The sequence below is a fragment of the Sphingomonas sp. P2_B6 genome, assembly GCF_056404755.1.
Genome location: NZ_JBFUDK010000009.1, coordinates 57,672 through 173,014 on the forward strand (window position 1 = coordinate 57,672; position 115,343 = coordinate 173,014).

Annotated in this window: 99 protein-coding genes, 1 tRNA gene and 4 riboswitches (2 of these 104 cut by a window edge); of the genes, 59 read left to right on the plus strand and 41 right to left on the minus strand. The window is 65.9% G+C overall.

The annotated features are described in order from the left end of the window. From AC1DX5_RS14160 to AC1DX5_RS14170, 3 genes are all read right to left on the minus strand, one after another. Positions 1–311, minus strand: partial view of a metallophosphoesterase family protein gene (locus AC1DX5_RS14160; protein ID WP_465169787.1) — the beginning only. 469 nt of this gene lie to the left of the window's left edge; the window shows 311 of its 780 coding nt (coding positions 1–311); it begins with the start codon at positions 309–311; its stop codon lies beyond the left edge, outside the window. Positions 312–340: 29 nt separating this feature from the next. Continuing rightward, positions 341–1,504, minus strand: coding sequence for a glycosyltransferase family 4 protein (locus tag AC1DX5_RS14165; protein ID WP_478016107.1), 1,164 nt, complete (start codon positions 1,502–1,504; stop codon positions 341–343). Between the two features lie 115 nt (positions 1,505–1,619). Next, positions 1,620–2,912, minus strand: a complete 1,293-nt coding sequence (locus tag AC1DX5_RS14170; RefSeq protein ID WP_478016108.1) for a sugar transferase — start codon at positions 2,910–2,912, stop codon at positions 1,620–1,622. 585 nt (positions 2,913–3,497) lie between these two features. On the opposite strand from AC1DX5_RS14170, the gene AC1DX5_RS14175 reads away from it, so the two are divergent. Beyond that, positions 3,498–3,938 (plus strand): FecR family protein, encoded by a 441-nt coding sequence (locus AC1DX5_RS14175; protein ID WP_465169790.1) that lies wholly within the window; start codon positions 3,498–3,500, stop codon positions 3,936–3,938. 241 nt (positions 3,939–4,179) lie between these two features. After that, positions 4,180–5,178 carry a GDP-mannose 4,6-dehydratase gene (locus AC1DX5_RS14180; protein ID WP_465169791.1) on the plus strand — a complete coding sequence of 333 codons (999 nt, stop codon included), beginning with the start codon at positions 4,180–4,182 and terminating at the stop codon, positions 5,176–5,178. A 9-nt stretch (positions 5,179–5,187) separates the two neighbouring features. On the opposite strand, the gene galU is transcribed toward AC1DX5_RS14180, so the two are convergent. From galU to rpsU, 8 genes are all read right to left on the minus strand, one after another. Beyond that, positions 5,188–6,057 carry a UTP--glucose-1-phosphate uridylyltransferase GalU gene (gene galU, locus AC1DX5_RS14185; RefSeq protein ID WP_465169792.1) on the minus strand — a complete coding sequence of 290 codons (870 nt, stop codon included), beginning with the start codon at positions 6,055–6,057 and terminating at the stop codon, positions 5,188–5,190. Positions 6,058–6,173: 116 nt separating this feature from the next. Beyond that, positions 6,174–7,202: an acyltransferase family protein gene (locus AC1DX5_RS14190; protein WP_465169793.1), complete on the minus strand. Its 1,029-nt coding sequence runs from the start codon at positions 7,200–7,202 to the stop codon at positions 6,174–6,176. Positions 7,203–7,301: 99 nt separating this feature from the next. Next, the gene (locus tag AC1DX5_RS14195; protein ID WP_465169794.1) at positions 7,302–7,421 is read right to left on the minus strand and encodes a DUF2474 domain-containing protein; all 120 of its coding nucleotides are present in this window, start codon (positions 7,419–7,421) and stop codon (positions 7,302–7,304) included. Further along, the gene (gene cydB / locus AC1DX5_RS14200; RefSeq protein ID WP_478016109.1) at positions 7,421–8,428 is read right to left on the minus strand and encodes a cytochrome d ubiquinol oxidase subunit II; all 1,008 of its coding nucleotides are present in this window, start codon (positions 8,426–8,428) and stop codon (positions 7,421–7,423) included. Before cydB ends, AC1DX5_RS14195 begins: the two co-directional genes overlap by 1 nt. Continuing rightward, entirely contained in the window at positions 8,425–9,831 is a 1,407-nt protein-coding gene (locus AC1DX5_RS14205) for a cytochrome ubiquinol oxidase subunit I (protein ID WP_478016110.1), read from the minus strand. Before AC1DX5_RS14205 ends, cydB begins: the two co-directional genes overlap by 4 nt. Before the next feature lie 122 nt (positions 9,832–9,953). Then, on the minus strand, positions 9,954–10,562 hold the full coding sequence (locus AC1DX5_RS14210; protein ID WP_465169797.1) for an FKBP-type peptidyl-prolyl cis-trans isomerase: 609 nt from the start codon (positions 10,560–10,562) through the stop codon (positions 9,954–9,956). 62 nt (positions 10,563–10,624) lie between these two features. After that, the gene (locus AC1DX5_RS14215) at positions 10,625–11,221 is read right to left on the minus strand and encodes an FKBP-type peptidyl-prolyl cis-trans isomerase (RefSeq protein ID WP_465169798.1); all 597 of its coding nucleotides are present in this window, start codon (positions 11,219–11,221) and stop codon (positions 10,625–10,627) included. Between the two features lie 86 nt (positions 11,222–11,307). Then, positions 11,308–11,514, minus strand: coding sequence for a 30S ribosomal protein S21 (gene rpsU, locus AC1DX5_RS14220; RefSeq protein ID WP_034160206.1), 207 nt, complete (start codon positions 11,512–11,514; stop codon positions 11,308–11,310). Between the two features lie 157 nt (positions 11,515–11,671). Here rpsU and cysS point away from each other — a divergent pair, with 157 nt between their 5' ends. After that, entirely contained in the window at positions 11,672–13,105 is a 1,434-nt protein-coding gene (gene cysS / locus AC1DX5_RS14225) for a cysteine--tRNA ligase (RefSeq protein ID WP_478016111.1), read from the plus strand. 55 nt (positions 13,106–13,160) lie between these two features. On the opposite strand, the gene AC1DX5_RS14230 is transcribed toward cysS, so the two are convergent. Beyond that, positions 13,161–13,499, minus strand: coding sequence for a hypothetical protein (locus AC1DX5_RS14230; RefSeq protein WP_465169800.1), 339 nt, complete (start codon positions 13,497–13,499; stop codon positions 13,161–13,163). A gap of 187 nt (positions 13,500–13,686) precedes the next feature. On the opposite strand from AC1DX5_RS14230, the gene AC1DX5_RS14235 reads away from it, so the two are divergent. Then, the gene (locus AC1DX5_RS14235; protein ID WP_465169801.1) at positions 13,687–14,622 is read left to right on the plus strand and encodes a D-2-hydroxyacid dehydrogenase; all 936 of its coding nucleotides are present in this window, start codon (positions 13,687–13,689) and stop codon (positions 14,620–14,622) included. A gap of 115 nt (positions 14,623–14,737) precedes the next feature. On the opposite strand, the gene AC1DX5_RS14240 is transcribed toward AC1DX5_RS14235, so the two are convergent. After that, positions 14,738–15,322 (minus strand): hypothetical protein, encoded by a 585-nt coding sequence (locus AC1DX5_RS14240; protein ID WP_465169802.1) that lies wholly within the window; start codon positions 15,320–15,322, stop codon positions 14,738–14,740. A 482-nt stretch (positions 15,323–15,804) separates the two neighbouring features. On the opposite strand from AC1DX5_RS14240, the gene AC1DX5_RS14245 reads away from it, so the two are divergent. From AC1DX5_RS14245 to AC1DX5_RS14270, 6 genes are all read left to right on the plus strand, one after another. After that, complete coding sequence (locus tag AC1DX5_RS14245) at positions 15,805–16,338, plus strand: hypothetical protein (RefSeq protein WP_478016112.1); 534 nt, start codon at positions 15,805–15,807, stop codon at positions 16,336–16,338. A 93-nt stretch (positions 16,339–16,431) separates the two neighbouring features. Next, positions 16,432–17,328 carry a helix-turn-helix domain-containing protein gene (locus tag AC1DX5_RS14250; protein WP_478016113.1) on the plus strand — a complete coding sequence of 299 codons (897 nt, stop codon included), beginning with the start codon at positions 16,432–16,434 and terminating at the stop codon, positions 17,326–17,328. A gap of 154 nt (positions 17,329–17,482) precedes the next feature. Beyond that, entirely contained in the window at positions 17,483–18,352 is an 870-nt protein-coding gene (locus AC1DX5_RS14255) for an alpha/beta fold hydrolase (protein ID WP_478016114.1), read from the plus strand. Further along, positions 18,349–18,696 (plus strand): hypothetical protein, encoded by a 348-nt coding sequence (locus AC1DX5_RS14260; RefSeq protein WP_465174196.1) that lies wholly within the window; start codon positions 18,349–18,351, stop codon positions 18,694–18,696. Before AC1DX5_RS14255 ends, AC1DX5_RS14260 begins: the two co-directional genes overlap by 4 nt. A 144-nt stretch (positions 18,697–18,840) precedes the next feature. Next, positions 18,841–19,662: an alpha/beta fold hydrolase gene (locus AC1DX5_RS14265; RefSeq protein ID WP_478016180.1), complete on the plus strand. Its 822-nt coding sequence runs from the start codon at positions 18,841–18,843 to the stop codon at positions 19,660–19,662. Positions 19,663–20,281: 619 nt separating this feature from the next. After that, on the plus strand, positions 20,282–21,088 hold the full coding sequence (locus tag AC1DX5_RS14270; RefSeq protein WP_478016115.1) for a DUF2189 domain-containing protein: 807 nt from the start codon (positions 20,282–20,284) through the stop codon (positions 21,086–21,088). Between the two features lie 124 nt (positions 21,089–21,212). Here the strand turns inward: AC1DX5_RS14270 and AC1DX5_RS14275 are convergent, their stop codons facing one another. Genes AC1DX5_RS14275 through AC1DX5_RS14295 form a run of 5 tightly spaced genes read right to left on the minus strand, consistent with a single transcriptional unit; the run spans position 21,213 to position 29,562 of the window. Next, positions 21,213–22,325, minus strand: a complete 1,113-nt coding sequence (locus tag AC1DX5_RS14275; protein ID WP_465169808.1) for an FAD-dependent oxidoreductase — start codon at positions 22,323–22,325, stop codon at positions 21,213–21,215. Continuing rightward, the gene (locus tag AC1DX5_RS14280) at positions 22,306–22,722 is read right to left on the minus strand and encodes a hypothetical protein (protein WP_465169809.1); all 417 of its coding nucleotides are present in this window, start codon (positions 22,720–22,722) and stop codon (positions 22,306–22,308) included. Before AC1DX5_RS14280 ends, AC1DX5_RS14275 begins: the two co-directional genes overlap by 20 nt. 3 nt (positions 22,723–22,725) lie before the next feature. After that, on the minus strand, positions 22,726–25,380 hold the full coding sequence (locus AC1DX5_RS14285) for a LodA/GoxA family CTQ-dependent oxidase (RefSeq protein ID WP_478016116.1): 2,655 nt from the start codon (positions 25,378–25,380) through the stop codon (positions 22,726–22,728). A 38-nt stretch (positions 25,381–25,418) separates the two neighbouring features. Then, positions 25,419–27,446: a tyrosinase family protein gene (locus AC1DX5_RS14290; protein WP_465169811.1), complete on the minus strand. Its 2,028-nt coding sequence runs from the start codon at positions 27,444–27,446 to the stop codon at positions 25,419–25,421. Then, the gene (locus tag AC1DX5_RS14295) at positions 27,439–29,562 is read right to left on the minus strand and encodes a multicopper oxidase family protein (RefSeq protein ID WP_478016117.1); all 2,124 of its coding nucleotides are present in this window, start codon (positions 29,560–29,562) and stop codon (positions 27,439–27,441) included. The genes AC1DX5_RS14290 and AC1DX5_RS14295 overlap by 8 nt, the downstream gene beginning before the upstream one ends. Before the next feature lie 262 nt (positions 29,563–29,824). On the opposite strand from AC1DX5_RS14295, the gene AC1DX5_RS14300 reads away from it, so the two are divergent. Next, positions 29,825–31,417: a hypothetical protein gene (locus tag AC1DX5_RS14300; RefSeq protein WP_478016118.1), complete on the plus strand. Its 1,593-nt coding sequence runs from the start codon at positions 29,825–29,827 to the stop codon at positions 31,415–31,417. 287 nt (positions 31,418–31,704) lie between these two features. Here the strand turns inward: AC1DX5_RS14300 and AC1DX5_RS14305 are convergent, their stop codons facing one another. Continuing rightward, positions 31,705–32,283, minus strand: a complete 579-nt coding sequence (locus AC1DX5_RS14305) for a TetR/AcrR family transcriptional regulator (RefSeq protein ID WP_465174203.1) — start codon at positions 32,281–32,283, stop codon at positions 31,705–31,707. A 54-nt stretch (positions 32,284–32,337) separates the two neighbouring features. Here AC1DX5_RS14305 and AC1DX5_RS14310 point away from each other — a divergent pair, with 54 nt between their 5' ends. The 6 genes from AC1DX5_RS14310 (at position 32,338) to AC1DX5_RS14335 (ending at position 39,184) form a co-directional block, all read left to right on the plus strand. Then, positions 32,338–33,765, plus strand: coding sequence for an 8'-apo-carotenoid 13,14-cleaving dioxygenase (locus tag AC1DX5_RS14310; RefSeq protein ID WP_478016119.1), 1,428 nt, complete (start codon positions 32,338–32,340; stop codon positions 33,763–33,765). Between the two features lie 242 nt (positions 33,766–34,007). Further along, entirely contained in the window at positions 34,008–35,381 is a 1,374-nt protein-coding gene (locus tag AC1DX5_RS14315; protein WP_478016120.1) for a class II 3-deoxy-7-phosphoheptulonate synthase, read from the plus strand. Between the two features lie 201 nt (positions 35,382–35,582). Then, the gene (locus AC1DX5_RS14320; RefSeq protein ID WP_478016121.1) at positions 35,583–36,602 is read left to right on the plus strand and encodes a hypothetical protein; all 1,020 of its coding nucleotides are present in this window, start codon (positions 35,583–35,585) and stop codon (positions 36,600–36,602) included. A gap of 74 nt (positions 36,603–36,676) precedes the next feature. Further along, complete coding sequence (locus AC1DX5_RS14325) at positions 36,677–37,837, plus strand: lactonase family protein (protein ID WP_478016122.1); 1,161 nt, start codon at positions 36,677–36,679, stop codon at positions 37,835–37,837. Positions 37,838–37,904: 67 nt separating this feature from the next. Further along, positions 37,905–39,047: an L-lactate dehydrogenase gene (locus AC1DX5_RS14330; RefSeq protein WP_478016123.1), complete on the plus strand. Its 1,143-nt coding sequence runs from the start codon at positions 37,905–37,907 to the stop codon at positions 39,045–39,047. A 62-nt stretch (positions 39,048–39,109) separates the two neighbouring features. Continuing rightward, positions 39,110–39,184, plus strand: a tRNA-Glu gene (locus AC1DX5_RS14335). A gap of 349 nt (positions 39,185–39,533) precedes the next feature. Here AC1DX5_RS14335 and AC1DX5_RS14340 read toward each other — a convergent pair. From AC1DX5_RS14340 to AC1DX5_RS14355, 4 genes are all read right to left on the minus strand, one after another. Continuing rightward, the gene (locus AC1DX5_RS14340) at positions 39,534–41,048 is read right to left on the minus strand and encodes a PepSY domain-containing protein (protein ID WP_478016124.1); all 1,515 of its coding nucleotides are present in this window, start codon (positions 41,046–41,048) and stop codon (positions 39,534–39,536) included. 3 nt (positions 41,049–41,051) lie between these two features. Next, complete coding sequence (locus tag AC1DX5_RS14345) at positions 41,052–43,082, minus strand: TonB-dependent receptor plug domain-containing protein (RefSeq protein ID WP_478016125.1); 2,031 nt, start codon at positions 43,080–43,082, stop codon at positions 41,052–41,054. A 176-nt stretch (positions 43,083–43,258) separates the two neighbouring features. Beyond that, positions 43,259–43,491, minus strand: a riboswitch (cobalamin riboswitch). Positions 43,492–43,567: 76 nt separating this feature from the next. Then, positions 43,568–44,293 (minus strand): CbtA family protein, encoded by a 726-nt coding sequence (locus AC1DX5_RS14350; protein WP_478016126.1) that lies wholly within the window; start codon positions 44,291–44,293, stop codon positions 43,568–43,570. A 9-nt stretch (positions 44,294–44,302) separates the two neighbouring features. Further along, on the minus strand, positions 44,303–44,530 hold the full coding sequence (locus AC1DX5_RS14355) for a CbtB domain-containing protein (RefSeq protein ID WP_465169821.1): 228 nt from the start codon (positions 44,528–44,530) through the stop codon (positions 44,303–44,305). 19 nt (positions 44,531–44,549) lie between these two features. Further along, positions 44,550–44,710, minus strand: a riboswitch (cobalamin riboswitch). A gap of 32 nt (positions 44,711–44,742) precedes the next feature. Here AC1DX5_RS14355 and AC1DX5_RS14360 point away from each other — a divergent pair. The 5 genes from AC1DX5_RS14360 to bluB all read left to right on the plus strand — a co-directional run bounded on the left by AC1DX5_RS14360 (position 44,743) and on the right by bluB (position 51,903). Next, positions 44,743–45,300 (plus strand): histidine phosphatase family protein, encoded by a 558-nt coding sequence (locus AC1DX5_RS14360; RefSeq protein ID WP_478016181.1) that lies wholly within the window; start codon positions 44,743–44,745, stop codon positions 45,298–45,300. A 70-nt stretch (positions 45,301–45,370) separates the two neighbouring features. Continuing rightward, a riboswitch (cobalamin riboswitch) is annotated at positions 45,371–45,609 on the plus strand. Between the two features lie 282 nt (positions 45,610–45,891). Beyond that, complete coding sequence (cobW, locus tag AC1DX5_RS14365; protein ID WP_478016127.1) at positions 45,892–46,926, plus strand: cobalamin biosynthesis protein CobW; 1,035 nt, start codon at positions 45,892–45,894, stop codon at positions 46,924–46,926. Beyond that, the gene (cobN, locus tag AC1DX5_RS14370; protein ID WP_478016128.1) at positions 46,926–50,651 is read left to right on the plus strand and encodes a cobaltochelatase subunit CobN; all 3,726 of its coding nucleotides are present in this window, start codon (positions 46,926–46,928) and stop codon (positions 50,649–50,651) included. Before cobW ends, cobN begins: the two co-directional genes overlap by 1 nt. Next, a complete protein-coding gene (gene cobO, locus AC1DX5_RS14375) occupies positions 50,648–51,256 on the plus strand; it encodes a cob(I)yrinic acid a,c-diamide adenosyltransferase (protein ID WP_478016129.1) in 609 nt (202 codons plus the stop codon). The genes cobN and cobO overlap by 4 nt, the downstream gene beginning before the upstream one ends. Continuing rightward, the gene (gene bluB / locus AC1DX5_RS14380) at positions 51,253–51,903 is read left to right on the plus strand and encodes a 5,6-dimethylbenzimidazole synthase (RefSeq protein WP_478016130.1); all 651 of its coding nucleotides are present in this window, start codon (positions 51,253–51,255) and stop codon (positions 51,901–51,903) included. The genes cobO and bluB overlap by 4 nt, the downstream gene beginning before the upstream one ends. Here the strand turns inward: bluB and AC1DX5_RS14385 are convergent. Further along, positions 51,890–52,732 (minus strand): ABC transporter substrate-binding protein, encoded by an 843-nt coding sequence (locus AC1DX5_RS14385; RefSeq protein ID WP_478016131.1) that lies wholly within the window; start codon positions 52,730–52,732, stop codon positions 51,890–51,892. The two genes, bluB and AC1DX5_RS14385, sit on opposite strands and share 14 nt — an antisense overlap. 53 nt (positions 52,733–52,785) lie before the next feature. Between AC1DX5_RS14385 and AC1DX5_RS14390 the strand changes: the two genes are divergently transcribed. The 15 genes from AC1DX5_RS14390 to AC1DX5_RS14460 all read left to right on the plus strand — a co-directional run bounded on the left by AC1DX5_RS14390 (position 52,786) and on the right by AC1DX5_RS14460 (position 66,647). Continuing rightward, the gene (locus AC1DX5_RS14390; RefSeq protein WP_478016132.1) at positions 52,786–53,778 is read left to right on the plus strand and encodes a FecCD family ABC transporter permease; all 993 of its coding nucleotides are present in this window, start codon (positions 52,786–52,788) and stop codon (positions 53,776–53,778) included. Next, on the plus strand, positions 53,772–54,548 hold the full coding sequence (locus tag AC1DX5_RS14395) for an ABC transporter ATP-binding protein (protein ID WP_478016133.1): 777 nt from the start codon (positions 53,772–53,774) through the stop codon (positions 54,546–54,548). Before AC1DX5_RS14390 ends, AC1DX5_RS14395 begins: the two co-directional genes overlap by 7 nt. Beyond that, positions 54,545–55,237, plus strand: a complete 693-nt coding sequence (locus AC1DX5_RS14400) for a phytanoyl-CoA dioxygenase family protein (protein ID WP_478016134.1) — start codon at positions 54,545–54,547, stop codon at positions 55,235–55,237. The genes AC1DX5_RS14395 and AC1DX5_RS14400 overlap by 4 nt, the downstream gene beginning before the upstream one ends. A 46-nt stretch (positions 55,238–55,283) precedes the next feature. Then, a riboswitch (cobalamin riboswitch) is annotated at positions 55,284–55,467 on the plus strand. A 140-nt stretch (positions 55,468–55,607) separates the two neighbouring features. Next, complete coding sequence (locus AC1DX5_RS14405) at positions 55,608–57,566, plus strand: TonB-dependent receptor plug domain-containing protein (protein ID WP_478016135.1); 1,959 nt, start codon at positions 55,608–55,610, stop codon at positions 57,564–57,566. Then, positions 57,566–58,114 carry a hypothetical protein gene (locus AC1DX5_RS14410; protein WP_478016136.1) on the plus strand — a complete coding sequence of 183 codons (549 nt, stop codon included), beginning with the start codon at positions 57,566–57,568 and terminating at the stop codon, positions 58,112–58,114. The genes AC1DX5_RS14405 and AC1DX5_RS14410 overlap by 1 nt, the downstream gene beginning before the upstream one ends. Before the next feature lie 22 nt (positions 58,115–58,136). Then, a complete protein-coding gene (locus tag AC1DX5_RS14415; protein ID WP_465174219.1) occupies positions 58,137–58,544 on the plus strand; it encodes a DUF1636 domain-containing protein in 408 nt (135 codons plus the stop codon). Beyond that, positions 58,541–59,557, plus strand: a complete 1,017-nt coding sequence (gene cobT / locus AC1DX5_RS14420; protein WP_478016137.1) for a nicotinate-nucleotide--dimethylbenzimidazole phosphoribosyltransferase — start codon at positions 58,541–58,543, stop codon at positions 59,555–59,557. Before AC1DX5_RS14415 ends, cobT begins: the two co-directional genes overlap by 4 nt. Next, a complete protein-coding gene (locus AC1DX5_RS14425; RefSeq protein WP_465174221.1) occupies positions 59,554–60,123 on the plus strand; it encodes a histidine phosphatase family protein in 570 nt (189 codons plus the stop codon). Before cobT ends, AC1DX5_RS14425 begins: the two co-directional genes overlap by 4 nt. Further along, positions 60,120–60,839 (plus strand): adenosylcobinamide-GDP ribazoletransferase, encoded by a 720-nt coding sequence (locus AC1DX5_RS14430; protein ID WP_478016138.1) that lies wholly within the window; start codon positions 60,120–60,122, stop codon positions 60,837–60,839. The genes AC1DX5_RS14425 and AC1DX5_RS14430 overlap by 4 nt, the downstream gene beginning before the upstream one ends. Further along, on the plus strand, positions 60,836–61,807 hold the full coding sequence (locus AC1DX5_RS14435) for an aminotransferase class I/II-fold pyridoxal phosphate-dependent enzyme (protein WP_465174223.1): 972 nt from the start codon (positions 60,836–60,838) through the stop codon (positions 61,805–61,807). The genes AC1DX5_RS14430 and AC1DX5_RS14435 overlap by 4 nt, the downstream gene beginning before the upstream one ends. Further along, positions 61,800–62,738, plus strand: coding sequence for an adenosylcobinamide-phosphate synthase CbiB (gene cbiB, locus AC1DX5_RS14440; RefSeq protein WP_478016139.1), 939 nt, complete (start codon positions 61,800–61,802; stop codon positions 62,736–62,738). Before AC1DX5_RS14435 ends, cbiB begins: the two co-directional genes overlap by 8 nt. Further along, positions 62,726–64,195 (plus strand): cobyric acid synthase, encoded by a 1,470-nt coding sequence (locus AC1DX5_RS14445; RefSeq protein ID WP_465169838.1) that lies wholly within the window; start codon positions 62,726–62,728, stop codon positions 64,193–64,195. Before cbiB ends, AC1DX5_RS14445 begins: the two co-directional genes overlap by 13 nt. Then, the gene (gene cobU, locus AC1DX5_RS14450; protein WP_478016140.1) at positions 64,192–64,710 is read left to right on the plus strand and encodes a bifunctional adenosylcobinamide kinase/adenosylcobinamide-phosphate guanylyltransferase; all 519 of its coding nucleotides are present in this window, start codon (positions 64,192–64,194) and stop codon (positions 64,708–64,710) included. Before AC1DX5_RS14445 ends, cobU begins: the two co-directional genes overlap by 4 nt. Before the next feature lie 143 nt (positions 64,711–64,853). Continuing rightward, positions 64,854–66,050: a DUF2252 family protein gene (locus AC1DX5_RS14455; RefSeq protein ID WP_478016141.1), complete on the plus strand. Its 1,197-nt coding sequence runs from the start codon at positions 64,854–64,856 to the stop codon at positions 66,048–66,050. A 30-nt stretch (positions 66,051–66,080) separates the two neighbouring features. Beyond that, complete coding sequence (locus AC1DX5_RS14460; protein ID WP_465169841.1) at positions 66,081–66,647, plus strand: transcriptional regulator; 567 nt, start codon at positions 66,081–66,083, stop codon at positions 66,645–66,647. 100 nt (positions 66,648–66,747) lie between these two features. Here the strand turns inward: AC1DX5_RS14460 and AC1DX5_RS14465 are convergent, their stop codons facing one another. The 4 genes from AC1DX5_RS14465 to AC1DX5_RS14480 form a co-directional block, all read right to left on the minus strand. Then, on the minus strand, positions 66,748–69,063 hold the full coding sequence (locus tag AC1DX5_RS14465) for a TonB-dependent receptor (protein WP_478016142.1): 2,316 nt from the start codon (positions 69,061–69,063) through the stop codon (positions 66,748–66,750). A 101-nt stretch (positions 69,064–69,164) separates the two neighbouring features. Beyond that, on the minus strand, positions 69,165–70,403 hold the full coding sequence (locus AC1DX5_RS14470) for an MFS transporter (RefSeq protein WP_465173969.1): 1,239 nt from the start codon (positions 70,401–70,403) through the stop codon (positions 69,165–69,167). A 2-nt stretch (positions 70,404–70,405) separates the two neighbouring features. Next, positions 70,406–71,167: a phytanoyl-CoA dioxygenase family protein gene (locus tag AC1DX5_RS14475; RefSeq protein WP_478016143.1), complete on the minus strand. Its 762-nt coding sequence runs from the start codon at positions 71,165–71,167 to the stop codon at positions 70,406–70,408. A gap of 62 nt (positions 71,168–71,229) precedes the next feature. Next, complete coding sequence (locus AC1DX5_RS14480; RefSeq protein ID WP_478016144.1) at positions 71,230–72,312, minus strand: LLM class flavin-dependent oxidoreductase; 1,083 nt, start codon at positions 72,310–72,312, stop codon at positions 71,230–71,232. 162 nt (positions 72,313–72,474) lie between these two features. On the opposite strand from AC1DX5_RS14480, the gene AC1DX5_RS14485 reads away from it, so the two are divergent. The 9 genes from AC1DX5_RS14485 to AC1DX5_RS14525 all read left to right on the plus strand — a co-directional run bounded on the left by AC1DX5_RS14485 (position 72,475) and on the right by AC1DX5_RS14525 (position 87,079). Next, positions 72,475–73,563 carry a Gfo/Idh/MocA family protein gene (locus tag AC1DX5_RS14485; RefSeq protein WP_478016145.1) on the plus strand — a complete coding sequence of 363 codons (1,089 nt, stop codon included), beginning with the start codon at positions 72,475–72,477 and terminating at the stop codon, positions 73,561–73,563. Positions 73,564–73,745: 182 nt separating this feature from the next. Next, positions 73,746–74,723 (plus strand): serine O-acetyltransferase EpsC, encoded by a 978-nt coding sequence (epsC, locus tag AC1DX5_RS14490; RefSeq protein WP_478016182.1) that lies wholly within the window; start codon positions 73,746–73,748, stop codon positions 74,721–74,723. A gap of 94 nt (positions 74,724–74,817) precedes the next feature. After that, a complete protein-coding gene (locus tag AC1DX5_RS14495; protein WP_478016146.1) occupies positions 74,818–76,401 on the plus strand; it encodes a sulfatase family protein in 1,584 nt (527 codons plus the stop codon). Between the two features lie 544 nt (positions 76,402–76,945). Continuing rightward, the gene (locus tag AC1DX5_RS14500) at positions 76,946–77,227 is read left to right on the plus strand and encodes a hypothetical protein (protein WP_478016147.1); all 282 of its coding nucleotides are present in this window, start codon (positions 76,946–76,948) and stop codon (positions 77,225–77,227) included. Then, positions 77,224–77,937 carry a cellulose synthase operon protein YhjQ/BcsQ gene (locus AC1DX5_RS14505; protein WP_465169849.1) on the plus strand — a complete coding sequence of 238 codons (714 nt, stop codon included), beginning with the start codon at positions 77,224–77,226 and terminating at the stop codon, positions 77,935–77,937. The genes AC1DX5_RS14500 and AC1DX5_RS14505 overlap by 4 nt, the downstream gene beginning before the upstream one ends. A 29-nt stretch (positions 77,938–77,966) precedes the next feature. Further along, entirely contained in the window at positions 77,967–82,286 is a 4,320-nt protein-coding gene (gene bcsA / locus AC1DX5_RS14510; protein ID WP_478016183.1) for a UDP-forming cellulose synthase catalytic subunit, read from the plus strand. Continuing rightward, positions 82,283–85,627: a cellulose synthase subunit BcsC-related outer membrane protein gene (locus tag AC1DX5_RS14515; RefSeq protein WP_478016148.1), complete on the plus strand. Its 3,345-nt coding sequence runs from the start codon at positions 82,283–82,285 to the stop codon at positions 85,625–85,627. Before bcsA ends, AC1DX5_RS14515 begins: the two co-directional genes overlap by 4 nt. After that, positions 85,627–86,076, plus strand: coding sequence for a cellulose biosynthesis protein BcsD (bcsD, locus tag AC1DX5_RS14520; RefSeq protein ID WP_478016149.1), 450 nt, complete (start codon positions 85,627–85,629; stop codon positions 86,074–86,076). Before AC1DX5_RS14515 ends, bcsD begins: the two co-directional genes overlap by 1 nt. 91 nt (positions 86,077–86,167) lie before the next feature. Then, complete coding sequence (locus AC1DX5_RS14525) at positions 86,168–87,079, plus strand: family 8 glycosyl hydrolase (protein ID WP_478016150.1); 912 nt, start codon at positions 86,168–86,170, stop codon at positions 87,077–87,079. A 95-nt stretch (positions 87,080–87,174) separates the two neighbouring features. Here AC1DX5_RS14525 and AC1DX5_RS14530 read toward each other — a convergent pair whose 3' ends face one another. The 4 genes from AC1DX5_RS14530 to AC1DX5_RS14545 all read right to left on the minus strand — a co-directional run bounded on the left by AC1DX5_RS14530 (position 87,175) and on the right by AC1DX5_RS14545 (position 92,289). Continuing rightward, the gene (locus AC1DX5_RS14530) at positions 87,175–88,755 is read right to left on the minus strand and encodes an AMP-binding protein (RefSeq protein ID WP_478016151.1); all 1,581 of its coding nucleotides are present in this window, start codon (positions 88,753–88,755) and stop codon (positions 87,175–87,177) included. Further along, a complete protein-coding gene (locus AC1DX5_RS14535) occupies positions 88,752–90,404 on the minus strand; it encodes a carboxylesterase/lipase family protein (protein ID WP_478016152.1) in 1,653 nt (550 codons plus the stop codon). The genes AC1DX5_RS14530 and AC1DX5_RS14535 overlap by 4 nt, the downstream gene beginning before the upstream one ends. Positions 90,405–90,469: 65 nt before the next feature. Further along, complete coding sequence (locus AC1DX5_RS14540; protein WP_478016153.1) at positions 90,470–91,516, minus strand: serine hydrolase domain-containing protein; 1,047 nt, start codon at positions 91,514–91,516, stop codon at positions 90,470–90,472. A 2-nt stretch (positions 91,517–91,518) separates the two neighbouring features. Continuing rightward, on the minus strand, positions 91,519–92,289 hold the full coding sequence (locus AC1DX5_RS14545; protein ID WP_478016154.1) for a GntR family transcriptional regulator: 771 nt from the start codon (positions 92,287–92,289) through the stop codon (positions 91,519–91,521). 230 nt (positions 92,290–92,519) lie between these two features. Between AC1DX5_RS14545 and AC1DX5_RS14550 the strand changes: the two genes are divergently transcribed. Genes AC1DX5_RS14550 through AC1DX5_RS14560 form a run of 3 tightly spaced genes read left to right on the plus strand, consistent with a single transcriptional unit; the run spans position 92,520 to position 97,595 of the window. Further along, positions 92,520–94,925 carry a TonB-dependent receptor gene (locus AC1DX5_RS14550; protein ID WP_478016155.1) on the plus strand — a complete coding sequence of 802 codons (2,406 nt, stop codon included), beginning with the start codon at positions 92,520–92,522 and terminating at the stop codon, positions 94,923–94,925. A 45-nt stretch (positions 94,926–94,970) separates the two neighbouring features. Further along, positions 94,971–96,269 carry an MFS transporter gene (locus tag AC1DX5_RS14555; RefSeq protein WP_465169859.1) on the plus strand — a complete coding sequence of 433 codons (1,299 nt, stop codon included), beginning with the start codon at positions 94,971–94,973 and terminating at the stop codon, positions 96,267–96,269. A 15-nt stretch (positions 96,270–96,284) separates the two neighbouring features. Further along, positions 96,285–97,595, plus strand: coding sequence for a hypothetical protein (locus AC1DX5_RS14560; RefSeq protein ID WP_478016156.1), 1,311 nt, complete (start codon positions 96,285–96,287; stop codon positions 97,593–97,595). Here AC1DX5_RS14560 and AC1DX5_RS14565 read toward each other — a convergent pair. Then, positions 97,558–98,178 (minus strand): glutathione S-transferase family protein, encoded by a 621-nt coding sequence (locus AC1DX5_RS14565; RefSeq protein WP_465174243.1) that lies wholly within the window; start codon positions 98,176–98,178, stop codon positions 97,558–97,560. The two genes, AC1DX5_RS14560 and AC1DX5_RS14565, sit on opposite strands and share 38 nt — an antisense overlap. Positions 98,179–98,327: 149 nt before the next feature. Here AC1DX5_RS14565 and AC1DX5_RS14570 point away from each other — a divergent pair, with 149 nt between their 5' ends. Then, positions 98,328–98,552 (plus strand): ParD-like family protein, encoded by a 225-nt coding sequence (locus AC1DX5_RS14570; protein ID WP_465169862.1) that lies wholly within the window; start codon positions 98,328–98,330, stop codon positions 98,550–98,552. Further along, entirely contained in the window at positions 98,536–99,324 is a 789-nt protein-coding gene (gene map / locus AC1DX5_RS14575; RefSeq protein ID WP_465169863.1) for a type I methionyl aminopeptidase, read from the plus strand. Before AC1DX5_RS14570 ends, map begins: the two co-directional genes overlap by 17 nt. 136 nt (positions 99,325–99,460) lie before the next feature. Here map and AC1DX5_RS14580 read toward each other — a convergent pair whose 3' ends face one another. From AC1DX5_RS14580 to AC1DX5_RS14610, 7 genes are all read right to left on the minus strand, one after another. After that, positions 99,461–100,843 (minus strand): FAD-containing oxidoreductase, encoded by a 1,383-nt coding sequence (locus AC1DX5_RS14580; protein ID WP_478016157.1) that lies wholly within the window; start codon positions 100,841–100,843, stop codon positions 99,461–99,463. Further along, positions 100,840–101,304, minus strand: a complete 465-nt coding sequence (locus AC1DX5_RS14585; RefSeq protein ID WP_478016158.1) for a DUF4126 domain-containing protein — start codon at positions 101,302–101,304, stop codon at positions 100,840–100,842. The genes AC1DX5_RS14580 and AC1DX5_RS14585 overlap by 4 nt, the downstream gene beginning before the upstream one ends. Before the next feature lie 139 nt (positions 101,305–101,443). Then, positions 101,444–102,400, minus strand: a complete 957-nt coding sequence (locus tag AC1DX5_RS14590; protein ID WP_478016159.1) for a cupin domain-containing protein — start codon at positions 102,398–102,400, stop codon at positions 101,444–101,446. Between the two features lie 95 nt (positions 102,401–102,495). Next, on the minus strand, positions 102,496–103,380 hold the full coding sequence (gene mmsB / locus AC1DX5_RS14595) for a 3-hydroxyisobutyrate dehydrogenase (RefSeq protein WP_478016160.1): 885 nt from the start codon (positions 103,378–103,380) through the stop codon (positions 102,496–102,498). A 2-nt stretch (positions 103,381–103,382) separates the two neighbouring features. Continuing rightward, positions 103,383–104,159: an enoyl-CoA hydratase gene (locus AC1DX5_RS14600; RefSeq protein ID WP_478016161.1), complete on the minus strand. Its 777-nt coding sequence runs from the start codon at positions 104,157–104,159 to the stop codon at positions 103,383–103,385. 11 nt (positions 104,160–104,170) lie between these two features. Next, positions 104,171–105,214 carry an enoyl-CoA hydratase/isomerase family protein gene (locus AC1DX5_RS14605; RefSeq protein ID WP_478016162.1) on the minus strand — a complete coding sequence of 348 codons (1,044 nt, stop codon included), beginning with the start codon at positions 105,212–105,214 and terminating at the stop codon, positions 104,171–104,173. Between the two features lie 214 nt (positions 105,215–105,428). Continuing rightward, positions 105,429–106,574, minus strand: a complete 1,146-nt coding sequence (locus AC1DX5_RS14610; RefSeq protein WP_465174244.1) for an acyl-CoA dehydrogenase family protein — start codon at positions 106,572–106,574, stop codon at positions 105,429–105,431. 155 nt (positions 106,575–106,729) lie between these two features. Here AC1DX5_RS14610 and AC1DX5_RS14615 point away from each other — a divergent pair, with 155 nt between their 5' ends. Continuing rightward, positions 106,730–107,764: an AraC family transcriptional regulator gene (locus AC1DX5_RS14615; RefSeq protein ID WP_478016163.1), complete on the plus strand. Its 1,035-nt coding sequence runs from the start codon at positions 106,730–106,732 to the stop codon at positions 107,762–107,764. Positions 107,765–107,872: 108 nt separating this feature from the next. Further along, a complete protein-coding gene (locus tag AC1DX5_RS14620; RefSeq protein WP_478016164.1) occupies positions 107,873–108,670 on the plus strand; it encodes a sterol desaturase family protein in 798 nt (265 codons plus the stop codon). Positions 108,671–108,734: 64 nt separating this feature from the next. Here the strand turns inward: AC1DX5_RS14620 and AC1DX5_RS14625 are convergent, their stop codons facing one another. Beyond that, entirely contained in the window at positions 108,735–110,234 is a 1,500-nt protein-coding gene (locus AC1DX5_RS14625) for a CoA-acylating methylmalonate-semialdehyde dehydrogenase (protein ID WP_465174247.1), read from the minus strand. 106 nt (positions 110,235–110,340) lie between these two features. Here AC1DX5_RS14625 and AC1DX5_RS14630 point away from each other — a divergent pair, with 106 nt between their 5' ends. The 6 genes from AC1DX5_RS14630 to AC1DX5_RS14655 form a co-directional block, all read left to right on the plus strand. Beyond that, entirely contained in the window at positions 110,341–111,249 is a 909-nt protein-coding gene (locus AC1DX5_RS14630) for a LysR family transcriptional regulator (protein WP_478016165.1), read from the plus strand. Next, positions 111,246–111,731, plus strand: a complete 486-nt coding sequence (locus tag AC1DX5_RS14635; RefSeq protein WP_478016166.1) for a GreA/GreB family elongation factor — start codon at positions 111,246–111,248, stop codon at positions 111,729–111,731. Before AC1DX5_RS14630 ends, AC1DX5_RS14635 begins: the two co-directional genes overlap by 4 nt. Positions 111,732–111,754: 23 nt before the next feature. Then, on the plus strand, positions 111,755–112,213 hold the full coding sequence (locus tag AC1DX5_RS14640) for a YaiI/YqxD family protein (RefSeq protein ID WP_478016184.1): 459 nt from the start codon (positions 111,755–111,757) through the stop codon (positions 112,211–112,213). Continuing rightward, entirely contained in the window at positions 112,210–112,392 is a 183-nt protein-coding gene (locus AC1DX5_RS14645; protein ID WP_465169875.1) for a hypothetical protein, read from the plus strand. The genes AC1DX5_RS14640 and AC1DX5_RS14645 overlap by 4 nt, the downstream gene beginning before the upstream one ends. A gap of 172 nt (positions 112,393–112,564) precedes the next feature. Then, entirely contained in the window at positions 112,565–113,806 is a 1,242-nt protein-coding gene (locus tag AC1DX5_RS14650) for an efflux RND transporter periplasmic adaptor subunit (RefSeq protein WP_478016185.1), read from the plus strand. A gap of 7 nt (positions 113,807–113,813) precedes the next feature. Continuing rightward, positions 113,814–115,343: the 5' portion of an efflux RND transporter permease subunit gene (locus AC1DX5_RS14655; RefSeq protein ID WP_478016167.1), read on the plus strand. 1,671 nt of this gene lie beyond the right edge of the window; 1,530 of the gene's 3,201 nt are visible here — the first part of the coding sequence; its start codon is at positions 113,814–113,816; the stop codon falls past the right edge of the window.

Below are 115,343 nucleotides of genomic sequence, written 5' to 3' on the forward strand. Positions count from 1 at the left end.
CGCAACATCATTTCTTCGTGATTCCCCATCAGAAAGATGGGCCGGATCCCTTCCGACGGCAATCGCATCAGGAATTCGATCACGCCGCGCGAATCCGGGCCCCGGTCGATCAGGTCGCCCAGCAGAATCAGATAGTCGCGGGCGCGACCATTATCGTGGCGGTCGCGATCGATCGTTGCGATCATGCGCTCGAGCAAGTCAAGCCGCCCGTGCACATCGCCGATCGCATAGGCGCGGGCACCCGAAGGGCCGCGCCATTCGGTGGGTGCTTTGCGCGTGGCACGCGATTGCCTGAAACGCGAGAACATCATTCGAGCCTTTTTGTACCTTGTAGCCGCAGCTAGCCCCGCGCGACGAGACTCTCAAGCGCGTGCGCCCATCGCTCCAGTGCGCCATCGCGCCGGTAACCGTGTTGCAGCATCGCACGGGCGCGATCGCCCATCGCGCGACACGCGGCCCGGTCGTCCGCCAACCCGGTGATCGCAGCGGCGAGACCGGTCGCATCGCCGGGCGCCACCGCCATTCCTGCTCCCGGACTACCGATCATTGACGGCACCTCGCCCATCGGATCGCACACCGCAACGATTGGCCGCGCCGCCGCTGCGATGCCGAACACCTTGCTCGGGACGATCAACCCCTCGAATTCGGGGCGGAGCGACAACCAATGGGCATCGCCCACCGCAAGGCTCTCCGACAGCCGCGCTCGCGGCTGATAAGGCTGGAAAACAAAGCGCTCTCGTCCCGCGGCGACCGCGTTGCGGCGAAGCTCGGTCTGAGCATGGCCGCCGCCAACGAACAGGAACCAGATATCCGATCGATGCGCGAGCAGCCCTGCGGCCGCAAGGAGCGTATCGGCCTCATGTGCGCGGCCGAGGTTCCCGGAATATTCGAGGACGAACGCGTCGGCCGGCAAACCCCAGTCGGCGCGCAACGCCGGGCTGTTCGACGCGGAGGGCGCGATGGCCTCATCATCACTCCAGTTGGCGATAGTGACGATCCGCTCCGCGGCCACGCCGCGGCGGGCAATCCGATCAGCCATGCGCCGGCCGATCGCGACGGTGAGTGCCGAGCGCCGCAACGCGACGTCACGGAGGGCGCCTAGTACACTGCCGACCGGCCCGCGCAATGCGCTCATGCCCATTGCGACCGCGACTTCCGGGTAGAGATCCTGAACCCAGTTTACCAGCCGCGCGCCGCGCACCTTGCACGCGACGAGCGCGACGAGCGCGATCAGGGGCGGATCGGTCTTGGCGACCACAATCGTGCCCCGGCGGAGGATGCGCAGAAGAGTCCAGCCGGCACTTAGATAGAAAGTCACATAGGCGAGCAGCCGTCCGATGATCCCCAGGTTCGTGCCGTTCACCGTCGCGACCCGCGTGACCGTCACGCCGTTGATTTGCTCTCGCGGCGACAGGCTTGCGCCCACGGTCCCATAGATCAGCCGACTGGTGACGATCTCTACCACCCAGCCCTGCCCCGCCAGATATTCGGCGAGATCGGTCAATATCTGCGCGGTCGCCGAATGATCCGGCGCGTAGAAGCGATTGACGAAGACGATGCGGCGACCAGCGATCTCGCACGCAGGGCGGCGCCTGGAAGAATCCGAAACCACGGGCCGACTATTTCGAGCCGAAGCCGTTGAGCATCACGACCACGGTTCGCATCGTGATCAGCACGTCCAGCCAGGCGGAGAAATTCTTCACGTAGAAAAAATCATATTGAAGCTTCATGTTGATCTCGGCGAGATCGGCGACATGGCCCTGGTTCACCTGGGCCCATCCGGTGATGCCCGGCCGGACGATGTGGCGATAGGAATAAAAGGGTATCTCCGCCTCATACCATGTCGACAGGTCTATCGCCTCCGGTCGCGGACCGATCCAGCTCATTTCGCCCGCCAGAATATTGAAGACCTGTGGCAGTTCGTCCAGCCGTGTACGGCGAAGGAAACGGCCGATGCGGGTGATACGATCGTCATCCGCCTGAGTGATCGAGCTCCTGCGTCGCGCGTCCTGATCGGCCTCGACACTCCGCGGCCGCATGGTGCGGAACTTGATCATCGTGAAGGAACGACCGCGATATCCCATACGCTGCTGGCGAAAGAAGACGGGGCCTGGAGAATCCAGGCGAATGGCAATGGCGATCATCGCCATCGCGATCACCAGCGGGGGTAGAATGGCGAGGCAAGCTGCGAGGTCGAGCAGGCGCTTGAACTTGCGATAAGCGAGATTGGGGAGAAGCGATCCAAAACTGTTCTCCGACAGATGCTCGATCTGCACCCGCCCGGTGAGCAATTCCCGGACTTGCTTCACATGGTAAACCGGGACGCCGTTGATCGCGGCGTGGGCAAGCATCCGTTCCCAGGGCGAATCGAGATCGTGGTGAAGGTCGGCGACGATCATCACGTCTCGTCCGACAGGAACCTCGGGTCGAGCGAGCGGCAGCCATTCCGCCCCCTCGATATCCTCGAGGAAGCCCGTCCGCCCACCCGGCACGACATGGAAGCGCCGGACCGCCCGGCGCGCGCTGAGATAGGCAAGGGCGTAGGCCGCGGCCACGCTGAGGGTGAAGCTCGCGATCAAGACCGTTCGATTATAGTCGAGCCGCAAGACCACGGCGGTCAGGATCGCCAGCCCGAACGACATGGAGAATGTCGGGAGCACGTAAATGAAGGTGCGGGTTCCCGGGAAGCCGCCGATCCGGCGCGACAACAATGTCGCACTGACGACGCTGAAAAGGGAAAGGACGAGGCTGGCCGGAGCCGATGGATGCTGATCGTAATTGGAATGCAGGCCGTAGCGCGCGGCGAGCGGCAGGAGCACGCCCAGGAACACCTCGACACAGAGCTGCAACCGCAATGACGAAATCCACCGCGCGTTGCCGACAAGGCTGGACAGATTGCGTTGCATCAGCATGAATCAGGCCCGATCCCATCGCCCCGAAACAATTGCCATCGCGCTACTCCAGCCGTGAACACGAGCGGATGCCAGGCATATGTCATCCGCCCGCACCGCCACCCATCCTTGATCCAAATCTTCGGCCAAATCCAGCCACCTCCCGCAAGTGCGAGATATTCTCATCAAGGCCTCGATCGGTCGGAAGAACGATCGAGCGGTGATCGCCTCTATATCATCACCGTGTCGCCACCGCGACAGAGCATGTCCGATCGGTCGGTGCCGTCCCCGGCCCCAAGAACGCCAACAGGCGATGCTCCGAATCGAGAGGCGGCGGAAACCAGCGCTTGCCAAGCGATTCGAACACCCGCGCGCCCATCCGGAGGACGCTCATGACAGCCGCATCAAACGGCTTAACCATTTGTTTGGTATAGAAACGACATACGACGTCACACATCATTACGGGAAACCTTTTGCACGGTGTGGCGTTACGGCATCAGTTCGAGACACTGTGCAGATGCGAACGTTTTGGGTGGACAAAATACGGGCTTGAGGCTAACCCCAGACCGTGAGCCTACTTCCAAGCGGTTCAGGAGGAGACTGAATATGAAATTTTCGCGGGTAACCGCCGCCATCTTGATGGCGAGCCTTTCTTCACCGCTGTTTGCCGGTGCTGAGCAGTCGGTCGGCAAGCTGACGGCAGCCAGCCAGGGCACCTTCGTTTCGCGCGAGGGCAAGCTGATTCCGGCGAGCGTCGGCCAGTCGCTCTATGCCGGTGATCGCGTCGTGACGCGCGGCCAGGCCCAGGCCAAGGTCGCCTTCCCAGGTTGCAGCTACACCATGGCGCCGACCTCCGTGCTCTCGGTCAGTTCGTCGAGCTGCGCGACCGCTCCGAAGTCGTTCGCTCAGGACGGCGGCTCGGGCGAAGAAGGCGCGGGCGGCGGCGGTGCCGGTGGTGGTGTCGTGCTCGGCCTTGGCATCATTGCGGCCGGTCTCGGCGCCTATTTCGGCTTCAAGAACGACGATTCGAAGCCTGCCAGCCCGTAAGCGCTGCAGCCGATAACGAACGATAACGGGGTCGGATGAAAATCCGGCCCCTTTTCGTATGATGATGGTGCTGCCTTTCAACGGTGCTCCCCGCCGACGTGGCAATATATTTCTATTTTTCCTCCTCTCCTAGCCTTAGCTGTCTGGCTATCGCAACGGGTTGAAGCGCTACGACTACCGCCTGACGCTTGCCAATCAGGCCACCTCTTCCTAGGCCCCGAGGTGGGGAGCAAATGACCTGATGCGCATTCTCGTGACCGGCGTGGCCGGCTTCATCGGCTTTCACGTGGCTCGACACCTTATCGCAGATGGCGATACGGTCATCGGAATCGACAATCTCAACGATTATTACAGCGTCGCGCTGAAGCAGGCGCGGCTGGCGCAACTCGCCAAGCAGGGCGGTGACCGATTCCAGTTCGCCCGGGTTGATTTCTCGGACTGGCGCAGCCTGGATGAGGCATTTTTCGACCTGGAATTCGACCGGATCGTTCACCTCGGCGCGCAAGCAGGCGTACGCTATTCGATCGATAACCCACGAGCCTATGTCACGTCGAACGTCGCCGGGCATCTCAACATCCTGGAACTCGCCCGCAACCGGAAGACCGATCACCTGGTCTACGCTTCCTCGTCTTCGGTCTATGGCGGCAATGCGGCGCTCCCCTTCCGGGTCGAAGACCGTGTCGATCACCCGCTGTCACTCTACGCCGCCACCAAGAAGGCGGACGAGCTGATGAGCGAGACCTATGCGCATCTCTATCGCGTGCCGCAGACTGGCCTGCGCTTTTTCACGGTCTATGGCCCTTGGGGCAGGCCGGACATGGCGATGTGGCTCTTCACCAAGGCGATACTCGCCGGCGACCCGATCCGTGTGTTCAATGGCGGCGACATGCGCCGCGACTTCACCTTCATCGACGACGTCGTCTCAGGCGTCGTTTCATGCCTGCACAAGCCGCCACGCGATGACGGTACGCTCAAGGCCGGAGGCAGCGTGGCGCCCCACGCCATTTACAATATCGGCAATCACCGTGCCGAGGAGCTCCACCGGCTGATCGCGCTGATCGAGGTCGCATGCGACCGGGAGGCGATCAAGGTCATGGAGCCGATGCAACCCGGCGACGTCCACGCGACCTATGCCGATATCAGCGCGATCCAACGCGACATCGGCTTCGAGCCCTCGACCAAGCTCGAGACCGGCGTACCCCTATTCGTCGAATGGTACCGCGACTACCACGGCATCTGAGGACCAGCTTCAGCGCAGCAGGTCGACCGCGAACGCGCGCACCGAAGAGCCGATATCCTCACGGGCAATGGCAACGGCCAGATTGGCCTGGACATACCCAGCCTTGTCACCACAATCGTAGCGGCGACCGTCGAAGGTAAGGCCGTGAAAGGGCTGATCGCCGATCATCCGCGCCATCGCGTCCGTCAGCTGGATCTCGCCGCCGGCGCCCTTTTCCTGGGTTTCAAGCACGCGCATCACTTCCGGCTGAAGGATATAACGGCCGATCACCGACAGATTGGAGGGTGCCGTGCCGGGCTTCGGCTTCTCCACCAGGCCCTTGACCTGCGTCAGCGCGCCGGCGCGGACCCCGGGTGTGATCACGCCGTACATATGGGTCTGATCGTCCGGCACTTCCTGCGCACAGATCATGTTGCCGCCGACCTCCATATAGGCGTCAACCATCTGCTTCAGGCAACCGGGCTTGCCGACCATGAAGTCGTCTGCGAGCAGAACCGCAAATGGCTCGTCGCCGACGATATCGCGCGCGCACCACACCGCGTGACCCAGGCCCATCGGCTCCTGCTGGCGGACATAGGCGACAGCACCTGGCCGCAGGCGCGTCTGATGCAGCAGCTCCATCGACTTGCCGCGATGGGCCATGGTCGTCTCGAGCTCATAGGCGATGTCGAAATGGTCCTCGATCGCCGACTTGCCACGACCAGTGACGAAGATCATCTGCTCGATCCCCGCCTCGATCGCCTCGTCCACCGCGTACTGGATCAGCGGGCGATCCACCACCGGCAGCATCTCCTTCGGCAATGCCTTTGTCGCCGGCAGAAAGCGGGTACCAAGACCACCCACAGGGAACACGGCTTTGCGCAGCGGCTTGATCGGCATCCTGTCTCACTCATGAAGCTGGAAACGACGACGTCGTATCGTGGGAATCAACTCCTCCGCCCCTAGTCGGGCGGCAGGCGAAAGGGAAGTACCGTCAGCATCGCGACACAACGAACTCACCGGCCGCCGGTGACGAAACGCAATAGGCCCGGCATCGTCTTCAGCAGCACCCAATAGGCCAGGACAGCGAAGGCAATGATCAGCGCCGGCAGTACGGCATAGGCCGTCAGCACTGCCTCCGCCGTCATCGGCAGTGCGCGGAACGTCAGCTTCTTGCCGACCGTGACCAGCGGCTCGTGTACGGCAAACACGAAGAAGGACGTTCCGCCGAGCCAGGCAAGCGGCCCGCGCCAACGATCCGACTCCGCCAGCCAGCGGCTCGCCTTCAACGCCATGACCACGCCAATCGCGACCGTCGGTCGTAACAGATAGTTGAGCAGCCCCGCGCCGTGGCTGACATAAAAGCCCCATAGTCCGAGCACGAAGAACGGCGCGATCCACCAGCTGGCACGATCGACGACGAACAGCGAGCCGCCCCGGATTGCGATCATCGCGCCGAGATAGAAGAACAGGACTGGCTCACCTTCCGGCAACAGCAACGGCCAGACCACACTCACCCAGGCGCAGAGCAGGACGATCAGCGTCGGCCAGGCAAGATAGCGCGCCGCCAGCCACACCAGCGGCGAGGCGACAACGAGGATCATCAGGTCGCGGATGAACCAGAATTGGTAGGCGATCGGATAGCGCGTGAAACCAAAGATCGCGTCGATCAACTGGAAGGCAGACATACCCCGCACCGCAAGGTTCTGGCTGTTGAAGAGCGGCGCGAATGCGGGGACTGACTGAGCAACTGCCACGAGCAAGAGCAACGCGATGTTCCAGAAGAGAAACGGGACCAGCAGGCTGCGCACCCGCGCCTGAAGCTTGGCGTAATAGATTGCGGGAGAGAAGGACGCGCCCCGGAAGAACAGGAAACCCGACATCAGGAAGAAGAGCGGGACGGCAATACGCGCGATCGAGGCGGTGAAAAGCTGGACATTCTCGACGGTTCGCGCATCCGTCATGCCGCGCGCGCCCTCGGCGAAGTTGGCGGTCACGCCGCAAGCGTGGAGATAGACGATCAGCACGATGAGTGGAAAGCGCAACACGTCGAGTCTTACGAGATGTCCGTCAGCTTCCCCGTCCATCCGTCGTTCCCCCATCCCGATGCCAGTAACACGGCGTCAGCGCCGGAAAAAGACAGCTCAGCCCTTGAGCCACCACCGAAGCACGCCTGCCACAGCGCCCAGGGCGGCGACGCTCGCCGTCCAGATCGCCGCCATCCAGGCAAGCCGCTTCCACAGAGGCGCAGTGTCGGCCTGCATCAATGATAACCGTGCGTGCCGACCTTGCCGCGGAACACCCAATAGGCCCAGCCGGTATAGCCGAGGATCAGCGGGAGCATCACACCGGCGCCGATCAGCATGAAGACCTGCGCATTCTCCGGTGCGGCGGCATCCCAGATCGTCAGTTGGTCTGGCACGATGTACGGATACATGCTGATGCCCAGTCCGGCGAAGCACAAGGCGAACAGGGCCAGCACGAGCAGGAACGGCGCCGACTGCGCGCCCCGCCCCAGCGCGCGCCAGAACATCCATCCGAGCGCCGCGACTAGCACTGGAACAGGCGCGGTCAGCAGGATTCCGGGCATGGTCAGCCAGCGCGTATAATAGTCATGCGCCAGGAACGGTGTGGCGGCGCTGACCGCGGCGATGGCGATCAGCGTGATCACGCCGTAGCGCCGGGCGAGCCGATAGGCCTGTTGCTGGGCCTGCCCCTCGGTCTTGGCGATCAGCCAGCAACTGCCGAGCAGCGCATAGCCAGCGAGGACGCTGGCACCGGTCAACAGGGTGAACGGCGTCAGCCAGTCGAGCCAGGCGCCGCCATAGCCGCGCCCGCTGATCTTCACGCCCTGCAACAGCGCGCCGAGGATGATGCCCTGCGCCAGCGCGGCGACGATCGACCCGGCGGTGAAGCCGAAATCCCAAAAGGCGCGGTGCCGTGGATCGCGCCAGCGAAACTCGAAGGCGACACCGCGGAATACCAGCCCGAGCAGCATCGCAATGATCGGCGGATAAAAGGCCGGCATCAGCACGGCGAAGGCAAGCGGGAAGGCCGCCATCAGCCCTCCCCCGCCCAGCACCAGCCAGGTTTCGTTGCCGTCCCAGACCGGCGCGATCGCGTTCATCGCGACGTCGCGCTCCTCCCCGATGCCAAAGGCCGGGAAGATGATGCCGATACCGAGATCGAACCCGTCGAGCACGACATAAGCGAAGACAGCAAAGGCGATCAGGAAAGCCCAGATCGTGGCGAGATCGTAATTGTGGCTCATGACGCACCTCCGCCACGTTGGGCAGGCCCGGGCACGATCCCCGCCGTCCGGATCGGGGCATTGCCGAGTTCGGATTCGCCCCGCTCGACGCCCTTGTCGATCAGCTTCAGGATATACCAGATGCCGACACCGAACACCGCGAAATAGACCAGCACGAAGGCGATCAACGAGGCGCCGACCGCCGGCGCGGCAAGCGGCGAGGCGCTATGGACGGTGCGGAGCAGGCCATAGACCGTCCAGGGCTGACGCCCGACCTCCGTGGTGACCCACCCGGCTATGACCGCGACAAAGCCGGCAGGCCCCATCAGGACGCCAGCCCGGTGCAGCCATGTCCAGTCATAGAGCTTGCCCCGCCACCGCGCGACGAGGCTCCACAGGCCGAGCCCGAAGATCGCCAGGCCGAGGCCGACCATGATGCGGAACGACCAGAACACGATCCACACCGGCGGCTGGCGATCCGCAGGGATTGTATCGAGCCCGGCGAGTGGGGCGTTCAGGTCGTGCTTCAGGATCAGCGACCCGATTTTGGGAATCTCGACCGCATAGTCGATCCGCTTCTCCCTGGCGTTCGGGATGCCGAACAGGATCAGGGGTGCGCCGTCCGGGTGGCTGTCATAATGACCTTCCATCGCCATGATTTTCGCCGGCTGGTGTTCGAGTGTGTTCAAACCATGCTGGTCTCCGGCGAAGATTTGAATCGGTGCGACCAGCGCCGCCATCCACATCGCCATCGAGAAGATCTTCCGCGCATGCGGATCGCTGCTGTCCCTGAGCAGGTGCCAGGCACCCGTCGCGCCGACGACCAAAGCGGTGGTGAGGTAAGCAGCGATCACGGTGTGGACGAGGCGGTAAGGGAAGCTCGGGTTGAAGATCACTGCCGCCCAGGAGCCTGCGACGACGAACTGGCCCTGCGCGTTGATCGCATAGCCGACCGGGGTCTGCATCCAGCTGTTGGCGGAGAGGATCCAGAAGGCGGAGATAGTGGTGCCGATGGCGACGAGGCAGGTGGCGGCGAAGTGCAGCTTGCGGCCGACCTTCTCCATGCCGAACAGCATCACGCCGAGGAAGCCTGCCTCAAGGAAGAAGGCGGTGAGCACCTCATAGGCCATCAGCGGCCCGATCACCGGCCCGGCCTTGTCGGAAAAGACCGCCCAGTTGGTGCCGAACTGATAGGACATGACGATGCCCGACACGACGCCCATCGCGAAGGTGACGGCGAAGATCTTCAGCCAGAAGCGGAAGATGTCGAGATAGAGTTGCTTGCCCGTCCGCAGCCACAGCGCCTCGAGCACGGCGAGATAGCTCGCCAGGCCGATCGAGAAGGACGGAAAGATGAAATGGAAACTGACGGTGAAGGCGAACTGAGCACGGGCCAGCACGATCGGATCGACGGCATCGAACATGAGCGCTTCCCCCTGGTTCGCTCAGCTCTGCTCCCGATCCGACCTTGGGGCAAGTAGACCGAACGCCCAGGTCGACCTATGCCGAGGTACAGCCGCCCGACGCCGGACGGCTAGCGCCAGGCTTATTTCTTCGGTGCGGGTGCCGCCGGCGGGGACGCGCCTGCACCAGGAGGCATCGCGCCCTGCATCTGCTGCTGCATCTGCATCTGGCGGATCACTGCTTCGGGCAGGAAGTCGAGCAGCTCGACGTCGAACACCAGCACCGAATTGGCGGGGATCGGGCCCGTCACCTTGTCGCCGTAACCGAGGCTCGGCTTGATCCAGAAGCGGTACTTGGAGCCCTTGGGCATCTGCTTCAGCGCCTCGGAGAAGCCCGGCACGACCTCATTGACCTTCATCGGGGTCGGCTGCTGCGACTTGTCGAAGGTGGTGCCGTCGGTCAGCTTGCCTTCGTAATTGACCAGCGCGACGTCGGTCTCGGTCGGCTTCGGCCCGCCCTTGCCGGGCGTGATGATCTTGTATTGCAGACCCGAGGGCAGCTCGACCACGGTCTTGTCGCTGCTGCGGTTTTTCTTGAGGAAAACGACCGACGGCTCGTTCTGCACTTTCCACCAGGCGATGCCCTGAATCGCGCCGAGCGTGGCGAGCACCCCGAGGACGATACCGAGCGCGATATAGAGGATCGGCTTCGCGTCGAAGGGCTTCTTGGCGGTCGGGGGCGTGGTGGCCATGGGGAGGCTCCTGGGCGCCGCGGCGCGGGGCCCGCGCGGCGGCTGGAAAAGGGATCAGCGGATCAGGGCGCCGCGGGCGGGCCGCCCTGAGGCAGTTGCTGCATCTGCTGTTGTTGCATCGCGCGCTGACGATAGACCGCTTCGGGCATGAAGCCGATCATGTCGACATCGAAGATGAGAAGCGAGTCGCTCGGCATCTTCGCCGGGTCGGGCGACTGCTTGCCATAAGCCAGCTCTGGCTTCAGCCACACACGGTACTTCGCATCCTTGGGCATCAGTTTCAGCGCTTCGACAAAACCCGGAAGCGCGCCGCCCGCCGACAGCGGAATCGGCACGGGCTGCTGCGAGGCGTCGAACACGGTGCCGTCGCGCAGCTTGCCGACATACATGACACCAGCGAGGTCGGTCGCGGTCGGCCGCGGCCCCTCGCCGGGCTTCAGCACCTGATATTGCAGGCCCGACGCCGTCTCGACGACGTTAGGGCGAGTCTTGTTCCAGGCGAGGAACTGCGCGTTCGAGCCGCGGAGCGCGACGACCTCGGCCGTGCCGCGAGTCGCCAGCCAGCCCGCCGCCAGCACCGCGAGCAGGATGCCGATCCACAGATACACCAGAACGCTACGCTTCGTAGGCTGCAGCGGCACTGCGGTGATCGTGGACATCGTCAGGCACCCTTAACCGGCGCCTGAAGGGCGGCCGGGATTGAGAAGACAGGAAGCGCGAGGGCCAAGCCCCCGCGCCGACGGTTTTACCGCGCCCCGTCACGCTCCAGCCGCTTGCGCTCCAGCTTGCGGGCGCGGCGGACGGCAGCGGCACGCTCACGGGCGCGCTTCTCGCTGGGCTTCTCGTAATGACGGCGCAGCTTCATCTCGCGATAGACGCCCTCGCGCTGCAGCTTCTTCTTCAGGGCGCGCAGCGCCTGGTCGACGTTGTTGTCGCGAACGATGATTTGCATAAACCCGCAGGTCTCCGGTCAATAGAAATAGGTCGTCGCAAACATGGGTTTGCGCCGTGTGGGAGGGCCCGTACCAGCGCTCAGGCGCATTTTCAAGCAATTTGGCACTTCGGCGACCGGGTTTGCGGGCGCCCGCCCTCGCGGCTATGGCCACCGCATGACCGGCACGCCCCTCACCCTCTACAACAGCCTGACCCGCTCGCTCGAGCCGTTCAGCCCGATCGACCCGACCAATGTGCGCGTCTATTCGTGCGGGCCGACGGTCTATAATTACGTTCATGTCGGCAATTTGCGCGCCTATGTCTTCACCGACACGCTGAGCCGGGTGCTGACCTGGAAGGGTTATCCGCTCACCCATGTCATCAACATCACCGATGTCGGGCACCTGACCTCCGACGCGGATGCCGGCGACGACAAGATGGAAGCGGCGGCCAAGGCCAGCGCGCAGAGCATCTGGGATATCGCGGCGCATTATACCGCGGCGTTCAAGGAGAATATCGCGGACCTCAACATCCGCACCCCGACTCACTTCCCGCTCGCGACCGACCATATCCAGGGCATGATCGCCTTTGCCGAGCAGATCGCGCCCCGGCATTGCTACGAGCTGGAGAGCGGCCTGTATTTCGACGTGTCGACTGTGCCCGATTACGGCCGGCTCGCCCGCGTGGCCGATGACGAGCGCGAAGGGCGGATCGATCCGGTCGCCGGCAAGCGCAACCCGCAGGATTTCGCGATCTGGCGCAAATCCCCGCCGGGCGAGAACCGGCAGATGGAATGGGACTCGCCCTGGGGCCGCGGCGCGCCGGGCTGGCACCTCGAATGCTCGGTGATGAGCCAGCATTTTCTCGGCGCGCGCTTCGACATCCATACCGGCGGCATCGACCACCGCGAGATCCACCACCCCAACGAGATCGCGCAGAACCAGGCGCATTGCGAGTGCGCGGACACCGGCGCGACGATCTGGATGCACAACAACTTCCTGGTCGAGCGCGAGAAGGGCAAGATGAGCAAGTCGTCGGGCGACTTCACCCGGCTGCAGACGCTGATCGATGCCGGCATCCACCCCCTCGCCTATCGCCTGATGTGCCTGAGCGCGCATTACCGGAGCGAACTGGAATTCAGCCCGGATAATCTCGCCGCTGCCGCGACCCGGCTGAAGCGGCTGGTGATGACGGCGCAGGCCCTCCGCGCGCGTAATGACGGCACCGAGTCGGGCGATGCGTCGCGCTATCTCGACGCGCTGGATGCGGCCGTGTCCGACGACCTCAACACGCCGCGCGCCCTGCCGGTGCTCGACGAAATGCTCGGCGACAAGAAGCTGTCGCCGGCGACGCGGCTGAAGACGCTGGCGGTGTTCGACGACGTGCTCGGGCTGAAGCTCGCCACGCTGACGCGCGAAGCGTTGCGGGTGAAGCCGGCGGATACGGCGATCTCGCCCGAGGAAATCGAGGCGCGGCTGGCCGAGCGCAAGGACGCGCGGGCGGCGAAGGACTTCGCGCGATCCGACGCGATCCGCGACGAACTGTCGGCGGCGGGCGTCGAGGTGATGGACGGCGATCCGCTGGGCTGGGACTGGAAGCCCACGCTTTAGTGTGCTGAATCTGACGTTCGCTCCATGACAAACCTGCCGTCATGCTGAACTCGTTTCAGCGTCCAAGGCGCAACAACCAATGCCACTGCTTGTGGAGCATTGGATGCTGAAACGAGTTCAGCATGACGCAATTCAATAGTATCGAACGAACAGTTCCCAGGTCATCAGCCCCAGTTCCCAGGTCATCAGCCCTAAAGCTCTCCAACACGACTCGGTCATAGGCGGCGCATTTTTTCTTTCCGCTGTTATGTTGGATTTTCGATGCGGATTCTCGCTTGCGCTGCAACGGCTTGCGGACGGGTTCCCTGTTATCGCGTAACAGCGGTAAAATCGCCGCGAAACAGCCGAACTTCCGCTGTTCCGCGGCAAAAACCGCGGCAAAAACGTCCAACATTGGTCGACGATATCAAAGAGCAGGTGCGCGGTCGGTGGAGACTTTGCCCGGGCCCATCCTGCGCGCTTCCGGTGGAGCATTGAATCGATCCGCCCGCGCGGCTGCCGGGCTTGTCGTGGCGGAAGCCGCGCGGCATGAACCGGCTGCGATCCCGGAAAGATCATCCGGGGCCATGAGAGGTGTCCCGATGAAAGCCGTCCTCCCTGCCCTGGCCCGTCCGCTGATCGAACCGCGCCTGCCCGCCGGGCTCGATGTCGCCTGGTTCGCCAGCCGCGAGGACGCGATGGAGATGATCGTCGACGCCGACATCGCCTGGGTCGACATGCAGCGCACCGGCACGATCGGCGAAGCGGTGCTGCGCGCCAAGCATCTCAAATGGCTGTTCACGATCCTGGCCGGGATCGATTTCCTCGACCTGCCCGCGCTGCGCCGTCAGGGCACGATCGTGACCAACGGCACCGGCATCAACGCGCTGGCGGTCGCCGAATACGCGGTGATGGGCATTCTCGCCGCCGCCAAGCGATTCGACAAAGTGGTGCGCATCGCCGACCGCCACGAATGGACCTTGACCCCGCCGGGGCAGATCGAGCTGTTCGAGACCAAGGCACTGATCGTCGGATACGGCACGATCGGCGCGCTGATCGGCGATCGGCTGAAGGCGTTCGGCGTCGAGGTGACCGGCGTGACCCGATCGGGCCGTGACGGCACGCTGACGCCCGATGCCTGGGCTTCCAGGATCGGCGATTACGACTGGGTGATCCTGGCGGCGCCCTCGACCGGCGAGACCAAGGCCCTGATCGGCGCGGACGAACTGGCGGCGATGAGGCCGAGCGCCTGGCTGATCAACATCGCGCGCGGCGACATGGTCGATCAGGACGCGCTGATCGAAGCGCTGACCAAACGCCGGATCGCAGGCGCGTTCCTCGACACGGTGACGCCGGAACCGCTCCCGCCGGAGCATCCGCTATGGGATGCGCCGAACACGATCCACACCATGCATTTGTCGGGGCGGAGCCAGACCAAGATGTTTCAGCGGGCGGCGGCGCTGTTCCTGGAGAATCTGGAGGCGTTCATGAGCGGGCGGGCGATGCGGAACGTGGTGGATCTTGAGGCGGGGTATTGAGGGGATCGTCCGGAAAGGAAGCGGACATGATCGCGTTCGTCGACCCCTTCACGGTCGAGCCTCGAGCTTAAAAGGCCCCGCGCGTTCCGCGACAGGTCAGAAACGACGGGGGCGCTCAATCAAAACTCCTTTTACCGGTGAGGGCGGTTCCGAGTTCCACCTGTCTCCAGAGAGCGTTAACGGTTTCATTGCCATCCTGGAAAGCACCCCGGTCGCAAAACCAGAGGCTTGCTCCAAGGGAGTCGGTCGACAGGGCGAGAAGATCACGGGTCTGGCCGTCAGCGGGCAGCAACTCGTCGATCGGCCGTTCGGTCCGCTGCTCCCGCCTCTCGGGCACGAGCCGTATTTGGGCACGCCAAGACGCGAATACACCACCCCGCCCCCGGCTGCTCACGCCCTCGACGGCAGCTCCCTCGGCGCAGGTTCCGATCACGCCGCACATGGTGCCCTCGCCTCTGACCCCCACGCTGCTGGAGCCTTCGGCGAACGAGCCTCGGCCATGAACGCCTTCGACCTTGCCCGCGCCCCAGACCCCCACTCCGGCGGTGACCGCTTCGCGACCGAACTCGGCACCGCTTCCACCATAAACCCCGCAACGCCGCCCTTCGACGTTGACGCCATAATCTATCCTCGCTCCGTTAGTCTTGAAGGCCATGGCCGCAGCACCGTTCGCCACGAAGTAATTGCTACTCTCAGACATGACTTCCTCCTTACGATACCAGTTAAATCCTCATTCATAATGACCCCATCAAACAGCTTTACACGACGATACCAAGATTCGACAGGGCGGATGAATATCTCGCGATTCACTACCACCAATATTCCATTCATATGTGTAACATATGCAGGATGCTTCAAATACAAAACTGCAACTGTATCGGATCTGTAGCAGAAACGATCGCACCCGCACCCAGCTTCTCCGACGTTGCGACGCCCGCGCATTCACATCAAGAAGTTCGAATTCTCCCCCGCGGGAGGCGGTGTCGCAGCATTCATCGCTTTGAATTCGCGTTCATATGGGGCCGCAGCCAGGGCTACTGAACAATCTGAAATGCGAGGCGGCGCCGCGCCTTCCTTGCTCGACGCTCACAGGAGCCTCCGCGATCGCGGGGGCCTCCGGTCTTGTGGCGAATCACTATATATGGCTGTATATAGCTCAACCCGTTGGCGACGAGATGGCGAATGGCCCGTAAGATCAGGATCGACATGACTGGCCTGCGGTACGGCCGCCTGGTCGGGATCGAGTTTTCCCACCGCGCCGGCAGCCATGCGCATTGGCGTTTCCTGTGCGACTGCGGCAACGAGACGACCGTCGACGGCACTGCGGTGCGCGCGGGCAAGACCGCCAGTTGCGGGTGCCTGCACCGGGAGATCTGCGCGGCGCGGCTGCTCAAGCATGGCCGGCGCGCGAAGAAGCGCCATGACCCGACCTATCGCGCATGGCAGGAGATCAACACCTTTTGCACCAACAGGGATTCGCCGCGGTATCGCGATTTCGGCGGGCGCGGCATCGGCGTGTGCCCCGCCTGGAGCGCCGATTTCGAGGCGTTCCTCGCCGATCTGGGGGAGCGCCCAGCCGGCCAGATCCTCGTCCGGATCGACCCCGATGACGATTTCCAGCCGGACAATTGCCGCTGGGCGCCGGTGCGCAGCCGCTCCCGCCGCGCGGCCGATGGGGCGAGACGCCGGACCGAGGGAATCGGCGCGCCCGTTTGAGCGTGCGCGCGGGCTTTGGCGCTGTCCGTCGGGACCAAAATCAGCTAGTCAATGCGGGGGGACGCACCCCGACATCCAGCTGTGGAGGTCCGAGTGACCGGCAGTTACGACAGCATGGTTCTGGGCGAGCGTTTCCAGCTGCCGCGCGTGCCGACGGCGCTCGCGCGGACCGCATCGGTGGCGCCGATCGGCTTTGCACGGCTGAAGAGCGATATCCCCGCCCATAAACGGGCCAGGGAGGTCCCGACCGAGCGCGCCTATTGCCTACACGTGTCGCTCGCGCCGTCATCGGTCGACCTCTGGATCGACGGGCAACACCGTTTCGCGGCCGACGTGCCGACGGGCAGGTCGTTTCTGTTCGACCTGGCCTCCAACCCCGTGTCGGAATTCCACACACCGTTCGATACGCTGCGTTTCTACATCTCGCAGGCCTCGCTCGACGAGCTGGCGTTCGACCACGGGATTCGCGGTCCGGTGACCTTGCTGCCGCAACTCAGCGCGGACGACCGGGTGATGCACGGCCTGGCAAGCGCCCTGATCGACAGCGTCGAGCGGCCCAGCGAGCGAAGCACGCTGTTCATCGACCATATCGGGCTCGCTTTCCATGCCCATGTTACCGCCGTCTACGGCGAACGGCGGGCCCCCGCATCGCGGAACGGCGACCGCCTTGCCCCATGGCAGGTGCGCCGTGCGCTGGACTTCATGACCGCCCATCTGGACGGCGACCCGACCGTCGCCGAGCTTGCCCGGGAATGCGGCCTTTCCCCCGCCTATTTCGCGCGCGCCTTTCGCCGGACGACCGACACCACCCCGCATCAATGGCTGATCCGCCGGCGGGTGGAACGCGCGCGGGAGCTGTTGCTGGCCGGGGACCTGCCGCTGGCGGACATCGCGGCAACATGCGGCTTTGTCGACCAGAGCCATTTCAGCCGGCTCTTCGCCCGGATCGAGGGTGAGACACCAGGGCGCTGGCGGCGGCGGCATCGCTGACCGGACGTCCGGACGCCAGGCACTCCTGAGCCCTCGCACCGCAGGAATATCCCAAAATCCGCCCGGCTGATTGTCCAATACAGCCGGCGGCGCCGTAGCGGATAGTCGCGATCGACGAGCAATCCCGGAAGGGTCGCCCGGCTGCGAGGACCCCATGACCAGTCCGCTAGCCTATGACGAGCATCGCATCCCGACCGGCCAGGGCAATGTCCTTGCCCGGGACTATCCGGGCGCCGGCCCGACCCTGGTGCTGATGCACGGCTTCCCGGACAATCAGGGCATCTATGACGACCTGATCCCCCATCTGACCGCGGCGGGGCGCCGGGTCGTCACCTTCGATTTCCTGGGTTTCGGCGGGTCGGACAAGCCGGCCGGCGCGACCTACGGCTTCGATCAACAGCTCGGCGATCTCGAGGCAGTGGTCCAGTATCTGCATCTGGGCGATATCGTCCTGGTGCCACACGATTCCTCCGGCATCGTCGGGGTGAATTTCGCGATCGCGCACCCGCGCAAGGTCGCGGGCCTGTGCATCCTCAATTCGGCGTTCGAGGATTCGCCGCTGGCGGTGTGGCCGGAGATGATCATCCTGTTCGGCGATCCCTCGCTCGCCGCGCTTGCCCAGGCGTTGCGGCACAGCCCGGCGCAGTTCGGCTGGCTGCTGCAATGGCAACAGGGGCGGTTCGCCGCCGCGCTTTCACCTGAGCACCGCGCGCATTTCGAGCGCGTCATCGGGCCCCTGATCGCCGACAATTTCATCACCCAGCCCAGTTCCGCCCCGGCCTTCGTGCAGATGACCGCGCAATTCTATGCCGAGCTGAAGCGCAATGCCGGGCGGCTGAGCGAGCTCGCCGCGCTGGAAATGCCGGTCAGGGTGATCTGGGGAACCGACGACCCCTATTTCTCCGCGCCGATGGGCGAGGAACGGGCGGCCCGATTCAAGCACGGGTCCTTCCACCCGGTGGCCGCCGGCCACTGGCTGCAATCCGACGAACCGGCGCTGGTCGCCAAGGAGATATTGTCATGAACACCAATCCCCCGAGCCCCGAGACCGTCAAAGCCCTGCAGGATGTGCCCGTGACCCGGGTGCTCGCGCTGGGCCGCTGGACTGACAAGGCGCCGCCCGAAAAGCGCGGGCCTGTGATGCCGTTCGAGGCACGCGACACGATGCGGCTGATGCTCGCCGGCAAGATCGACCAGTGGTTTGCCCGGTCGGACGGCGAAGGCGCGGTCTTCCTGATGAACGTGACCGATCCCGCCGAGGCGCATGCGCTGCTGGAGGCGCTGCCGCTCGGCCAGGCGGGCATGATGGTGTTCGAGCTGATCCCGATCGGGCCGCTCTGGCCGCTCGGCCTGCTTACGCTCGACTGATCCCCCATCGAAAGGCGAACGCCGATGAGCACCACCCCCTCCCCCAGCCGGCGCGCGGTGATCGCCGGCGCCGGCGCCGCGGCGGCCGCGCTGGCGCTGCCGCACGACGCATTCGCCGCACCGATCAAGACAGGAGCAAAGACCATGTCCACCATGACCATGAAAGACGGCGCCAAACTCTATTACAAGGACTGGGGCACCGGCCCGGTCGTGACATTCTCGCATGGCTGGCCGTTGAGCGCCGATGCCTGGGACGCGCAGATGATGTTCCTGGGCAAGCAGGGATATCGGGTGATCGCGCATGACCGCCGGGGCCATGGCCGGTCCGACCAGACCTGGCACGGCAACGACATGGACACCTATGCCGACGATCTCGCCACCCTGCTCGACTCGCTCGACATCAAGGGCGCGACGATGGTGGGCCATTCGACCGGCGGCGGCGAGGTGGCGCATTATATTGGCCGGCACGGCACGGCGCGCGTCGCCAAGGCAGTGCTGATCTCCGCGGTGCCGCCGCATATGCTGCAGACCCCGACCAACCCGGTCGCGGCGCCGCTGAGCGTGTTCGACGGGCTGCGCGCGGGCCTGCTCTCCGACCGGGCGCAGTTTTACCGGGACTTCCCGATGGTGTTCTACGGCTACAACAAGCCGGGCGCGAAGGTTTCGCAGGGGCAGATCGATTCCTTCTTCGCGCAGGCGATGATGGGCAGCATCGAAGGACAATATGACTGCATCGCCGCGCTGTCCGAGACCGACTTCACCGGCGACCTGAAGAAGATGACGATCCCGACCCTGCTGCTGCACGGCGTCGAGGACCAGGTCGTGCCGATCGACATCGCGTCGCGCAAGTCGATCAAGATCCTGCCTAGGGGGACTTTGGTTGAGATACCGGGCGCGCCGCACGGCATGTGCGTGACTCATGCGGACCGGGTGAACGCGGAATTGCTGACGTTCCTGAAATCCTGAAGCGCCGTCTCGCGAATGGAGCGCCGACCCTTTGCGGGCTGACTGAGCCCGCAAAGGCACGCGGCACGACACCGCGTCCTTTAATGGTGGCGACGTTACGTGCGGCCAACCGTGCGTGCAAACCTTCCTCCCCGGCACTCTTCGCCGGTGATGCAAATGACACCTATCGTCGCTGCGAAGCGCACTCGTGGCGATGCAAACAATTGGCACAACAAATGCCGGTTTATATTGCGACGCGGATGCATCAAGCCTATGGCCGGCGCAGCGATTCCGGAGCGGAGCCGTCGACAATGGGAGAGAGCATCGGTGCGCTTTACGCGGATTTTTCTGTGCCTGTTCGGACGCCATCATCGCAACGGACGCCGCGTCGTACATGACGGTCAGGATTTCCGGAGTGCCTGCATCGGGTGCGGCATCGAGATGGTGCGCACCGAAGGGGGCTGGAAACCGGAGTCCCGTCGCCATGCCGGCTGAACCGGCCAGCAAGCAACGTCGCTTTATCTCCGCCCGCCAAAAGTGTATCGTTCGCGATCGGGCCGTGTGGCCATAACGGGGCCACGGAATAACCTGAACGCGAGACGGGCGGCGGCCCGCTCTGCCTCGCCAGGAGAGGCTCGCCATGGTTGCCATTCCCGCTACGCCCGCCGCGTCGTCATCACAGCCCCCCGTCGTGCGCGAGATCAGTCGCGGCGACCTGTCCTGGGCGTTGCACGAGGGCTGGTCCGACTTCCTCGACAAGCGCGGCGACATCATCCTCGCCGCCATCCTCTACCCCGTGCTGATGCTGGTCGTGGCCGGGGTGGCGCTCGGGGCGAGGCTGTTCCCGCTGCTGCTGCCGCTGATCGCCGGCCTGTCGCTGCTCGGCCCGCTGATCGCGGTCGGTTTCTACGAGCTGGCCCGGCGGCGCGAGGAAGGCCGCGACACGCAATGGGTGCATTTCCTCGATCCGTTCCGGGGGCCATCGGCGCCGCAGATCGCGGCACTTGGCATCTTCCTCGCCCTGCTCTTCCTTGCCTGGATCGGCATCGCCTGGGCGATCTACCGGGAAACGCTCGACACGCTTCAGCCGACCGAGCTGAGCAGCTTCGTCCGGCTGCTCTTCACCACGGCCGAGGGATGGCAGCTCATCCTGTTCGGCAACCTTGCCGGGTTTGTCTTTGCGGCGATCACGCTGGTGACGACGGTGGTGTCCTTCCCGCTGCTGGTCGACCGGCCGGTCGATTTCGTTCTCGCGGTCCAGACCTCATTGCGCGCCGCGTGGCGCAACCCGGTCGAGATCGCCATCTGGGGATTGATCGTCGCGGTGCTGCTCGCGCTTGCCTGCATTCCGCTGTTCATGGGGCTGGTGGTCGTGCTGCCGGTGCTCGGTTATGCGAGCTGGCATCTCTATACCCGGCTGGTGGATCGGAGCGTGGCGGGCAGCTGAAAACCACTCCTCCCCGTTCGGGCTGAGCCTGTCGAAGCCTTGTTCTTCTCCGCCATGAAAGAAAGAGCAGCCCTTCGACAGGCTCAGGGCGAACGGATATAGGGCAGCCTCAATGGCTCAACCCTCAGGCGGCCATGGCCGCCATGCGCCGCTGCCAGAAGGGCGCATCCGGCCAGCGCGCCGCGGCGGCATAATGATCGGCCAGGGCGCGGCGATAGTCAGTGATGCCGTGCGCCGCGATCAGGGCGTAGCGCCGGGCTGCCTCCTCGCCCCGGCCGTCCAGCGTGTCGGCGGCGGCATAGGCGGCGAGGATGCCCGAGCGCAGCGCATGGACGATCCCGCGCGAAGACAACGGGTCGGCCGCGAACAAGGTATCGCCCGTCGCGATCCAGCGCCGGCCGACCGCGCGGTCCAGCGTGGCGGTGCCGGCGGCGCGCACGATCGCCTGGTCAGCGCGAGCTCCCGGCGGCACCAGGGCGGCGATATGGCGGGTCGCCGCCAGCGCGCGGTGCCAGCCTTCGGCTTCGCGCAGGCCGAGACCGGCGGCGATGTCGGGATCCGTCATGCAGGCAACCACCCGGCGGGCACCGGGCAGGTCGGCGCTGTACCACCACCCTTCCGGCCGGGCCTCGATGACGATGCGGGAATCGCCGGGCGCGCCGGCGAAGAAGCGGGCGAAGGCGGCGAGCGGCTCTCCTGCCTGCAGCGCAGCGCCGAAAGCGCGCGCCAGCCGCCAGCGCCGGCCCGTCGCCCAGACGACCAGCCTTGTCTCGACCTTGCCGCCATCGGCCAGATCGAGGCGCCAACCGGTGGCGGTCTCAGCGGCGGATCGCACGGGCGACGCGAGGCGAAGCTCCGCGCCCGCCGCCGCAGCAGCCTCGGCGAGCAATCGGTCGAAGCGGGCACGGTCGAGCTGCCAGCCAGCGCCGTGCGCCGAAAAGATGCCGGGGCGTTCGACCAGCGTGTCGCTGGTCCAGGCGGAGTCGACCGCGCGGCCCGGAACGAAGCCGCCCGCCTCGAAAGCCGGCATCACGCCGAGCTGGTCGAGCAGGCCACGCGCCAGCGCCGGCAAGACTTCGCCCAGCTTCGGCGCGTCGTAGCGGCCCGCCTCGAGCAGCAGCACGCGCAATCCCGGCGCGTGCCGCCTGAGAGTCAGCGCGGCGGCGGCACCCGCCGGACCGCCGCCGATGATCGCGACATCGGCGGCATGCGGTGACTCAGCTGGCGCGGACGGCATAGAAGGACGCGACCACGCCCGCCGGGTGCGTGCTGCCCCCGCTCCCGGAATGGGGAATGGTGCGAGTCACCGAGCCGACGATCGCGGCGGTCTGGAGCTGATCGGTGCTGTTCGGCCAGACCGGCACGAGCCAGCCGATATAATCATAGATCCATTGCTCGCCGCCGACGACGCCCTTGCCCTGGAAGCGGATTTGCGCCGGCGAGCCATAGCCGGCGCTGCCATGCAGAGCGAGCGACCAGCCCGGCCCGCCGATCGTGCCGCCGATCTCGCCCGGTGCCGGCTCGGTGAAGGACAAGGTGCCGCGGCCGAATTCGAGATCCTTGAAATCGGTCTGCACATCGGGGTCGTTGAGCAGGCTGCGATAGGTCCAATCACCGGCGAACAGGTTTCCCATGATTCACTCCTCCGAATCCTCGACGCAGATATATTTGTAGGATGGCGACGGTGCGTCGATGCCGGCGCCGTCATTGCGCACGACGAAGCCGAGCTTCGACCATTCGGTGACCATCTTCAGGTCGCCGGCATTGGTCTGCGGAATGCCGCGCGCCCAGTTGCGCATCTGCGGATTGCCGCCGCCGGACACCGGGAAATAGACCTGCATCGGGCGATGCGCCGGCCACCACAACGTTTCCCAGACGCGCTGTTCCTTGACGAGCAGATCATTGCCGACGCTGCCCGGATAGAGCTTGTTCCATTCCTCATAGGTGACGTCGATCGTCTGGGTGGAGCATTCGTTGAAATCGGCCTGCCAGGGCAGGCCCGACAGCTTGGTGACGTCGCCGGGCTGGAGCCCGACCTTGAAATTGCTGCCCAGCGAGAGCGGATCGCTGGCATAGGCGACATAGCCCTCCTCGCCGAGCCCCGGTCCCCAGCGGTTGGCGTTCTGCTGTGCTGCGGTCAGCTGGAAACCATACCATTCGGGATCGGCCCTGAGCCGATAGGGCTCGCGCCAGATCGCGGGGTTGCGGATGATCCAGGTCGTCTCCCCGCCTGGGCAGAAGGCGCCGCCGAGCAGGTTGGAGAGCACGCCGCGATCGAGATCGCGCCCGGTGCGCGCGACCCACCCCTCATAGGGTTTCCACGGATCGACCGGCGGCGCGAAGCCGGCCTCGACCTCGTCGATGAACAGGCCGTCGGCCCATTGCCGCAACAGGAAGAGCTGCAGGTCGGTGAGGCGCAGGAATTTGCTGACCGCCTGGTTGTTGATCGGGTTGTCGCCGGCGAGCAGCGGCATCAGCGGCAGATGATAGGTCCGCGTCGCCGGGTTGCCGTCGAGCCGGAATACATTCTCCTCGCCGGGCTTGCGCAGCAGGTCGAACAGATATTGGCGCTTGGGCCGGCCGGGATCAGTGACCGCCTCGGCGGCGGCGAGATCGAGCGCTCGGTCGAGCAGCACGCCCGCGCGGTGCTCGAACCCGAGCCTCTGCAGCACCCGCTCGATCGGCTCGTCCGGGTCCTGCGGTCGATCGTGTACGGCGGGTTCCTGCCGCGCCGTGCTGCGCCCCAGCGCCAGCAGCATTGCCTTGGGCCTGGGCACCGCATCGGCGACGGTCGCGACCGCGGCGGCGATAGCCGCATCGAACGCCGCTTTCGCCTCGGCGTAGAAGGGCGACGGCACGTCTGCATTCTCGACATGGACCGCGTGCCAGCGCGCGGCATAGACCGCCGCATCCTCCCCGGCCTCCGGCGGACAGACGGCCGCGGCGAAGACCGCCGCGGCCTGAGCGAGCGGTCCGGCCGCCGCCTCCGCCGCGGCCGAGGCGCCGGGCGCCTGGGTGGCATCGAGCAGCATCAGCCCGGGCTCGAGCGCGGCCTCGACCAGCCGGCCCGACACATGATCCTCGATCGCCGCCTGCTGCTTGCGGGCAAGCTGGCGCGGCGCGACCCGGGGCGGCTGGCAGAGCTGATAGGGATCGAACGAACCGCGCGTCGACTGGTTGTGCGGGAAGTTCGACTGCTGGAGAATGTTGGTGAAATAGGAGAATTCGTCGGCTCGAAACAGGATCGGCCAGATGTCGCGCCAGAACCAGGGGCGATAGGCCGCATTCCATTCGACCGACCCCGCCTTCCAGTGAAGCAGCGCGGCCTGATCGGTCGGGTCGATCGCCTGCGGATCGGCGAAGGTGCCGGCGGTGCCGAACATGTCGGTGCGATAGGCGAATTCGCGGATCGACATGTCCTCGACCACGTCCTCGAGCGTGATCATGTCGAGCACCTGCGGCGCGTAGCGCGGATAGCCGACGACCACCCAGGCGGGATATTCGACATCGACATAGCGCAGCTGATCGACATTTTCCGCGTGCATGACGAGCCGCGCCATCACCGGTCCATCCGAAATATCGTCGAACCAACCATCGCTATTGGCATATTGATCGATGCGCGGATGGCCGAAGCCGGTCAGGAAGCTGCCGCTGCGGCCATGGCCGCCCAGCACGAGCAACCGGCCGAGATCGTCGGTGAGCAGATCCCCCAAAGTGTCGATGTCGTGCGGCGCCATGCCGGTCGGCGGGAAATTGGCCGCATACATCGGGTTGCCGTCGCGGCTGAAGCTCGCCTTGCGGCGCGACCCGCAATCGACCGCTTGTGGCCCCGGATCAGTGATGAGCTTCTGCCGGGCCTGGGGATCCGTGATCGTCGGGTTGCGCAGCGGCGTGCCGGGCGGATAGCCGATCTCGCCGCGCAGACCGTCAAAGGTGAACCAGGCCGATTTCTTGTTGGCGAGCTGCACACGCCACTGGATGTCGACCAGCGTGCCCTGATTGCCGCCGCCCTCGATCGGATCGCCGATACGCAGCGGCTTCCCCTCGGGATTTTCCGCGTCATAGACATAGATCTGGAACCGCGCGGCCTGGCGCTTGATCCGCCCTTCCGCGTCCTTGAACTTGAACGACTTGCTGGTCGATTCGTCCTTGTGGACCGGATTGCCGGCGCCGTCGCACTCGATCGGCAGGCGGGCCGGCCCCTCGGGCGAGATGCAGAAGCTGTCCGGACTGTCGCCCAGGCGGGCGATGCCGATGGCCGGATGAATACGATAGACCGATGGCGCCGGCATGCTGATCTCCCCGCGCGCACCCTGGCGCGCGCCCATGTTCAGTCGAGAAAGTTGAGCGACACTCCGTCGAGCCGCAGCAGGTCGGGGTCCTCCTGATAGGAGGCGTCGATCACCACCAGGCTGATCGTGATCGTCCTGGCCCCCGCCGCGAGCAGGCGCCGCGCGGCGCGCGTCACGTCGATACGGTGGTTGCGCGGCGTGTTCATGCTGCGCTCGCGCAGGTCGAACTTGCGGCCGCGGTCGCCGGGCAGGTCGCAATGCCCCGGCCCGCCATAGCAGTCGCCGTGCCCGAACACCGCCGCATAGCCGGCATAGCCCTCATGAGTCAGCGGTGTCGACGCATCGGCATCGGGGACGTTGAGGAAGACGCGGATGAAGCACGACCGCGGCAATTGCGGCACCCGGTGGAGCCGGACCTCGGCCGAGCGGAAGCCCTTTTCCACCGTGTCCGGCACCGCGACCGGCGCCGAGACGAAGCGGCTGACCGTGGTGCCCAGCCCGACCGGGATGATGCAGCCGCCGCGCACATATTCATAGCCGAAGCGGTGCATGTCGAGCGTGTCGCGGACCGAATAGCTCCACGGCGTCAGCGCCGAATCGAGATCGGCCGGCACACCCTCGGGATGCTCCTGCTGCCAGTGCCACCACAGCCGGTCGATATTGACGTGGATCGGCCAGAAGACGGGATCATAAGAGGCCGTGAGATTGCTGAGCATGTCGCCGGTGGGCGGCTGGGAATAGAGATCCTCGCGCTGGTGGAACTTGCGCCCGGCGACGCTGACCGCGCGGTTGCGATCGACCAGCGCCTCGGGCGGCGGCTTGGGAAAGTCCGGATTGAAGCCGCCCGTCCAGATATGCATCGTATTGTGCGGGTTCTGGTCGAGGAAACCGAAGCTGTCGACGTAAAGACTGCCGCCGCCGAAATCGCGGAAGGTGCGCAGCGCAAGGATCTCGTCGAGATCGGCGGCGGTCGGGTAATGATAATGAATCCGGCTGTTGATCGTCTGGCCGGGGCCGAACTCGCCCGGATAGCGCAGCGGATACCAGAGCGCATTGGACTCGAGCAGCGCGTCGATGAAACGCTCGCGCGGCTCGCCCTTCGTGTAATCCGGCCCGATCGCGTCGGCGACGGCGGCAAGGAAATCGTGCAGGCTGGTATAGAGCACGCCGACCATGCCGCGCAGCCCGTCCGTCGGGATGCCCTTTCCGGCGAGAAAATGGAGCGACGCCTCGGTCAGGAAGCATTTCAGCGCGCGCGGGATGCGCTCGCCGCTCGGCGGATCGTCCGGGCAATAGCGCGCCGCGGGAAAATCCCACCAGGGGAGCGTCACGTCAGGGCAGAAATCCTGCAGGACCTGCTCGAATTCATAAAGATAGATGCGGTGCCAGGGCAGGAAGCGTTCCCAGCCATGCTGGCAGTGATTCTGGTGGATGAGGGCGAGGTTATTGTAGCTGCGCCAATCGCCCGGCCATTTGTTGAGATTATAGATCTCGCGAAAGGCATGACGCAGCCGGGCGATCTGCCCCTCGCCCATCGCGTCGATGTCCATGCGCTGGCGCAGTTCGCCGGCACGGTAGCGCCATTCGGCGGGATCGGTGGCGGGGGCAAAGACCGGCCCGGCCAGTCCCTTGACCTCGACCCGGCTGCTGCCGGCGATCTCGACCTCGCCGATCTCCAGCGCGCCGACCACCGCCCCGGGCGCGCCCTCATCGATCCAACGTTCGATCCGGTCGATATCGACATCCGCCACCGGCGCCCCGCCCCAGGGCAGGCGCGGATATTGCGTGCCGTCGAACGGGCTCTGGCCGCGCAGGCCGCGCACCAGCGCCGAGCGGGCACCGCGCCCCGAACCTCCGCCCCCGCAACAGGCGCCGCGCGACGCGGCCGGCTCGATCAGCGGCGTGCCCGAGAGCCGGAGCGCCAGGAATGCCGGCAACGGCAGGTCCCAGAAAGCGCCGAGCGGATCCTCGGGCGGCCGCGCCTGGCCATCGGCCGCCCCGCGCAGGATTTCCTGAACCTCGGCATAGCCGAACAGGGCCGTGTCGGTGTCGTCCTTGCTAGTCATGATGGTGGTCCGGCATGGGCATGGCAGCGCCACCAGGCGGAAGCGCACCGGGCGGCGTCTTCGGCGCTTCGCGCAGCGGCACCTGCGGCACCACCACCGCGACATTCTGCATCATGCCGCGATCCTCATGGTCGAGGATGTGGCAGTGAAGCACATATTCGCCGATATAGCGTTCGTAACGGGTACGGATCTTGATGGTGTAGATGCCCGACGAGCCGGGGGGCGGCGGGTTTTCCTCCCCGATCAGGCTCTTGATCCACAGCGTGTCCTTCCAGACGCCCTGCAGCCCCTCATATTGAGGATCGATCGAGACGCCGTCGCCCTTGTCCTGCGAGCCGGTCGTGCTGACCTCGTTGCCCATCGGATCCTTGATCGAGACGATCTGGAACGGATTGACGTGGATGTGGAACGGATGGCTGACATAATGCGACTGCAGCGTCCATTCGTCGACGCCGCCCAGCGTCAGTTTGCGGTCGATGCGGTTCGGATCATAGGGCTGCGCATCCTTGGTTTCGAGCGTGTTGCCGACCTGGAACTGGAGCGGCTTGGGCGGGACCTGGATGAAGAAGGTCAGCTCCTGCTTGCCGGTCACCTCATCGTCGGCGATGTCCGGATGCGGGGTGAAACTGGTGAATTTCAACCCATTGGTCAGATCGTCGACCACGGCAGTCTTCACGTCATCCGGCATCGCCTGTTTCGCGTTCGCCACCAGCGCATCGCGGACATAGTCGCCGATATTGGGCACCGCCGTCCCCGGCGCGACGCGGACGATGCCGAGGAGCTGCGGCCCGACCTGGATGCCATTGACCGTGCCGGATTTCGGCGCTGACGAATCGACCACGCAATAGGCTTCGGCCTCGGGGAACACGACCAGCGCGTCGTAGCGATAGCCCGGCTGGAAGGTGGTGATGGCGGTCTGGTGGCCGTGCGCCATGGTCAGCCCGTCGGCGGCGATGACCGTGTAGGGAAGCGGCGTGCCGCTGCACAGATCGGCGATCGCCTTGGCCTGATTCTCGGGCGTGAGCGTCGGCAGCGCCGCCTTGAGCTTACCGGGCCGGAGCTTGAAGAATTGCAGGCTGATCGTGTCGCGCACGCCGCCATGAATCATCCGCCAGCGCTCGATCCTGCCCTGGGTCGCGCGGAAGAAGGGCAGCACCTTGCCGTTGATCGAGGTGAAGCGGCCCGAGTTCGGCCAGGTATTGGGGCCGAACTGATCATAGCCCTCGATCCCGCCGACATCGTCCTTGTCGCAGATATAGCGGCCTTCCTTGGTCTGCTTGATCGGGCCCAGCTTCTCGCCGGGCTTCGGCTCGCCGCGGCAGGCATATTGGATCTGCTGCATCACCAGCACGCGCTCGGTCATGCCCTGCAGGAGAGTGTCGATGTCGCCATGGCGGCTGGTGGTGGGCAGCCGGTTGCCGCGCACGATGAGCGCGCCGGCCATGCCGCTCGACACCTGAAGCGCGGTCGAGCCGTGGCGGTGGGTGTGATACCAGAAAGTGCCCGACGGATGATCCGAGGGGATGTTGTATTCATAGGTGAAATCGACGCCCGGATTGATCGACAGCAGCACATTGTCGCCATTGCCGGCCGGATTCACCCACAGGCCATGGGTGTGGAGATTGGTGCCGTTGAAGCAATGCGGCGTATCCGCATTGTGATCGCTCATGCTGAGGCAGGAGGGGTCGGGATCGAGCTTGTTGTGCAGGTCGATCCGGACGGTATCGCCGGGCGCCACCTCGATCATCGGCGAGATGAACGGGTTCTTCGGATCGGTATCAGTGCCGACATAGCTGCGCAGATGCACCTTGTCGAAATGCTGGGTCTTGCTCGCCGGATTGCGGATCCGCCCGTCGAGATATTTGATGGTCAGGTCGAGGATCTTGTCGCGGCGTTGCACGGGCTGTGCCGCCGCCGTTTCAATTCCCGGCGTCGCGCCCACCGCCAGCGCGAGCAGAGGCCGGGGCGGCTCGGCGCGGGCCTTGAGCAGCGGCGGGTTGCTGACGTCGTCGTCAGGCACCTCCTGCGCGCTGGCGGGCATGGCGCCCAAAGCCAGCCCGAAGCCGATCGCGCCGGCCATCAGCCGTGCACGTGAAACGCGCGTAAATAGCGACATGACATCCCCTCCCTGTGTCGGTCGGATCGGCCAACCCCGTTCATGTTTTGGGTTGCCGGCCGGGTCGTGTCGAGGCGAGTTGAGGCCAGAACGGCGCTATCCGGCACACGGGAAGCGGGAAGAGTTATCGTCGTTATGGGGGTATATGCCGGCAATCCGTTTCCTTCACCCTGCATTCGCGCGATGCTGGCCATCGTCCGGCAGGGCGGCCCACCGCGAGCGCCGGCAAAACGCGCAACCGCGCGTCAGGGGGAGACGGATCATGACTTCACGCCCGCGCCGGGACGACCGCCGCTTTCCAATCGCCGTGCTGGCCCTGCCGCTGGTCGCCGCCGGCATCGGACTCGCCGGCTGCCACAGCGCCCCCGTTCCCGCGCCACAAGCGACCGCCACCAATCCGTGCGGCGCGCTGGCGCCGAACAGGACATCGGCGCTGCCGACCAATGCCGGGCTCAACCAGACTGAGGTGGATTGCTCCGCCTGGCAGGCCTTCATCGCGCTGAACTGGAAGGCTGACCCGAAGAAGAACGGCTTCCCCGATCCGGGCGCGCCCTGGGGCAGCTTCGGTACGCCGGGCGACACCAGCCCGACGGTGTGGGAAAGCTATCGCGAAGCCGCCGACGTGTTCGGCAGCATGAAGCCACTGGAAGGCACCTGGCAGGAGAAGCGGCCGGCGGTCAGGACGCTGAGCCGCATCTCCAAGCTGGGCAGTCTGGACCTGTCCAACATCGTCCAGGCGGGCGGCGGCGACCATTGGCTGACCAACCAGCGCGGCGATGTGACCTATTACGAAGTGATGATGAACCAGGACGAGTATGAGTTCATCACCAAGCAGACCGGGTTCGACCTGACCACCGCCGCCGGCCAGCTCAAATGCGCGACCCAGCCGGGCAAGGTGATCTCCGACGGGCCCCCGCCCCCACCCAAGGGGCCATTGCGCGGCGGGCTGAACTTCCCGGCGGGCTTTGCCAATGGCTGGGACGATACCGATTGCGTCGGCAACCGGGCCGCGTTCGGCCAGCAGGTCGGGGCGATGGAGATCAAGGCGTCCTGGACGCCGCTGCCGGCCGACCATTCGCTCGACTATCGCTACAAGACGGCGGTCGCCGAAATCCGCGATCCGACGACGGGCAAGATGCGCCAGGTGACCGTCGGGCTGGTCGGGCTGCACATCGCACGCAAGCTTTTCCCGCGCCTGCCCTGGATATGGGCGACGTTCGAGCATATCGACAACACGCCGGACGAGACGCCGGGCGGCGGCTTCGCGCCCCCTGTGCTGCCGGCCAATCCGAACCAGCGGCCATCGCCTGGCTTCACCTTCTTCGATCCCAAATGCACGCCGCAAAAGGACCGGATCTATCAGTGCCGGCACAATGTCCCGCCGGTGCCGTGCGGCAAGGGCGGCGTGTGCATGCCGTACTCGGCGCCGATGCAGATCACCCGGATCAACCAGGTCGGCCAGCCGGCGAACAGCGTGACGGCCTATGTGTGGAGCCTGTTGCCGGCGCAATCGGTGTTCAACTATTATCGGCTGGTGAACGTGCAATGGCCGCAGGCCAATATCGGCACGCCGCCCGGGCCGGGGCTGAGGGTGCCGCTGACCATGGGCCATCCGGCGCCGAGCGGCAGCGCCGGCGGGCCAGGCCAGATCGTCGCGAACACGACGGCGGAATCCTTCCAGCAGACCACCAACAGCTGCATGGACTGCCATGTCTTCGCATCGATCGCGACACCGGCGATGCTGCAGGCGACCGCGCCCGGCGGGTTGCGCAAGGTGCCAAAGGCAGGCGTCGACGGGTTACCGCAATATGCCGCGGACTATTCCTTCATCTTCCTGTCCGAGACGAAGAAGTAGCGCGGGACTTTGGAACGGGGCCCGCGGCAGATCGGCTGAAGGGACGAGCGGCAGGAGATATGGGACACCAGCTTGTCCCATATCTCCAGCCGCTCACCTTTTTGACGGATGCCAATATAGTATTGCATATCAGAACTTGGTCGACATTAACGATCTTCGCCCGATCGAACGGGACAAATTGCGCTTCGACTCCGGTGCGCGACCTGGTCTCAAGCTGCCCCCGTTTCCGGCGCGAACTGGCTCGTTTTGGGTAAGGAAGCCGCATTCGCGGATGCTGCGGCGACGGGCTATCCGATTGCCCGGACGTCGATAACCCGGTCGATCAGCGTCTCGTCAAGCGGGATCTGGCCGTCGAGCATCAGCATCGACAAACCGTGCACCAGCGCCCAGGCCTGCAGCGCAATCACCTGCGCATCGCCTCCCTTGCCTTCGGCCAGCAGCGCCGCGTTGGCGCGCAGAAACGCCATCGCATCGTCCTCATGCTTGCCGGAATGCGACGGCATCGCCTGGGGATTGGCGAAGATCAGCCGGAACAGCGCGGGGTTGGCGAGCGCGAAGCGGACATAGGCGGCGCCCGTCGCATTGAACCCAGCGACGCCACCGCCGACCGCATCGGCCGCGTCATGCTGCGCCACCGCGAGCCGGGCAAGCCCCTCCCCCGCCAGCGCCGTCATCAGCGCGCCCTTGTCGGGGAAATGGCGGTAGACCGCCGTCGCACTCACGCCGACCGCGCGTGCGACTTCCCGCAGGGACAGGTCGTCGGCGGTGCGGGTCTCGAGCAGCTTGAGCCCTGCCTCGACCAGCGCCGCGCGCAGATCGCCGTGATGATAGGCCTTTTTCGGTGCGGTCGATTCAGATGTTGACACTGTTACCTTCGAGTCGTATGTGAACACCGTCAACTTCTAGACGTGGAGGCCATAATGGCAAGCATGATCGAAACCGCAATCCGCAGCACGGTGTCGAAGGGCATCGGCGTGGTCGCCGAGTATAATCGCAAGCGGCTGGTGGCGACCGACCATCCTTTCCTGACCGGCATCCACAAGCCGATGGACCAGGAGCTGACCCTGGAGGACCTGCCCGTGACCGGCACGATCCCTGCTGCGCTCGACGGCCGTTACCTGCGCATCGGGCCGAACCCGATCGCCCCCGATCCCGCCGGGCATCACTGGTTCACCGGCGACGGCATGGTGCACGGCGTGGCGGTGAAGGATGGCAAGGCGCTGTGGTATCGCAACCGCTGGATCCGGTCGAAGAAGGTTGCCGCCGCGATGGGCGTGGCCGCGGCGCCGGGGCCGCGCCACGGCATGTCGGAGACGGTCAACACCAATGTGCTGGCGATCGGCGGGCGCACCTTCGCGCTGGTCGAGGCGGGCAGCTATCCGGTGGAATTGTCCGACACGCTGGAGGAGCAGACCTTCAACCCGTTCGACGACACGCTGCTGGGCAGCTTCACCGCGCACCCGCATCTCGACCCGCTGACCGGCGAGCAGCATGCCATCGCCTATGAGGCGACCAATCCCGAAATGGTGCGCCATGTGGTGATCTCGCCCGACGGCAAGGTGGTTCGCGAAGAGCCGATCGCGGTGAAGCACGGGCCATCGATCCATGACTGCGCGATCACGGCGCGGTACGTGCTGATCCTCGACCTGCCGGTGACCTTCTCGATGAAGGCGCTGATCGGCGGGCACAGCTTTCCCTATCGCTGGAACCCGGACCATCAGGCGCGGATCGGGTTGCTGCCGCGGAACGGCAGCGGCGGCGAGACGATCTGGGTCGATGTCGATCCCTGCTATATCTTCCATGTCGCCAATGCGTTCGACACGGCGGACGGCAAGGTGCTCCTCGACGCCTGCGTCTACGACACGATGTTCGCCGACAGTTCGCAGGGGCCGGACGCGAAATCCCGCGGGCTGGAGCGCTGGACGATCGACCCTGTCGCGAAGACGGTCGAGCGGCGTACGATCGACGCGACGCCGCAGGAATTCCCGCGGCCGGACGAACGGCGTTTCGGCCAGCCCTATCGTTATGCCTGGACGATGGGACTGCCGGAGGCGGACAAGGCGTTCATCGGGGAGAGCTACCTGCTGAAACACGATCTGGAGACCGGCGCGCGCACCGTGCATGATTTCGGCGAGGGCCGTTATCCCGGTGAGTTCGTGTTCGTACCGGCGTCCGATGCGGCGGCTGAAGGCGAGGGCTGGATGATCGGGCTGGTCGTGGATCTGCCGAACGAGACGACCGATCTGGTGATCCTTGATGCGCAGGATTTCGGGGGCGCGCCAGTGGCGAGCATCCGTATCCCGCACCGGGTGCCGCCGGGCTTCCATGGGAATTGGGTAGCTGCCTGACTCGTTCCTCCCCATCGCAGATGGGGAGGGGGACCAGCGAAGCTGGTGGAGGGGAATTGGAGCGAGGCTACGTTGCCGCGCTCCAATTCCCCTCCACCATTCGCAGAAGATGCGAATGTCCCCCTCCCCCGCTTCGCGAGGGAGGAATAAAGGCTCCGGAACGCCCCCAAAGTTTTCCTTGATTGCGCGAAGAGGCGATTTCCCGCAAGGGAACCGCCCTCATTCACCACTGGACTCGCATCATGGCCGCCAAATGGGCCCCCGACAGCTGGACTCAGGCAGAAGCCCGCCAGCTTCCGACCTATCCCGACGCCGCCGCGCTCGACGCCGCGACGACGACGCTGGAGAGTTTTCCGCCCCTGGTGTTCGCCGGCGAGGCGCGCAACCTGACCGCGGACCTGGCCAAGGTCGTCGAGGGCAAGGCCTTTCTGCTGCAGGGCGGCGACTGCGCCGAGTCCTTTGCCGAGCATAGCGCGAACAACATCCGCGATACTTTCCGGGTGATCCTGCAGATGGCGGTCGTCCTGACCTATGCCTCCAAGCTGCCGGTGGTGAAGCTGGGCCGCATGGCGGGTCAGTTCGCCAAGCCGCGCTCGTCCGATACCGAGGTGCAGGACGGCGTCGAGCTGCCGGCGTACCGCGGCGACATCGTCAACGACATCGCCTTCACCGCCGAGGGCCGCGCGCCCGACCCGCAGCGGATGATCCGCGCCTATAGTCAGTCGGCCGCGACCCTGAACCTGCTGCGCGCCTTTGCGACCGGCGGCTATGCCAATCTGGCGCAGGTGCATCGCTGGACGCATGATTTCATGGGCCGCAGCCCCTGGGCGAAGAAGTTCGCCGAGACCGCTGATCGTATCGGCGAGGCGCTGGAGTTCATGGCGGCGTGCGGGATCAGCCCGGAAACGGTGCCGCAACTGGCCGAGACGCATTTCTACACCAGCCATGAGGCGTTGCTGCTGAAGTACGAGCAGGCGCTGACCCGGCAGGATTCGCTGACCGGCGACTGGTACGACACCAGCGCGCATTTCCTGTGGATCGGCGACCGCACCCGCTTCGAGAATTCGGCGCATGTCGAATATCTGCGTGGCATCGGCAACCCGATCGGCATGAAGTGCGGACCGAGCCTGGAGCCCGACGTGATGCTTCGCCTGCTCGATACGCTGAACCCGGCGCGCATTCCGGGGCGGATGACGCTGATCACCCGCTACGGCCATGACAAGATCGAAGCGGGCCTGCCCAAGCTGATCCGCGCCGTCCAGCGCGAAGGGCATCCCGTTGTGTGGAGCTGCGATCCGATGCACGGCAACGTGATCAAGGCGTCGAACGGCTACAAGACGCGGCCGTTCGAGCGGATCCTGGCCGAGGTGCGCGGCTTCTTCGCGGTGCACCGCGCCGAAGGCAGCATCGCGGGCGGCATCCATGCCGAGATGACCGGGCAGAATGTGACCGAGTGCACCGGCGGCGCGGTCGACGTGACCGAGCAGTCGCTGGCCGACCGGTATCACACGCATTGCGACCCGCGGCTCAACGCCGGGCAGAGCCTGGAACTCGCGTTCCTGCTGGCCGAGATGCTCAACGTCGAAATGGCGGAGCGGCGTCGGGCAGCGGCCTGACCGGCTCAGGTTAAGCAACGACAATCATCGGTCAGGCGCTCGAGTCCGAGACTTGAGCGCCTCGGCTTCGTGCGCCTCGAAAAATAAAGTACACAAAAAAGTGTTTTTGGATGCAATTCTCCCCATTGCGCCGGCGAGTCGTGCGTGACATGCTATATCCTATAGGGTTCTCAAAAGAACCAACACCAGGGGAGATGCTACATGAAGAGGTTGTTCCTGCTTGCCGCCGCCGCTGCGCCACTCGCGCTGATGTCGATGCCGGCCCATACTCAACAGGCGCCCGGCCAGGCCTTTGCGGTCGATGCGCAGCCGGCGATGCCGACCAAGACCACGCGCACGGGCAAGCACGTCAACCGCATCATCGACATGTGGATGAAGGGCCAGCCGGTCTATTACACCCAGATTTCCGGTGGCGGTTACGAAGAGGGCAAGAAGCAGGCGGCGACCAAGGCCGATTACATCACTTATGAGATGGAGCATGGCCCGCTCGACTTCAAAGAGCTGCACGAGTTCATGCGCGGCCTGGTCGATGCCGGGCCGACCCGCACCGGACACCGCACCCCAGCCGTGATCGTCACCCTGCCGATCCAGGGCACGCCCGATGCCGTGCGCGCCAACACCTGGATGATTCAGCAGGCGCTCGCCGCCGGCGTGCACGGCATCCTGTTGTGCAACGCCGAGTCGCCCGAAGCCGCCAGGACGATGATCGAAGCGTCGCGCTATCCCTTCGCGCCGGTCGTCCAGGGGCTCGCCCAGGGTTTCCGCGGCAATGGCAGCCAAGCCTGGGCATCGCAGGTCTGGGGCGTGTCGCAGAATGAATATATGCGCCTTGCCGAGCCTTGGCCGCTCAATCCGGACGGCGAGCTCATCTTTGGCGTGAAGATCGAGAATCCCCGCGCCGACGCCAATGTCGAATCGACCGTACGTACGCCTGGTCTCGCCTTCGCCGAATGGGGCCCGGGCGATCACGGCTTCTTCCTGATCGGCGCGCCGAAGCCCCGGGCACCGGGCGCTGCGTTCGAAGGCTATCCGGCATCGATGCTGGCGGTGCGCGCGCGCGTGCTGGCCGCGACCAAGGCGAACGGCCTGCGCTTCCTCAACGCATGCAGCGAGCGCGACGTGATCGACCAGATCAAGGACGGGGTGATGATCTGCACCGGCGGCGATTCGCCTGCCGCCGACAAGGGTCGTGCCTATACCAAGCGCACCGACCCCTTCTGATCTGCGCGGATACCGACATCGGCAGGCCGCGCCGGGAGGCGCGGCCTGCTTCATGACATGAGAGAGGGACGCCCATGAAGACCAGCATCAGCCTCGCCGCCGCCGTCATCGCGCTCGCCGTGCCCGGCGCACTTTCGGCGCAGCTCGCCGTGTCGGCCAATGACGGCAAGCAGCTCCGCCCCGGCGATGCCGGCCGTACCGCCGACAGCGTGTCGGTGATCGACCTGCGCAGCTATCCGCCCAAGACGATCGGCACGGTCGCGGCACCCGCGAGCATGATCGGCCCGCCGGCGGCGGTCGCGGTCGCGCGCAATGGCGGCTTCGCGCTGGTATCCGCCGCGCAGCGCCTGAAGACGGACGGTACGCTGGAACTTAACGACGGCGTCTCGGTGATCGACCTCGCCGACCCGACCGCGCCGGCGCTGGCGCAGACGGTACAGGCAGGCCCGGGCGCGAGCGGCGTCGCGATCAACCGCGCTGGCACGCTGGCGCTGGTGGTCAGCACGGGCGACGACACGGTCTCGATCTTCACGATCAAGGACAAGCGCCTGACGCCCGCGGGCAAGGTGCAGCTGCCCGCCAAGGCACGGCCGACCGACGTGGCATTCCTGCCCAACGGCAAGGGCGCCGTCGCGGTCGCACAGAGCGCAGGGCAGTTGATGCGGCTGGCCGTATCGGGCGACAGCGTGACGCTGGCCGGCGAACCGATCTCCACCGGCGTTCAGCCTTACGGCATCTCGTTCAGCCCTGACGGGCGCTATGCCTATAATACCAACCTGCAGGGCAACACGCCGCCGGCCGGCACCACCCCGCCCCGCGGCCCGCGCGTCGGCACGGTGACTGCGGTCGAGCTGGCGACGGGCAAGGTCAATGCGGTCGAGGTGGGCTTCACGCCCGAGCATCTCACCCTGTCGCGCGACGGACGCTATCTTGCGGTGGTGGTGCATAACGGATCGGGCGGCGCGCCGGGTTCGGCGGGTTACTGGCCGCATGGTGCGCTGAAAATCTATGGCGTGAAGGGCATGGCGCTGACCCCGATCACCGAGACCGAGACCGGCGCCTGGTGCCAGGGCGCGACCTTCAGCGACAATGCGAAGACGGTGCTGCTGCAATGCGCGGTCGACAAGGACATCGAGGTCTATCGCTTCAACGGCCGGACGCTGGCCCGCGACGACGCGGCGACGCTGAAGTTCGACGCGCGACCGGGCGCGATCGCGACCCCGAGCAGCCGGTAGGCAATGCGCCCGGCTCCCGCGCAACAATGACATTGCGGGGGCCGGGCCCGGGACCTAGATCGACACGGTGACACCGGCCTGCATCGATGATTTCCGGCTGCTCGCGAAAGCGCGCCTGCCCCTGTTCCTGTTCGATTATATCGACGGCGGCTCCTATTCGGAATCGACCATGCGCAGCAATGTCGAGGACCTGCAGCGGCTGAAGCTGCGCCAGAAGGTCATGACCGACGTCTCGCAGATCGACCTGTCCACCACCTTGCTGGGCCGCACGGCATCGCTGCCCGTCGCGCTGGCGCCGGTCGGGCTGGCGGGCATGTATGCGCGGCGCGGCGAAGTGCAGGCGGCGCGCGCGGCGGAGGCGGCGGGCGTGCCCTTCATCCTCTCCGCCTCCGCCTGTTGCGGCATGGAAGAGGTAGCGGCGGGCGTCACCCAGCCCTTCGCCTTCCAGCTCTACATGATCCGCGACCGCGAGTTCATGAAGGACATGCTGGCGCGCGCCAAGGCGATCGGCGTGGAGACACTGGTGCTGACCGTCGACCTGATCGTGCACAGCGCGCGGTACCGCGACGTGCGATCGAGCCTGACCGGCAAGCAGGGCCTAGGCGCGCGGATCAAGCGCTTCACCCAGATCGCCACGCATCCGCATTGGGCGTTCGATGTCGGCCTGTTCGGCGGACCGCATACCCTGGGCAATTTCGCCCCGGTGATGCCCGAGGGTGCCGGGCTCGACCAGTTCACCGCCTGGGTCGCGCGCAATTTCGATCCGTCGATCACCTGGAAGGACATGGACTGGATCCGCCAGCATTGGGACGGGCCGATCGTGATCAAGGGCGTGATGGACCCGGCCGATGCGGTCACCGCCTGCGACATCGGCGCGACCGCGATCGTGGTATCCAACCATGGCGGGCGGCAGCTCGATGGAGCGCCCTCCTCCATCGCGGCGCTGCCGGGCGTGGTCGATGCCGTGGCGGGTCGTGCCGATGTGCTGATGGACGGCGGCATCCGCTCTGGCGTCGATGTGCTGCGAGCGCTGGGGCTGGGCGCGAAGGGCGTGCTGCTCGGCCGTGCCTGGGCCTATGCGCTGGCGGCCAGAGGTGGCGCGGGCGTGGCGCAGATGCTTGAGCTGCTGCGCCATGAGATGGCGGTGGCGATGGCGCTGACCGGCCAGACCGATGTGAAGACGCTGTCGCCGGACATGCTTCTGCGCTGACAGGCGTGCGCCATCTTGACGGTGAGCCCCGCTCACCGTAGATGCGCCGCTCCGCAAGGTATGGCCCCTTCGTCTAGCGGTTAGGACGTCGCCCTCTCACGGCGAAAACACGAGTTCGATTCTCGTAGGGGTCACCAGCGATTTCACTGGCTTACGGGCCATTGTCGAGACAGAATCTCGCGCCGTCGAATATTGGTGCAGAATGGCACTTCCGTTTTTGGGAGCAGTAAACTGCGACCAATGGAGACGGAACCGGCTGCGAATCGGACGTCTCGGCTCCTTGCCCGGCGGGCACTGCCTCGCGGATATCCCTTCGACTAGATTGCGCTCGATGAACGTGTCGAGGCCCGCGACGATGAGCATCGTCATGGGCTCCATCGAGGGTCCAGCTATGGAATCCACTTAAGGTATGTGTCGACGCTTTTAGCCTAAAGGCGCCTGGCATGTGCGAGCCTCCCGGCCGGATGGCGACCGATACGGTTCAAGTTAGAATCCTGCGACATCTTCCCCGCCGATAGACGTTCGCCTGCCTCGCCCCAGCCGGAGGCGCAGCCGGCGCAGGTCCCTGCCGAGCTTGCGGATGCCCATCCAGGTCCCTGTCCCGCAGACAAGGGTCACGGCCAGCAGCAGTGGAAGCACGACCAGGTCCCATAGCGGCCGCGTCCGCAGCACGGGGAAATCGAGGCTGTGCAGCCCGTTCTGCAGCCAACGAAAGCCGCGGCCGTTGCTGTCGATCGCCTGGATCAGCGCCCCGGAGCCCGGGTCGATATAGAGCCGGGTCGCCTCGGGATCGGACAGGATCGCGCGCCAGACCGGCAGCTTCATCGGGAATTTGTGGGTGTAATAATAGGCGTCTTCCTGCCCAAGCTTCTCGAGCGAGGCGACCGGCGGGCCATTGCGCAGCGCAACCTTCAGCTCCGCTTCCCGGAGCGGTGCTGGCCTGCCGCTCACATCGAAGCGGGTGATGCGGCCGTCCCGGTCGATCGCGACCAGAAAGACCCGTCCGCCAAGCGGCGCGCCTTGCACTCTCACCGTGCCCGCCGGCAGGACCGGAAGCTGTCCGGCGGCACCGCGGACATCGCCCCAGGTCATCGGGCCGGCGAGGCGCTGGCTTTCGGCGAGGCCTGCCATGCTGTCGAGGAAACCCCATGGGTTCATCGAGAAGAGCCCGCTGGCCACCCAGGTCAGGGTCAGCAGCCCGAAGAACAGGCCGAACATATGGTGCCACCACCACAACCCGCGATAGGGCGAGCCGATGCTCCCGTCGCGCCGGCGCCGCAGCCGGGAGATGCCCACCCACAGGCCGGTGATCGTCAGGAAGCAGCCGATCAACGAGGTCCAGATGACGACCTGATTCCACGCGTCGCCATTCTGGCGAAGGATCGTCGGATAGAGCCAGTGCGGCACCGCGCCGAGCCAGCCCCAGAATCGCTGGAACCGCGTCGTCCGCTGCACCGCCTCACCGCTATTGCCCGCGATATAGACGGTCGTGACGGCGGGATCGGCATAATCGACGCGGTAGAGCGGCTGGTTGCGCCGGAAGGTCTGGACGGTCCATTGATCGATGCCGGTGATCGCCACCTTGTCCGGCATCCCGGCGATGCCGAAGCGCTGCCCGAATGTCGTGGCGATGGCGCGGATGTCGCCCGGCGCCAATGTTTCGATCAGCTTGCCGGTCGACAGGTCATAGCTGCCCGGCGACATGCGCATCTGGGGAATCGGGCGGCTCGAGTCCAGTGCCGGCATCACGCGCAGCACCGGCCGCCCCGCCATCATCTCCATCTTCACCGATGCGACCGGCGTGTCCGCCGCCAGGTCTATGCGTCCGAGCGCCGCGGCGTTCGGCAGCTGCACGGGCGCGAGCCCGCGCAGCTGGTCGGCGGGCATCAGCCGGGGATAATCGACATACATCATGACGAAGCCCGACAGGCACCAAAGCGTCATGAGTGCGCCGATGACGACGCCCAGCCAACGATGGAGGAAGAGGACGGGACGGAGCATGGCTCAGAAACTCAGGCCATAGCTGGCCCGCAGCGTGCGGGGCACGCCGCGGTTGAAATAGAGGAAGCGCCCGCCGGAATCGGCCGGTGCCGACCCAAAGCCGCGCGTCGCATATTCCTGGCCGGTGACATTCTCGATGTTAACGCCGAAGCGGTGCCGGCGGGCAGCGCCGTCGACATAGAGATGCGCGCCGAGATCGACGACCGCATAATTGCCGTAGTTCTGGCGCGGAAAACCCGAGGGCGACGAGAAGGCATCACCAACCCAGTTGATCGAAGCATTCGCGCCAAAGGGCAGGTCCTGGGGCGCATAGGCGATCGATCCCTTGGCGAAGTGCTCAGGCGTGCGGTCGCGCTGAGTCGTCGATCCCTCGTTCCGGGTGCGGTTGAAGGTGTAGCTCGCCATCACCTGCCAGTCGCGCGCCACCTGCGCGTCGAGGACGATCTCGGCGCCGTGCACGTTCACCTTGTCGCCGACGTTGATGTAGGTCCCGTTCGGGAAGGCGGGATTGTCATAGTCATAGTCGATCAGGTCGGTGATCCGGCGCTGGAAATAGGTGACCTTCCAATTGAGCGCACCGTCCGCCAGCGCGACCTTGCCGCCGGCTGTCAGGTTGAGATTGAGGCTTTGCTCGGGCTTGAGGTTCGGGTTGCCGATCTCGCAGCATGGATCGATGCCGTAGAGCGACGACGCGTCGGGCAGGATGAAGGAGGTGCCGCCATTGCCCTCGATATAGAGGCTGTCGGTCAGGTCGTAACGGCCGCTGACGTTCCAGATCGTCTTCTTCGCGCCGCCGGTCTCGTTATAGCGCACACCCGCGGTGAGCCGCCCGCGCTTGCTGATCTCGTCGGTGGTGCGGACCTGGAAGATTCCGGCATGGACCTGCTCGGTAAGCTTGCCGATCAGCAGCACGTCGTCACGGCCATTGAAGTTCTGGAAGTCGTAGCCGACCAGATATTCGAGGCCTTTGTGCAGGTGCAGCTTCACCACTGCACTGCCGCCATAATCCTGGAAGCCCCAGAAGGTGCCGTCGGGATAGACCGTGATCGGCGGACCCGCCGGGATCGGGTTGAGGATCTGGACATAGGCAGTGCGCCAGTCGTGATAATAGCCCTTCAGGTAGAACTGGACGGTGTCGCTGCCGGTGTAATCGAGGCGGAGGCTGGCGATCTCCTCGTTGCGGTCGTTGCGGCTCCTGTTGACCCGGGTCGGCGAGAGATTGTCGAGATTCGCCTCCGTGTGCTGATATTCGGCGTTGAGGCGCAGGTCCGGCGTGACATCGAACTGGTATTTCCCGCCGACCGACCAGAGGTGATATCCGCGCTCGCGGTCGGTCGCGCTGGGCTGCATCACGCTGTACGGGCGATAGCCGTCGGCGTCGTTGCGTGAGGCCCAGGCGACGAACTTGTGCTCGCCGAGACTGCCCCGGACATAGCCGTCGACATTGGTCCCGCCGCGGCTGTCGACATTGGCATTGACCTGGCCGTTGAAATCGTCGGTGAAGCCACGGGTCACGACGTTGATGACGCCGGCGGCGGCCTGGGTGCCGTAGAACAGGCTCTCGCCGCCCTTCAGCACTTCGATCCGCTCGATCATGCTGGCAGGCAGCGTGTCGTTGGGCGAGGTGCCGCCATAGAGGCGGTTGTTGATGCGGATGCCGTCGACGGTCCACAGCACGTCCTGGGTGCGCGAACCCTGGAGCGAGAGGTCGACATAGCTGAACGGGCCGGCACCCGGCTTGATGTACAGGCCAGGGACGCTCTCCAGCGCGCTGGCGATGTCGACGACGCCGCGGTCGCGAACCTGCTTCCCGGTGACGGTTTCGATGTCGCTGCCGTAGCGGGCAAGCTCCTGCGGCAGGGTCTCTTCGAGGCTCGTACCGGTGACGACGATGTCTCCGTCAGGCCGGTCGGGACCGTCGACCGCGTGGCTCCCGGCTCGGTCCTCCGCGGTCCGCGCGCTGGCGGCGGTGCCGGCGCATGTTGCGAGAACGGCCGCGAGGGCCAGCTGCGATACGATGGTGATCTTCTTCATTGGCAACCCCCCAGGCGTCGTCCGACGTTGGGCGGGGGCGTGCCGTCACACGAACGGTCGGTACGCGCGGCGGCCGGACGCCAAGGGCGGCCACCGCACGTCTCCGATGCGGCCCCAGCCGCTCGTTCGTCGCTCAGACGGAGTTCACCGTGCCTCGGCCATCCCCTGGACCAGGCAAGAGCGACCAGACGCCGGCAGGTCTCCTGGCTCACGGGTCACAGCTTGATGCATGCCTTCCCAAGCCTCGCGGCACATATCGTCCGGCCCAGTGGCTGCTCCCTCGAAAGGAGCCATGCATCGCGCTCGCCGCTTACAGTTGCAGGGACAGCCTCGGATTCAGGTGGCGAACCACCCTCACCGCGTTCCAATTTTAAACCCCTTTCGGGGTACCGACGCGATCAAGGGATGCGATATGGCCCATGTCCGACCGAGGCAAGATGTTTTAGCAGGTGCGAAACGATCGCCCCGACGCAACGCCCGAGCCGCTAGCCGCGGCGGCTCGCCCCATGACGCAGCGCATGCTCGGCAGCAGCGCCGAAGCCGATGCCGATCGCCGTCCACAGCACCGCCTGCATGGCAATCGACGCGATGCGGAAGTTCCACAACACGACTGCCGGGAAATCCGTCGGCACTTCGTTGATCGCGGGCAAGGCGAGCTGCACCGCGGTCACCAGCCCGACATAGCAGCCGGCGGCGCAGAGCATCGCATTGAAGGCGCCGAGACGCCGAGTCAGGCCGCGCCCGAGCTTCGCGGCGACGATCAGTGCGACCACCGACAAGGCGATCATCGCGAAATAGGTGATCGTCCGAAACGCCACGGTCTCGTGCAGGCCGACCGCGGGCGGGTTCGGCGGATATTTCAAGGCCGGCACCAGGGCGATCGCGACGAAACCCGCCAGGGCGAGCAGCAAGGCGAGCGAGCGCGGCCCGAGCCGCGACCAGCGCCCATAGAGTCCGGCGAACACCAGCGAGAAGATCCCGCCGATCGCCGCGCCGTAGAGCAGCACGGCGATGATCAGGCCGAACCCCTTTTGAGTCGCGCGGCTGACCAGCTCGGGCTCGTCCATCGCGCCCATCGCATGGTCGCGCGCGGCCTCGAATGCGATCGCCAGATCGACCTGTGGCTCCGCGGCGACACGGGCGAACAGGAACGCCAGCAAGGCAGCGACCAGGCCCACCAGCATGCCGCGGATCAACAGGGTACGCGCCATGTTCGGCGCTTAGTGGCAGGGAAAGCCGAGCAGATGGCGCCCGTCATGGACGAGTTCGTGCACATATTTGCCACTGAACAGCGACACCGCGCCCTGCTCGGTGCTGACGAAATAAAGGAAGATCAGGGCAAGCAGCGTGCCGAAGACGGCCCAGGGCAGGATCTCGCCGATCGGAATGGCCGTCTCGCCCCGGACGGGGATGAAGACGTCGTCGGCGAAGAGAGTCGTGGCCGGCATGTTCAGCTCCTTGACCGGGATGTACGCGTCCCGCGGGGATAATGTCGCGAGGAAGGTCTGACTCTCGACAGCAGGGAGGTGCTGCCGATAACAGTGGCGCGACCGTGCCGGAATTCCACCGGCTTCTTCCTCGGTCCTTCGGCATCGCCCTAGGACGGAACCGAGCGCAACGTCAACGATATCGGGAGGCCCGCCTGGCCACGCGACTGACCCTGCTCTGCCATGCCGCCACCGCCATGAGCCGCGTCGGCGGGTTCGCCGATCCCGCCGAGCCGCTCGACACCGAGGGGCTGCGCGCAGCGACCGGCCTGCGCATCGCGGGGCCCTCCCCACGGCATGTCGCCACCAGCCCGGCGTCGGCGGCGCGCCAGACGGCGGAAGCGCTTGGTCTGACCGCCGATATCGATCCGGCGCTCGGCGATATCGATCATGGCGACTGGAGCGGTAAAAGCGTTGCCGAGATCAATGCCGCCGATCCCGAGGCTGCTGCCGCATGGATCGCCGACCCCGGGGCGGGCGCGCCCGGCGGCGAGACGATGGCGGTGGTCGGCCTGCGTGTCGCCGAGTGGCTCACCAGCCAGGCCGGACGGGATGTGCCCGTGCTGGCGATCACCCACCCGGCCGTGGTGCGCGCGGCGATCGCCGCTGCCCTGTCGCTGCCGATCGGCGCGACGTGGCGGATCGATGTCGCGCCCCTCTCGGTGACGGTCTTGTCGTTCAATCGCGTCTGGCGGTTGCAGTCGCTCGGGCCGGTCACCGGGAGCGGATAAAGAAATCTCCATATCTTGCCGATGGGTTGGCAACCGCCTATTGGCGCGCTTGAGGAACGGGGTTGCCCCCGCGCCTCGTGATCGCGCCGGTGCCCCGAAAGGGGCTTAATCGGGAATGCGGTGCGGGCGGCTTCGGCCGTCCAACTCCGCGGCTGTCCCTGCAACTGTAAGCGGCGAGCGCGATGCACACCGCCTCTCTTCGAGAGGCAAGCCACTGGGCCGATCACGCGCGAGCGCGAAGGCTTGGGAAGGCCGTGCATCAAGCTATGACCCGCGAGCCAGGAGACCTGCCAGCGCACCGGTCGCTCTTGCCCTGGTCCAGGGAATGGCCAAGGCACGGAACTCCGTCTGAGCGACGAACCATGCGGCTGGGGCCGCATCGGTGCATGGTGCCGGGTGCTTTTGGCGTCGGCCCGTCGTCGTGCATCGACCGCTCGCCCAGGCGAACGGCACGCCCCCGCCACCGATGTTGGTCATGACGCCTTCGCGGATCGCGCTGCGGCGCCTCGCCGCTGCGGGCGACGCAAGAGTTTCCCATTGGCGTGCGATCCATGATCGCGCACCTGTCGACGTCGAAGAAGGAGAAGCAGCGTGAGCAAAGTGCCCACTACCGTCATCACCGGATTTCTGGGGGCCGGCAAGACCACGCTGATCCGCCATCTGCTGGAGAATGCGCAGGGGCGTCGCATCGCGCTCGTGATCAACGAGTTCGGCGACGTCGGCGTCGATGGCGAGCTGCTCAAGGGCTGCAATGACGAGGCCTGCCCGGAAGATGACATCGTCGAGCTGGCCAATGGCTGCATCTGCTGCACCGTCGCCGACGACTTCCTGCCGACGATGCAGAAGCTACTCGACCGGCCCAACCCGCCCGAGCACATCATCATCGAGACCAGCGGGCTCGCGCTCCCCAAGCCGCTGGTCAAGGCGTTCCAATGGCCGGACATCCGCACCCGTGCGACCGTCGACGGCGTCATCGCGCTGATCGATGCCGATGCGGTCGCGGCCGGACGCTTCGCCACCGACGAGGCGGCACTGGCGGCGGCACGCGCGGCCGACCCCAATCTCGACCATGATTCGCCGCTGGAGGAGCTGTTCGAGGAGCAGCTCGGCTGTGCCGACATGGTCGTGCTCAACAAGACCGACCTGGTCGATGCCGAGACGCTTGCGCGGGTCGAGGCGCTGGTCGACGCGGAGACGCGGCCCGGCGTACGGATCGTGCGCGCCGATCACGGCGCGGTCGATATCGCCGCGTTGCTCGGCATCACCGCGGCAGCCGAGGACGATCTCGATTCGCGCAAGTCGCATATCGACGATGGCGAGGAGCATGATCACGACGATTTCGACAGCTTCGTCGCGACCGGCGGTGAAGTTGCCGATCTCGACGCGCTCGTCGCCCGGCTGGGCGAGGTCATCGCCAAACACGATGTACTGCGCGTCAAGGGCATGGTCGCGGTCGCGGGAAAGCCCAGCCGCCTCGTCATCCAGGCGGTCGGCCCGCGCGTCCAGCATTTCTTCGATCGCGCGTGGAAGCCCGAAGAAGCGCGCCGCACTCAGCTGGTGGTGATCGGCCAGAAGGGGCTGGACCGCGCGGGAATCGAAACCGAACTCGCGAGCGTCCTCGGCTGATGCATCTGCTGTCCGCCACGCCGGGGACGGTTTCGAACGGCGACGAGGCAATCGACCTCGACCAGTCGCCGGGCGATATCGTGTTCCTGACCGTGGCGGATAGCGAGCTGGCGTGTTTCGCGCGGGCGGCCGAGGCGCTGGGCGATGGCGCGCCGCGTATCCGGCTGGCGAACCTGCTCCAGCTCAAGCATCCCTATTCGGTCGATCTCTATGTCGAGAAGGTGATCGCGAAGGCGAAGTTCGTCTGCGTCGTCCTGCTCGGCGGCAAGGCCTATTGGCCCTATGGGATCGACGAGATCGCCGCGGTTGCCCGCGCGCACGGCATCGCCTTCGCCGCGATCGCCGATGGACGCGAGGACGATCCGGCGCTCGACGCCGCCTCGACCCTGCCGCCCGAGACCTGTGCCCGGCTGCGCGACTATCTGCGCCAGGGCGGGGTCGCCAACGCAATCGGTTTCCTGCGCACCGCCGCTCGCCTGATCGCCCGAGACATCGGCACACCCGACGATCCGGTTCCGGTTGCCGATGCGGGATTGTATGTGAAGGGGGTCGATCGCCCTGCCCTGGCCGATCTGCATGCGCGCTGGACCGAAGGACGGCCTGTCGCCCTGTTCGTCTTCTACCGCGCCCTGACTATCGCCGGCACGCTCGACGCGGTCGATGCCATGGTCGCCGAACTCGAGGCGCAGGGCCTGAACGTCGCCCCGGTCTATGTCCGGGCGCTGCGCGAACCGTTCGCGGTCGACTGGCTGCGCGGGCTGATTACGGAACTGCGGCCCGACGTCATCCTCAACGCCACCTCGTTCGCCGCATCGTCGCCGGGCGAGAACAGGATCGGCGGCGTACTGGAGACCGCGGACTGCGTGATCCTCCAGACCGTGTTCGCCGGTGTCGAGCAATCGGCCTGGACAGACTCCCCACGCGGTCTCGGCCCGCGCGATCTCGCGATGAACGTCGCGCTGCCCGAGATCGACGGCCGGCTGTTCAGCCGCGCGGTCGCGTTCAAGGCCGCCGAGCGGTTCGACGCGCGCACCGAATGCGGGATCATCGTGCCCAGGGTCGCACCGGACCGGGTCGCCTTCGTCGCCCGACTCGCCGCCAATTGGGCGAGGTTGCGCCGAACGCGGGCAGCGGAACGCCGGATCGCGCTGGTCCTCGCCAACTACCCCAATCGCGACGGCCGGATCGGCAACGGCGTCGGCCTCGACGCGCCAGCCAGCGCGGCGGCGATCCTCACCGCGCTCGGCGGCTCCGGCTACGCGATCGGCGAAGCGCCCACCGACGGTGCGGCCTTGATGGACACGATGGTGGCGGGCGTCACCAATGCGCTCGATTCGATCGACCGGCCGGGCGAGATCGCACTGGCGATCGCCGACTATGCCCAAGCCTTCGACGCTCTGCCCCAGGCCGTGCGCAACGCGGTGAGCGAGCGCTGGGGCGCAGCCGAGGCAGACCCGTTCGTGCGGGACGGTGCTTTCCGCCTCGCGGTGCACCGGTTCGGCAATATCGCGGTCGCGGTGCAGCCAGCGCGCGGCTATAATGTCGATCCCAAGGCGACCTATCACGATCCGGCATTGGTGCCGCCACACGCCTATCTCGCCTTCCATTTCTGGCTGAACCGGCATTTCGGCGCGCACGCGGTCGTCCATGTCGGCAAGCATGGCAATCTCGAATGGCTGCCGGGCAAGGCGCTGGCGCTGTCCGAGACCTGCTTCCCCGAGATCTGCGCGGGCCCGGTGCCGCAACTCTACCCGTTCATCGTCAACGATCCCGGTGAGGGCACCCAGGCCAAGCGCCGGATCGGCGCGGCGATCGTCGACCACCTCACCCCGCCACTGACCCGTGCGGAAAGCTATGGGCCGCTCAAGCAGCTCGAAGCGCTGGTCGACGAATATTATCTCGCCGCCGGCATGGACCCGCGCCGGATCGCGCATCTCAAGGGCGAGATTCTCAACCTCGCCCGCTCGCAGGGCCTCGATACCGATGCCGGCGCGGTCGGCGATGGCGACGATGCGCTCGCCGCGCTCGACAATTATCTGTGCGAGCTGAAGGAAATGCAGATCCGCGACGGGCTGCACATCTTCACCCGCTCGCCCGAAGGCCGGCTGCGCACTGACCTGCTGATCGCGCTGTCGCGCACCCCGCGCGGCTATGACAGTCCCGGCCAGGCCTCACTGCTGCGGTCGATGGCGGACGATCTGGGGCTCGGCTTCGATCCGCTCGATTGCATCATGGGCGATGTCTGGGCCGGACCGAAACCGGCGCCGCTTGCTGACATCTCGAATGACCTGTGGCGGACGTTCGGGGACACCGTCGAGCGCCTCGAACTGCTGGCGATCGCGCTGGTCGAGGGCATGGAAGCCCCGGGGCCCGCGTCGGCGACGGTATTGCAGGCCGTGCTCGGCGATCTCGCCGCGCGGGTCGACGCCTGTGGCGATGCTGAACAGTCCGCGCTGCTTGCCGGCCTCGATGCGCGCTTCATCGCGCCCGGCCCCTCGGGCGCTCCCACCCGGGGACGGCCCGACGTGCTGCCGACCGGGCGCAACTTCTATTCGGTCGATACACGCTCAGTCCCGACCGCGACCGCCTGGGATCTCGGCCAGCGCTCCGCGCAATTGCTGGTCGACGACTATCTTCAGCGCGAAGGTGCGTATCCCAGCGCCATGGCGCTCAGCGCGTGGGGCACTGCGAACATGCGCACCGGCGGCGACGACATCGCCCAGGCGCTGGCGCTGATGGGGGTACGGCCGCGCTGGGACTGGACCTCAGGCCGGGTAATCGGGTTCGAAATGATGACGGTGACCGAGCTCCGGCGCCCGCGCGTCGATGTCACCTTCCGCGTGTCGGGCTTCTTCCGCGACGCCTTCCCCGAGCAGATCGACCTGATCGACAGCGCGGCGCGCGCGGTGATGGCGCTCGACGAAAGCGACCATGACAATCCCGCCGCCGCGCGCCACCGGGCCGAGACGGCCAGGTTGATCGATCAGGGCGCCGAACCCAAGGCCGCAACGCTACGCGCCGGCTTCCGTGTATTCGGGTCGAAGCCCGGCGCCTATGGCGCGGGCCTCCAGGCGATGATCGACGAACGTCTGTGGCATAGCCGCGCCGATCTCGCCGACGTCTATCTCGACTGGGGCAGCTATGCCTATGGCGCCGGGGTCGAGGGGGATGCCGAGCGCGACCTGTTCGCCGAGCGCCTGACCCAGGCCGATGCCGTCGTGCAGAACCAGGACAATCGCGAGCACGACCTGCTCGACAGCGACGATTATTATCAGTTCGAGGGCGGCATCGCCGCAGCGGTCGAGCATCTCAAGGGAAGCAAGCCGCTCAGTTATCATAACGACCATAGCCGCCCCGAGCGCCCGGTCGTGCGCACGCTCGAGGACGAGATCGGACGCGTCGTCCGCGCCCGCGTCACCAATCCCAAATGGATCGCCGGGGTGATGCGCCACGGCTATAAGGGCGCCTTCGAGATCGCCGCGAGCGTCGACTATCTGTTCGCCTTCGCGGCCACCACCCATGCGGTGCGCGACCATCATTTCGACGCCGTCCATGCCGCCTTTATCGAGGACGAGGCCGTGCGCGGCTTCATGGCCGATGCGAACCCCGCGGCGCTGCGCGAGACGGCCAGCCGCCTCGCCGAGGCGCTGTCGCGTGGGCTATGGAAGCCCAAATCGAACAGCGCGGGCGTCCTGCTCGCCGAGCTAGCTGGAGAAACGTCATGAAGCAGCGCACCGACGAAGAGCACAAGGCCAAGATGGAGAAGGTCCAGGCGGCGCACGAGAAGAAGCTCGCCACCAAGACGATCGAGAAGGGCCTGATCATCGTCCATACCGGCCCGGGCAAGGGCAAGACCTCGGCCGCGCTCGGCATGGTCGTCCGCGCGATCGGGCACGGCATGAAGGTCGGCGTCGTCCAGTTCGTGAAGGGCGCGATGGCGACCGGCGAGAAGGCGGTGTTCGACCGCTTCCCCGAGCTGATCGAATTCAAGCCGATGGGCGAAGGCTTCACCTGGGACACGCAGGACCGCGCCCGCGATATCGCCGTCGCGCGCGAAGCCTGGGAGGAAGTGAAGCGCATGATCGCCGATCCGAGCTACCAGATGGTGCTGGCCGACGAGCTCAACATCGTGCTGCGCTACGATTATCTGCCGGTCGAGGAAGTGCTCGAGGTGCTCGCCGCCAAGCCCGAAAAGACCCATGTCATCATCACGGGCCGCAACGCCAAGCAGGAACTGATCGATGTGGCCGATCTCGTCACAGAGATGACCCTGGTGAAGCACCCGTTCCGCGAGCAGGGCGTGAGGGCGCAGGCCGGGATCGAGTTTTGATCGCCCACGCCGCGCCACCGCGTTTCGACGCAGCGTTTCTCGACCAGCTGGACAGCTTGATCGCCTGGCGCCGCGACGTGCGCCATTTCCGTACCGACGCCTTACCCGACGAGACCGTGCTGGCGCTGCTGGAGACCGCGCAACAGGCGCCGTCCGTGGGCAATGCGCAGCCCTGGCGCTTCGTGCGGGTGCACTCGCCGTCCCTGCGCGAGCGCCTGGCCGACCATGTCGATAGCGAGGCACACCGCGCGGGCGCGGGTTATGTGGACGGACGACGCGATGCCTATAGCGCGCTCAAGCTCCACGGCTTGCGCGAAGCGCCCGAAATCCTGGCCGTGTTCTGCGACGAGACGACGCAGGCCGGTCACGGGTTGGGCGCTGCAACGATGACGGAGACCCGCGCCTATTCGGTGGTGCTGGCGATCTACACGTTATGGCTCGCCGCCCGCGCCCGCGGGATCGGACTGGGCTGGGTGTCGATCCTCGATCCCAAATTCGTGGAACGGTTGCTCGAGGTCCCGGCGGGCTGGCGATTGATCGCCCTGCTCTGTCTCGGCCACCCCGTGGAGGATTCGCCCGTTCCCGAACTGGAGCGGCGCGGCTGGCAGGGACGCCTCGATTGGCGCGGCAATGTCAGTGTGCGCTGATCTGCTCCGCCATCGCGCGCGCCGCCTGAACATAGGCGGCGCTGCCGCACACCGTCCAGGCCTGGGGGATGCTGATCCGGGGAATGCCGGCCAGCGCAGGATGGTGCAGCATCTCGGTGCCCTGGTCGGTGACCGTGTCGGTAGCGCTTTCGACGATGAGGAAGTCGGGCTGGGCTGCGACCATCTCCTCGATGCGGACCTGCGCGAGCACCGGCTTGTGGAGCCTGCCCGCGAGGTTCACCAGTCCGACGCGCTTCATCAGGTCGTCGATCAGCGTGCCTGTGCCCGTCATGAAGCCACGGCGCTGGTAATAGGCGGCGACCTTGCCGGCACCGGGACGCGGAATCTTCGCGAGCTCGACGTCCATCTGCGCGATCATCGCCTCGCCACGCTCGGGATGCCCGACCGCTGCCGCTGCCTTGCGGATCGAGGCATAGATGTCCTCGAGCCTGTTGGCGGTCTTGAGGTCGAGCATATGGTAATGCTGCCCCTTGAGCACGCCCATCGCCGCGCTGCGCCGCGCCGGCATGCCGATCACAAGATCGGGATCGATCGCGAGCACCTGCTCCGCCGAGGTCGAGAGGATCGGAAGCCCCCGCGCCTTGGCCGCGCCCGCGGACATATTCTTGTCCGCCGCATTATGGGTGAGGCCGGCAATCTGATCGCGATCGGCCAGCGCGAGGACGAGCTGATCCGCGCAGAGGTTCAGCGAGACGATCCGCCTGGGCTTGCCCGACGGCGCAGGGTCCGTGCCCCCGCGCGCCCAAAGCCCGGCGCCGCCCAGGGCCAGCAACGGCAAGGCAAGCGCCACAAGTCTATTCCAGTGCATCACCGCTTCCATAGCGGCCGCGATCCTGCCAGCAAGCGCCTCAGAGTCCCCGCATGACCAATTCCCGCTCCCTTCTCCTCGCCGGCCTGATCGGTTTGACGCTGCTGGCCGCCATCGCCTCGCTCCTGCTCGGGCCGGTCAGCCTTTCCTTCCCCAGGATGCTGGCGGCCCTTGCCGGGCACGGCGACAAGATCGCGCATGCGATCCTGTTCGACCTGCGCGTGCCGCGCACGCTGCTCGGCCTCTCGGTCGGCGCGATGCTCGGGCTCGCAGGCGCGGCGCTGCAAGGCTATTTGCGCAATCCGCTCGCCGAACCCTCGGTGCTCGGCACCTCCAACGCCGCGGCGCTCGGCGCGGTCGCTGCGCTGTATTTCGGCCTGTCCGAGCTTCATCCAGCGATCCTGCCGTTGCTGGCGATACTGTGCGCGATGGTCTCGCTGATCCTGCTGTTCGTCCTTGCCGGCCGATCGGAAAGCCCGCTGACCCTGATCCTCGCCGGCATTGCGGTGGCGACGCTCGCCGGCGCCGGAATCAGCCTCGCGCTCAACCTCTCGGCCAATCCCTTCGCGGCGATGGAGATCATGACCTGGCTGCTCGGGAGCCTCGAGAACCGTTCATTCGAGCATGTCTGGATCGCCTTGCCCTGCATCGCGATCGGCATGGCGCTGCTGCTCTGGAACGGGCGCGCACTCGATGCGCTGACCCTGGGCGAAGATGGCGCGCAGGCGCTGGGCGTCGACCTCAAGCGCACGCGGCTGCGGCTGCTGCTGGGCACCGCGATCGGCGTCGGCGGCGCGGTGGCGGTCTCGGGCGCGATCGGATTCGTCGGGCTGATTGTCCCGCATCTCATCCGTCCGCTCACCGATCGCAGCCCCTCGGCGATCCTGCTGCCCTCGGCGATCGGCGGCGCGGCGCTGCTCACCCTCGCCGATCTCGCCGTTCGGCTGATCGCGACCTCCAACGAGCTCAAGCTGGGCGTGGTCACGGCGTTCCTCGGAGTTCCCGTCTTCCTTGTCCATCTGATGCGGGAGCGGCGCCTGTGGTGAGCATTCGCCTCGAACAGGTCGAGGTGAGTCTCGGCCGCCGGAGTGTCGTGCGCGGCGTGAGCGCCGAGCTGCAGCCCGGGACACTCACCGGCATCGTCGGCCCCAATGGTGCCGGCAAGTCGACCCTTGCGCGCGCGATGCTGGCTTTGGTGCCCTATTCCGGCCGGATCCTCGTCGAAGGCACGGACGCCGCATCGATGACGCGCGTCGAGCTCGCCCGACAGCTCGCCTATCTGCCGCAAGGCCAGACCCTGCACTGGCCACTGTCCGTCGAGCGGCTGGTCGGGCTCGGCCGCCTGCCGCATCTCGGTCCCATGTCGCGGATCGGGGCGCAGGACGCCGCCGCGATCGACCGCGCGATGGAACGGGCGGACGTGCTGTATCTGCGCGAGCGGGTCGCCACCGAACTTTCCGGCGGCGAGCGCGCCCGCGTCCTGCTCGCCCGCGCGCTCGCGGTGCAGGCGCCTGCGTTGATCGCGGACGAACCGCTCGCGAGCCTCGATCCCGGCCATCAGATCGATGTGATGGAGTTGCTCCGGGGCGAGGCCCGTGCCGGCGCCCTGGTGATTGCGGTGCTGCACGATCTCACCATGGCGGCGCGCTATTGCGACCGGCTGGTGCTGATCGATGGCGGCACGCTGGTCGGGGATGGCACGCCCGCCGAGGTGCTCACCCCGGCTAATCTCCGACAAGTCTATGGTATCGACGCGCGCGTCGAGCTGAGTGGCGACTGGCCGTCAATTACGACGCTGGGGCGGAGCAGGCCATGAGCGACGCGGCCTTCTACCGCGAGCAGGGATATGCGGCGATACCGCTGTTCGATCCCGCGCTGGTCGAAGCTGCCCAAGCGGACATCGCCGAGCATATCGACCGGGTCTCGCGCGCGCTCTATTTGCCTTTCGAGCAAAGCTGCCCCGATGCACCGCTCGACGAGCGGCTCGACCGGATCTTCGCGACCGACCAGAGCCAGGCCAATCTCCTGCGTATCGCGATCTGCACCGACGCGCATCGCGGGCCCCGGCTTCAGGCAATCGCCAATGATCCGCGCCTGCTCGCCCAGGCCGAGCGGATCAGCGAACGCTCCCTCTCCGGCTCGGTCGTTCGCGTGCGGGCGAGCATTGCGAGCTTTCCCGAGCATCGCCATGCCTGGCATTCCGATGTGGCGCGCGACGACGGCACCTCCTGTGGCAATGTCTGGACCACGGCGTGGATTCCGCTGAGCGACGCCGGACCCGACAATGGCGGACTCGAACTCATTCCCGGCCGCCGCCCGGAACCGCTTGCCCGCCTGACCGACAAGGGCTTCGAGATCCCCGACGAGGCGATCGCCGGCCTGCCCCGGCTCCAGCCCGAATGCCCGGCCGGTACCGTGTTGCTGCTCGACCGCTTCACCCCGCATCGTACCCTTCCCGCGGCCCGCGCGCGCTTCGCGCTGGTCGTCTGGATGAAAGCGGCCTGACCGCGACGCTGCACCGCAGCGATTGCCTTGGCCGTGCGCAATGGGTATGGCGCGCCTTGCGACAGGTTCCCCGGAGACGGGGATTAAAATGGGAACGGGAAGAACCCGGCTGCCCCTGCAACTGTAAGCGGCGAGCCACCGGCCATATGCCATTGGGAGCGATCCCGAGAAGGCGGCCGGACCGGCATAGACCCGCGAGCCAGGAGACCTGCCCGTCGCGGTCGTCCTTCGTGCGGACAGGGTGTTCCGGGCGGACGGGGGTAAACCCGAGCGACGACGATAACGACCGCGCGCGCGCGGCCGATGTCGCTTGCCTGGAACGGCTCGGCATCGGTCGCGCGACCCGCGGCACTGTCGAATAAGGGTTTGCATGTTGAAATTCGTTTTCCGCGTTACCGTCTCCATCGCTGCGCTCGGCGCGGCCTCCACCGCCTATGCCCAGCAAGCGCCGGCGCCCGACGCGGCCGCCGATGCGGACGCCGGCGAGATCGTCGTCACCGCCATGCGCGTCCCGACCCCGGCGGATCAGGTCGCCGCTTCGGTGACCGTGCTCGACAAGGCCGCGATCGACCGCAGCCAGGATATCGGCGTCAGCGAGTTGCTGCTGCGCACGCCTGGGGTGAGCATCTCGCGCAACGGCGGCTATGGCACCTCGACCTCGGTGCGCATCCGCGGCGCCGAGACCGACCAAACCGTGGTGGTGATCGACGGCGTCAAGCTCAACGACCCGTCCTCGACTGGCGGCGGCTATAATTTCGCCAATCTGCTGGTCGGCGACGCCTCGCGAATCGAAGTGCTGCGCGGCCCGCAGTCGATCCTGTGGGGCAGCCAGGCGATCGGCGGCGTGGTCAATGTCGTGACCGCGAGGCCGGAGAAGGCGCTGGAGGGAAGCTTCGATATCGAGACGGGTTCGCGCGAGACGGTCAGCGCGCGTGCCGCGATCGGCGGCAAGACCGGACCCGTTACCTGGCGGCTCGGCGGCCAGACCTTCACCACGGGTGGCATCTCCGCCATCGCTCCGGCGTTCGGTGGCAAGGAAGCGGACGGCTATACCAACCAAAACGTGTCGGCACGCGTAGAGGTCGCCGTGGCAAGCAACATCAGCCTCGATCTGCGTTCCTATTATTCGAGCGGCCGCACCGACATCGACGCAACGACCGGCGATACGCCCGAATATTCGCGCAACAAGGAATTCGTCGGCTATGCCGGCGCCAATATCGACCTGCTCGGTGGCCGGTTCCGCAACCGCTTCGGCTATGGCTACACCAACACCGATCGCGAAAACTACAATCCGAGTCGGGCGCGACCGCAGACCTTCGATGCTGCCGGCCGCAACGAGCGCCTCGAATATCAGGGCACCTTCGCGATCGCCAAGGGCTGGACCTTGCTCGCCGGTGCCGAGAATGAGCGCTCGCGTTTCCGCAGCGTGTCGCCGCCCGCATCGCTGGCCACGCCCGTGCCGGCGCCGGTAATCGGCAAGGCCGAGATCACCAGCTTCTATGCACAATTGAGCGCGCAGCCGTTCAAGGGGCTGACGCTGACCGGCGGTGTGCGCAACGATGATCACAGCCGCTTCGGCGGCAAGACGCTGTTCCAGGCCGGCGGCGTGCTCAACCTGGAGACCGGCACGACACTGCGCGCGAGCTATGGCGAAGGCTTCAAGGCGCCGACGCTCTATCAACTCTTCTCCGAGTTCGGGAACAGGACGCTCAACCCGGAACAGGCCCATGGCTGGGAGGCGAGTGTCGAGCAGCATCTGTTCGGCCGCCATGTCAGCTTCGGCGGGACCTATTTCGAGCGCAAGACCAGCGACCAGATCATCTTCAACAGCTGCACCGCCACGTCGACCCTGCCTTTGTGCTTCCAGCCCGGCTCGACGACCCGCCGCTCGGGCTATTACCAGAACGTCTCGCGCGCCGAGGCACACGGAATCGAGGCGCAGGCGGCAGCCAGCTTCGGCGCCTTCACAATCGACGGCAATTACAGCTGGACCGTGGCCGAGGACCGCTCGCCGGGCACCGCCACTTTCGGCAAATGGCTGCCGCGCCGGCCGCGCGACACCGCCAACGGCTCAGTCAGCTATCGCTTCCCGTTCGGCCTCACGACCGGCGCCGCGGTCCGCTGGTCGGGCAAGAGCTACGACAACGCGTCGAACGCGCAGGTGCTCGATCCCTACACGCTGGTCGATCTGCGCGCCGAATTCGAGGTCACGCCGCGGTTCAAGCTGTTCGCGCGCGCCGAGAATGTGTTCGACGAGCAATATATGACTACCTATCGCTACGGCACGCTCGGCCGCAGCATCTATGCCGGCATTCGGGGGAGGTTCTGATGACCAATGCGATTTCGGCCCGCAACGCCTCGACGCTCTGGATCGTGCTGCTGACCGTAGCGAGCACCGCGACCACGCTGGTGCTCGCCTGCGCAACGCCCTTTCCCGCGCTCGCGGCGCTCGCCGCAGTGCACATGCGCCAACGCGACGGCGTCGCCCTGATGCTGCTCGCCTGGCTCGCCAGCCAGGTCGTCGGCTTCACGCTGCTCCACTATCCGCATGATCCCAGGACGCTTGCCTGGGCTGCCGCGCTCGCCACCGCCGCCGTCGCGTCGGCGCTGGGCGCTTATGCGGCACTGCGGGCGGTCGAACGCGCGCCCGTGCTCGCTCGCCTGGCGGTCGCCTATGCCGCGGCATTCCTCTCCTTCAAGGCGGCCGTGCTGGTCTGGTCCTTCATCCTCGGCGGCGTCGCCACCACCCTCAATCCGGGCATCCTGCTCAACCAGCTGCTGCGCAACGGCGCGATCCTGGTCGGGCTCTACCTGCTCTATCGGGTGCTGGTTGCGCTCGGCGTGCCTGCACCGCGGCGCGGGGCGGCTGTCGCATGACCGTGAAGCAGGAGCGTGAGCGATGCTGACCCGTGTCGAGGACGGGCCGGCGGTCGTCGCCTGCAACACCTGCAGGCATTCGACCGAAGCGCGCGAGGATGCCGAGGGCGTGCGCGGCGGCCAGAAGCTGGTCGCGGCGCTCCGCGCGGTGAAGGAAGGCGATCCTCGTTATGCCGGTGTCGCGGTGCAGGAGATGCCGTGCCTGTTCGCATGCCAGGACTTCTGTACCGTCCATCTGCGCGCACCCAGCAAGGTCGGCTATGTGCTCGGCCGCTTCACGCCTGACGAGGTCGCGGCGCGCGCGATCCTCGACTATGCCGTCGAATATGCCGCGAGCGAGCATGGCCGTGTGCCGTTCAAGAATTGGCCACAGGGCGTGAAGGGCCATTTCATCACCCGCACCCCGCCTCCGGGATTCGTTGCCGAATGACCCCATTTCCCTCTCCTGCCGCCTTCCGCGCCGCGCTCGCCGCCCTCTCCTCGCCCGACGAGAATGCTATCGCAGCGGCTCGTGCCCGACAGGCCGAGCTGACCAAGCCCGCGGGTTCGCTCGGCCGGCTCGAAGAGCTCGCGGTCTTTGTCGCGGGCTGGCACGGCAATTCCCGCCCGCGGATCGATCGAGCGCGCGCCGCAATCTTCGCCGGCAATCACGGGGTGACGGTGCACGGGGTCAGCGCTTTTCCCCCAAGCGTCACCGCACAGATGGTCGCGAATTTCCAGACCGGTGGCGCTGCGATCAACGCGCTCTCCCAGGCCTCGGGGCTCGAACTCCAGGTAACCGGGCTCGACCTCGACACGCCGACTGCGGATTTCACGGTCGCGCCGGCAATGACCGAGGCAGAATGCCTCGCGGCGCTGAATGTCGGCGCCGTGAATGTCGCCGAAGATCTCGATCTGCTCACGGTCGGTGAGATGGGTATCGGCAACTCGACCGCCGCCGCGGCGCTCAGCGCGCGCAGCTTCGGCGGTGCCGTCGCCGACTGGGTCGGCCCGGGTACGGGGGTCGATGCCGAAGGCATCGCCCGCAAGATCCGCATTGTCGAAGCTGCCCTCGCCTTTCACGCCGACGCGCCAGGCGATGCGTTCGAGACGCTGCGCCGGGTCGGTGGGCGCGAGATCGTCGCGATCGCGGGTGCCGTGCTGCGCGCCCGCCAACTCAGCGTCCCGGTGGTGCTCGACGGCTTCATCAGCAGTTCCGCGATCGCGCCGCTTGCAGCTGACAACCGGGCGATCACCGCGCATTGCATCGCCGGCCATTGCTCGGCCGAGCCCGGCCATGCCCGGTTGCTGGCGACGCTCGGGCTCGACCCGATCTTGTCGCTCGGCATGCGGCTCGGCGAAGGAAGCGGCGCAGCAGTCGCCGTCAGCGTGATCCGTGCCGCGCTCGCCGCGCACGACCAGATGGCGACCTTCGCCGAAGCCCAGGTCTCCGCCTCGCTGTGAATCCCTTCGCGCTCCATCTGCTGCGCCATGGCGCCCCGGCCCAGCCGGGCAGGCTGATGGGACGCACGGACGAAGCATCGACACCCGAGGGCATCGCCGCGTGCGTCGATCAGGCGAGTGACCTGGGCCTGGAACGTCTGGTAACCTCCGACCTTCAGCGCGCGCACTGTGCCGCCAATGCGATCGCGCGCATAAGCGGGGTTGCAGCCGCGATCGATCCGCGCTGGCGCGAGCTTGATTTCGGCGACTGGGACGGCAAGGCGGCGATCGACGTCGATGCCGCCGCACTCGGCCGCTTCTGGGAAGACCCCGACGCCAATCCCCCGCCCGGCGGCGAGCGCTGGTCGGCCCTGGTCGCGCGGGTCGGGGGGGCCCTTGGCGCGCTGGAGCCGGCCACCACTCTCGTGGTGACGCATGGCGGCGCGATCCGCGCGGCGCTGCACCTGTTGTGCGGCTTCGAACAGCGCCAGCTCTGGGCGTTCGACCTTCCGTATAACGTGCTCGTCTCGCTCCGGGTGTGGCCGGGCGAACAGCCGAGCGCACAGATAGTGGGGGTCTACCCGTGAAGGGGCTGATCATCGCGATCCAGTTCCTGACGCGTCTGCCAACGCCGCGCCTCTCGGTCAGCAGCGAAGAGTTCGCTGCGTCGATGCGCTGGTTCCCGGCGGTCGGCCTCCTCGTCGGCGTCATCGTCGCCGGCGGTGCCCGGGCCGGCGCACGCGTCGATCCCTGGACGGGTGCGCTGCTCGGGCTCGCGCTGTGGGTCTTCGTTACCGGCGCGCTGCATCTCGACGGCCTCGGCGACGTCACCGATGCCTGCGGAGCGGCGCACAAGGACCGCGAGCGCGTCCTCGCCGTGCTCGCCGATCCGCGTCTCGGCAGCTTTGGTGCCGTGGCGATCGGCGTCCAGCTCCTCGCCAAGCTGGTGCTGTTGCACGGGCTGGTCGATCTCGGCGCCTGGCCGGCAATTGCGCTGGTGCCGTTCGCAGCGCGGATCGGCCCGCTGCTCTGGTCGCGCTGGCTGCCCGATCTTCATTCCGGCCTCGCCTCGCGCTTCCGCAATGTGGTTCGGCCGATCGACTTCGCGATCTGGGGCCTGCTCCTGCTGGTCGCAGCCTGGGCCTCCCCGAGTCTGGTAGCGACGCCGCTGCTCCTGTTCGGCTGGGGCGCCTGGATCCGCGCCAGACTCGGCGGAATTTCGGGCGACGGCCATGGCGCGGGGATCGAGATCACCGAAAGCAGCTTGCTGCTCGCCGCCCTCATCCTGGCGAAGCTCCTATGAGTATGAGCTGGACCTGGCATGGCGGCGGACTCGAAGCGGCGCGGCGGCATTTCGGCGGGAGCGACTGGCTCGACCTTTCTACGGGCATCAACCCGCGTCCCTGGCCTGTCGTGAATGCGCCTGCGATCGACTGGCAGCGCCTCCCCGAGGCCCATGCGCTCGCCGAGCTCGAAGCCGCCGCGGCGGCCAGCTTCGGCCTCGATCCGCGCCATGTCTGCGCGGTGCCGGGCACCGAGGTTGGCCTTCGCCTCGCCGGTAGCCTGATCGGCGGCCCGGCCCGCTCTCTCGGACCGACCTACCGCACGCATGGTGAGATGATCGCCGGCACGCCGATCGCGCTCGATGATCTAGATGCCCATGACGGGACGCTCATCCTGGCCAATCCCAACAACCCTGATGGCCGCGTGCTCGCGCCCGACCGCCTGGTCGAACTGTCCGACCACCGCGCGGACGCCGCATGGTTGCTGCTCGATGAAGCCTTTGCCGATGTCGATCCGGCGCTCAGCATCGCCGGTGCGATCACCGACGCACGCCGGCTCGTCATCTTCCGTTCCTTCGGCAAGTTCTTCGGCCTTGCCGGGGTGCGGCTCGGTTTCGTGCTCGGGCCTGCCGGGCTCATCGCGAAAGTCCGCAGCTCGCTGGGCGCCTGGCCGGTATCCGCCGCGGCAATCACGATCGGCACCGCCGCCTATCGCGACGCGGCGTGGATTGCCGAGACCCGTACCCAGCTGAAACAGGATGCCGCCGCGCTCGACGCGGTGCTCGCCAGGGCCGGGTACGAGACTATCGGCGCCTGTCCGCTGTTCCGCCTCATCAACGCTGCGGACGGCATGCAGCTGTTCGAGCAGCTCGCCTGCCACGCTATCCTTACCCGCCCTTTCGCCGACCAGCCGCAATGGCTGCGCATCGGCCTCCCGACGACCGACGACGCACTGGCGCGGCTGGAAGTGGCGCTCGGCCGTGGCTGAACCGGTGACGCTCGCTGCGCTGGCACTGGATGCGGCGATTGGGTGGCCGGGCGCACTCTATGCCCGTATCGGCCACCCGGTCGGCTTCTTCGCCTGGCTGATCCAGGCCTGCGAGAGACGCTGGAACCGGGATGAACGCAGCTTCGAGATCCGACGCCTGCTTGGCATTGCGACCGTCCTGCTCCTGATCGTCCCGATTGGCGGAGCGTCCTGGATCGCTCAGCACCTGCTGCTGAGCCATCTCGGCGCCTGGGGCTGGCTTGCGGTGGCCCTGCTCGCCTGGCCCGCTTTGGCCCAACGCAGCCTGTTCGACCATGTCCGTCCGGTCGCCGCAGCGCTTTCCGCAGGCGACATGCCCCGCGCCCGCCAGGCCGTCGGCAGGATCGTCGGCCGCGACACCGCGGCCCTGGACGAGACCGGCGTGGCCCGCGCCGCGATCGAAAGCCTCGCCGAGAGCTTCTGCGACGGGGTTACCGCGCCCTTTTTCTGGCTGCTGCTGTTCGGCCTGCCCGGCGTCTGGGTCTACAAGGCGATCAACACCGCCGACTCGATGATCGGGCACCGCGAGGAACGCTGGCGCGCGTTCGGCTGGGCGGCGGCACGCACCGACGATCTGCTCAACCTGATCCCCGCCCGTCTCTCAGGCGTGCTGCTCTGCATCGCCGGTGCCGGCGGCTGGCGGACGCTGTGGCGCGATTCCGCCCAGCACGCCTCGCCCAATGCCGGTTGGCCCGAAGCGGCGATGGCCGGCGCGCTGGGGCTGCGCCTCGCAGGCCCGATCGCCTATGACGGCGTGATGCACGACAAGCCCTGGATCGGCGACGGACGCGTTGACGCGAACACGCGCGACATCACCCGCGCGCTCGCAATCTATGGGCGGGCGTGCCTCCTTCTCTGGCTGATCGCGGGAGGCGTCGCATGGGCGCTCTGATGCTCCAGGGCACCGGCTCGGACGTCGGCAAGTCAGTGCTGGTCGCGGGCCTCTGCCGCGCCTTCGCCAATCGCGGGCTCAGCGTCCGTCCGTTCAAGCCCCAGAACATGTCGAACAATGCGGCGGTGACGGCCGACGGCGGCGAGATTGGCCGCGCGCAGGCACTGCAGGCCATCGCCTGCCGGGTCGAGCCGCACACCGACATGAATCCGGTGCTGCTCAAGCCCCAGGCCGACCGCACCTCGCAGCTCATCGTCCACGGCCAGGTTCGTGGGGTCCTGCGCGCCGGCAACTTCCGCGAAGCGCGCGGGCAATTGCTCGGCGAAGTGCTGGCGAGCTACCGGCGCCTCAGCGAAGCATGCGACGTCATTGTCGTGGAAGGCGCCGGTTCCCCTGCCGAGATCAACCTGCGCGCCGGCGATATCGCCAATATGGGCTTCGCCCGCGCCGCCAACGTGCCGGTGGTACTGGTCGGCGATATCGACCGCGGCGGCGTGATCGCCTCGATCGTCGGCACTCGCGCAGTCATCGACCCGGAGGATGCCGCGATGATCCGCGGTTTCCTGATCAACAAGTTCCGCGGCGACCCTGCCCTGTTCGAAGACGGCTATCGCGAGATCGAGAAACGCTCGGGCTGGCGCGGGTTCGGGATCGTGCCCTGGATTGCCGCCACCGCACGGCTCCCGAGCGAGGACGCGGTGGTCCTGGAACGCGCCGCCGCTCGCATCGCGGGACGCAGGATCGTGGCCTGCCCGATTTTGCCGCGCATCTCCAATTTCGACGATCTGGATCCGCTCAAGCTCGAGCCCGGCATCGAACTGGTCATGGTCCCGCCGGGCAAGCCGATCCCGGCCGAGGCTGCGCTGGTGATCCTGCCCGGCTCCAAGGCGACGATCGCCGACCTTGCCTTTCTGCGCGCCCAGGGCTGGGACATCGACATATTCGGCCATCATCGCCGCGGCGGCATGATCCTGGGGCTCTGCGGTGGCTACCAGATGCTTGGACGCAGCGTCGCCGATCCGCTCGGCATCGAAGGACCCGCCTCCAGCGTGGAGGGGCTCGGCATGCTCGACGTCGCCACCAGCCTCTCCCCCGCCAAGGTGCTGCGCCATGTCCGCGGCGAGGCGCTCGGCGCACCCGTCGAAGGATATGAGATGCATATGGGGCTGACCGAGGGCCCCGATGCCGCTCGATCCTTCGCCCGTCTCGACGACGGCGCGCCCGACGGTGCGATCAGCCGGGACGGCAGCGTGATCGGCACCTATCTGCACGGGCTGCTGGCCACGGCGGAGCTGCGCCATGCCCTGCTCGCGCAGCTGAACGTGGCTGGCGCGGGCATCGACTATGCCGGCGATGTCGATGCGGCGCTGGACGAGATCGCCGCCGAACTCGAACGCCATATCGATATCGACGCGCTGCTGCGTCTCGCCGTCACGCCGGAGCCTTTACCGCAATGACCTCGACCAGCCTCTTCGTCCTTGGCGGCGCTCGCTCCGGCAAGAGCCGCTATGCGCAGCAGCGCGCGGAGGCGATCGACGGGCGGCACGTCTATATTGCCACGGCCGAAGCCTGGGACGACGAGATGCGCGACTGCATCGCCCGCCATCGTGCCGACCGGGACGCGCGCTGGGAGACGGTGGACGCACCGCGCGAACTGGCTGCGGCGATCGATGCGCAGTCGGGCCCGGGAAGCGTTGTCCTGGTCGACTGCCTCACCCTATGGCTGACGAACATCATGCTGGCAGATGAGGGAATCGACGCTGCGACGGACACGCTTTGCGCCTCGATCATCAGGTTCGACGGGCATCTCATCCTTGTCTCCAACGAGGTCGGGCTCGGCATCGTGCCCGATAATGCGCTGGCCCGCCGGTTCCGCGACGCGGCCGGGCGCGTGAACCAGGCGGTCGCGGCCGCCGCTCAGGAAGTCGTGTTCATCGCAGCCGGCCTCCCGATGCCGCTGAAGCGACCGTAGAATCGCGCCGCCACTTGCTTGAACGTCAGGCTTGGGAGACCGCCGCATCTCATCACGCAGCACTATGCAGGTCGCAGGCGACATTATTGTTGCTGGCGCGTTGCTGCACTCTGTGCAGGTGTTACTGTGTCGAAGGAGCGTCGATGAACTCGATTACCGATGGAAGGCTGGACACACTCGAACGCAGCCGCGCGCTCAAGATGGCACGATCCACTCACGCCTTTGTGCGCGGGAACACTGTCAAATTCTACGAATGGCTAGCCCAGTCGCGCGCGGCACGCCGGCTTCCCAAGGGGCCCGCGATCTGGATCTGCGGCGACTGCCATCTCGGCAATCTGGGTCCGGTCGCCGATGCGGACGGGGGCGTTGCGGTCCAGGTCCGCGATCTCGACCAAAGCGTCATCGGCAATCCGGCGCACGACCTCATCCGACTCGGCCTGAGCCTGGCGACTGCGGCGCGGGGGTCGGACCTGCCAGGCGTCACCACGGCGCGGATGATCGAGGAAATGGTGGAAGGCTATACGCATGCCATGGCAGAAGGCGATGCAGACTTGGCGCCAGAGCCGAATATCATCCGGGCCGTGCGGCGCCGAGCGCTTGGGCGCCGCTGGCGCCATCTCGCCGACGAACGGCTAAGCGACGTCGAGCCTCGCCTGCCGCTCGGTCGAAAATTCTGGGCGCTGGAAGACGAGGAGCGCGCGKCGCTTGACACCCTGTTCCGGGAGCCGTCGGTCATCGCCATGATCCTGTCGCTCAACCGGCGCGAGGACGGGCACCATGTGCGCCTGGTCGACGCCGCCTATTGGAAGAAGGGCTGCAGTTCGCTTGGCAATCTACGCTTCGCCGCGCTGGTCGCGATCGGCGGCTCGAAAAAAGCCCCCACGGAATATGCCCTGATCGACCTCAAGGAGGCAGTCGCCGCAGCGGCGCCTGCCGCCAGAGATGCCGACATGCCGCGCGATCATGCGGTGCGCGTGGTGACGGGGGCCGCAGCCCTGGCACCCAATCTGGGCGAGCGCATGCTGGCGACGAGATTGCTCGGCACGCCGATGGTGTTGCGCGAACTCCTTCCGCAGGACCTGAAGCTGGAGATCGAACAATTCTCCAGCAGCGAAGCGACACGGGCCGCGCGCTATCTCGCCTATGTCGTCGGGGTCGCGCATGCGCGCCAAATGGACAGGTCGGCGCGGGCGCACTGGGCCGATGCCATCGGCCGGCGCCAGAGTGGCAGCATAGATGCGCCGACCTGGTTGTGGGACAGCGTCGTCGATCTCACCGCGAGCCATGAGGCAGGTTATCTCGAGCATTGCCGCCGTTATGCGCTTGCCCAGGCGGCCTGAGCACCCCGGCCGAGCCGTGCGCGTGCGCCGATGAAGGTCTTCCTCGACTTCGAAGCGTCCTCTCTCGGCAGGAAGAGCGTGCCGATCGAAGTGGCGTGGGTATTCGAGGATGGCCGATCCGCCGATTACCTGATCCGACCCGCCCCCGGATGGGACGACTGGGATCGGAGCGCCGAGGCGATCCACCAGATCGATCGCGCGGCCCTGATCCGTTGCGGCTGGGCTCACGACATCGTTGCCGCGACGATGATCGACCAGCTGACCGGTCACGATCTGTTTGCCAGCGCGCCCTCCTGGGATGGCAAATGGCTGAGCGCGCTACTCCGAGCGGCCGGCTATCCACGGCACAGCTTGCGGCTTCGCGACACGGACGACGCGATCCGGGAAACGGCTGCCGCGATCCTTGGAGGCTTCGGGCCGCCGGAGCAACGCGCCTCAGCCTTGGACACCCTAGTCCAATCCATGGCTGTTCTCCCGCCTCATACGGCGCGCGCTCACCGCGCGCTCCCCGACGCCAAGGAAGAGCATCAGCGTTGGCTCGCGGCGCGGGACGCCGCGCGGCATTTGGCCATGGCGTGGCCAGACGGCCGCATGTGATCCGCGCGCTGGCAGAGGAGTAATCAATCTCGTGGAGCCGTCACGCTGTGGAGGCGGTGTTCCCGATCCACACCGCCCCACCGCACTCTGCCCGCTGAGCTCAGAAGTCCTTGCGCAGCAATAGACCCGCATAGCGCTGATCATCCCGGGGAACGAAGCGCGCGGTGCCGGCGGCGCTGCCATTGCCGAGGAAGCTCGAATAATGCGTGTTCGTGATATTCTTCACATAGGCCCGCACCTGCCAGCCCGAGCTGCCGGACAGGACGGCGACGCTGGCGTTCCAGATCGCAACCGATGGCTCGATCGTGTTCTTCGTTTCCGACAATGAATATTGCGTCTTGCTGCGGAACGAGAGGTCGCTCTGGAGTTCGAGGTTGAGCGTATCCGTCACGGGGAAGCGATAGGCGGCGTTGCCGTAGAGCTTCACCTTGGGAGCGAACGGCAGGGGCTGGCCGTTGATGTTGCAGCTGACCGCGGCGCCGACCGGGCAGTTGAAATTCACTACCTTGGCGTCCGTATAGGCAGCCGACAGATCGACCGTGAAGCCCTTGGTCGGCCGGAGTGTCACGTCGGCCTCGGCGCCGCGCGAACGGACCGAACCGGCATTGATCAGCCGCGTGACCTGCAGCCCGCCGACCGTATCGGCGAAGTTCGCCTGATAACCCTCGAAGCTGGTCGAATAGACCGCCAGGGCGTAGCTCAAGCTGCGGTCAGACGTGTTGCCCTTGATGCCAGCTTCGTAGGAGTTCGAGGTTTCGGGCTGGAGCGGTACTTCATCGAGTGGCAGCACCGCCGTGCCGACAAGCTGCGAGCGCATGTTGAAATAGACGTTGTAGCCCGGCCCCTTATAGCCGCGCGAATAGGTGAAATAGGTCTGCGCGTTCTCGCCCAGGTCGAGCTGTAGACCAAGCCGGTAGCTGTCGCCGCGCCGGCTCGTCGAGCCGGTCGCGTTATGATAGCCGCGAATGCCGGGCCGATCGACCGCCGGCGCCGCGGCCCCGAGATTGGTCGGATCGTTGGTCGACGTCCGGACATGGTAGAAATCGACATCGTCCCAGGTCGAACGATAGCCGGCGATGCCGCGGAAGAAGCTGGTGAAGTTGACGTTGGCCTCACCGAACAGCGCGTAATTGTCGTTGGTCACGCCGTAATTGGCGATGCCCACCGTGGTGAGCGGCCCGGGCAGGGTCGTGATCGTCCGCTGATAGCGCTCATCGGTATCGGCGTGGAGATAATAGGCGCCGAGCACATAGTCGATGAGGCCCTGCTTGGGCGAGGTGAGCCGCAGTTCCTGCGAGAACTGGCGGGAATTCACATCGCCGAAATCCTCGCCCTGCGGGAAGCCGACCGCGAGCGTCGAGATGCCGTCGAAATCCTGATGCTGATGGTTCAGCCATTTGCGATAGGCCGTGATCGAGGTGACATGATAGTCGCCGAGCGCGAGTTCGCCGGTAAGCGATGCGCCGAAATTCTTGTCGCGGACGTCCGAATCGAAAGACGAGGAGATGGTGCGGTTGTCGCGCGACGGCACAACCCCGGCGCCCGCCAGCAGCCCAGCCAGAGCCGCGGAGTTGGTGACGACGTTGGTCGGATAGGCCGTCTGCGAGGTCGATGCGTAGATCGCGGTCGGCACGGTATCACGCGACTGGAGATAATCCCCGACGACCGTGAATTTCAGATCGTCGTTCGGGGTGAAAATCAGCTTGCCGCGGCCGCCATAGCGTTCGAACCCGTTCACGTCATGACCAGTGGCCAGGTTGCGGACATTCCCGTCCCATTTGGTGTAGAGGCCACCGATCAGGGCGAGCAGCTTGCCCGGGATGAGCGCGCCCGAGACACCAGCTTTCAGCCGATATTCCTCGTCGGTCGTGAGACCCGCCTCGCCGAACGCGCTGAACTGCTCGGTCGGATTGCGCGTGACGATGTTGACGACGCCGGCCGACGCGTTCTTGCCGAACAGCGTGCCCTGCGGCCCGCGCAGCACCTCGACCCGCTCGACTTCACCCAGATCCAGCGTCGACTGGCCCGGACGCGTCAGCACGACACCGTCGAGCACGGTCGATACCGATGGCTCGACACCGGGCGAGGTGGTGATGGTGCCGACGCCGCGGATAAAGACGGTACGATCCTTGTTCGAGGCGCCCGCGCGAAACTCGACCGAGGGGACCGAGGTCGCGATCGACTGGAGATTGTTCAGCTGGCGCTCGGCAAGCGATTCTCCGCTGATCGCGGTGATGGCGATCGGCACGTCCTTGACCGCTTCCGAACGATACCGCGCCGTCACGACGATATCGTCGCTCTTCGCCTCTTCGACGGCGGCAGGCGCTTCGGACTGGGCCCACGCCATTGCCGGCACCAGAGCGCCGCTCGTCGCGAGCAATGTGAAGGCGATGAATTTCGAACGCTGGCTGGTCATCGATCTACCCCTTTTTTTGGACTCTGTCGGCGGCTATTACCCTACCTATTTAGTGGGAGAAGAAAGTTTTCCTTCCCTCGCCTGTAGCGGCGGACCGGCCGTCAGCCGCCGGACCGGGGAATCAAGGACCCCACCCGGCGGATGCGCGGCAACAACAGGTGAATCCAGCCGAGCGCGAGGAGATAGGAAATGCTGGCAAAGGCGAACAACGGGCCGTAGCCAAGGCCCGCCGCAAGAACGAGCCCGGCGATCTTGGCGATCGCCATGCCGCCGAGATTCCCGCAAAAGGCCCCGAAGCTGGTGACCCGCCCGACCTTGTCGTGCGGCGTCACGTCGGCGATCAGCGCAAACAGCGTCGTCGAGAAGCCCTGATGTCCGGCCAGTGCCAGGGCGAGTAACGCGACCGCCAGTCCGTAATTTTCGACATGCAGCGCCAGCGACACCGGCACCACGCACAGCGCCGAGACGAACATGACGCCCTTGCGGACCCGGTTCTCACTCCAGCCGCGCCCGAGAAGCGCGCTGGAAATCGCGCCGGCGCAGAGCGAGCCGATCGCGGCGCCGGTATAGGCGATGGCAAGCGGCGGCCCAAGCGCGGTGCCGGTCAAGCCGAACTGCCGGTTGAAGAAATCGGGCATCCAGAACAGCATGAGCCACCAGGTCGAATCCGACAGGATCTTGCCGACGGCGATCGCCCAGGTCCGCCGCTCGGTGAGGATCGGGCCATAGGTTTCGGTGGTTGCTTCGGTATCGGGCGTGGCTTCCGGCGTGGCGCCGAAGTCGAGGCCGCGCGTTACCAGCAACCAGATTCCGGCCCATAGCAATCCGGCTATGCCCGCGACGACGAAAGCCGAGCGCCAGCCCCAAAGGGCGGCAACCGCGGGAATGAACAGGGGGGTCACGATCGCGCCGATGCTGTTGATGCCGTTCAGCAGCCCGAAACCGGTCGATCGAAGCCTTGGCGGGAAGATCGTCGCGATCGTCTTGACGCCACTCGGCGTGCCCATTGCCTCGGTCGCGCCAAGCGCCACGCGGCACAGCACGAACTGGGTGAATCCGCTGGCCCAGCCATGCAGCATGGCCGCGAGGCTCCAGGCGGCGACCCCGACCGGATTGGCCCATTTCACGCCGAGCTTGTCGGCGATCGTCCCGGTGAAAAGGAAGGCGACGGCAGCAGCGCCCTGGAACCAGGCGGCGAGCGTTCCATAGTCGTTGTCGGACCAGTGAAGATCGGCACTGATGACGGGTTTGAGGATCGAGATGATCTGCCGGTCGACGAGGTTCAGAATGCCCGCAGTGAGGATCAGCGCGAACAGAAGCGCGCGGCGCTGCGGCGACATGATCACGCGAAGGTGACCTGCTCGCCATTCTGGAGAATCCGCACGGCATTGCGCCGAAGCTGGCGCGTGCCAGGATTGAGCATCGCCTCGGCGGTATATTGCGCGAGATAGACCCGCCTGGGCGTAGCGCTGAGGTTTGCGCCGGTCGCGTGGAGCAACAGGCTGGAGAAGGCTACCACGCTGCCGGCGGGAACCTCGATCGCGACGCCCGCCTCCTCCGTCGCGACCGCCAGATCATTGGTTGCCGCCTGCCGACCATGGGCGCGGATACCATCCAGATGGCTACCGGGAATGACACGGACCGTGCCATTCTCCACCGTCGTGTCGTCAAGCGGACACCAGCAAGTGAGATAAGGCAGATGGTCGGGTGGCCCGCCATTGCCGACGACATAGCCGGAATCTTGGTGCCAGCTGAAGGCGAGGCCCCGATCCGGCCCCTTCACGACATATTGATCGAAGAAGAAATAGGCGTCGGGGCCGAGCGTCGCCCGGCAGATGTCCGCCATCGTCCGGCTGAACAGCATCCGGCGCAACGACGGCTGCTCGCGCTGGCATTCGTTGGCGAAATAGCGGGTCCCACGATGGCTGAGCCCAAGCGCATCGACGCCGGCCGCATCCATCCGGGCATTTTCGCGCGCGACGAAATGGTCGCATTCCGCCCGCAACAGATCCAGCAGATCCCCCGCGAGGATGGCCGGAAACACCGCATAACCGTCGCGCGCAAAAGTCCCGGCGTGCGCCGTTATCGCCTGATCCGTCTCCATGCGACGACGCTATGCGGCGCCTCGGGCATTGGCTAGCGGAGATTTTCTATGCGGCGACGCGGCTATGCTATGACCAGTGGCCCATGGTCGAGACGGGGCAGGACGTGCCTCGCGAAAAGGTCGGCCTCGGCGATATGCGGGTAGCCGGAGAGGATGAAGGCCTCGATCCCGGCCGCCCTGTACGCCTCGAGCTTGGCCAGCACCTGATCGGGATCGCCGACGATCGCGGCGCCACAGCCCGATCTGGCGCGCCCGATGCCGGTCCACAGATTGTCCTCGACATAGCCTTCGCCGCCAGCCGCTTCGCGCAGCTCGGCCTGGCGGCGCACGCCGGCCGACTGGGAATCGAGCGACTTGGCCCGGATCGCGGCACCCGCCGCATCGTCGAGCCGCGACAACAGGCGATCCGCCGCCTCCCGCGCGGCCGCCTCGGTCTCGCGCACCACGACATGCACACGGTAGCCGAAGCGCAGGCTGCGACCGGCCTTGTCGGCACGCGCGCGCAGGTCGGCGATCGTTTCGCGCACCGCGTCCATCCGGTCGGGCCACATCAGATAGACATCGGCGCCTTTCGCGGCGGCCTCGCGCGCATCCTCGGACAGCCCCCCGAAATAGAATGCGGGCGCGCGGCCCGAAACCGTGCCGATGCGCGGCGGGTCGAGCTTCAGTTTCCAGAAGTCGCCATCATGGTCGAGCGGCTTGCCGTCGAGCAGCGTGCGCAGGATGTGCATCGCCTCGACGGTGCGCGCGTAGCGCGGTCCGCTCGCCAGCGACTCGCCGGGCAGCTCGCTCGAGATGATGTTGACCGTGAGACGCCCCTGCCCGCCCGCACCCGCGCCGAGGATGCGATCGATCGTCGCGATCTGGCGTGCGAGCTGGGGCGGCCAGCTCTCGCCGATCCGAACCGCCATCAGCAGCCGGATGCGCCGGACCAGTGCCGCGATCGCCGCGGCAAAGGCAGTGGTGTCGATGCCCAGCGCATAGCCGGATGGCAGCAGGACATTGTCGAACCCGCCGCACTCGGCCTGGAGCACGATATCGCGGCAATGCTCCCAGCTCGATTGCAGTTTCGGATCGGGCACGCCGAGAAACTCGTAATCGTCGTCGCACAGCGCCGAGAACCAGCTGACTTCGCACGGACTCATGGCAGATATCCTCCGATCGATGCTTCGGGCCCGACGCGCCGTTCGCCCTTGAATCGCGCCATGCCCCATGCCAGCGGGGAGACGGAAGCCCCACTCCTGCCGAGCGGGCGCGATTCATCACCACGCGCGAGCATGCGCGCTCATGGCACAAGGGACGACAGGGTGGGAGAGCTTATCCGTTACGGCATCGTCGGCACCGGCATGATGGGATGCGAGCATATCCGGAACATCCGGTTGCTGCCGAATGCCGTCATCACCGCGATCGCCGATCCGGTCGAGACCTCGCTCGGCTGGGCCGACGCGTCGCTGGGCGACGCGCGACCCCAACGTTTCCGCACGGCCGAAGAGCTGGCGGAAAAGGGCGAGGTCGATGCGGTCGTGATCGCATCCCCCAACAATACGCACCGCGAAACCATCCTTCCCCTGTTCGAGCGCGGTCTCGCCATCCTGTGCGAAAAGCCGCTGGCGACGACCCTCGAGGATGCGCGCTGGATCGCCGATCGCGCGGCGTCCCATACCGCGCCGGTCTGGACCGGCATGGAATATCGCTACATGCCGCCGGTCGCGCGCTTCATTACGGATGTTCATGCCCGGCGCATCGGCCGTCTGCAGATGTTGGCGATGCGCGAGCACCGTTTCCCGTTCCTGGTGAAGGTCGGCGACTGGAACCGTTTCTCGCGCAACACCGGCGGCACGATGGTCGAGAAATGCTGTCATTTCTTCGATCTGATGCGGCTGATCGTCCAGGCGGAGCCGGTTCGTGTGTTCTGTTCGGGTGCGATGGACGTCAACCACCGCGACGAACTATATGGCGGCGAGCGCCCCGACATCATCGACAACAGCTATACCGTGGTCGATTTCTCCAACGGTGCGCGCGCGCTACTCGACCTGTGCATGTTCGCGGATGGCGCCGAGCATCAGGAAGAAATCGTCGCGACCGGCGACACCGCGCGGCTCGACGTCATCGTCCCGCCCGGCGACCTCGTCTTTTCCCCACGCGTCGGCTTTCGCGCACAAAAGGCAGTCGAGCGCGAGACCGTCGCCGTCGACGAGACGGCGATGGCCGCCGGATCGCATCACGGCGCGACCTTCTATCAGCACGAGGCATTCGCCCGGGCCGTCCGCGGCAAGGGACCGGTCGAGGTGACCGCCGATGACGGCCTGCGCGCCGTCGCGATCGGGGTCGCGGCCGAGATCAGCGCCCGTGAGCACCGCGTCGTGGAGATGACGGAACTGGGCCTGGAGCCCTGAAGCACATCGCGTTGGCGTTTTCGCTGAGCGAGGACAGCGCACGACTGTCACCCGGGATGGATTTGCCTTTTCCGAGGCATAGGTAAACTTGATTTCAATCTCTACTGAAATGAGGGAGTTTCGGGTCGTTCCCTCATGATCAGCCTGTCCCCGCTACGGCGGACATATGTAGGAGATACATGATGTCCGTCGACAACGACGCACCGACGAATGGCGATTATTGGAACCTCGACGACATCGCCAATGGCCTGAAGGCGGCACGCACGCGGTGGCGTACCGCGCAGAAGCGCCATGCGGAATATGGCGCGGTCGGTTTTCCGTCGCGGATCGAAATCGACAAGATCATGGGCATCCTGTGCGGCGCCCTGTTCCCGCTACGCCTCGGCCCCAATTTCGTGCGCCTCGAAAACGAGGACGCCTATGTCGCCGAGACGCTCGATATCGCGCTGCGCCGACTTTACGGACAAATTCGGCTGGAATGCGCCTATGCTCTTAGCGCGGAGGGACTGCCACCGGTGCCCGACGACGCGGCTCGCATCATCGGCGCTTTCGCCGCGTCACTGCCCGGTCTTCGCGAATTGCTCGATACCGATCTCGAAGCGGCCTATGCCGGCGACCCGGCAGCGCGAAGCGTCGACGAGATCCTGCTGTGCTATCCCGGCATGCTCGCAATCATCCATCACCGTCTTGCACATCGGCTGCATGTCCTCGGCGCGCCGCTGGTGGCCCGCATCATTGCGGAAGTCGCCAACTCGAAGACAAGCATCGACATCCACCCGGGCGCGCAGATCGGATCGAGCTTCTTCATCGATCATGGAACCGGCGTCGTGATCGGTGAGACAGCGATCATCGGCAAGCGTGTTCGGCTTTATCAGGCGGTCACGCTCGGCGCGCGCAGCTTTCCGACGACGGCCGACGGCGCGTTGGAAAAGGGCCTTCATCGGCACCCGATCATCGAGGACGATGTCGTGATTTATGCCGGCGCGACATTGCTTGGTCGCATCACGATCGGGCGCGGATCGACCATCGGAGGCAATGTGTGGCTTACCGAAAGCATTCCCGCGGGAAGCACCATCAGCCAGGCGAGAAGCGAACGCCTGCTATTTGCCGAGCCCGGCACCGAGGCTTCGGCCTCACGGGCGGGGAAAGCCGCGGCGTAACGACCGGCAGGCCCAGACCGAACCGGTGGCGTTTGAGGAACTTGTCCGCGATGGCGTATAGCGGGCGCGCCACCGGCGAAAAATGAGGATGAGCATGAACGACGATCCAACCCGCCGCGGCGTCCTGCTTGCCGGGAGCGGCGGCGCGTTCGGCCTGTTCAGCTGGGCGACCGGTGCGACAGCGGCCGTTCCGCAGCGCCAGTCGCTCATGTTGAAGCGAAACGCCGGTGTTCGCCCGCGCAACATCCTGGTCGTCCTGACCGATGACCATCGCTTCGACGCCATGGGGTTCATGAAGGCCCAGGACTTCGGCGACACGCCGACGCTCGACCGGCTCGCAAGGGAAGGCGTGCATTTCCGCAACGCGTTCGTGACGACCGCCCTGTGCTCGCCGTCGCGGGCCTCGATTTTCACCGGCCTCTATGCGCACCAGCACAAGGTGGTCGACAACAACCACCCGATCCCGCCGGGCCTGACCTATTATCCTCAATATCTGCAGGCCGCCGGATATGAGACCGCCTTTATCGGCAAATGGCACATGGGCGCCGAGACCGACACGCCGCAGCCCGGCTTCGACCATTGGGTCAGTTTCAAGGGACAGGGCACTTACTGGCCGAGCGAGGACGGCCTGAACGTCGACGGCAGGCACGTGCCGCAAAAGGGCTATATCACCGACGAACTCACCGACTATGCCCTGGACTGGATCGGCAAGCGTGATCGCAAGCGGCCCTGGATGATGCATCTCGCGCACAAGGCGGTGCATTCGGAGTTCATTCCCGCGCCGCGACATGCGGGCCGTTATGCGAAAGAAACCTTCCGCTACCCCGAGACGATGAAGGCCGGCGCGCCGGGCCGCCCGATGTGGGTGGAGAACCAGCGCAACAGCTGGCACGGCGTCGACTATCCCTATCACGGCACGCTGGACGTCGGCGACTATTACAAGCGGTACATGGAGACGCTGCTGGCGGTTGACGAGGGCCTGGCCCGCATCATGGATCTGCTCGAACGGCGCGGCGAGCTCGACGACACATTGATCCTCTATATGGGCGACAACGGCTTCCAGTTCGGGGAGCACGGCCTGATCGACAAGCGCACCGCCTATGAGGATTCGATGCGAGTCCCGATGCTGGCGCGGTGCCCTGCCCTGTTCGGCCCCGGCACGGTCGACCATGTCGTCGCCAATATCGACGTGGCGCCGACGATGCTCGCGGCGGCAGGCCTGGCTGCGCCCGGTTCGATGGCCGGCGCCAACGCCCTGCCGCTCGCGCAGGGCAAGACGATCCCCTGGCGCACCGAACTCCTCTACGAATATTATTGGGAGCGCAATTTCCCGCAGACACCGACCGTTCATGCGCTACGGGAAGACCGGTACAAATATATGCATTTCCACGGCATCTGGGATATCGACGAGCTTTACGACCTTCAGGCCGACCCGAGGGAAACGGACAACCTCCTCGCACGGCCAGGCCATGAAGAACTCGCCGAGCGCATGAGCACACGGCTCTTCGCAAAGCTCGAGGAAACGGCGGGAATGCAGATTCCGCTCAGCCCGGATGCTGGTGAACGCAACGAGTTGCGTGATCCGAACGGGCCGAAAGGAGCGCCCTTTCCCAGCCGCTTCCTTCGTCCGCCGGCCAAAAAGCTCGCCGCCATGGTACGGCGACTGCGCGACCGCTGATGGCCGCGATCGACTGGAGGCGGGCGACATGGTCATGCGGCCGTGGAAAGCAGGTCGAGCCGAATCATCGGCGACTCGGCTGATCGCCGCCGAGTCGCGTAGAATTTTTGCGCGGTAACTCGGGTCGACGCCGGTACGACATCGCTACGGACACCGCTCATGCGGACCCGAATCGCGTCGATCTCAAGCAATAAACTGTCAGCGCAGCCTGGGACAGCGACGCATGGTTTACGAGAATCATACCTCCGCACGCCCCCCGAAAAGAAGCGCCTCGACCCATAACCCCGGAACCGAACTTCCTAACGGAATCATAAGATTGACTCCAACCTCGATAATAAAGATTGTGCCGAAATGGTTATATCTCTAGAGGGCGGGTCGTCGCAAAATATTGCATGGCCAATGCCATTAAATCGCTTGAGCGGCCCAGGTCGGGTACAATCAGTGAACGGCGAGAAGAACGTTCCTGTAAAGAGCGTGTAACAAAGCGATGGGAGAGGATACCTGATGCGCGGCGTTAAAGGGTGGGATGATTATGCGCGCAGACGTGACTTCGCTTCTCGACAAGCTAGAGCGGCCTGACTTCCGCTATCGCCAGTTTGCCGATGCCATTGCCGACCTGGAACCCTGGCCGCTGTTCGAGGCGCTGCTCGTCGACGAGCGCGTGACGGGCAAGCGGCGCCGGGCGATCGACACCCCGGTCCGCGACGACCCGGTCGGCTTCTTCGCTGGCTATGATGATCCGGTTGCCGCGCGCAGTGGCGATGTCCGACAGGCGGAGGAGGGTCTGCGCGCTTTCCTCCAGACGCTGTCGAACCCGCGACCGTGACGCTGATCCTGTGCCACTCGCCCACTGGCGGCGTCGGCACGACCTTTCTCACCGCCCATCTCGCGCTCGGGCTGGCGGAGCGGGGCCATGACGTCACGGCGATCGACTTCACTTACGCGGATGCGCTCAAGCTGTGTTTCGGGCTGAAGCCGGTCGACCAGTTGCCACGCATCGACGACCCGCACGAGGACAAGGTGGTTGTCGAGGGCGTGACGCTGCTGTCCGGTTACACTGCGTCGCGCGCGCCAGCCTTTGCCGATGTGATTCGCGACGGGCACGGCGCGCTGTTTGGCCCTGGCCGGGTGGTGATCGCCGATGTAGCGTCGGCGGACATCGAGCTGAAGCATCGCCTGCTGCCTTTTGCGGCGCTCCATCTGTGCACGTTGATGCCGCGGCCGGCCTCGTTGGCCGCGCTGGCGAAGGTCGAGCCCGGCACGCCGACCATCGAGCTGAGCGGGACGGCCTTCGTGCTCAACCAGATCGACGATACCCGCCGGCTGTCGCGACACAGCAAGGTTTTCCTGAGCGAGTTGTTTGGCGCCAGGCTGATCGCGACGGTGCGTCGTGACGAGGCGGTCAACGAGGCGCTCGCATCATTCCAGTCGATCGTCCGGTACGCGCCGCACAGCGTGGTTCTGCCCGATCTGCGCGCCATGGCGGCAGCGGTCGAACGGCGCTGCGAGCTGATCCCCGCGGAGTCGGTGGAGTGACCTTTGCCGCACGGGTGTTGCAATGGTCGATGCTAGCCGCCGCGCTGGCCATGACGTTGATCGTCGTGACCGTCCCGCTCGATTTGAATTCCCAATGGATCTTCGCGCTGGTCACCATCGCGGCGACATTTTTGCTGCGGCGGGCGCGCTCGAAGCGGGCAATGCTCTCGCTCGCCATCCTCACCGTCGTCGCATCGAGCCGTTACATGTTCTGGCGCACCACCGCGACGCTTGATTTCGACAGTCCGGTAAGCGCTGTGTTCGGCATCGGCCTGTATCTCGCGGAACTCTATGCCTGGGTGATCCTGGCGCTGGGGTTCCTGCAGACGGCCTGGCCACTGGACCGCGACGCGGTCGAACTGCGGGGAGAACCGGACGCGTGGCCAACCGTCGATGTCTTCATTCCCACCTTGAATGAAAGTCTCGACATCGTCCGCACGACCGTGCTCGCGGCGCTCGATCTCGATTATCCGGCCGACAAGATGCGAGTCTATCTGCTCGACGACGGACGACGCCCCGCGTTTCGCGCGTTCGCGCATTCCGTTGGCTGCGGCTACGTAACCCGGTCCGACAACCGTCACGCCAAGGCAGGAAACCTGAACGCCGCGCTGGCGCGGACCGATGGCGCGCTGGTCGCCATCTTCGATTGTGACCATGTGCCCACGCGCGCCTTCCTCCAGATGACGATTGGCTGGTTCCAGCGCGACCCGGAACTTTCGCTGGTGCAGACACCGCACCATTTCTACTCGCCCGATCCGGTCCAGCGGAACCTCGGCACGGTGCGCGAGCTGCCGGGTGAAGGCGATCTGTTCTACGGTGCGGTGCAGAAGGGCAACGACCTTTGGAACGCCGCCTTTTTCTGTGGTTCCAACGCGGTCCTTCGACGCGCGGCGCTCGAAGATATCGGTGGCTTTGCGTTCGAAACGGTCACGGAGGACGCCCATACTGCGCTCAAGCTCCAGCGTCGGGGCTGGGGCACCGCCTATCTCGGGCTACGCCTGTCGGCGGGCCTCGCGACCGAGCGGCTCGTCCTCCATATCCGCCAACGGGTCCGTTGGGCGCGCGGCATGACTCAAATCATGCGCATCGACAACCCGTTGACCGGCCCGGGCCTCAGCTGGCAGCAGCGGCTTTGCTATCTGAACGCGTTGCTGCACTTCCAGTTTCCGCTGCCACGGATCGTCTTCCTGACCAGCCCCCTGGCCTATCTCATCCTGGGGCAGAATATCATGCACGCCTCGGCGTCGTTGATCTTCGCTTATGCCGCCGCCCATCTCTATTGTTCGCAGGTGTCGAGCGGCATTCTCCAGGGCGGCGACCGGCGCCCCTTCTGGGGCGAGATCTATGAAACCATCCTTGCCTTTCATCTGGTGCGGCCGACCTTCCAGACCTTCTTTCGCCCGCATGGCGGCAAGTTCAACGTGACCGACAAGGGTGCGTTGCTCGACAAGACCTATTTCGACCGATCGACCGTGCGGCCACATCTCTTCTGTATCGCGCTGATCGTCTTCGGCATTGCGTTCGGATTCTGTAAATTACTGTTTTTCCCGCAATATTTCAACATTCAGGCCGATACGCTGGTGCTGAACACACTATGGGCGAGCTTCAGCCTGGTCATCCTGCTCGCCGCGGTCTCGGTCGGGCGGGAAACGCGCCAGACGCGCGAGCATATCCGCATTCCCGTGCGGCTTGTTGCCACGCTTTATTTCGCCGATGGGCATGTGTTGGACGCCACAACCAACGATGTCTCGATGGGCGGCCTCTCTGTGACAGCGCCGTCCGACGTTTCGTTGCTGGATCGGTCCATCACGCACATCGCCCTGCCGCTGGGCGACGAGATGCTGACGTTGCCGGTCGATTTGCTGCGAACAACCGGCAGCACCGCCAAGATGCGATTCAAGGAACTCGACATGCTCCAACGACGCCAGCTTGTCCGCTCGATCATGGGTCGGGCAGACGCGTGGGAGAGCGCCGAGCCACGTCCGTCGGTTTCCGTCCTGCGGTCGCTGCGCGACGTCGTGAAGGTCGATCTGGTCACGCTCAAGCGGCTGCTGAGGCTGAATCGGGCGGAACGGCGTAAGGAAAGGCGGCTGCGGGTGCCCGGTGCCATCGCAACCGCTACCGTTAGCGCGGCCATGCTGGTCATGGCGTACCCGGCGGGAATCCGGGCACAGCCCGCGCAAAACCCGGCAAGGAGCACCACAGCAACTGCCGCGCCTGCGGCCGGCATACGCAGACAGCAATTGACTTTTCGGGACCTGCAGGTGCGATCCGCCATCCGGCTTGCCGGCACGCGCGGCGAGATCAGCATTCCCTTCGGCATGCGCGCCAACGAGGTCGTGACGGGTGCCACCCTGACTCTGACGATGGCGTGGTCGCCCGCATTGCTCGCCGATCTCAGCCAATTAGTGGTGATCGTCAACGGCGAAGCCGTGCGTACCGTCGCCCTGACTCCCGATGGCGCGGCTGGTCAGCGTATCGCGATCCCGATCAACCCGGCGCTGTTCCTTCCGGGCGACAATCAACTCAACCTGCGGCTCGTCGGCCATTATGCCCGCGATTGCGAGGATTCGTTCCATAGCTCCTTATGGGCGAATATCAGCAATGTGCGGTCCGGACTCGACCTGACGATCCAGACATTGCCGCTGGCGCCCGATCTGGCGCGGCTGCCGTCGCCGTTTTTCGACCGGGGCGACAATCTTCCGCTCACCCTGCCATTCGTGTTCGCCTCTGCGCCGCGCAACGGAGAATTGGAAGCGGCGGCCAGCATCGCAGGTTGGTTCGGCAGCCTTGCCAGCTATCGCGGCTTTGCCTTCAAGCCCGTCTACGGGGCTCTGCCGCGGGGCAACGCGATCGTCTTCGTGCGGCCCGGCATGCGGATCGGCAATTTCGTGCCGACGATTGGCGGCCCATCGGCATTCATCATGCGCAATCCGTCGGATTCCTATGGCAATCTGCTGCTGATCATGGGCCGCGACGATCGCGAACTGAAGCTGGCGGCGGCGGCATTGGCCATCGGGCGCGGTGCGACGGGTGGCACTCTCGCGACATTCGATGGCGTGCGCATTCCGACCTATGCCCGCTACGCGGCTCGGCGCTGGCTGAGGACCGATCGTCCGGTGCAGCTTGGCGAACTGATCGCTCCCGCCCGGTTGCAGGGACAGGGCTTGCCGCCCGGGCCATTGATCACCGGCTTCCGCGCACCACCCGATCTCTTCTTCTGGCCGCGGGGCGGCGCTCAGCTCGAGCTGCACTACCGCTATCCGACCGCTGTCTGGCTCGATCAGCGTGCGTCGCGGCTTGACGTCTCGCTCAATGATCTTTTCCTGCGGACCCTGCCGCTGACCAGCGACAACTGGTGGCTACCGCTGTTTGGCCAGACCGAAGGGGCGGGAACGCGTATTGCCAAAGCCACGGTCGAACTTCCCAGCTACAATCTGTTCGGCCAGAATGACCTGACGTTCGACTATAATTTGATCATCGCGAACAAGAAGCGGTGCGAGGGGACGATCCCTGACAATGTCCGCGTCGCAATCGATCCGGACAGCAGCATCGATCTGACGCACGCCTATCACGCCCAGGTCATGCCCAATCTCGCGACATTCGCCAATGCAGGGTATCCGTTCACCGTAAGCCCCAATCTGGCGGAAACGACGGTGCTGATGGGCGGAGCGCCCTCGCCGAGCGTGGTCGAGACCTATCTGCTGCTGATGGGGCGGTTCGGCGATTCGACCGGCACGCCCCCCACCGCCGTGATGGTAACGCAATCCGTGAGCGATGCCACGATGGCCGGGCGGGATGTGCTGGTGATCGGCGGCTTCGAAGTCACGCGGTCGGCCCCGGCGCTTTTTGCGAACGCTCCAGTCCGCGCCGACGGCACACGCCTCCGCGTGATGGAGCGAGGGCCGCTGAACCGGATCTTTGGGCTGCTCTCTTCGAGCATCGCCGATCCGGATGGCGCCGACACGTTTCTACAGGCGACCGACGCCTTTAGCGGGCTGGTCAGCTTCCGATCGCCCTACGACTCCGCCCGCACGGTGGTCGCCGTGATCGGAAATGACCCGCGGGAGCTGCCGTTGCTTGTCCAGGGTCTCACCGACCGACGGATCAATGCCCAGGTGCAGGGCGACCTGGCGGTCACGAGCGGCGACGGGATGCGGAGCTTTGCCGTCGGGCCCAGCTATTGGGCCGGCTCACTGCCCGGCTGGATGCGGGTCGCCTGGTGGTTCAGCCAGCGGCCTCTGCTGATGGCGCTTGGGGGCATCGTTGCCGCGCTGCTGTTGGGCGGACCGCTCTATCTGTTTTTCGCGCGGCAACAACGCCGGCGATTGAAGGGAGAAGCGGCATGATGCGAATCAGCACTATTGCGACGCTGCTCCTGACCACCGTCGCCACCCCGGCGCTGGCCCAGGCGCCAGGAGTCCCGGCGTTGCTCGAGCAGGGCCGCTACTGGCAAGCGCACGGGCGCGCAGACCTGGCCAGGCAGGCCTATCGGCGCGCGCTGGCGCTCGACCCGTCCAATGCGGAAGCGCGGCGCGGAGTCTCCGCGTCTTCTCCAGCACCAAACGCGGCGGCACCGATCAAGGCTGAGGTACAGGTCAAGGCAGCGCCACAGGCGCCCCGTCCCGCGCCTGCCATCCGACCGGGCCCGTCCGCACCGAAGGCGGTCACCACGCCCATCGATCGTGGCGGCGACGCGCGCGCCGCGGGATTTCGCGCGCTCGACAGCGGCGACGTGGCGGCGGCCGGCCGCAATTTCGAGGCTGCCCTTGCCCGCAACCGGGCCGATGCCGATTCATCGGGCGGGCTCGGCATCGTCCGGCTGCGCCAATCGCGATTCAGCGATGCGGTCGAGTTACTGGAACGAGCATCCGTGCGTGGCAACGCAGGCAAATGGGCAGAGGCCCTGGCGTCGGCGCGCTTCTTCAGCCGGCTGGCGACAGCGCGCGCCAAATTTGATGCCGGCGACCTGTCTGGCGCGCAGGCGGATGCCGAGGCGCTCTCGCGCGAGACGGTGAAGGATCGCCGCCCGGCACTGGCCCTGCTCGCCGACATCTATGAGCGGCAGGGGCGCTATGCCGACGCCGCGGACCTTGCACGCCAGGCTGGTGCCAATGGCGGTGGCGATGCTCAATTGGCCAGCCGAGTCATCCGCAATGCGGCGTTGCAGGCCGCGGCGCAGGGCAATTTCCAGGAGGCGGAACAGCAATTCCAGCGCGGCCTGCTGGCCGACCAGTCCGACCCCTGGATCCGGCTGGAATATGCGCGCCACCTGATCGGCCGGGGTCGCGCGCCGGAGGCCGAATCGCTGATCCGGTCGCTCCAGTCGATCGGAACGCCTGACGCGCTCTACGCCGCGGCGCTACTGGACGGGCAGCTCGACCGCAATGCTGCGGCGCAGCAATTACTGGATCAGATTCCCCCCAGCCGCCTGACTCCAGCGATGCAACGCTTCGCGGCGCAGCTCAAGGTCGAAGCGGCGATCAAGCGCGCCCGCGCACTCGCTGCGCAGGGCCAGGCCCTGTCGGCCACGTCCGGCTTGCGTCAGCTTGCCGCGACGCCGGGGCTGAGCGCCGCATCGCTGGCGATGATCGGCGGCGCCCTCGACGATCTGGGCGATTCCGCTACCGCGATACAGGTCGCGCAACAGGCGCTGGCCGCTGGCCCATCGTCGCCCGACAGCTTCGAGCCGGTTGTCCGGATCCTGGCCCGGACCGGCCAGGACGACGCAACCGCGACGGCAATCGAACGCGCGCGCCTCTCCGCTCAGGGTACGCCCGACGGCGCTGTCGCGGTCGCGCGGCTGGAAGGCATCCGCGCCGCTGCTCAAGCGGACCGGTTGCGCCTGGCCGGGCAATATGCCTCAGCCTTCGATCTGCTGCAGCAGACTTGGGGCGCCGCCCCGGGCAATATCGATGTGCTCGCAGCGCTGGCGCGGCTCTATCAATCCGGCAACATGCCGTCGCAGGCGGCGCAGACCTTCCGGATGGTGCTCGCCGGCCGGCCACGCGACAAGGGCGCGCTGATCGGATTGATCGGGACCGCGGGGGCGAATGGCGATCACAGCCTTGCGGTCGCGACGATCGACCGAGCGCTGCAATATTATCCGGGCGATTACGAGATTTATCTGGCGGCCGGGCAGATGGAACAAGCGCGGGGCGACCGCGGCGCCGCCATCAAATATATGCGCCGCGCCGAGGCCAGCTATGCCGCCCGTAACCAGAGTGCCGGCATGCTCGATCGCACCAATCCCTTCGCGGCGGGAATGGCCGACTCCAACCCCTTCCGACAAGCATCCGCGCCGCCCGCACCTGTCGTGGCAAATCCTTTCGCGCTGAGCGGCGGCCGCGTCGCCGCTGCCGAGCCGGCCCCCTATGTGCCGTCGGGATCTGATCCCGTGCCGTTCAGGGTCGCACCAGGCTATGGTGCGCCCGATCGCGGGACGGCTGCGGACGTGACGCCGATACCCGGGGCGGCCCCTGCCTATCCTCCGGTCTATAGCCCCATCTCGGGCACCGTGCCCGCGGACCCGGTCATGGCCAAGCTCCAGGCCGACATCGCCGCGCTGTCCACCAATACGGGCCCCCGCGCGAACGTGACCACGGGCTATCGCCAGCGCTCCGGTGAAACCGGCCTCAGCGAATTGCGCGAACTGTCCGGCACCGCGGAAGTCTCGACCGATCTGCTTGGCGGCCGCATCGGGGTCAGCGCGACGGCCAAGGTCATCGATGCAGGCCGTCCGAGCGGATCGGCGCTTGCTCGTTTCGGCCGCAATGCGACGCCCGAGGCGGAGGGGATCGTCGCGAAACTGCCGTCCAAATTGATTCAGGCGGATACCCAGCACGCCTCCGGCGTCGCGGTTGCCGCTTCCTATGACAGCCCCTGGATCCAGGCCGAAATCGGCACGACGCCGATTGGATTCGAGACTACGCGCGCTACCTTCGGCTTTACCGCCAAACCGCGCCTCTCGCAAAATACCAGCGCTCGCGGCTGGGTCCGCCGTGAGCCGGTCACCGAGAGCGTCGTCGCGTATGCGGGCGCTCGCGATCCCGTCACCGGACAGCGCTGGGGCGAAGTGATGCGGACCGGCGGCGGACTTGCGCTTTCCTGGGACCGGGCCGGCACGGGACTGTATGGTGATCTGTCGGCTTATCGCTACGAGGGACTCAATGTCGCCGACAATCGCGGTTTGCAGGCCAATGTCGGCGGCTATCTTCCCATCATCCGGGGCGGTCAGTCGCAATTGACCGGCGGCCTCAACGTCAACTGGCAAAGCTTCCGCAACAACCAGAATTATTTCACTTATGGGCATGGCGGCTATTTCAGCCCGCAAAGCTTCCTGAGCGTGGGCCTGCCGATCCGCTACAGCTATGATTCGCCTCGGATCGAGGGCCGTCTCGGCGTGACGCCGGGTTATCAGAGCTTCGAACAGGACCGCGTGTCGATCTATCCGACCGATCCGGCGGCTCAGACGACGCTCGACGCGCTCAAGGCACAGAATACCGATGTTCGCTCATATTATGACAGCCTGAGCAAAACCGGATTTGCCTTTGCCGCGGACGGCTCTCTCTATTACCGGGTAACGCCTTCGACTCAGATAGGTGGTTCTTTTGGCGTGAATACTTTCGGAACTTATGATGAATACCGGTCATCGATCGGCATTCGACAGACGCTGGGAAGCGAGCGTTGATGGTCACGCCCGGATCGGGACCCGATGGTGATGCAATGGCTGCCGGCGCGCTGTTGCTCGCCGGCATGGTGGCCGAAATACGCGCAACTGCGAGCGACGCGCAGCGTAACGCCCTTCTTCGCGCCGCCGGTGTCCGTATCGCCACGCTCGCGCCGCTGACAGGGGTGGACGACCTGACCGCGCTCACTGTCCGCGTGAACGATTTCTGGAGCCGGCATGGCTGCGGCTCGACGCGTTTCGCGCTTGATGAGGACGGAATCCTGATCACGCATTCCGGCTTGCCCACGGCGCTCGGGATGCTGGTCGGCGGTCGGCTGGAAGACGTGCTTCGTCCCGTGCTGGAAGGCATCTATAGCGGCTGGATGCGGCAAATGGGCGGCGGTCCCACGCTGCGCACGCGGACCATCCGCTGGAACGACGCCGAAATAAGGTTGAAGCATGGGCGTTGATCGCCGCTATTTTTGTCTTTCCATGGTCGGTACGATTGCAAGCTTCGGAATCAGCGGCTGCTCGCCCGCCCAAACCCAGCCCGCGTCTGTGATGCCGGGCTGGGAGGGCTTCAAGGCAGCCTTCGTCGCAGTGGACGGTCGCGTCATCGACACCGGCAATGGCGGCATCAGCCATAGCGAGGGCCAGAGTTACGCGATGATGCTGGCGGTGGCGGCCGGCGACCGGGCGGGCTTCGACCAGGTCTGGCAATGGACCGAGGCCCATCTCGCACGGCCCGACCTGGCGCTGTACGCCTGGCGCTACGATCCTGGCGCGGCGACGCCCGTGGCCGATCGCAACAACGCCACCGACGGCGACTTGATGATCGCCTGGGCGCTGGCACGGGCGGGCGACCTTTGGCACGATGCGCGCTACAAGGATCGGGCAGCCGCGATCCGCGCGGCGATCCTGCAGAAGCTGGTGGTCGTCCGGGGAAACCGGCATCTGCTGCTGCCGGGGCTGGAAGGGTTCGCCAGCGGCACCCGTACGACGCTCAATCCTTGCTATTATATCTGGTCGGCCTTGGACGATTGCGCGCGGCGCGATGGACGCGTCTGGCGGCCGGTGATTGCCGATGGGGAAGCGTTGCTGCGCGCGGCGCAATTCGGCCCGAACCGGCTTCCCGCCGACTGGATCGACGTAGGCAATGACGGCACGATCTCACCGGCGGCCGACAAACCGCCGCGTTTCGGGTTCGACGCCATCCGCGTCCCGCTTTTCGCCGCAACCAGCGGCCGCGGCGCCCTGGTCAAGCCCACCATTGATTGGTGGCGCGGGCTCCTGGCAAAGGGCACACCGATCCCCGCCTGGATCGACGTGACGACGGGTAATATGGCACCCTATCCGCTCTCGCCCGGCGGCATGGCGGTAGTCGACCGGGCTCTGGGCAAAGTCGCACCGAGACCGCTTGCGACCGACTATTACGCTGCGGCGCTCCAATGCCTCGTTCCGCTTCTGGGCTAAGGCGCTATCGCTGCGTCGGCGGCAGCGTGCGCCCTGCACTTTCCAGTTCACGCTCCGCCCGAGTGAACCCGTAAGCGGGCGCTATCTCCGCCCGGTCAGTCGGCGCCATGGGCCAGGCGGAGCTGGATCTTGTCGACCTTGCCGGTGGCGGCCAGCGGCATGGCGGGGATTCGCACCACGGCATCGGGTATCCACCAGGACGCCACCCGGCCGCGCAGCGTCGCCAGCAGTTCCTGGTCGGAAATTTCCTGATCCCCGCGCAGCTCGACCAGCAGGACCGGGCGCTCGCCCCATTTGAGATCGTTGCGACCGATCACGGCAGCCAGTGAGACTTGCGGCAGCGCACCGATGACCGCTTCGATCTCTGCCGGGTTGATCCATTCCCCGCCGGACTTGATGAGATCCTTGGCGCGACCGGTGATCATCAGATTGCCCTTGCGGTCGATCTTCGCCAGATCGCCGGTATCGAACCACCCGCCGGCATCGGTCGCCGGCTGGCTCTGGCCGAAATAGCGCTCGATCACCGCGGCGCCGCGAACATGGAGCCGGCCTTCCCGGTCGCGTTGCTGCTGCAGCGGATCGCCATTCTGGTCGGCGAGCATGAGATCGACGCCGAGCGCCGGTCGGCCCGAAATCGCCGCGCTGCGTTCCGGGTCGCTGAGCACCGCGAAGGTGCCGACCGGGGACAGCTCGGTCATGCCCCAGCTCGTCTGGACCACCACGCCAAGCTGTTCCTCGATCCGGGTCATCAGCGCGGGCGGCATCGGCGCGCCGCCGACAATGATGCGCCGGAGGGACGGCAACCGCGTACCGGTCGCGCCGAGATGCTCGCAAAGCCCCAGCCATACGGTCGGCACGCCCACGGCGACGGTAACGCCCTCGGCCTCGATCAGTCGGGCCAGGCTGGCGCCATCCGTGCGACGGCCGGGCAACACGAGTCTCGCGCCCGTTGACGGCACGGCAAACGGCAGGCCCCATGCATTGGCATGGAACATCGGCACCACCGGCAGCACCGTATCCGCCCTGCTGATGCCGAGCACGTCCGCCTGCAACAGGCGCAACGTGTGCAGGAAGCTGGAGCGGTGCGTGTAGGTGACGCCCTTGGGCGCGCCGGTCGATCCGGACGTGAAGCACAGGCCGCTCGGCGCGGTCTCGTCGAAATCGCCCCAACACGCCGTCTCGTCCGCCAGCTCGATCAGCGGGGCAAGCGCGGCCACGATGTCGTTATCGGCCGGCACCACCTCCCCATCGATGATCAGCACGCGCTCGATTCCCGGCGCGCCTTCCGCGACCTGGAGCGCGAGCCCCAGCAGGTCGGCGCTCGCGATCACTATCCGCGCCTCGGACTGCACCAGCATCGCGGACAATTGGGCAGCCGTCAGCCGGGGGTTGAGCGTATGGCAGACTGCGCCCATGCCCATGACCGCGTACCAGACCTCGACATGCGCCTGGCTGTTCCATGCCAGCGTCGCCACCCGCTGGCCGACTCCAACGCCGAGATCGCCGAGGACGCGCGAGACCTTCAGCGCGCGCGTCTTCAGCCCGGCATAGCCGATCCGCTCGATCGTGCCGTCCTCGCGAGCGGTCGCCACCTCGGCATCGGGGTGCCACTTCGCCGCATGGTCGAGGATCCGATCCAGCGTCAGCGGGAAATCCTGCATCGCACCATCGATCATCTGCACCTCTCCGATGCGGCCGGCAGAACCGGTGCCGCCACGCCGACATTCCAGTTCCAGGGGATGTTTCCCGCCGCCCGGCGGCGGCACACGACCTCATCGTGCAGCCGGAACTGGCCGGCCATGAGATCCGTCGCGACCTGTGGCGTGCCGGCAAAAATCATATAGGCGGATCGTTCACCATGGGATGGCCAGGCGGGCTGGTTGCGCGCAGCCGGCGCGCCGGATCGCGCGAAGGACGCCCAGTAATCGACCATCGCATCGGACAGGGCGCGCTCGGCGGCCGTGTCGGGAATCGCCGGCCATAGCGGCGTGACCCGATCGATCGTGCCGAACATGTAAGGCACTTCGGAGGCGTGGAAGGCGTGAATGCCGGCATCGTCGGCCGCCGGATAGCCATGGTCGAAATAATAGAGATAGGCGGGCATGCCGATCGTCGCCTGATCGCGCACCAGACGCTGCGACGTCCATCCGAAAAACCCGTCGCGCGCCGCGGCCAGCATGGTCGCCGCGACGTTCTTCGCCGGATAATGGAGCAGGAAAGTATCCGCCAGGTCGCCATAATTGCGGCGGATGGCGGCCTCATACTGCGCGGCGTCATAGTGCGCAGGGTCGGGCAGGCCCGGCAATATCGCGCGCATCGTCCCGATCTCGCCGGCGGTGAAACCGGTCATCAGCGGCACATGCGCCTGCTCGCCGCGCTCGAACGTCTCGATCAACTGGCGGGTCAGCGAATGCCCGTCGACCACCGCCGTCGAGGCGAAGCCCGCTTTCCGCGCCAGCTCGGCAAGCTCAGCGGAATCGATCGCGCGCAGATCGGCGATGCGCTTCGCGCCGGCGGCTGCGGCGAAATGCTCGCCCAGCGCCTCGGCCGATGGCACACCGAAGCGCCCATGCTTCAGCTCGGGGATGTTCATGAGCGACGCGCTCTGGACCACGGCTTTGGCGAACAGCCCCCGGGCCAGCGGTGACGCGAGCAGATGCAGGATGGCTAGCCCTCCCGCGGACTCCCCGGCGATCGTCACGTTGCCGGCATCGCCACCGAACGCGGCGATGTTGCGGTTCACCCAGCGCAACGCGGCGACCTGGTCGAGCAGGCCATAATTGCCCGACGCTCCGTCCGGCGATTCGGCGCTCAATTCGGGATGCGCGAGATAGCCGAACACACCGAGGCGATAGTTGATCGACACCATGATGATGCCGCGTCTCGCGAAACCGGCGCCATCGAACATCGCCTGCCGGGACGATCCGCGGATCAGGTTGCCGCCGTGAATCCACAGGAACACCGGCGCGTTCTTCGCCCCGGTCGGCGCCCAGATGTTGAGCGTCAGGCAATCCTCGCTCATCGCCGGATAGGTTTCGGCATAGATGCTGCCGGCGGGCGCCGGTGGTTGCTGGCAGGCGGCGCCGAAGCTGGTCGCGTCGCGCACCCCGGGCCAGGCGGGAAAGGGCTCGGGCGGCTTCCAGCGCCGTTCCCCGACGGGCGGCATCGCATAGGGCACGCCCCTGAACACCCGCTGCCCGTCAGCCTCGGTTCCGCGAACCGCGCCCGCGGGTGCGCGGACGATCGGTGCCGCGCCGGAGTCCGGGGACAGGGCCCCGCAGAGCATCGCTGCGCTCAGCGCCGCGATGCGATGCGCAATCGCCATTTATGGCCTCCCTTTTTCGTTATCGATGACGGACGCGCAGCGGTCCGCTTGCGGCAACCGGCCGGTCAGCCGATCACTTTCGTCAGCCGCAGCCAGAGTTGCTGGTCGAAATCCTTGTCGCCCGCGGCCGCGCCCATGCGCACTACGACGAGCTTCTTGCTCGGGACAACGTAGAGGCGGCGCTCGAACGCTCCCAGCGCGGCCACCATATCCGTCGGCGCGGCGGGGACCAGTGGGCCCTCCTTGCGGCCACCCAGCGCACGCATGCTGTACGCGCCGTTGTTCAGCCACCACAGCCTGCCATAAGCGGGGTTGGTCGAAGACGGCGTGAACATCGCCTTGAAGCTCTCTTCCGAAACGAGGCGCTTGCCGTCCTTCGCGACGCCGCCGTTCAGGATCATCAGCCCGAACCGCGCCGTATCGCGCGGCGACGTCACCAGGCCGGTATCGTTGCCGACCGAGGCCAATGCGAGCGGCCGCTTGCGCCACGCCGTATCGTTCATGCCCAAAGGCGCGGTCAGCCAATCATGGGTGATGACCTCCAGCGACTGTTTCGCCGCCGCGGTCACGATGCGCTTGGTGATCGCATAGACCGGGGTGTTGTAATAGAAGGTCGTTCCCGGCGGCGCCTGATAGCCGAACTTGTCGTTGAGGCCCGAGCTCATCGTCAGCACGTCGATGACGCGGATCTTTGCCTCCTGCTCGGCCGAAGCCTTGGACCAGCCCGTCCCGATATAGGCCGAGACCGGCTTTTCGACGTCGATCAGCCCCTTGTCGATCGCCACCGCGACGAGGACTGAAACGAAGCTCTTCTGTTGCGAGGCGACATCCTCGAGCAGTTCGCCCTGCTTGTTCCGCTCATAGACGAAGCTGGCGAACAAGGGGTCGCCAGTCGGGGCCGGCCAGGCCTTTTCGACCAGGACCTTCCCGTCCTGGATGATCAGGAACCCCGTGCTGTTCTGGTTGCGCAGATAGTCCAGCAGGTTCGACATTGCCGGCGAGGACGTCTTTTCGGCCTGGCCGGCCGGAACCGGCGGCGCGGCGGGCGCGGCGGTCGTGGTGGCCAGCGCCGCCGCGACAAGCATTGCCTTGATGGACGAACGCAGGATCATGTCTATCTCCGGTTGGCGGCGGCGCGGCGTTTGACTGGCTTGGCAGGCGCAGACGGCGCGTCCTCCCGAACGCTGGAACCGCGCGCCAGCATGATCCGCGCGACTTCGCCTTGCATGAAATACAGAATGTCGCGCGCGGCCTGGCTAGCCCCGTCCGCGTCGCGCGTGACGAGCGCCGCGCGAACGCGGCGCCAATGGCCATAGGGGCCGGGCGTGTTCGCCGTGATGGCGAGCGCGACATAGGAGAAATGGAACCGCGTCTTGCGGCGGACCGCTTCGATCATCTTCTGGGCGTCCAGGCTCGCCGATTCCGCCATCTCGCTGAAGATCGACTCGCTCAATTCGATGATCTGATCAGCCGGCGCGCCGCTCGCCGCGTCGCTCAGCATCTGATCGATCTTGACCAGCATCCGCCGAATCGTCGTGTCCGAGGCCCGCCGGCAGGCGAAGCGAGCCGCCAGACCGTAAAGCGCGGCACGCAGCTCGTAGAGATCGAACACTTCCTCGACCGTGGTCGCGGAAATTCGGGCACCGCGATTTTCCTCCAGCTCGACCAGGCCGTCGTCGCCAAGCGCCCGCAGCGCGCGGCGCACGATCGACCGCCCTACCCCGAATTCGCTGCACAGCCGCGCCTCGCGAAGCCATTCGCCAGGGGCGAGCTCGCTCCTCTGGATTTTCAGGCGCAGCGCGCTTGCCACATCGTCGGCAGTCGGCGCCGGCTGTGGTGAGACATCACCCCGACTCTCGGCCGCCGTGTCGTCGTCCGGGCTCAAGCTTGATGGTTTTGCCTTGCTGGTCAACGCCGTACCTCTCCCAAGATCGTCGCATCGGTCGGATGCTCGCCGATCTTGCACCATCATTCCTATTGCGGCCACCGCTCAGCCGCAAGATGTTTTGTCGAACCATTGATATCATATTGTCGTACAATCTGTTGACATGGATGGGCGATAAACGGATGATTGACCCACAGCGCCGCAATGAACGAGCGCCAATGGGAGGATGCATGCGAGCTTTTCTTGCCACGACCGCAACCCTTGCGCTCGTCGTCGCCACGCCGGCGCTTGCCCAGACGTCGGCCGGCACGTCACAGGATTCCCCTGTAGGCGCGCCGGGTGTCACCGCCGCCCCCGCTGACCAGGCCAGCGAAAGTGTCGCTCCCAGATCGGATGGCGATGTCGTCGTCACCGCGCGCCGGCGCGAGGAGAGCATCCGTAACGTGCCGGGCACGATTTCGGCGGTGACCGCCGGCCAGCTCGACTCCAAGGGGCCGGTCGCCGGTTCGGGTGATCTGCTAAGCACGGTCCCGGGGGTCCGCTTCAACGATGTCGCGAGCGAGAATCTCGCCGAGATTTCAGTGCGTGGATCGGGGACGGCACGCGCCACGGGTGCGGATTCGGGCGTCGGCCTGTTCGTCAACGGCGCCTATGCCGGCAGCAGCACGCTGGGCGGCCGCAACTTCAAGACGCTCGATTATTTCGATCTGGAGCGGGTGGAGGTCCTTGAGGGACCGCAGGGCGCGCTGTACGGGCGCAACTCCGAATTCGGCGTGGTCAACATCGTGCTCGCCAAGCCCAAATTCCAGGACAGCGGCTATATCCGGGACGGCTTCACCTTCGGGCAGAACCAGAACCGGCTTGCCGTGGTCGTCAACGAAGCCGTGAGCGACCAGGTCGCCATTCGCATCGGCGCCGAAGGCTATACGCAGGACAAGGGCTTCTACTACGACCCCAATCACGACAAATATTATGACAGCACCAGAGGGTGGACGGCGCGCGGGCAGATCCGCTTCCGCAGCGGCCCAATCGACGCGACCCTGCTGGTGGATGCGCAGGACCTTAAACTGCCGAGCTTCGTGAACAGCCTGGTCGTGCCGGGCGGCGGCGTGAACCCCGCGATCCCGCTGGGCTTCACCCAGTCGCGCTTCACCTTGCCCCACACGGGCGACGACGGGCTGCAGCAAAAGGTCCAGCGGGCGATGCTCATGGTCAGCTACGACCTTGGCGGCGGCATCACGCTCGAATCGACCAGCATGGCCACCAAATGGCATTCCAGCCAGCAATATGCGGCCGCGATCGACCTTGCGACGGCGATCAGCCTGCGGACCAAGGGCGAGATCGGCATCTATCCCTTCGGCCAGGTTCGGACCGATGTGAAGGATCGCACGCTCTACCAGGACCTTCATCTGCAGGGCACCGCCGCCGGCGGGCGCCTGACCTGGATCGCGGGTGCCGAGGGGCTCTATCAGAATGACGATTATGCGCTGGTGATCGGCTCCTCGCCCTGCGCGTTCACGCTGGCCGGCAGCTTCTGTACCGGCACGCCCACTGCGCCAGTCTGCGTCAAGCCGCTGCCGACATCGCTGAACTGCCCGGCGACCTTCCCGCTGATCTTCGGGACGGACAGCCGCACCAAGCAGCGCATCTACTCGCTCGCCGGCTATGCCTCGCTGCAATATGCGATCGGCGATGTGACGCTCGTCGGCGAAGGCCGGTTCTCGCACGATTACAAGACGGCGACCCAGGGCATCACCGCGCTGTACACGACCACCTACACCAAGCTGCCGACCACTTATGCGTTCAGCTCGAACCAGCCGGTCTTCACCCTGACCGCCAGCTACAAGGTGCCGGGCGTCGCCTCGACCCTGCTCTATGCCAAGGTCGGAACCGGCTATCGCGCCGGCGGCGTCAACAATGGCACCTTCAACGCCAATGCGCCGAACCCATTCGTCTTCACTTATGGCAACGAGAACACGATCGGATACGAAGCGGGCATCAAGACCAGCATCATCCCGAAAATCTTCTTCCGCCTGTCGGCCTATCTGTCGCGTACCAGCGATGCGATCACCAGTATCAACGATGGCTGCACGCTGACCAATGCGTGCCTCACCGCGGGACAGATTTTCAACATCAATGGCGGCACCATTCATGCCCGCGGCCTCGAAGCCGCGATGGACGGGCGCTTCCCGCTGGCCGGCGGCCTGTTCTCGGTCGGCCTCAACGCCGCCACCCAGAGCGCCTCTTTCGCCAAGGTGCCGGCGGGCGTCACTGGTCTTCCGGTCCAGGGTTCGGCGGTCGCGCAGATCCCCGACTGGACGATGTCGGCGTCGCTCGATTACCGGCGGCCGATCTTCAGGAATGTCGTCGGCTTCGTGAACCTGAGCTATGCCGGCCAGCGCGGCGGCAGCCAGGACACCATCACCGCGGCCACCCCCCTCATTCCGATGTCCGATTTCGATATTTTCGGCACGCGCGCGGGCCTCAACATCGGCAAGGCACAGGTCGCGGTCTTCGTGCGCAACCTCACCGATCGCCAGATCGAGGTGCTCAAATTCACCCAGGCGGGCTACCCGCTCTCGGTCCGCTACAACAAGCCGCGGACCATTGGAATCAACCTGTCGTACCGCTGGTAATCCGGCACCAGGGATCCGTGCCGCTTGCCATTGGGAGAGAAGAGCTTGTCAACGCAACAGCCGCCGGCGGCCAGGCCGAGCATCAGGGTGGCGTTGATCGCCTCCGCCGGGGCGGCCGTCGAATGGTATGACTTCTTCATCTACGGCACCGCCGCGGCGCTGGTTTTCCCCAAGCTGTTCTTCCCGCCCGAGCTGCCGCTGTTTGTCGCGCAGATCGCGGCGTTCAGCACCTTCGCGGTGGGATTCATCGCGCGGCCGCTCGGCGGCATGGCCTTCGGCCATTTCGGCGACAAACATGGCCGCAAGCGCGCCCTGGTGCTCGCCATGTTCCTCATGGGACTGGCGACGACGCTGATCGGCCTGCTGCCAGGCTATGCGATCGCAGGGAGCCTGGCACCGCTCATGCTCGTGATATTGCGCTTCATCCAGGGCCTCGCGGTCGGCGGGCAATGGGGCGGCGCGGCACTGCTCGCGATCGAAAGCGCGCCGGCACATCGTCAGGGCTTCTACAGCAGCTTCGTCCAGGTCGGCGTGCCGTTCGGTGTGGTGCTGGCGAACACCGTGTTCCTCATCACCAGCGCGCTGATCGATTCGAACGCCTTTCTCGTCTGGGGCTGGCGGATCGGATTTCTCGTCAGCATCGCGCTGATCTTCATCGGCCTGATCATTCACTGGACCATCCCCGAGCCGGACGCAGAGCCCGGTGCGCCCCCAGCCGTGACAGGCCCAAAACCGCCATCGCCGCTGCGAACCCTGCTCACGGGCCACAGCCGCGTCGTCCTGCTCGCCGGCGGCGCATTCGTCGCGAACAACACCTGCTTCTATGCCGCGATCACCTATGCGGTGGCCTATGGCACCGCCACGGTGGGGATCGCGCGCGACGTGATGCTGCTGGCGGTAATGGTCGGGAGCATCGCGATGATCCCCGCGCTGATCCTCTGCGGCGCGCTGTCGGACCGGTTCGGGCGGCGCGGCATCTTCATCCTCGGCGCGGTGCTCTCAGGCGCCTGGGCCTTCGCGATGTTCCCGCTGATCGATACGGGAGAGCCGCTGGCGGTGGTGCTGGCGATCACGCTCGAGCTGATCTTCATCAGCATGATGTACGGCCCGCAAGCCGCCTTGTTCGCCGAACTTTTTCCGAAGGAGGTGCGCTATTCGGGCGCGTCGCTGGGCTATCAGATCGGCACGGTGTTCGGCGGCGGCTTCGCGCCGATCATCGCCACTGCCCTGTTCGCGCATTATCAAAGCAGCGCGCCGATCTCGATCTATCTGGGGGCGATGTGCGTGGTATCGCTGGTCAGTATCATGCTGCTGGGCAAACCCGCGCCTGCTCGCGCCGGATGAAGAAGGAAACGCACCATGCTCACGCCTGACAGGCGCAGCTTTCTCGCCGGCAGCGCCGCGTTACCGGTGACAGCGGCGATGGCGAAGGTCCCTGCCCGGCTTTCCGCCATGGTCGCGGCCGATCTCGAGAAATATATCGGCTTCGGCAGCAAGCAGGCCGGCGGCATGGGCGACAACGCCTGCGGCACCTGGCTCGCCTCGGAAATCGAGAAGCTCGGCTTCAAGGTCGAGCGGCAGGATGTCTCGACGCCCTGGTTCGAGCCGGAGCGCAGCGAACTGGTCTGCGGCGCGGCCAGGGCCGCGGTATGGCCGCAGCCGATTGTAATGCCCACCGGGCCCGAAGGCGCGACGGGTCCGCTCGTCCGCATCGATGCCGGCGGTCAGGCGGATGCGCCGCTGGCAGGGGCGATCGCGCTGGTCGACCTGCCGTTCGGCCGGTGGTCCACCGCGCTGGCCAAGCCGATCCGGGCGCCGATCGCCGCTGCCTTCGCCGCCGGCGCCAAGGCAGTCATCGCCATCACCAACGGCCCGACCGGCAAGGTGATCGCGCTCAACGCGGACGGGCGCGAACCGATGTTTCCCGGACCGGTCGCACTCCTCGCGCCCGACGACGCCCGGCCGTTTCTGACCGCGGCGATTCGCAAGGAAGCAGCGACGCTGTACGTCACCGGCAAGGGCGGCCGCCGCCCGGCCTTCAACTTCATCGGCCGGATCGATCGCGGCAGGAAAAGCTGGCTGGCGGTCTCGACGCCGCGATCGGGCTGGTACGGCTGCGCCGGCGAGCGCGGCCCGGGGATCGCCGCCTGGCTGTGGCTGGCGCGCTGGGCCAGCCGCGCCGTGCTGGACTACAATCTCGCCTTCATCTGCAACACCGGCCATGAATATGAAAATCTCGGCGCCGCGGAGGCGCTGAAGGCCACCGCGCCGCGCCCCGAAGACACGCATTTCTGGCTGCACCTCGGCGCCAATGTCGCGGCGCAGGACTGGCACGAGATCACCGGTGCGCGGCTTCCCAGCATCGACCCCCAGCGCTTCCTGTCGGTCAGCCCGGCGCTGCTGCCGCTGGCGCGCACCCTCTTTGCCGGCCATGTCGGACTGGAAGCGCCCTATTCGAGCGCGCTGCTTTCGGCCGGAGAGCAGATCGAGATTCTTGCCGCCGGATATCGAAATGTCGCCGCGGTCTTCGGCATCCACCGCTTCCATCACGGCGCGGGCGACGATGCCCGATGCGTATCCGCGACCAACGTGGCCGCAACCGCCGCGGTCTTTCAGCAAATGCTCGAGCGGGTCATCCGGCGAGTTCCTGCCTGGCCAATGCCCGCTTGAAGGCCGGGCGCTCGCTCAGGCGATCCAGATAGGCGATGCAATTGGGCTTGTAGCGCGCGTCGAGCCCCAGCGACCGCCCCATGTACAGCGCAAAATGCACCGCGATGTCCGCGATCGTGAACCGGTCGGCGCAAAGGAATTCGCAATCCCGAAGCGCGGCCTCCACGCTGCGCAGCCGTGACAGATACCAGATCGTATAATCCTCGACCGCCTGGGGAAGCCGGCGTTCCTCCGGCTCCAGCTCGGAATAGCGCAGCACGATCGTTTGCGGGAAGGTCAGCGTGGCATCGCTGCGGTACAGCCAGTTGAGATATTCGCCATAGGCCGGCTCGTCGCGCGCGACGCGCAGAGGCGTCGTTTCGACCTTGTCGACGAGATAGTGGCAAATCCCGGTGGATTCGGTCATCGTCAACGCGCCATCGATCAGTGTCGGCACCGTGCCGAGCGGATTGATGTCCAGATAGCCGGGATAGGCGAACCGCGCCGGTGCCGGCATCGTCACCAGTTCGAAGTCCAGGCCAAGCTCCTCCAAGGTCCATAACGGACGCAGCGATCGCGCATCCTTGCAGTGATAGAGCTTCACGCGCTTCCCCTTTTCCAGCCTGCTTCATGCCGGGAAAGGGCAGGATTGCAACGGCGTTCGCCCGCTATTTCGAGCGTCAGACACACCCCTTGGCCCGCGCATATACGATCTGTATACGCCATATAAACGAATCATATGCGGAGACCCTGATGGGCATTGTGAACATAGACGACGATCTGCACGATCAGGTGCGAAGGGCGAGCAAGGTAACCTTTCGATCGATCAATGCGCAGGCCGCCTTCTGGATCAAGGTCGGCATGCTGTGCGAGACCAATCCGACGCTCAGCTTCGCCGAGATCATCGCACGCGAGCTTGGCTCCGCCGGCTTCTCGCCTCAGCCATTGGCCGTGGTCGAGCATGACCAAGCAGCCTGAGGAACTGGCGCTGCTGGCCGAATCCGGTCGGCTGCTGGCCTCCGTGTTCGGGTTGCTGGATCGCACCCCGCTCGCCGGCATGTCGACGCTTCAGGTCGATGACATGGTCGAGCATTTCATCGTCCATGACCTCCAGGCCCGGCCGGCGAGCAAGGGCCAATATGGCTACGGCTTCGTGTTGAATGCGTCGGTGAACCACGTGGTCTGCCACGGCGTCCCGTCGCCGACCGAAATGCTTCGCGACGGCGACATCGTCAATTTCGACATCACGCTCGAGAAGAACGGCTATATCGCCGATTCCAGCAAGACCTATCTCGTCGGCGCGGTGAATCCGGCCGCCAGGAGGCTGGTCCAGACCACCTACGAAGCGCTGTGGATGGGCATCCGCGCGGTTCGGCCGGGCGCGCGGCTCGGGGACATCGGCTGGGCGATCGAACGCCATGCCAAGCGCAACGGCTATTCGGTGGTGCGGGAATATTGCGGTCACGGCATCGGCCGGGAGATGCATGAGGAACCGCAGATCCTGCACTTCGGCAAACCGGGAACTGGCCTCACCTTACGGGAGGGCATGGTGTTCACGATCGAGCCGATGCTCAATCGCGGCCGGCGGAGCGTGAGGACCGAGGAGGACGGCTGGACTGTCGTGACGAACGACGGGTCGCTGTCCGCGCAATTCGAACACACCGTCGCCGTCACCGCGTCGGGCGTGTCGGTGCTCACGCTGCGCGCCGACGAACGGGACATGATGAGCAGAATGAAGGTCGCGGCCTGACCGAGCGTGCCAATTCTCTCGACAATTCATCTTAAATCATTGATTTACAACTATAGTTCCGAAAAGGTCTTGCCATCAAAAATGTCAGTGAACTGCCTGACATTTTGGGCAATCCGGGTCCAGGCACCGGCGCGACTTAGCCCTTTGGCGGCTGAAGCCCGCCCAACAGGGTCGGGATGAGCTCCGAAACGGTCGGGTGGATCGGCACCGCCCATTGCAGCACCGGATAAGCGAGATCGGCATGCATCGCGTCGATAATGCCGTGGATCGCCTCGTCACCGCCGACGCCGAGAATCGCCGCGCCGAGGATCTTGTGCGTTTCTGCATCGGCGACGACCTTCATCAGGCCGTTGGTCTCGCCCTTTTCGATCGCGCGGGCGACCTGGCTCATCGGTCGGGTCGAGACCAGGAGCGGCCGTCCCGTTTCGCGCGCCTGCGCCTCGGTCATGCCCACGCGCCCCAGCGGCGGATCGGTATAGAGGGCGTATGCCGATACGCGCTCGCTCACCTTCCGGTCCGCGCCGTCGAGCAGGTTCGCCGCGACGATCTCGTAATCATTATAGGCGGTATGCGTGAAAGCACCGCGACCGTTGCAGTCGCCCAGCGCCCAGATGCCCGGCACATTGGTCGCCAGCCGGTCGTCGACCGCCACATAACCGCGTGCGTCGGTGGCCACCCCAGCCTTGTCCAACCCGAGATCGTCAGTGTTCGGCCGCCGCCCGATCGCGAGCAGCACATGCGACCCGATCACTTCGGGCGCGCCCTCGGTGCAATCGACCTTGACCGCGGTGCCATCCGGATGGGCTGGAAAGGCGATGCAGGTCGCGTTGATGCGCACCTCGATCCCCTCGGCGACCAGCATGTCGCGGATAAGCTCCGAGATATCCTCATCCTCGCGCGCGATGAGGCGCGGCGACATCTCGACGACCGTCACCTGAGCGCCGAACCGGCGGAACGCCTGTGCGAACTCCAGGCCGATATAGCTGCCGCCGACCACGACGAGATGCCGCGGGAGCTCGGCAAGATCGAGGATCGAGACGTTGGTGAGCGGGGTGATCAGGTCGATCCCCGGCATCGGCGGCACATTGGCGCGGCCGCCCACATTGAGGAAGATCCTCGGCGCGGTCAGCGCCTCGCCATCCACTTCGATCGTATCAGGCGCAGTGAAGCGGGCATGGCCATGGATCAGGGTCAGCCCCTCCATCCCGACCAGCCAGTCCGTCAGCCGGCCGCGCGAGTCTGACGCGACCGCCGCCGCGCGGTCGCGCACGCGCTTCATGTCCGTGATCGGCGGGCCCGGCAGGTCGACCCCATATTCCGCCGCCCTGGCCGCGGCGTGGGCGACATAAGCACTCGCCACCATGGCTTTGGTCGGTGTGCAACCGGTGTTGACGCAGGTGCCGCCCAAGCGATCGCGCTCGACCAGCGCGACAGTCATCCCGGCCGCCGTCAACCGGCCGGCGAGCGACGGACCCGCCTGCCCCCCGCCGATGATGATCGCGTCGAACCGGCGGCTCATGCCGCGGCCGAGACGATCAGGAAGGCCCCGATGATCGCGACCGCATCTTCGAGGAACGCCGCCGGCCGATCGCTACCGAACAGGGCTGCAAGCTTGCCCCGCACCGCCGCGCCACCCAGGGTCCCGATCACGGCACCCACCGCGCCCGCGGCAATGCCTGTGATAAGCGATCCTGCCGAGGCGCCGATCGCGCCACCGCTGAGCCCACCCATCACGATGCGCGCAATGAACTGCGGCGGCACCTTGCGGCTGGGCGTCGAGGGCAGCTGGTCGGTCACCAGCTCAGCCAGGGCGGCGAGCGAAAAGATCCAGGGCGTGAAGCGGTAGCCGAGAAAGGCGAGCCAGGTGCCGTCGAGATGCAGCCAGCCGAGATGCGCCGCCCAGCTGACGGCGGCGGGCGCGGTCATTGCGCGAAGGCCGGCGACGACGCCGATGAGCAAGGCCAGGATCAGGACGGTCATCAGCGGTCTCCTTCAGGTTGCGGCACGATATCGGGTGATATCCGCCTGCGCCATCACTACCGGCGCGGACGACACTGCCTATCGTCCGCACCGGTGCCAGGACTACACCTTGGTATGACCCTGTTCGATCAGATCCTCATCACTCCGGTTCGAAATTGTGCAGGATCACCGGACGCGGGTTGAACGGAATGCGCGTCGACATCGGCGTCAGCGGGCTGTTGCCGGCACGGTGCCAGCGACCCTTGGCCGCCGTGACCACATCGCCCTGATTGGCCTCGAAATAGGGGAAGCCTTCGATCTGGTAGCCGATCTTGCCTTCCATGATGAACCAGAACTCGGTCCAGTCGACATGGAAATGGCCCTTGTTGGTCGCGGGCGGCACCGGCGCGGCCTTGCTGCGCAGGATGTTCGAGGTGAAGTGATCGTCCCATACGAACTTGCCGTTATAGGGCTTGTCGCCGATCGCGATGTCCTTGAGGAAATCGACCCAGATCGGGTTGCTCGTCCCACCAGTCGGGATGGTCGCGGGGCCCGGGCTGCCGCGGACCTTCATATAGGTGCGGCCAGGATAGGCATCGGGCGTTTCGGAAAGCGGGAAGAGCGGCGGGGAGCCGGCCTGGCGTACCTCGAAACGGAGCGACGGCTTATCGCCGACCGTCTCGATCGAGTAGAGATGGCGGAACGGCACGCTGACCATGAAGCCCTTGGTCGCGACGAACGGCGCGACCCCGTCGATCGTCACCTTCATCGACCCGTCCTGCACGATCCAGACGACCCGGTCGTCGGCATACATGCGCGTCTTGGTTTTCTTGCCGGCGCCGAGCGAGATATAGTCCGCATCCTGCTCCTGGTTGCGGATGATCGGCTGGACCCAGTCGGTCTGGCCGCGATGCGCGGCGAGGATCTCCGACAGCTTCCAATGGACCTTGTTGGGCGCGACATAGGGCGTCGGCCGGGTCGGCTTGGCGGACCAGAAATTCTCCGCCACCTTCGGCCCGGCGGGCATCGGTTCGGTCGGCGCCGCGGATTGCGCGACCGCCATGCAGGCAGTGGATACTGCCAGAACCGTCGCGCCGAGATACAACCAAGCCTTCATCACCTTCTCCCTCCAGCGGCGTTGCCCGCCCTTGTGATAGGGATGCATGACATCAATGTTGCATGCAAGATGCCGAGGCGGTGTTTTGCGACGGTTTATTCGGCGTGGTCGAGCATTCTGATGATGGCGGAGAAATCCAGACCTCCCTGCCCCTCAGCGGCGAACCTCTCATAGAGTTCGGCGGCCTTCGCGCCCATCGGGGTGTCGGCATGCGCCTCGGCCGCGGCTTCCATCGCCAGGCGCAGATCCTTGAGCATCAGCGCAGTCGCGAACCCCCCCTGATAGTCATGGTCGGCCGGCGTGTCGGGGCCGACGCCCGGCAGCGGCGCATAGGTGGTCATCGACCAGCTCTGGCCTGACGACACCGAGGAGATGTCGAAGAATTTCTGCGGATCGAGCCCGAGCTTCCGCGCGAGCAGGAACGCCTCGCAGGTCGCGACCATCGTCGCGCCGAGCAGCATGTTGTTGGCGATCTTCGCGGTCTGGCCGGTGCCGCTGTCGCCGGCATGGATCACGGCCTTGCCCATGTCGGACAGGAAGGGCTGAGCGCGGTCGAACGCTTCCGCGCTGCCGCCGACCATGAAGGTCAAGGTGCCGGCATTGGCCGCGCCGATGCCGCCGGAGACGGGCGCGTCGACCGAGGAAAGGCCCTTGGCGAGCGCTGCTTCGCCGATGCGCTTGGCGGTGGCGACGTCGATGGTAGAGCAGTCGATCAGAATCGCCGAGGCCGGCGCGTTGCCGAACAGGCTTTCGGTATAGACCTGTTCGACATGCTTGCCGGCGGGCAGCATGGTGATGATCGCCTCGGCGCCGTCAGCCGCCTCTTCCGCGCTGGCGACGGGGAGGCAGCCCGCGGCTTTGGCGCGATCGAGCGCCTCGGCTGAGAGGTCGAAGGCGCGGACGTCATGCCCCTTCTTCGCGAGGTTCGCGGCCATGCCGCCGCCCATGTTTCCAAGACCGATGAATCCGACGCGTGCCATTGTTATTTTCCCGTCCAGTTACCGGGGCGCTTCTCGACGAACGCCGTCATGCCTTCCTTCTGATCCGCCGAGCCGAACAGGCCGTGGAACAGGCGCCGTTCGAACTGGACGCCCATCGCGAGCCCCGTCTCGAACGCGGCGTTGACCATTTCCTTGTTCGCCTTGACCGCGAGCGGCGCCATCGACGCGATCGTCGCGGCGGTCTTCACCGCTTCCTCGACCAGATCGGCCGCCGGGACGATCCGGCTGACCAGCCCGGCGCGCTCCGCTTCCTCGGCGCCCATCATCCGGCCGGTGAGGCACATCTCCATCGCCTTGGCCTTGCCCACCGCGCGCGTGAGCCGCTGCGAGCCGCCCATGCCCGGCGCGACGGCGAGCTTGATCTCGGGCTGGCCGAATTTCGCGGTGTCGGCGGCGATGATGAAGTCGCACATCATCGCCAGCTCGCAGCCGCCGCCTAGCGCGAAGCCGGCGACCGCGGCGATGATCGGCTTGCGCGTCGCGGTGAACTTCTCCCAGCCGGCGAAGAAGTTGTGGCCGTACATGTCGGCGAAGCCCTGGGCCTGCATCTCCTTGATGTCGGCGCCGGCGGCGAAGGCCTTTTCGCTGCCGGTGACGACCGCGCAGCCCTGGCTGTCGTCGGCGTCAAACGCGGCGGTGGCGGCGATCAGGTCGGCGAGTACCTGACTGTTGAGCGCATTGAGCGCCTGGGGCCGGTTGAGCGTGATCAGCGTGACGGCGCCGCGTTGCTCGACGAGGAGGGTTTCGTAATCTGCCATGGGTTGAGTCCTTATGCGGGGGTCCACGCCTCGCCGTCAGGCAAGGGGGCGAAGATCTGGTCGATGACGTGATCGGTCACGCCCTCGGGCGTGGGCGGATCCCATCGGGGAGCATTGTCCTTGTCGACGATCACCGCGCGGACGCCCTCGAGGAAATCGTGGCGCTGCACGACATGCGCGCCGACGGCATATTCCTGGCGCATCTCGTCCTCGAAGGTCGGCATCATCGTGCCTTCCTGGAGCAGGCGGAGCGAGACCTTCATCGTCTGCGGCGACTTGGTGCGCAAGGTGGCGAGCTGTTGCTGCGCCCATTCGCCAGGATCGGCCTCTAGCGCGGCGAAAATGTCTTCGAGCAGGTCCGAGGCGAACAGGCGATCGATCGCATCGCGGTGCGCGAGGATACGGGCGTCGGGCGTGGGTGCCGACAGGTCTTCCAAGATCGTCGCGATCTGCTGGGGATCGGCGGCGATGCGGGCCTTGGCCTCTTCCAGCCGATCGCTCGGCAGATAATGGCTGGCGAGGCCGAGCGCGAGGCATTCGGCGCCGTCGAGCCGGTGCCCGGTCAGCGCGAGATACTGGCCGGTGCGCCCCGGTAGCCGCGAGAGATACCAGCCGCCGCCGACATCGGGGAACAGGCCGATCCCCGTTTCCGGCATGGCGAGCCGGGTATTCTCGGTCGCCACACGGTATTTCGCCGGCTGCGACAGGCCGACGCCGCCACCCATGGTGATGCCGTCCATGAAGGCGACGATCGGCTTGGCATAAGTGAACAGCCGGTGATTCATGCGATATTCGGTGTGGAAGAATTCCCGCGCCTCCGCGCCGTCCTTCGCGCCGCTTTCGGCGAGCATGCGGATGTCGCCCCCCGCGCAGAAGCCGCGGCCCTCGGCATGGTCGATCAGGATCGTCTCGATGTCGAGGTCGATCCGCCATGCCTCCAGCGCGTCGAGAATCGCGGCGCACATCGCGGTGTTGAGCGCATGGATCGCCTTGGGCCGGTTGAGCCGGATGCGAGCGACCTTGCCTTCGTGTTGGGTGAGGACGTCGGTGGTCATGCGAACCTTCTCCTCTCCCCTTGAGGGAGAGGATACCGGAGCTTGCCAGCTTGCTGGCTAGCGCAGGTTGGAGAGGGGGGCGAGCCTTTGGCTCGCGCGGTCGCATGCGACCGCTTACCCCTCACCCAGCTCCGACTAGGGCCGCGCGAAGAGCGCGACCCAAGTCTGCGCAGCCCTCTCCCGCAAGGGGAGAGGGAAGAAGTGGCCAAAGTGATCATTGCCGTGTCAGGTCCCGGCCGACGATCATGCGCATAACCTGGTTGGTACCCTCCAGGATCGAATGGACGCGCAGGTCGCGCCAGAAGCGTTCGATCGGATAGTCCATCAGATAGCCATAGCCGCCATGGAGCTGCAACGCGCGGTCGGCGACGGACGATCCGGTATCGGTGGCGAGGCGCTTGGCCATCGCGGCAAACTTGGTCTTGTCGGGCGCGTTGGCCGTGACCTTGGCGGCGGCCATGTACAGCAAGGCGCGCGCGGCCTCGAGCTCGGTCGCCATGTCGGCGAGCATGAACTGGGTGTTCTGGAAATCGGCGATCGCCGTGCCGAACTGCTTGCGGTCCTTGGTGTATCTGATCGCCTCGTCGAGGCAGCGCTGCGCCCCGCCGAGCGAGCAGGCGCCGATGTTGAGACGGCCGCCGTCGAGCCCCATCATCGCGATGCGGAACCCCTCTCCTTCGCCGCCCACCAGGTTTTCCTTCGGCACACGCACGCCATCGAACATCACCTGCGCGGTCGGCTGCGAATGCCAGCCGAGCTTTCGCTCGTTCGCGCCGAAACTGACGCCGGGCATGTCCTTCTCGATCACCAGGCAGGAGATGCCCTTGGGGCCTTCCTCACCGGTGCGGACCATGGTGACGTAGATCTCGTTCTCGCCCCCGCCCGAGATGAACTGCTTGGAGCCGGTGACGATATAGTCGTCGCCGTCCCTGACTGCCTTGGTCTTCAGCGCCGCGGCATCGGAGCCGGAACCGGGCTCCGTCAGGCAATAGCTGGCGATCTCGTCCATCGTCACGAGGCGCGGGAGATATTTGTCCTTTACCGCCTGGTTGCCAAAGCGATCGATCATCCACGACGCCATGTTGTGGATCGAGATGAAGGCCGAGGTGGAGGCACAGCCATAGGCCATCGCCTCCATGATCAGCGCCGATTCCAGCCGGCCGAGATTGATGCCGCCGCTTTCCTCCGAAACATAGATCGAGGCGAAGCCGAGCTCGGCCGCGGCCTTGATCGTCTCGCGCGGGAAAATGTGCTTCTCGTCCCACTCCGCGGCAAAGGGCGTGATGCGATCCGCGGTGAACTTGCGCGCCAGATCCTGGATCTCGCGCTGATCGTCGGTGATGTCGAATTGCTGAGTCATTGAGATATTCCCGAGAGAAAAAACCTGGATCGCCCACGTGACGACGGCATTTCCGGACACGCGGCCATGTCTATCGCGCCTGGTCGACATTTCCCACCGGCGCGATGGACGGGGTTCCGCGGCCAAGCCATAACGGTGCGGATATGGCGCAGCTGATGCTCCTCGACACGGTGATGCGGGTGCTGGCGATCGGCCAGTTGCTGCTGATCGCCATCGTGATCGGACGCGGCCGGGCGCCGATGCCGATCCGCGCCGCCACGGCGATGCTGCTGATCGGCGTGTGCTGCTATCAGACGCTGGCGACGTATCTGTTCCGGCCGACCGAGGGACCGGTCTGGGCGCTGATCCAGCTTGCCGCGCAGTCGGTGCCACTGCTGCTGTGGATCTTCGCGCACCTCCTGTTCGAACGCGCGATCGACCGGCGGGCGCTGATCGTCGGCATCACCGTGACGATTGGCTGCTGGGCCTGCTTCTTCTTCGCCCGCTACGCGCAGCTCGACCTGCGAAACGCGGTCTCGACGATCCAGCGCAGCGTATCGCTGGTCTTTATCGGCCATGCGATCCTGATCGCGATCAGCGAACGGGGCGACGACCTGATCGAGAAGCGGCGCCAGCTGCGTGTCGGATTCGTGATCGTGGTGGGCACGCTGGCCTTTGTCGTGATCGTGCTGGAAATGCTGTTCGGGTTTCGCCGCGCGGACCCGGGCATCGCGCTCGCCCAGGCCGTCGCCATCCTGATCGCCACCATGGCGATGGGCGTCGCGCTGCTGCAGAGCGATCCCGAATTGCTGTTCGATCCCGCCCAGCCGGAGCCCGCCCCTGCCCCGAGCTTCAGCCCGTCCGAACATGTGCTCAACCGCAAGCTCGAGGCCGCGATCGCCGGAGCGGTCTATCGCGAGCCCGGCCTCAGCATCGGCGCGCTGGCCGAGTTGCTCGAGACGCCCGAGCACCGGCTGCGCAGCCTGATCAACCAGCGGCTGGGCTATCGCAACTTCTCGGCCTTCCTCAACCATCACCGCATCGGCGAGGCCAGGGCATTGCTGGTCGATCCCACCCATGTCGACCTGCCGATCCTGACTATCGCGATGGACCTGGGCTATGGCTCGCTCGCGCCGTTCAACCGCGCCTTTCGCGAAACCGTCGGCCAGTCGCCGAGCGAATACCGCCGGGCGAACATCGTGCGGAACTGAAAAGATGCGATCGATTCCGGAATCGATCGGCATTTTTCGGCCCCGCGCAGCCTGGACGCGCGCGGTGGCATAGGAAGCCGGCCGACCGCAATCGAACGGAGCATCAGCGTGATCGGAATCCTGCAAAGCATCGGCGCGCATTGGCTGCACAGCTTCACCATCGAGATGACCCGCTACCTGATCGGCGCCGCGGGCATCGCGCTGCTTTACTGGCTGCTGCGCCGCTGGACTGCGCCCCGCCGCATCCAGCAACGCGCCGCGACCATGGCGGACCGCCGGCGCGAGGTGATGCTGTCGGTGCAGACCATCGCGGTCTTCGGCGTGGTCGACCTGATCGCCTTCGCGCTGATCGCGGGCGGCGTGATCGCCATCGCGCATGATTTCAATCCGTGGCTGATCGCGCTGCAGGTGATCGCGCTGGCGATCGCCCACGACGCCTGGTTCTATTGGATGCACCGCGGGCTGCATCTGCGCGCGATGTTCCGCCGCGCGCATGCCGCCCATCACCAGTCGCGCACCCCGACCTCCTGGGCGTCCTATGCCTTTGCGCCGATCGAGGCGGTGTTCGAGTCGCTCTACGTGCCGATCGCCCTGCTGCTCCTGTCGCTGTTCGGGCCGATCTATCCGCTCGCCATCTTCATCTTCCTCGGCCACCAGATCGCCCGCAACGCGATCGGCCATTCGGGACATGAGCTGGCCTGGTCGGGCTTCACCCGGTCGCCCTGGACCGGCTGGCTGACCACGACCACCCACCACGACCTGCACCACAGTGAGGGCCGGTATAATTTTGGCCTCTACTTCACCTGGTGGGACCGGTGGATGGGCACCGAGCATCCGAAATATCATGCGCGGTTCGAGAGTGTGGCGGGGCGTAATGCGGTGGAAGGCAGCCCGGCCACTGCCTGAACCTTATCGCCACGGACCTCGATGGGTCCGTGGCGACAAAGATCGAGGCAGCCGAGCAATTGCCTCACCCCATGGTCGGAATGACGAAGGCGTTGGCGGCATCGCCCACACCGCCATCAGGCCAGCGCTGGGTGACCGTCTTGACCTTGGTCCAGAACTTCACGCCTTCCATACCGTGCTGGTTGGTGTCGCCGAACCCGGAGCGCTTCCAGCCGCCGAAGGTGTGATAGGCGACCGGCACCGGGATCGGCACGTTGATGCCGACCATGCCGACATTGACGCGCGCGGCGAATTCGCGCGCGGCGTGGCCATTGCGGGTGAAGATGGCGACGCCGTTGCCGTACTGGTGCTCGCTGGGCAGGCGGAGCGCATGCTCGAAATCGTCGGCGCGGACGATCTGCAGCACGGGGCCGAAAATCTCTTCCTTGTAGGCCTGCATGTCGGGGGTGACATGGTCGAACAGCGACGGGCCGATGAAGAAGCCCTGCTCATGGCCCTGCAGCTCGAAGCCGCGGCCATCGACCACCAGCTCGGCGCCTTCGTCGACGCCGGTCTGGATCCAGTTCTCGATACGCTGCCTGTGCGCGGCGTTCACCACCGGGCCGTAATGCGCATCCTTGTCGGTCGAGACGCCGACGCGGAGTGCGGCGATCGCCGGGATGAGCTTTTCACGCAGGGCGACCGCGGTCTTCTCACCGACCGGCACCACGACGGGCAGCGCCATGCAGCGCTCGCCGGCGGAGCCGAAGGCGGCCCCCGACAGATCGGCGACGACCTGGTCGAGATCGGCATCGGGCATGACGATGCCGTGGTTCTTCGCCCCGCCCATCGCCTGAATGCGCTTCCCCGCCGCGCCGCCGCGCTGATAGACATAATGTGCGATGTCGGAGGAGCCGACGAAGCTGACCGCCGAGATGGCGGGATGATCGAGGATCGCGTCGACCATTTCCTTGTCGCCGTGCACGACCTGGAAGATGCCCTCGGGCAGGCCAGCCTCGAGGAACAGCTGGCCGAGGCGCACCGGCACCGACGGGTCGCGCTCGCTCGGCTTCAGGATGAAGGCATTGCCGACGGCCATCGCGACGCTCGACATCCAGAGCGGGATCATCGCGGGGAAGTTGAACGGGGTGATGCCGGCACCGATGCCGAGCGGCTGGCGCATCGAATAGACGTCGATGCCGGGGCCCGCGCCCTGGGTATATTCGCCCTTCAGCGCATGCGGGATGCCGCAGGAGAATTCGACGACCTCGAGCCCGCGCTGGATGTCGCCGCGCGAATCCGCGACGACCTTGCCATGTTCGGACGAGAGCAGCTCGGCCAGCTCGTCCATGTTCTTCTCGACCAGCGCCTTGAAGTTGAACATCACGCGGGCGCGGCGTTGCGGGTTGGTGGCGGCCCAGGCCGGCTGCGCCTTTTGCGCGGCGGCGATGGCGGCATCGAGCACGGCCTGATCGCCGAGCTGCACCGTCGCCTGAACCTGGCCGGTATTGGGGTTGAACACATCGGCCGTCCGGCCCGAACCGCCGCCCGAAAGGCCCGCGACGTGATGATCGATGAGGCGCATATCCAACCTTCCCAAAACTTTTGTGGCTCTTCCTTACGCTTGGAGAATTTGCAGGCAAGGTGCCGGGGGTGCATGTGAGCCCTGCAATTATGCAGGGTAAGACGAGATGTTCGATTGGGACGACCTGCGGATTTTCCTGGCGGTGGCGCGGTCGCGGCACCTGGCGTCGGCGGCGCGGTCGCTGGGCATGGATGCGACCACCGTCGGCCGGCGGTTGCGGCGGCTCGGGGCGGCGCTTCAGTCCGAATTGTTCGAGGTGGAGGCGGGCGAGCGGCGGCTGACCGAGCAGGGGCAGGCGCTGCTGGCGCATGCCGAGACGATCGAGAGCACGGCGCTCCATGCGCTGGGCGAAGTGGCGGGCGGATCGACTCAGGCGAGCGGGCATGTCCGGCTGAGCGTCGCCGAGGGGGTCGCGACCTGGGTGCTGGCCCCGCGCCTGCCTGAGTTCCGCAGCCGTCATCCCGATATCCGGCTCGACCTGGTCACCGCATCGGGTTTCCTCAACCCGTCGAAGCGCGAAGCGGATATCGCGGTGATGATGGCGCGGCCGCGGCATGGCCGGCTGATCGCGGCGAAACTCGCCGACTACCGGCTGCGGCTCTATGCCGCGACGCGCTATCTCGAGGCGCATGGCCCGATCGGATCGATCGAGGAACTGAGCCGGCACACGCTGATCGGCTATGTCCCCGAATTCCTCTACTCGCCGGAACTTGACTATCTCGGCGAGGTCGCGCCGGGGCTCGACGCCAATCTCCGCTCGACCAGCATCAACGTCCAGTATAGCGCGATCGCCAACGGCACCGGAATCGGCGTGCTGCCCAGCTTCATCGCCGACCAGGATCCCGGCCTCACCATGTTGTTTCCCGACCAGGTCGATATCGTGCGCAGCTTCTGGCTGGTGACGCATAGCGACATGCGGCGGCTCGCGCGGATCGATGCCGTGCTGGAATGGTTGAAGGATTCAGCAGCGGGGCCGCTGCGCCCCTCGATATTTGCCCCCGGGAGGAAGACATGAGCGTCGCATTTCGCCGCGAAAGCGACGAGGAGCACAAGGAGCCGAAGTTCGAGCTACCGTTGCCGCCGGGGCCGAACCTGGTGACGGCGCGGGGCCTTGCGCTGATGGATGCGCGGGTGACGGCGCTGGAGGCGGAGATCGAGGCTGAAGCCGACGACGATGCACGGGAAGTGCTGAAGCGCGCGCTACGCTACTGGAACACACGCCAGACGACCGCGATCGTGGCGCCCGAGCCGAGCGGCGAGGAGGTCGCGTTCGGCGCCAGCGTCACGTTCCGCCTCAACGGCGCGCTGCGCACGATCCATATCGTCGGCAGCGACGAGGCCGACCCGGCGGAAGGGCGCATTGCCTTCACCGGGCCGCTGGTGAAAGCGATGATGGGTGCTGAGCCAGGCGACCTCATCGACTTTGGCGGAATGCGCGACGCGATCGAGATCGTCGAGGTCGGCAGTATGCCCCGCGAAGTATCTGAACGGGAGTAACAGGTCTGACACACTTTGCGACAATCCGAATCCTTGTGGATGCGGATGCATGCCCCGTAAAGGATGAGGTCTATAAAGTGGCCTTTCGCCATGAGGTGCCGGTGGCCATCGTGAGTAACAGCATCATGCGTATTCCGGTTCATCCGCTGGTCGAGCGGGCAATCGTGAGCGACGCGTTCGATGCCGCCGATGACTGGATCGCCGAGCGCGCGGACGCTGCCGCGGTGGTGATTACTACGGACATTCTCCTTGCCGACCGGTGCCTTAAAGCCGGCGCGACGGTGATCGCGCCGAGCGGGAAGCCGTTCACCACCAGCTCGATCGGCGCGGCCATCGCGACCCGAGCGATCATGGCCGACCTGCGCGCCGGCGGCGACGCGATCGGCGGCCCCGCGCCCTTTTCGAAGACTGACCGGTCGCGTTTCCTCTCGGCGCTCGACCAGGCGTTGGTATTGCTCAAGCGGAAGGTCCGCCCATCATGAGCCAGGACAAGTTCGAACGTCACCGCCAGCCCTGGACCAGCGACGAAATCCAGAAACTCCATGTCCTCGCCAAAAAAGGCATGGCGCTGAAGGCGATAGCCAAGGCGCTGAAGCGCAGCGAGGAATCTACCAAGGATCGCGCCAAGGCCGACGGCCTGTCTATCGCGAAACTCAGGTAAGATATAGGATATAGGATAAACAAAGCATTTGCCTGTACCGACGCGTACAGGACAGGAACCAAGGCTGAGGCGTGGTGTTCGGCATATTCTTGCGCGGGAATCTTCCATCGCAGTGTGCGGACAGCGACGCGATGGAGATTGAATGACCGTGCGATCGCTTACTCCCGTGCGTATGTCTTCTGTGCGTGTGTCCTCGCTCGCCGCGATGGCGGCGGTGCTGCTGCTGTCCGGCTGCGGCAAGGCGGATAATAGCAAGCAGGGCGGCGGGCGGCGCGGGCCGCAGGGTCCGCCCCAGGTGGGCTTCGTCGTCATTCAGCCGACCAGCGTGCCGATCACGACCGAACTGGCTGGCCGCACCACCGCCTATGAGAGTTCCGAGGTCCGCCCGCAGGTTTCGGGCGTGATCTATCGCCGGTTCTTCACCGAGGGGGCGCTCGTCCGCCAAGGCCAGCCGCTCTACCAGATCGATCCGAGCCTCTACCGCGCGTCGGCGAACCAGGCCCAGGCCAATCTCGCCAGCGCCACCGCCAGCGCCGAAGCGGCGCGGATCAAGGCCGAGCGCTACAAGCCGCTCGCCGATATCGAAGCCGTGGCCAAGCAGGATTACACCGACGCGCTCGCCCAGTCGCGCCAGGCCCAGGCCGCCGTCGCGCAGAACCGCGCCGCGCTCGACACCGCGAAGGTCAACCTCCGCTTCACCACCGTTCCAGCGCCGATCACCGGGCGGATCGGGCGGTCGCTCTACACCGTAGGCGCGCTGGTCACGACCAACCAGGCCGATCCGCTCGCGACGATCCAGCGGCTCGACCCGATGTATGTCGACATCCAGCAATCGAGCGCGGACCTGCTCAGGCTGCGGCGCGAACTGGCAAGCGGCGGCCATAGCCCGGCCAATGCCGAAGTGCGGCTGAAGCTCGAGGACGGCAGCGACTATGGCTATGCCGGCTCGGTCGAATTCTCCGAAGTGGTGGTCAGCCCGACCACGGGCACCGTCACCTTGCGTGCGCGCTTCCCCAATCCGCAGGGCGAGTTGCTGCCGGGCATGTTCGTGCGGGCGACCTTCGCCCAGTCGATCGACAATAATGCCTTCCTGATCCCGCAGCCGGCCGTGTCGCGCGACCCCAAGGGCAATGCGACGGTGTTCATCGTCGGGCCGGGCAACAAGGCGCTCCAGCGCAGCGTTACCGCGACGCGCGCGATCGGCACCAACTGGGTCGTCACCGCGGGCCTGAACAAGGGCGACAAGGTGATCGTCCAGGGCGTCGGCAAGACCCTGCCCAACCAGGTCGTGCGGCCGGTGCCGGCGAGCCAGCCGGAACGGATCGGACCGCCGCAGGGCAAGGGTGCTGGTGGGGGTGCTGGTGGGGGTGCGGGCGGGGGTACCGGCAACCAGGCCGGCCAGACGCGCGGTTGATCGGACAGTGATTTCACGCATCTTCATCGACCGGCCGATCTTCGCCTGGGTCGTCGCGATCATCATCATGCTGGCGGGCGTCGGGGCGATCTTCACCCTGCCGATCGAGCAGTTTCCCGACGTGGCGCCGCCCAACGTCAACATCCGCGCCAATTATCCCGGTGCCTCGTCGGAAACGCTGGAGAACAGCGTCACCCAGGTGATCGAGCAGCAGCTGACCGGCATCGACGGGCTGCTCTATTTCAGCTCGAACTCCAACTCGCGCGGCGGCGTGAACATCAGCGCGACCTTCGCCAAGGGTATCGACCCCGACATCGCGCAGGTGCAGGTCCAGAACAAGGTGCAGCAGGCGCTGCCCCGCCTGCCCTCCCAGGTGCAGCAGCAGGGCCTGACCGTCACCAAGTCCAACCCCGACTTCCTGATGGTCGCGGCGATCTTCGACACGACCGACACGCGCACCAACCAGGACGTGTCGGATTATATGGTCTCCACCCTGCAGGAGCCGATCGGCCGGCTTGAGGGCGTGGGCGACATCAACGTGTTCGGATCGCAATATGCGATGCGCGTGTGGCTCAACCCGGACCGGCTCGCCAGCTATTCGCTGATGCCGAGCGACATCATCTCCGCCATCACGGCGCAGAATGCCGAAGTCGCGGCCGGCGAAGTGGGCGGCGTACCCAACAGCCCCGACCAGGCATTGAACGCCACGGTGACGGCGCAGAGCCGCCTGTCGACCCCCGCGCAATTCGCCAATATCGTGGTGAAGACTCAGCCCGACGGATCGACGCTTCACCTGAAGGACGTCGCCCGGGTCGAGCTCGGCTCCGAGAATTACGGCATCGTCAGCCGGATCAACGGCCATCCCGGCGCCGGCATCGCCGTCAGCCTCGCGCCCGGCGCCGACGCGCTGAAGACCGCCGAGCTGGTCAAGGCCGAGATCGCTTCCCAGGCGAAGAAATTCCCGGCCGGCTTCGCCTATGATTTCCCGCAGGACGTCACCGAGTTCATCAAGCTGTCGGTCGAGGAAGTGGTCTGGACCCTGATCGAGGCGATCATCCTGGTCGTCATCGTCATGTTCATCTTCCTGCAGAGCTGGCGCGCGACCCTGATCCCGACGATCGCGGTGCCGGTCGTGCTGCTCGGCACCTTCGCGATCTTCGCCATTGCCGGCTTTACCATCAATACGCTGACCATGTTCGGGCTGGTGCTCGCGATCGGCCTGCTGGTCGACGACGCGATCGTCGTCGTGGAGAATGTCGAGCGCCTGATGGACGAGAATCCGGGCATGAGCCCGCGCGACGCAACGATCGAGTCGATGAACGAGATCACCGKCGCGCTGRTCGSCATCGCSMYSGTGCTSTCSGCSGTGTTCSTGCCSATGGCKTTCTTCGGCGGMTCGACCGGCRTSATCTAYCGSCAGTTCTCSGTSACSATCGTGTCGGCGATGGTGCTGTCGGTCGTGGTCGCACTGGTGCTGACCCCGGCGCTCACCTCCACCCTGCTCAAACGCAAGGAAGAGGAGCGCGAGAGCAAATAT

Excerpts from the sequence above, each read along its gene's own strand:
- AC1DX5_RS14170 (WP_478016108.1), bottom strand. The coding sequence starts at position 2,912 with ATGCTGATGCAACGCAATCTGTCCAGCCTTGTCGGCAACGCGCGGTGG.
- AC1DX5_RS14175 (WP_465169790.1), top strand. The coding sequence starts at position 3,498 with ATGAAATTTTCGCGGGTAACCGCCGCCATCTTGATGGCGAGCCTTTCT.
- AC1DX5_RS14180 (WP_465169791.1), top strand. The coding sequence starts at position 4,180 with ATGCGCATTCTCGTGACCGGCGTGGCCGGCTTCATCGGCTTTCACGTG.
- galU (WP_465169792.1), bottom strand. The coding sequence starts at position 6,057 with ATGCCGATCAAGCCGCTGCGCAAAGCCGTGTTCCCTGTGGGTGGTCTT.
- AC1DX5_RS14195 (WP_465169794.1), bottom strand. The coding sequence starts at position 7,421 with ATGCAGGCCGACACTGCGCCTCTGTGGAAGCGGCTTGCCTGGATGGCG.
- cydB (WP_478016109.1), bottom strand. The coding sequence starts at position 8,428 with ATGAGCCACAATTACGATCTCGCCACGATCTGGGCTTTCCTGATCGCC.
- AC1DX5_RS14205 (WP_478016110.1), bottom strand. The coding sequence starts at position 9,831 with ATGTTCGATGCCGTCGATCCGATCGTGCTGGCCCGTGCTCAGTTCGCC.
- AC1DX5_RS14210 (WP_465169797.1), bottom strand. The coding sequence starts at position 10,562 with ATGGCCACCACGCCCCCGACCGCCAAGAAGCCCTTCGACGCGAAGCCG.
- AC1DX5_RS14215 (WP_465169798.1), bottom strand. The coding sequence starts at position 11,221 with ATGTCCACGATCACCGCAGTGCCGCTGCAGCCTACGAAGCGTAGCGTT.
- rpsU (WP_034160206.1), bottom strand. The coding sequence starts at position 11,514 with ATGCAAATCATCGTTCGCGACAACAACGTCGACCAGGCGCTGCGCGCC.
- cysS (WP_478016111.1), top strand. The coding sequence starts at position 11,672 with ATGACCGGCACGCCCCTCACCCTCTACAACAGCCTGACCCGCTCGCTC.
- AC1DX5_RS14230 (WP_465169800.1), bottom strand. The coding sequence starts at position 13,499 with ATGTTGGACGTTTTTGCCGCGGTTTTTGCCGCGGAACAGCGGAAGTTC.
- AC1DX5_RS14235 (WP_465169801.1), top strand. The coding sequence starts at position 13,687 with ATGAAAGCCGTCCTCCCTGCCCTGGCCCGTCCGCTGATCGAACCGCGC.
- AC1DX5_RS14240 (WP_465169802.1), bottom strand. The coding sequence starts at position 15,322 with ATGTCTGAGAGTAGCAATTACTTCGTGGCGAACGGTGCTGCGGCCATG.
- AC1DX5_RS14245 (WP_478016112.1), top strand. The coding sequence starts at position 15,805 with ATGGCCCGTAAGATCAGGATCGACATGACTGGCCTGCGGTACGGCCGC.
- AC1DX5_RS14255 (WP_478016114.1), top strand. The coding sequence starts at position 17,483 with ATGACCAGTCCGCTAGCCTATGACGAGCATCGCATCCCGACCGGCCAG.
- AC1DX5_RS14260 (WP_465174196.1), top strand. The coding sequence starts at position 18,349 with ATGAACACCAATCCCCCGAGCCCCGAGACCGTCAAAGCCCTGCAGGAT.
- AC1DX5_RS14265 (WP_478016180.1), top strand. The coding sequence starts at position 18,841 with ATGTCCACCATGACCATGAAAGACGGCGCCAAACTCTATTACAAGGAC.
- AC1DX5_RS14270 (WP_478016115.1), top strand. The coding sequence starts at position 20,282 with ATGGTTGCCATTCCCGCTACGCCCGCCGCGTCGTCATCACAGCCCCCC.
- AC1DX5_RS14275 (WP_465169808.1), bottom strand. The coding sequence starts at position 22,325 with ATGCCGTCCGCGCCAGCTGAGTCACCGCATGCCGCCGATGTCGCGATC.
- AC1DX5_RS14280 (WP_465169809.1), bottom strand. The coding sequence starts at position 22,722 with ATGGGAAACCTGTTCGCCGGTGATTGGACCTATCGCAGCCTGCTCAAC.
- AC1DX5_RS14285 (WP_478016116.1), bottom strand. The coding sequence starts at position 25,380 with ATGCCGGCGCCATCGGTCTATCGTATTCATCCGGCCATCGGCATCGCC.
- AC1DX5_RS14290 (WP_465169811.1), bottom strand. The coding sequence starts at position 27,446 with ATGACTAGCAAGGACGACACCGACACGGCCCTGTTCGGCTATGCCGAG.
- AC1DX5_RS14295 (WP_478016117.1), bottom strand. The coding sequence starts at position 29,562 with ATGTCGCTATTTACGCGCGTTTCACGTGCACGGCTGATGGCCGGCGCG.
- AC1DX5_RS14300 (WP_478016118.1), top strand. The coding sequence starts at position 29,825 with ATGACTTCACGCCCGCGCCGGGACGACCGCCGCTTTCCAATCGCCGTG.
- AC1DX5_RS14310 (WP_478016119.1), top strand. The coding sequence starts at position 32,338 with ATGGCAAGCATGATCGAAACCGCAATCCGCAGCACGGTGTCGAAGGGC.
- AC1DX5_RS14315 (WP_478016120.1), top strand. The coding sequence starts at position 34,008 with ATGGCCGCCAAATGGGCCCCCGACAGCTGGACTCAGGCAGAAGCCCGC.
- AC1DX5_RS14320 (WP_478016121.1), top strand. The coding sequence starts at position 35,583 with ATGAAGAGGTTGTTCCTGCTTGCCGCCGCCGCTGCGCCACTCGCGCTG.
- AC1DX5_RS14325 (WP_478016122.1), top strand. The coding sequence starts at position 36,677 with ATGAAGACCAGCATCAGCCTCGCCGCCGCCGTCATCGCGCTCGCCGTG.
- AC1DX5_RS14340 (WP_478016124.1), bottom strand. The coding sequence starts at position 41,048 with ATGCTCCGTCCCGTCCTCTTCCTCCATCGTTGGCTGGGCGTCGTCATC.
- AC1DX5_RS14345 (WP_478016125.1), bottom strand. The coding sequence starts at position 43,082 with ATGAAGAAGATCACCATCGTATCGCAGCTGGCCCTCGCGGCCGTTCTC.
- AC1DX5_RS14350 (WP_478016126.1), bottom strand. The coding sequence starts at position 44,293 with ATGGCGCGTACCCTGTTGATCCGCGGCATGCTGGTGGGCCTGGTCGCT.
- AC1DX5_RS14355 (WP_465169821.1), bottom strand. The coding sequence starts at position 44,530 with ATGCCGGCCACGACTCTCTTCGCCGACGACGTCTTCATCCCCGTCCGG.
- cobN (WP_478016128.1), top strand. The coding sequence starts at position 46,926 with ATGCATCTGCTGTCCGCCACGCCGGGGACGGTTTCGAACGGCGACGAG.
- cobO (WP_478016129.1), top strand. The coding sequence starts at position 50,648 with ATGAAGCAGCGCACCGACGAAGAGCACAAGGCCAAGATGGAGAAGGTC.
- AC1DX5_RS14385 (WP_478016131.1), bottom strand. The coding sequence starts at position 52,732 with ATGCACTGGAATAGACTTGTGGCGCTTGCCTTGCCGTTGCTGGCCCTG.
- AC1DX5_RS14390 (WP_478016132.1), top strand. The coding sequence starts at position 52,786 with ATGACCAATTCCCGCTCCCTTCTCCTCGCCGGCCTGATCGGTTTGACG.
- AC1DX5_RS14400 (WP_478016134.1), top strand. The coding sequence starts at position 54,545 with ATGAGCGACGCGGCCTTCTACCGCGAGCAGGGATATGCGGCGATACCG.
- AC1DX5_RS14405 (WP_478016135.1), top strand. The coding sequence starts at position 55,608 with ATGTTGAAATTCGTTTTCCGCGTTACCGTCTCCATCGCTGCGCTCGGC.
- AC1DX5_RS14410 (WP_478016136.1), top strand. The coding sequence starts at position 57,566 with ATGACCAATGCGATTTCGGCCCGCAACGCCTCGACGCTCTGGATCGTG.
- AC1DX5_RS14415 (WP_465174219.1), top strand. The coding sequence starts at position 58,137 with ATGCTGACCCGTGTCGAGGACGGGCCGGCGGTCGTCGCCTGCAACACC.
- cobT (WP_478016137.1), top strand. The coding sequence starts at position 58,541 with ATGACCCCATTTCCCTCTCCTGCCGCCTTCCGCGCCGCGCTCGCCGCC.
- AC1DX5_RS14435 (WP_465174223.1), top strand. The coding sequence starts at position 60,836 with ATGAGTATGAGCTGGACCTGGCATGGCGGCGGACTCGAAGCGGCGCGG.
- AC1DX5_RS14445 (WP_465169838.1), top strand. The coding sequence starts at position 62,726 with ATGGGCGCTCTGATGCTCCAGGGCACCGGCTCGGACGTCGGCAAGTCA.
- cobU (WP_478016140.1), top strand. The coding sequence starts at position 64,192 with ATGACCTCGACCAGCCTCTTCGTCCTTGGCGGCGCTCGCTCCGGCAAG.
- AC1DX5_RS14460 (WP_465169841.1), top strand. The coding sequence starts at position 66,081 with ATGAAGGTCTTCCTCGACTTCGAAGCGTCCTCTCTCGGCAGGAAGAGC.
- AC1DX5_RS14465 (WP_478016142.1), bottom strand. The coding sequence starts at position 69,063 with ATGACCAGCCAGCGTTCGAAATTCATCGCCTTCACATTGCTCGCGACG.
- AC1DX5_RS14470 (WP_465173969.1), bottom strand. The coding sequence starts at position 70,403 with ATGTCGCCGCAGCGCCGCGCGCTTCTGTTCGCGCTGATCCTCACTGCG.
- AC1DX5_RS14475 (WP_478016143.1), bottom strand. The coding sequence starts at position 71,167 with ATGGAGACGGATCAGGCGATAACGGCGCACGCCGGGACTTTTGCGCGC.
- AC1DX5_RS14480 (WP_478016144.1), bottom strand. The coding sequence starts at position 72,312 with ATGAGTCCGTGCGAAGTCAGCTGGTTCTCGGCGCTGTGCGACGACGAT.
- epsC (WP_478016182.1), top strand. The coding sequence starts at position 73,746 with ATGTCCGTCGACAACGACGCACCGACGAATGGCGATTATTGGAACCTC.
- AC1DX5_RS14495 (WP_478016146.1), top strand. The coding sequence starts at position 74,818 with ATGAACGACGATCCAACCCGCCGCGGCGTCCTGCTTGCCGGGAGCGGC.
- bcsA (WP_478016183.1), top strand. The coding sequence starts at position 77,967 with ATGCTAGCCGCCGCGCTGGCCATGACGTTGATCGTCGTGACCGTCCCG.
- AC1DX5_RS14515 (WP_478016148.1), top strand. The coding sequence starts at position 82,283 with ATGATGCGAATCAGCACTATTGCGACGCTGCTCCTGACCACCGTCGCC.
- bcsD (WP_478016149.1), top strand. The coding sequence starts at position 85,627 with ATGGTCACGCCCGGATCGGGACCCGATGGTGATGCAATGGCTGCCGGC.
- AC1DX5_RS14525 (WP_478016150.1), top strand. The coding sequence starts at position 86,168 with ATGCCGGGCTGGGAGGGCTTCAAGGCAGCCTTCGTCGCAGTGGACGGT.
- AC1DX5_RS14530 (WP_478016151.1), bottom strand. The coding sequence starts at position 88,755 with ATGATCGATGGTGCGATGCAGGATTTCCCGCTGACGCTGGATCGGATC.
- AC1DX5_RS14535 (WP_478016152.1), bottom strand. The coding sequence starts at position 90,404 with ATGGCGATTGCGCATCGCATCGCGGCGCTGAGCGCAGCGATGCTCTGC.
- AC1DX5_RS14540 (WP_478016153.1), bottom strand. The coding sequence starts at position 91,516 with ATGATCCTGCGTTCGTCCATCAAGGCAATGCTTGTCGCGGCGGCGCTG.
- AC1DX5_RS14550 (WP_478016155.1), top strand. The coding sequence starts at position 92,520 with ATGCGAGCTTTTCTTGCCACGACCGCAACCCTTGCGCTCGTCGTCGCC.
- AC1DX5_RS14560 (WP_478016156.1), top strand. The coding sequence starts at position 96,285 with ATGCTCACGCCTGACAGGCGCAGCTTTCTCGCCGGCAGCGCCGCGTTA.
- AC1DX5_RS14570 (WP_465169862.1), top strand. The coding sequence starts at position 98,328 with ATGGGCATTGTGAACATAGACGACGATCTGCACGATCAGGTGCGAAGG.
- map (WP_465169863.1), top strand. The coding sequence starts at position 98,536 with ATGACCAAGCAGCCTGAGGAACTGGCGCTGCTGGCCGAATCCGGTCGG.
- AC1DX5_RS14580 (WP_478016157.1), bottom strand. The coding sequence starts at position 100,843 with ATGAGCCGCCGGTTCGACGCGATCATCATCGGCGGGGGGCAGGCGGGT.
- AC1DX5_RS14585 (WP_478016158.1), bottom strand. The coding sequence starts at position 101,304 with ATGACCGTCCTGATCCTGGCCTTGCTCATCGGCGTCGTCGCCGGCCTT.
- AC1DX5_RS14590 (WP_478016159.1), bottom strand. The coding sequence starts at position 102,400 with ATGAAGGCTTGGTTGTATCTCGGCGCGACGGTTCTGGCAGTATCCACT.
- mmsB (WP_478016160.1), bottom strand. The coding sequence starts at position 103,380 with ATGGCACGCGTCGGATTCATCGGTCTTGGAAACATGGGCGGCGGCATG.
- AC1DX5_RS14600 (WP_478016161.1), bottom strand. The coding sequence starts at position 104,159 with ATGGCAGATTACGAAACCCTCCTCGTCGAGCAACGCGGCGCCGTCACG.
- AC1DX5_RS14605 (WP_478016162.1), bottom strand. The coding sequence starts at position 105,214 with ATGACCACCGACGTCCTCACCCAACACGAAGGCAAGGTCGCTCGCATC.
- AC1DX5_RS14610 (WP_465174244.1), bottom strand. The coding sequence starts at position 106,574 with ATGACTCAGCAATTCGACATCACCGACGATCAGCGCGAGATCCAGGAT.
- AC1DX5_RS14615 (WP_478016163.1), top strand. The coding sequence starts at position 106,730 with ATGCTCCTCGACACGGTGATGCGGGTGCTGGCGATCGGCCAGTTGCTG.
- AC1DX5_RS14625 (WP_465174247.1), bottom strand. The coding sequence starts at position 110,234 with ATGCGCCTCATCGATCATCACGTCGCGGGCCTTTCGGGCGGCGGTTCG.
- AC1DX5_RS14630 (WP_478016165.1), top strand. The coding sequence starts at position 110,341 with ATGTTCGATTGGGACGACCTGCGGATTTTCCTGGCGGTGGCGCGGTCG.
- AC1DX5_RS14635 (WP_478016166.1), top strand. The coding sequence starts at position 111,246 with ATGAGCGTCGCATTTCGCCGCGAAAGCGACGAGGAGCACAAGGAGCCG.
- AC1DX5_RS14645 (WP_465169875.1), top strand. The coding sequence starts at position 112,210 with ATGAGCCAGGACAAGTTCGAACGTCACCGCCAGCCCTGGACCAGCGAC.
- AC1DX5_RS14650 (WP_478016185.1), top strand. The coding sequence starts at position 112,565 with ATGTCTTCTGTGCGTGTGTCCTCGCTCGCCGCGATGGCGGCGGTGCTG.